Origin of the sequence: Tepidimonas aquatica (genome assembly GCF_007556585.1) — a bacterium.
GTDB lineage: Bacteria > Pseudomonadota > Gammaproteobacteria > Burkholderiales > Burkholderiaceae_C > Tepidimonas > Tepidimonas aquatica.
In genome coordinates, this window is sequence record NZ_VJNA01000002.1 from 1 (window position 1) to 112,153 (window position 112,153).

At 68.9% G+C, this 112,153-nt stretch carries 105 protein-coding genes, 1 tRNA gene and 2 pseudogenes (1 of these 108 cut by a window edge); 58 read left to right on the top strand and 50 right to left on the bottom strand.

The annotated features are described in order from the left end of the window. Both Taqua_RS00815 and soxB read left to right on the top strand, forming a co-directional pair. Positions 1-175: thiosulfate oxidation carrier complex protein SoxZ (locus Taqua_RS00815; RefSeq protein WP_185969525.1), on the top strand; the 175-nt coding region annotated here is incomplete at its 5' end. 174 nt (positions 176-349) lie between these two features. Further along, positions 350-2,080 (top strand): thiosulfohydrolase SoxB, encoded by a 1,731-nt coding sequence (soxB, locus tag Taqua_RS00820; RefSeq protein WP_144324161.1) that lies wholly within the window; start codon positions 350-352, stop codon positions 2,078-2,080. A 79-nt stretch (positions 2,081-2,159) separates the two neighbouring features. Here the strand turns inward: soxB and Taqua_RS00825 are convergent, their stop codons facing one another. The 3 genes from Taqua_RS00825 to Taqua_RS00835 form a co-directional block, all read right to left on the bottom strand. Next, a complete protein-coding gene (locus Taqua_RS00825) occupies positions 2,160-3,314 on the bottom strand; it encodes an alpha-hydroxy acid oxidase (protein ID WP_144324162.1) in 1,155 nt (384 codons plus the stop codon). Between the two features lie 133 nt (positions 3,315-3,447). Continuing rightward, complete coding sequence (locus Taqua_RS00830; protein WP_144324163.1) at positions 3,448-3,948, bottom strand: hemerythrin domain-containing protein; 501 nt, start codon at positions 3,946-3,948, stop codon at positions 3,448-3,450. A gap of 85 nt (positions 3,949-4,033) precedes the next feature. Then, positions 4,034-7,108 (bottom strand): Rne/Rng family ribonuclease, encoded by a 3,075-nt coding sequence (locus tag Taqua_RS00835; RefSeq protein WP_144324164.1) that lies wholly within the window; start codon positions 7,106-7,108, stop codon positions 4,034-4,036. 593 nt (positions 7,109-7,701) lie between these two features. Between Taqua_RS00835 and Taqua_RS00840 the strand changes: the two genes are divergently transcribed. From Taqua_RS00840 to lexA, 5 genes are all read left to right on the top strand, one after another. Continuing rightward, positions 7,702-8,673 (top strand): RluA family pseudouridine synthase, encoded by a 972-nt coding sequence (locus Taqua_RS00840; protein WP_144324165.1) that lies wholly within the window; start codon positions 7,702-7,704, stop codon positions 8,671-8,673. Between the two features lie 71 nt (positions 8,674-8,744). Further along, a complete protein-coding gene (locus Taqua_RS00845; protein ID WP_144324166.1) occupies positions 8,745-9,053 on the top strand; it encodes an H-NS histone family protein in 309 nt (102 codons plus the stop codon). 88 nt (positions 9,054-9,141) lie between these two features. Continuing rightward, positions 9,142-9,822, top strand: coding sequence for an HAD family hydrolase (locus tag Taqua_RS00850; RefSeq protein ID WP_144324167.1), 681 nt, complete (start codon positions 9,142-9,144; stop codon positions 9,820-9,822). 15 nt (positions 9,823-9,837) lie between these two features. Further along, a complete protein-coding gene (ylqF, locus tag Taqua_RS00855) occupies positions 9,838-10,782 on the top strand; it encodes a ribosome biogenesis GTPase YlqF (protein ID WP_144324168.1) in 945 nt (314 codons plus the stop codon). A gap of 19 nt (positions 10,783-10,801) precedes the next feature. Then, a complete protein-coding gene (gene lexA, locus Taqua_RS00860; protein ID WP_144324169.1) occupies positions 10,802-11,467 on the top strand; it encodes a transcriptional repressor LexA in 666 nt (221 codons plus the stop codon). Between the two features lie 30 nt (positions 11,468-11,497). Here the strand turns inward: lexA and Taqua_RS00865 are convergent, their stop codons facing one another. Genes Taqua_RS00865 through Taqua_RS00875 form a run of 3 tightly spaced genes read right to left on the bottom strand, consistent with a single transcriptional unit; the run spans position 11,498 to position 16,677 of the window. Beyond that, positions 11,498-14,743: an error-prone DNA polymerase gene (locus tag Taqua_RS00865; protein WP_144324170.1), complete on the bottom strand. Its 3,246-nt coding sequence runs from the start codon at positions 14,741-14,743 to the stop codon at positions 11,498-11,500. Next, complete coding sequence (locus tag Taqua_RS00870; protein WP_144324171.1) at positions 14,736-16,004, bottom strand: DNA polymerase Y subunit UmuC family protein; 1,269 nt, start codon at positions 16,002-16,004, stop codon at positions 14,736-14,738. The genes Taqua_RS00865 and Taqua_RS00870 overlap by 8 nt, the downstream gene beginning before the upstream one ends. After that, a complete protein-coding gene (locus Taqua_RS00875; protein ID WP_144324172.1) occupies positions 15,943-16,677 on the bottom strand; it encodes a hypothetical protein in 735 nt (244 codons plus the stop codon). The genes Taqua_RS00870 and Taqua_RS00875 overlap by 62 nt, the downstream gene beginning before the upstream one ends. Before the next feature lie 149 nt (positions 16,678-16,826). On the opposite strand from Taqua_RS00875, the gene Taqua_RS00880 reads away from it, so the two are divergent. Beyond that, positions 16,827-18,047, top strand: a complete 1,221-nt coding sequence (locus Taqua_RS00880) for a DesA family fatty acid desaturase (protein WP_144324173.1) — start codon at positions 16,827-16,829, stop codon at positions 18,045-18,047. 93 nt (positions 18,048-18,140) lie between these two features. Here Taqua_RS00880 and rpmG read toward each other — a convergent pair whose 3' ends face one another. From rpmG to trxB, 3 genes are all read right to left on the bottom strand, one after another. Next, positions 18,141-18,311: a 50S ribosomal protein L33 gene (rpmG, locus tag Taqua_RS00885; RefSeq protein ID WP_043698878.1), complete on the bottom strand. Its 171-nt coding sequence runs from the start codon at positions 18,309-18,311 to the stop codon at positions 18,141-18,143. 25 nt (positions 18,312-18,336) lie between these two features. Continuing rightward, on the bottom strand, positions 18,337-18,570 hold the full coding sequence (gene rpmB / locus Taqua_RS00890) for a 50S ribosomal protein L28 (protein WP_132963501.1): 234 nt from the start codon (positions 18,568-18,570) through the stop codon (positions 18,337-18,339). A 302-nt stretch (positions 18,571-18,872) separates the two neighbouring features. Continuing rightward, positions 18,873-19,832, bottom strand: coding sequence for a thioredoxin-disulfide reductase (gene trxB / locus Taqua_RS00895; protein ID WP_144324174.1), 960 nt, complete (start codon positions 19,830-19,832; stop codon positions 18,873-18,875). A gap of 108 nt (positions 19,833-19,940) precedes the next feature. On the opposite strand from trxB, the gene Taqua_RS00900 reads away from it, so the two are divergent. The 8 genes from Taqua_RS00900 to lysS all read left to right on the top strand — a co-directional run bounded on the left by Taqua_RS00900 (position 19,941) and on the right by lysS (position 29,943). After that, the gene (locus Taqua_RS00900; protein WP_144324175.1) at positions 19,941-22,370 is read left to right on the top strand and encodes a DNA translocase FtsK; all 2,430 of its coding nucleotides are present in this window, start codon (positions 19,941-19,943) and stop codon (positions 22,368-22,370) included. Positions 22,371-22,424: 54 nt separating this feature from the next. Next, positions 22,425-23,075 (top strand): outer membrane lipoprotein periplasmic chaperone LolA, encoded by a 651-nt coding sequence (gene lolA, locus Taqua_RS00905; protein WP_144324176.1) that lies wholly within the window; start codon positions 22,425-22,427, stop codon positions 23,073-23,075. Positions 23,076-23,119: 44 nt separating this feature from the next. Continuing rightward, entirely contained in the window at positions 23,120-24,451 is a 1,332-nt protein-coding gene (locus Taqua_RS00910; protein ID WP_144324177.1) for a replication-associated recombination protein A, read from the top strand. Positions 24,452-24,699: 248 nt separating this feature from the next. Next, positions 24,700-25,629 carry a branched-chain amino acid ABC transporter permease gene (locus Taqua_RS00915; RefSeq protein WP_144324178.1) on the top strand — a complete coding sequence of 310 codons (930 nt, stop codon included), beginning with the start codon at positions 24,700-24,702 and terminating at the stop codon, positions 25,627-25,629. Between the two features lie 20 nt (positions 25,630-25,649). Beyond that, entirely contained in the window at positions 25,650-26,759 is a 1,110-nt protein-coding gene (locus Taqua_RS00920) for an ABC transporter permease subunit (RefSeq protein ID WP_144324179.1), read from the top strand. An 18-nt stretch (positions 26,760-26,777) separates the two neighbouring features. Next, positions 26,778-27,548 carry an ABC transporter ATP-binding protein gene (locus Taqua_RS00925; protein ID WP_132963494.1) on the top strand — a complete coding sequence of 257 codons (771 nt, stop codon included), beginning with the start codon at positions 26,778-26,780 and terminating at the stop codon, positions 27,546-27,548. A gap of 1 nt (position 27,549) precedes the next feature. Continuing rightward, positions 27,550-28,278, top strand: a complete 729-nt coding sequence (locus Taqua_RS00930) for an ABC transporter ATP-binding protein (protein WP_144324180.1) — start codon at positions 27,550-27,552, stop codon at positions 28,276-28,278. Between the two features lie 114 nt (positions 28,279-28,392). After that, on the top strand, positions 28,393-29,943 hold the full coding sequence (gene lysS, locus Taqua_RS00935) for a lysine--tRNA ligase (RefSeq protein ID WP_144324181.1): 1,551 nt from the start codon (positions 28,393-28,395) through the stop codon (positions 29,941-29,943). Here the strand turns inward: lysS and rpoH are convergent, their stop codons facing one another. Continuing rightward, positions 29,944-30,903 carry an RNA polymerase sigma factor RpoH gene (gene rpoH / locus Taqua_RS00940; protein ID WP_144324182.1) on the bottom strand — a complete coding sequence of 320 codons (960 nt, stop codon included), beginning with the start codon at positions 30,901-30,903 and terminating at the stop codon, positions 29,944-29,946. A gap of 119 nt (positions 30,904-31,022) precedes the next feature. On the opposite strand from rpoH, the gene Taqua_RS00945 reads away from it, so the two are divergent. The 7 genes from Taqua_RS00945 to Taqua_RS00975 all read left to right on the top strand — a co-directional run bounded on the left by Taqua_RS00945 (position 31,023) and on the right by Taqua_RS00975 (position 38,762). Beyond that, the gene (locus Taqua_RS00945; protein ID WP_425472557.1) at positions 31,023-32,114 is read left to right on the top strand and encodes a PQQ-dependent sugar dehydrogenase; all 1,092 of its coding nucleotides are present in this window, start codon (positions 31,023-31,025) and stop codon (positions 32,112-32,114) included. A 109-nt stretch (positions 32,115-32,223) separates the two neighbouring features. Continuing rightward, a complete protein-coding gene (locus tag Taqua_RS00950; protein ID WP_144324183.1) occupies positions 32,224-32,517 on the top strand; it encodes a DciA family protein in 294 nt (97 codons plus the stop codon). Between the two features lie 177 nt (positions 32,518-32,694). Beyond that, on the top strand, positions 32,695-35,451 hold the full coding sequence (gene secA / locus Taqua_RS00955) for a preprotein translocase subunit SecA (RefSeq protein ID WP_144324184.1): 2,757 nt from the start codon (positions 32,695-32,697) through the stop codon (positions 35,449-35,451). 23 nt (positions 35,452-35,474) lie between these two features. Next, complete coding sequence (gene argJ / locus Taqua_RS00960; protein WP_144324259.1) at positions 35,475-36,710, top strand: bifunctional glutamate N-acetyltransferase/amino-acid acetyltransferase ArgJ; 1,236 nt, start codon at positions 35,475-35,477, stop codon at positions 36,708-36,710. A gap of 8 nt (positions 36,711-36,718) precedes the next feature. After that, the gene (locus Taqua_RS00965) at positions 36,719-37,600 is read left to right on the top strand and encodes an ATP-binding protein (RefSeq protein WP_144324185.1); all 882 of its coding nucleotides are present in this window, start codon (positions 36,719-36,721) and stop codon (positions 37,598-37,600) included. Continuing rightward, positions 37,597-38,076 carry an NUDIX domain-containing protein gene (locus Taqua_RS00970; RefSeq protein WP_144324186.1) on the top strand — a complete coding sequence of 160 codons (480 nt, stop codon included), beginning with the start codon at positions 37,597-37,599 and terminating at the stop codon, positions 38,074-38,076. Before Taqua_RS00965 ends, Taqua_RS00970 begins: the two co-directional genes overlap by 4 nt. A gap of 101 nt (positions 38,077-38,177) precedes the next feature. After that, entirely contained in the window at positions 38,178-38,762 is a 585-nt protein-coding gene (locus Taqua_RS00975; protein ID WP_221933903.1) for a CBS domain-containing protein, read from the top strand. Between the two features lie 24 nt (positions 38,763-38,786). Here the strand turns inward: Taqua_RS00975 and Taqua_RS00980 are convergent, their stop codons facing one another. The 12 genes and pseudogenes from Taqua_RS00980 to Taqua_RS01040 all read right to left on the bottom strand — a co-directional run bounded on the left by Taqua_RS00980 (position 38,787) and on the right by Taqua_RS01040 (position 46,996). Next, positions 38,787-38,996 carry a DNA gyrase inhibitor YacG gene (locus Taqua_RS00980; RefSeq protein WP_144324187.1) on the bottom strand — a complete coding sequence of 70 codons (210 nt, stop codon included), beginning with the start codon at positions 38,994-38,996 and terminating at the stop codon, positions 38,787-38,789. A gap of 10 nt (positions 38,997-39,006) precedes the next feature. Then, positions 39,007-39,765, bottom strand: a complete 759-nt coding sequence (zapD, locus tag Taqua_RS00985; RefSeq protein WP_144324188.1) for a cell division protein ZapD — start codon at positions 39,763-39,765, stop codon at positions 39,007-39,009. Positions 39,766-39,769: 4 nt separating this feature from the next. Beyond that, positions 39,770-40,381, bottom strand: coding sequence for a dephospho-CoA kinase (gene coaE / locus Taqua_RS00990; protein WP_144324189.1), 612 nt, complete (start codon positions 40,379-40,381; stop codon positions 39,770-39,772). Continuing rightward, positions 40,378-41,220 carry a prepilin peptidase gene (locus tag Taqua_RS00995; RefSeq protein ID WP_144324190.1) on the bottom strand — a complete coding sequence of 281 codons (843 nt, stop codon included), beginning with the start codon at positions 41,218-41,220 and terminating at the stop codon, positions 40,378-40,380. The genes coaE and Taqua_RS00995 overlap by 4 nt, the downstream gene beginning before the upstream one ends. Before the next feature lie 170 nt (positions 41,221-41,390). After that, positions 41,391-41,609, bottom strand: a pseudogene (locus tag Taqua_RS01000) (transposase); the annotation flags it as partial. A 329-nt stretch (positions 41,610-41,938) separates the two neighbouring features. Continuing rightward, positions 41,939-42,607: an urease accessory protein UreG gene (ureG, locus tag Taqua_RS01010; RefSeq protein ID WP_144324191.1), complete on the bottom strand. Its 669-nt coding sequence runs from the start codon at positions 42,605-42,607 to the stop codon at positions 41,939-41,941. Beyond that, positions 42,604-43,359, bottom strand: coding sequence for an urease accessory protein UreF (locus Taqua_RS01015; RefSeq protein WP_342780888.1), 756 nt, complete (start codon positions 43,357-43,359; stop codon positions 42,604-42,606). The genes ureG and Taqua_RS01015 overlap by 4 nt, the downstream gene beginning before the upstream one ends. Continuing rightward, a complete protein-coding gene (ureE, locus tag Taqua_RS01020) occupies positions 43,310-43,861 on the bottom strand; it encodes an urease accessory protein UreE (protein WP_144324193.1) in 552 nt (183 codons plus the stop codon). Before ureE ends, Taqua_RS01015 begins: the two co-directional genes overlap by 50 nt. Positions 43,862-43,875: 14 nt before the next feature. Continuing rightward, positions 43,876-45,621, bottom strand: a complete 1,746-nt coding sequence (gene ureC / locus Taqua_RS01025; RefSeq protein WP_144324194.1) for an urease subunit alpha — start codon at positions 45,619-45,621, stop codon at positions 43,876-43,878. A gap of 7 nt (positions 45,622-45,628) precedes the next feature. After that, the gene (locus Taqua_RS01030) at positions 45,629-45,949 is read right to left on the bottom strand and encodes an urease subunit beta (RefSeq protein ID WP_132963454.1); all 321 of its coding nucleotides are present in this window, start codon (positions 45,947-45,949) and stop codon (positions 45,629-45,631) included. Positions 45,950-46,032: 83 nt separating this feature from the next. Then, positions 46,033-46,623, bottom strand: coding sequence for a HupE/UreJ family protein (locus tag Taqua_RS01035; protein WP_144324195.1), 591 nt, complete (start codon positions 46,621-46,623; stop codon positions 46,033-46,035). Between the two features lie 70 nt (positions 46,624-46,693). After that, positions 46,694-46,996, bottom strand: coding sequence for an urease subunit gamma (locus tag Taqua_RS01040; RefSeq protein ID WP_132963456.1), 303 nt, complete (start codon positions 46,994-46,996; stop codon positions 46,694-46,696). A gap of 128 nt (positions 46,997-47,124) precedes the next feature. On the opposite strand from Taqua_RS01040, the gene Taqua_RS01045 reads away from it, so the two are divergent. The 7 genes from Taqua_RS01045 to urtE all read left to right on the top strand — a co-directional run bounded on the left by Taqua_RS01045 (position 47,125) and on the right by urtE (position 56,881). Further along, positions 47,125-50,121 carry an ATP-binding protein gene (locus Taqua_RS01045; RefSeq protein ID WP_342780889.1) on the top strand — a complete coding sequence of 999 codons (2,997 nt, stop codon included), beginning with the start codon at positions 47,125-47,127 and terminating at the stop codon, positions 50,119-50,121. Beyond that, the gene (locus Taqua_RS01050) at positions 50,096-51,106 is read left to right on the top strand and encodes a response regulator transcription factor (RefSeq protein ID WP_144324197.1); all 1,011 of its coding nucleotides are present in this window, start codon (positions 50,096-50,098) and stop codon (positions 51,104-51,106) included. Before Taqua_RS01045 ends, Taqua_RS01050 begins: the two co-directional genes overlap by 26 nt. 149 nt (positions 51,107-51,255) lie before the next feature. Continuing rightward, positions 51,256-52,524, top strand: coding sequence for an urea ABC transporter substrate-binding protein (urtA, locus tag Taqua_RS01055; RefSeq protein WP_132963479.1), 1,269 nt, complete (start codon positions 51,256-51,258; stop codon positions 52,522-52,524). A 30-nt stretch (positions 52,525-52,554) separates the two neighbouring features. After that, a complete protein-coding gene (gene urtB / locus Taqua_RS01060) occupies positions 52,555-54,156 on the top strand; it encodes an urea ABC transporter permease subunit UrtB (RefSeq protein ID WP_144324198.1) in 1,602 nt (533 codons plus the stop codon). After that, positions 54,153-55,301, top strand: coding sequence for an urea ABC transporter permease subunit UrtC (gene urtC / locus Taqua_RS01065; protein WP_425472559.1), 1,149 nt, complete (start codon positions 54,153-54,155; stop codon positions 55,299-55,301). The genes urtB and urtC overlap by 4 nt, the downstream gene beginning before the upstream one ends. After that, complete coding sequence (urtD, locus tag Taqua_RS01070) at positions 55,298-56,170, top strand: urea ABC transporter ATP-binding protein UrtD (RefSeq protein WP_132963460.1); 873 nt, start codon at positions 55,298-55,300, stop codon at positions 56,168-56,170. Before urtC ends, urtD begins: the two co-directional genes overlap by 4 nt. A gap of 6 nt (positions 56,171-56,176) precedes the next feature. Beyond that, a complete protein-coding gene (gene urtE / locus Taqua_RS01075; protein ID WP_132963461.1) occupies positions 56,177-56,881 on the top strand; it encodes an urea ABC transporter ATP-binding subunit UrtE in 705 nt (234 codons plus the stop codon). A gap of 9 nt (positions 56,882-56,890) precedes the next feature. Here the strand turns inward: urtE and Taqua_RS01080 are convergent, their stop codons facing one another. Both Taqua_RS01080 and Taqua_RS01085 read right to left on the bottom strand, forming a co-directional pair. Further along, positions 56,891-57,721: an urease accessory protein UreD gene (locus Taqua_RS01080; protein ID WP_144324199.1), complete on the bottom strand. Its 831-nt coding sequence runs from the start codon at positions 57,719-57,721 to the stop codon at positions 56,891-56,893. 6 nt (positions 57,722-57,727) lie between these two features. Beyond that, on the bottom strand, positions 57,728-60,025 hold the full coding sequence (locus Taqua_RS01085) for an NADP-dependent malic enzyme (RefSeq protein WP_144324200.1): 2,298 nt from the start codon (positions 60,023-60,025) through the stop codon (positions 57,728-57,730). 126 nt (positions 60,026-60,151) lie between these two features. Here Taqua_RS01085 and Taqua_RS01090 point away from each other — a divergent pair, with 126 nt between their 5' ends. The 3 genes from Taqua_RS01090 to Taqua_RS13300 all read left to right on the top strand — a co-directional run bounded on the left by Taqua_RS01090 (position 60,152) and on the right by Taqua_RS13300 (position 61,753). After that, entirely contained in the window at positions 60,152-60,535 is a 384-nt protein-coding gene (locus Taqua_RS01090) for a DUF2946 family protein (RefSeq protein ID WP_185969526.1), read from the top strand. Positions 60,536-60,690: 155 nt separating this feature from the next. Next, a complete protein-coding gene (locus Taqua_RS01095) occupies positions 60,691-61,197 on the top strand; it encodes a copper chaperone PCu(A)C (protein WP_144324202.1) in 507 nt (168 codons plus the stop codon). Beyond that, positions 61,178-61,753 carry a Crp/Fnr family transcriptional regulator gene (locus Taqua_RS13300; protein ID WP_221933904.1) on the top strand — a complete coding sequence of 192 codons (576 nt, stop codon included), beginning with the start codon at positions 61,178-61,180 and terminating at the stop codon, positions 61,751-61,753. The genes Taqua_RS01095 and Taqua_RS13300 overlap by 20 nt, the downstream gene beginning before the upstream one ends. 19 nt (positions 61,754-61,772) lie before the next feature. Here the strand turns inward: Taqua_RS13300 and Taqua_RS01105 are convergent, their stop codons facing one another. Further along, a complete protein-coding gene (locus Taqua_RS01105; protein ID WP_144324204.1) occupies positions 61,773-62,891 on the bottom strand; it encodes an ABC transporter ATP-binding protein in 1,119 nt (372 codons plus the stop codon). Positions 62,892-62,939: 48 nt separating this feature from the next. Between Taqua_RS01105 and Taqua_RS01110 the strand changes: the two genes are divergently transcribed. After that, positions 62,940-64,616 carry an ABC transporter permease gene (locus Taqua_RS01110; protein WP_144324205.1) on the top strand — a complete coding sequence of 559 codons (1,677 nt, stop codon included), beginning with the start codon at positions 62,940-62,942 and terminating at the stop codon, positions 64,614-64,616. A 40-nt stretch (positions 64,617-64,656) separates the two neighbouring features. Here Taqua_RS01110 and Taqua_RS01115 read toward each other — a convergent pair. From Taqua_RS01115 to Taqua_RS01125, 3 genes are all read right to left on the bottom strand, one after another. Next, positions 64,657-64,731: transfer RNA gene (locus Taqua_RS01115), tRNA-Arg, on the bottom strand. A gap of 52 nt (positions 64,732-64,783) precedes the next feature. Next, the gene (locus Taqua_RS01120) at positions 64,784-65,971 is read right to left on the bottom strand and encodes a vWA domain-containing protein (RefSeq protein ID WP_144324206.1); all 1,188 of its coding nucleotides are present in this window, start codon (positions 65,969-65,971) and stop codon (positions 64,784-64,786) included. Between the two features lie 23 nt (positions 65,972-65,994). Next, positions 65,995-66,837: an AAA family ATPase gene (locus tag Taqua_RS01125; RefSeq protein WP_144324207.1), complete on the bottom strand. Its 843-nt coding sequence runs from the start codon at positions 66,835-66,837 to the stop codon at positions 65,995-65,997. Between the two features lie 151 nt (positions 66,838-66,988). Here Taqua_RS01125 and Taqua_RS01130 point away from each other — a divergent pair, with 151 nt between their 5' ends. Together Taqua_RS01130 and speE are read left to right on the top strand one after the other, a co-directional pair. Continuing rightward, positions 66,989-67,654 carry a c-type cytochrome gene (locus Taqua_RS01130; protein WP_144324208.1) on the top strand — a complete coding sequence of 222 codons (666 nt, stop codon included), beginning with the start codon at positions 66,989-66,991 and terminating at the stop codon, positions 67,652-67,654. Positions 67,655-67,849: 195 nt separating this feature from the next. Continuing rightward, positions 67,850-69,130 (top strand): polyamine aminopropyltransferase, encoded by a 1,281-nt coding sequence (gene speE / locus Taqua_RS01135; RefSeq protein ID WP_144324209.1) that lies wholly within the window; start codon positions 67,850-67,852, stop codon positions 69,128-69,130. Between the two features lie 37 nt (positions 69,131-69,167). Here the strand turns inward: speE and argH are convergent, their stop codons facing one another. Further along, positions 69,168-70,628, bottom strand: coding sequence for an argininosuccinate lyase (argH, locus tag Taqua_RS01140; protein ID WP_144324210.1), 1,461 nt, complete (start codon positions 70,626-70,628; stop codon positions 69,168-69,170). Positions 70,629-70,740: 112 nt separating this feature from the next. Here argH and Taqua_RS01145 point away from each other — a divergent pair, with 112 nt between their 5' ends. Genes Taqua_RS01145 through Taqua_RS01165 form a run of 5 tightly spaced genes read left to right on the top strand, consistent with a single transcriptional unit; the run spans position 70,741 to position 75,752 of the window. Further along, entirely contained in the window at positions 70,741-71,541 is an 801-nt protein-coding gene (locus Taqua_RS01145; RefSeq protein ID WP_144324211.1) for a LytR/AlgR family response regulator transcription factor, read from the top strand. Beyond that, entirely contained in the window at positions 71,538-72,530 is a 993-nt protein-coding gene (gene hemC / locus Taqua_RS01150; RefSeq protein WP_144324212.1) for a hydroxymethylbilane synthase, read from the top strand. Before Taqua_RS01145 ends, hemC begins: the two co-directional genes overlap by 4 nt. Positions 72,531-72,552: 22 nt before the next feature. Next, positions 72,553-73,314 (top strand): uroporphyrinogen-III synthase, encoded by a 762-nt coding sequence (locus Taqua_RS01155; RefSeq protein WP_144324213.1) that lies wholly within the window; start codon positions 72,553-72,555, stop codon positions 73,312-73,314. Then, positions 73,311-74,411: a uroporphyrinogen-III C-methyltransferase gene (locus Taqua_RS01160; protein WP_144324214.1), complete on the top strand. Its 1,101-nt coding sequence runs from the start codon at positions 73,311-73,313 to the stop codon at positions 74,409-74,411. Before Taqua_RS01155 ends, Taqua_RS01160 begins: the two co-directional genes overlap by 4 nt. A gap of 30 nt (positions 74,412-74,441) precedes the next feature. Continuing rightward, entirely contained in the window at positions 74,442-75,752 is a 1,311-nt protein-coding gene (locus Taqua_RS01165; protein ID WP_144324215.1) for a heme biosynthesis HemY N-terminal domain-containing protein, read from the top strand. Between the two features lie 5 nt (positions 75,753-75,757). On the opposite strand, the gene Taqua_RS01170 is transcribed toward Taqua_RS01165, so the two are convergent. Both Taqua_RS01170 and Taqua_RS01175 read right to left on the bottom strand, forming a co-directional pair. Further along, complete coding sequence (locus tag Taqua_RS01170) at positions 75,758-76,330, bottom strand: DUF2062 domain-containing protein (protein ID WP_144324216.1); 573 nt, start codon at positions 76,328-76,330, stop codon at positions 75,758-75,760. Positions 76,331-76,379: 49 nt separating this feature from the next. After that, positions 76,380-77,216 carry an alpha/beta fold hydrolase gene (locus Taqua_RS01175; protein ID WP_144324217.1) on the bottom strand — a complete coding sequence of 279 codons (837 nt, stop codon included), beginning with the start codon at positions 77,214-77,216 and terminating at the stop codon, positions 76,380-76,382. 62 nt (positions 77,217-77,278) lie between these two features. Here Taqua_RS01175 and Taqua_RS01180 point away from each other — a divergent pair, with 62 nt between their 5' ends. The 6 genes from Taqua_RS01180 to ntrC all read left to right on the top strand — a co-directional run bounded on the left by Taqua_RS01180 (position 77,279) and on the right by ntrC (position 83,831). After that, positions 77,279-78,178, top strand: coding sequence for an EI24 domain-containing protein (locus Taqua_RS01180; protein ID WP_144324218.1), 900 nt, complete (start codon positions 77,279-77,281; stop codon positions 78,176-78,178). Positions 78,179-78,185: 7 nt separating this feature from the next. After that, positions 78,186-79,010 carry a competence/damage-inducible protein A gene (locus Taqua_RS01185; RefSeq protein WP_144324219.1) on the top strand — a complete coding sequence of 275 codons (825 nt, stop codon included), beginning with the start codon at positions 78,186-78,188 and terminating at the stop codon, positions 79,008-79,010. 150 nt (positions 79,011-79,160) lie between these two features. Then, positions 79,161-80,576 (top strand): type I glutamate--ammonia ligase, encoded by a 1,416-nt coding sequence (glnA, locus tag Taqua_RS01190; protein WP_144324220.1) that lies wholly within the window; start codon positions 79,161-79,163, stop codon positions 80,574-80,576. A gap of 102 nt (positions 80,577-80,678) precedes the next feature. Beyond that, on the top strand, positions 80,679-81,230 hold the full coding sequence (locus Taqua_RS01195; protein ID WP_144324221.1) for a hypothetical protein: 552 nt from the start codon (positions 80,679-80,681) through the stop codon (positions 81,228-81,230). Positions 81,231-81,236: 6 nt separating this feature from the next. Then, entirely contained in the window at positions 81,237-82,313 is a 1,077-nt protein-coding gene (gene glnL / locus Taqua_RS01200; RefSeq protein ID WP_144324222.1) for a nitrogen regulation protein NR(II), read from the top strand. A gap of 45 nt (positions 82,314-82,358) precedes the next feature. Beyond that, positions 82,359-83,831, top strand: a complete 1,473-nt coding sequence (gene ntrC, locus Taqua_RS01205; protein WP_144324223.1) for a nitrogen regulation protein NR(I) — start codon at positions 82,359-82,361, stop codon at positions 83,829-83,831. Between the two features lie 7 nt (positions 83,832-83,838). On the opposite strand, the gene Taqua_RS01210 is transcribed toward ntrC, so the two are convergent. From Taqua_RS01210 to Taqua_RS01225, 4 genes are read right to left on the bottom strand one after another with little or no spacing between them, the layout of a single operon-like run. After that, positions 83,839-85,212 (bottom strand): sigma-54-dependent transcriptional regulator, encoded by a 1,374-nt coding sequence (locus Taqua_RS01210; protein WP_144324224.1) that lies wholly within the window; start codon positions 85,210-85,212, stop codon positions 83,839-83,841. Next, positions 85,209-86,900: a two-component system sensor histidine kinase NtrB gene (locus tag Taqua_RS01215; RefSeq protein ID WP_144324225.1), complete on the bottom strand. Its 1,692-nt coding sequence runs from the start codon at positions 86,898-86,900 to the stop codon at positions 85,209-85,211. Before Taqua_RS01215 ends, Taqua_RS01210 begins: the two co-directional genes overlap by 4 nt. Beyond that, positions 86,872-87,120 (bottom strand): PP0621 family protein, encoded by a 249-nt coding sequence (locus Taqua_RS01220; protein WP_132963389.1) that lies wholly within the window; start codon positions 87,118-87,120, stop codon positions 86,872-86,874. The genes Taqua_RS01215 and Taqua_RS01220 overlap by 29 nt, the downstream gene beginning before the upstream one ends. Positions 87,121-87,129: 9 nt before the next feature. Continuing rightward, a complete protein-coding gene (locus Taqua_RS01225; protein ID WP_144324226.1) occupies positions 87,130-87,930 on the bottom strand; it encodes a cytochrome C assembly family protein in 801 nt (266 codons plus the stop codon). A gap of 25 nt (positions 87,931-87,955) precedes the next feature. Here Taqua_RS01225 and ffh point away from each other — a divergent pair, with 25 nt between their 5' ends. Then, positions 87,956-89,329, top strand: a complete 1,374-nt coding sequence (gene ffh, locus Taqua_RS01230; protein WP_144324227.1) for a signal recognition particle protein — start codon at positions 87,956-87,958, stop codon at positions 89,327-89,329. Positions 89,330-89,410: 81 nt separating this feature from the next. Beyond that, positions 89,411-90,034, top strand: a complete 624-nt coding sequence (locus tag Taqua_RS01235; protein ID WP_144324228.1) for a hypothetical protein — start codon at positions 89,411-89,413, stop codon at positions 90,032-90,034. Here Taqua_RS01235 and Taqua_RS01240 read toward each other — a convergent pair whose 3' ends face one another. Further along, positions 90,035-90,580: a dihydrofolate reductase gene (locus tag Taqua_RS01240; RefSeq protein ID WP_144324229.1), complete on the bottom strand. Its 546-nt coding sequence runs from the start codon at positions 90,578-90,580 to the stop codon at positions 90,035-90,037. Positions 90,581-90,671: 91 nt separating this feature from the next. Here Taqua_RS01240 and Taqua_RS01245 point away from each other — a divergent pair, with 91 nt between their 5' ends. From Taqua_RS01245 to alaS, 3 genes are all read left to right on the top strand, one after another. Next, complete coding sequence (locus Taqua_RS01245) at positions 90,672-90,875, top strand: type II toxin-antitoxin system VapB family antitoxin (RefSeq protein WP_144324230.1); 204 nt, start codon at positions 90,672-90,674, stop codon at positions 90,873-90,875. Beyond that, positions 90,872-91,246, top strand: a complete 375-nt coding sequence (locus Taqua_RS01250) for a type II toxin-antitoxin system VapC family toxin (protein WP_144324231.1) — start codon at positions 90,872-90,874, stop codon at positions 91,244-91,246. Before Taqua_RS01245 ends, Taqua_RS01250 begins: the two co-directional genes overlap by 4 nt. A gap of 163 nt (positions 91,247-91,409) precedes the next feature. After that, positions 91,410-94,049, top strand: a complete 2,640-nt coding sequence (gene alaS / locus Taqua_RS01255; protein ID WP_144324232.1) for an alanine--tRNA ligase — start codon at positions 91,410-91,412, stop codon at positions 94,047-94,049. An 8-nt stretch (positions 94,050-94,057) separates the two neighbouring features. On the opposite strand, the gene Taqua_RS01260 is transcribed toward alaS, so the two are convergent. After that, positions 94,058-94,996 carry a LysR family transcriptional regulator gene (locus Taqua_RS01260; RefSeq protein ID WP_144324233.1) on the bottom strand — a complete coding sequence of 313 codons (939 nt, stop codon included), beginning with the start codon at positions 94,994-94,996 and terminating at the stop codon, positions 94,058-94,060. Positions 94,997-95,093: 97 nt separating this feature from the next. On the opposite strand from Taqua_RS01260, the gene Taqua_RS01265 reads away from it, so the two are divergent. Continuing rightward, the gene (locus Taqua_RS01265) at positions 95,094-96,560 is read left to right on the top strand and encodes an NADP-dependent isocitrate dehydrogenase (RefSeq protein WP_144324234.1); all 1,467 of its coding nucleotides are present in this window, start codon (positions 95,094-95,096) and stop codon (positions 96,558-96,560) included. On the opposite strand, the gene Taqua_RS01270 is transcribed toward Taqua_RS01265, so the two are convergent. The 6 genes from Taqua_RS01270 to Taqua_RS01295 are packed head-to-tail and all read right to left on the bottom strand — an operon-like array spanning position 96,548 to position 102,544. Next, positions 96,548-97,498 carry a pseudouridine synthase gene (locus Taqua_RS01270; protein WP_144324235.1) on the bottom strand — a complete coding sequence of 317 codons (951 nt, stop codon included), beginning with the start codon at positions 97,496-97,498 and terminating at the stop codon, positions 96,548-96,550. The two genes, Taqua_RS01265 and Taqua_RS01270, sit on opposite strands and share 13 nt — an antisense overlap. A gap of 14 nt (positions 97,499-97,512) precedes the next feature. Next, positions 97,513-98,661, bottom strand: coding sequence for a bifunctional diaminohydroxyphosphoribosylaminopyrimidine deaminase/5-amino-6-(5-phosphoribosylamino)uracil reductase RibD (ribD, locus tag Taqua_RS01275; protein WP_144324236.1), 1,149 nt, complete (start codon positions 98,659-98,661; stop codon positions 97,513-97,515). Then, complete coding sequence (gene trmB / locus Taqua_RS01280; RefSeq protein WP_144324237.1) at positions 98,654-99,430, bottom strand: tRNA (guanosine(46)-N7)-methyltransferase TrmB; 777 nt, start codon at positions 99,428-99,430, stop codon at positions 98,654-98,656. The genes ribD and trmB overlap by 8 nt, the downstream gene beginning before the upstream one ends. A gap of 49 nt (positions 99,431-99,479) precedes the next feature. Next, a complete protein-coding gene (gluQRS, locus tag Taqua_RS01285) occupies positions 99,480-100,412 on the bottom strand; it encodes a tRNA glutamyl-Q(34) synthetase GluQRS (protein ID WP_144324238.1) in 933 nt (310 codons plus the stop codon). Next, the gene (locus Taqua_RS01290; protein WP_144324239.1) at positions 100,412-101,536 is read right to left on the bottom strand and encodes an FAD-dependent oxidoreductase; all 1,125 of its coding nucleotides are present in this window, start codon (positions 101,534-101,536) and stop codon (positions 100,412-100,414) included. Before Taqua_RS01290 ends, gluQRS begins: the two co-directional genes overlap by 1 nt. A gap of 33 nt (positions 101,537-101,569) precedes the next feature. Then, positions 101,570-102,544: a LysR family transcriptional regulator gene (locus Taqua_RS01295; RefSeq protein ID WP_144324240.1), complete on the bottom strand. Its 975-nt coding sequence runs from the start codon at positions 102,542-102,544 to the stop codon at positions 101,570-101,572. A 110-nt stretch (positions 102,545-102,654) separates the two neighbouring features. Between Taqua_RS01295 and Taqua_RS01300 the strand changes: the two genes are divergently transcribed. From Taqua_RS01300 to Taqua_RS01320, 5 genes are all read left to right on the top strand, one after another. Next, complete coding sequence (locus Taqua_RS01300) at positions 102,655-103,362, top strand: pirin family protein (RefSeq protein ID WP_144324241.1); 708 nt, start codon at positions 102,655-102,657, stop codon at positions 103,360-103,362. Positions 103,363-103,424: 62 nt separating this feature from the next. Next, on the top strand, positions 103,425-103,979 hold the full coding sequence (locus Taqua_RS01305; RefSeq protein WP_132963406.1) for a flavodoxin family protein: 555 nt from the start codon (positions 103,425-103,427) through the stop codon (positions 103,977-103,979). A gap of 45 nt (positions 103,980-104,024) precedes the next feature. After that, the gene (gene dnaE / locus Taqua_RS01310) at positions 104,025-107,618 is read left to right on the top strand and encodes a DNA polymerase III subunit alpha (protein ID WP_144324242.1); all 3,594 of its coding nucleotides are present in this window, start codon (positions 104,025-104,027) and stop codon (positions 107,616-107,618) included. Between the two features lie 16 nt (positions 107,619-107,634). Then, positions 107,635-107,886, top strand: a complete 252-nt coding sequence (locus tag Taqua_RS01315; protein ID WP_144324243.1) for a type II toxin-antitoxin system Phd/YefM family antitoxin — start codon at positions 107,635-107,637, stop codon at positions 107,884-107,886. Then, positions 107,883-108,296 carry a type II toxin-antitoxin system VapC family toxin gene (locus Taqua_RS01320; RefSeq protein WP_144324244.1) on the top strand — a complete coding sequence of 138 codons (414 nt, stop codon included), beginning with the start codon at positions 107,883-107,885 and terminating at the stop codon, positions 108,294-108,296. The genes Taqua_RS01315 and Taqua_RS01320 overlap by 4 nt, the downstream gene beginning before the upstream one ends. 33 nt (positions 108,297-108,329) lie before the next feature. Here Taqua_RS01320 and tolA read toward each other — a convergent pair whose 3' ends face one another. The 7 genes and pseudogenes from tolA to ribBA all read right to left on the bottom strand — a co-directional run. Continuing rightward, on the bottom strand, positions 108,330-109,262 hold the full coding sequence (gene tolA, locus Taqua_RS01325) for a cell envelope integrity protein TolA (RefSeq protein WP_342780890.1): 933 nt from the start codon (positions 109,260-109,262) through the stop codon (positions 108,330-108,332). Next, positions 109,252-109,695 (bottom strand): ExbD/TolR family protein, encoded by a 444-nt coding sequence (locus tag Taqua_RS01330; RefSeq protein WP_144324245.1) that lies wholly within the window; start codon positions 109,693-109,695, stop codon positions 109,252-109,254. The genes tolA and Taqua_RS01330 overlap by 11 nt, the downstream gene beginning before the upstream one ends. A gap of 46 nt (positions 109,696-109,741) precedes the next feature. Further along, positions 109,742-110,425, bottom strand: coding sequence for a protein TolQ (gene tolQ / locus Taqua_RS01335; protein ID WP_144324246.1), 684 nt, complete (start codon positions 110,423-110,425; stop codon positions 109,742-109,744). Further along, entirely contained in the window at positions 110,426-110,890 is a 465-nt protein-coding gene (gene ybgC / locus Taqua_RS01340; protein ID WP_144324247.1) for a tol-pal system-associated acyl-CoA thioesterase, read from the bottom strand. Further along, positions 110,868-111,317, bottom strand: a pseudogene (nusB, locus tag Taqua_RS01345) (transcription antitermination factor NusB); the annotation flags it as partial. The gene ybgC and the pseudogene nusB, both read right to left, overlap by 23 nt. Positions 111,318-111,378: 61 nt before the next feature. Next, positions 111,379-111,849 (bottom strand): 6,7-dimethyl-8-ribityllumazine synthase, encoded by a 471-nt coding sequence (gene ribH, locus Taqua_RS01350; RefSeq protein WP_144324249.1) that lies wholly within the window; start codon positions 111,847-111,849, stop codon positions 111,379-111,381. Beyond that, a protein-coding gene (ribBA, locus tag Taqua_RS01355) for a bifunctional 3,4-dihydroxy-2-butanone-4-phosphate synthase/GTP cyclohydrolase II (RefSeq protein ID WP_144324250.1) crosses the window boundary here: on the bottom strand, positions 111,846-112,153 show its 3' end. The gene runs 847 nt beyond the window's last position; 308 of the gene's 1,155 nt are visible here — the last part of the coding sequence; its start codon lies off the right edge, out of view — the gene reads right to left on this strand; it ends in the stop codon at positions 111,846-111,848. The genes ribH and ribBA overlap by 4 nt, the downstream gene beginning before the upstream one ends.

Here is a 112,153-nt window from a genome sequence, read left to right on the forward strand (position 1 = left end):
CGTGGTGGCCACGCACAATGGCAAGGAAGTGCTCAAGGCGCAGTGGAGTGGGGCGGTGTCGCAAAACCCGTTTTTGAGCTTCAAGTTCAGGGGTGGGGCCAAGGGCGACAAGGTGGTGATCAAGTGGGCCGACAACAAGGGCGAGTCCCGCACCGACGAAGCCACCATCGCCTGACGGCGGCGCGGTGACACGTCAAGGGCTGCGCACCGTGCCCGCCCGCACCGCGGCGGCGCAGGCAGCCCTTCTTCAGGGGTCAGACAGCACCATCTCGAGGTGGCGCACTGGCCCCTTTGTGTTGAAGCGGCGCGGCCCACCGTGGGGCGCCGCACGATCCAGGAGTCGCAACCCATGAGTTTTAGCCGTCGAGAGTTTTTGCAGGTGCTGGCCGTGGCCAGCGCGTCGGGCATGGCCATCGCGTCGGAAGATGCGCTGGCGGCCAAACCCGGCGCGGGTGAGCGCCTGTACCACGTGCCCAAGTTCGGCAACGTGAGCTTTTTGCACTTCACCGACTGCCACGCGCAGCTGATGCCAATTTACTTCCGCGAACCCAACGTCAACATCGGCCTGGGTGATGCGTTTGGGCGCGCGCCCCACATCGTGGGTGAGCACCTGCTCAAGTATTTCAACATCAAGCCCGGCACCGCGGCGGCGCATGCGTTCACCTACCTGAACTTCGAGCGCGCCGCCAAGACCTACGGCAAAGTGGGCGGCTTTGCACACCTGCGCACGCTGGTCAAGATGCTCAAGGCCAGCCGGCCGCACGCGCTGCTGTGCGACGGCGGCGACACCTGGCAGGGCTCGGCCACGTCGCTGTGGACCAACGCGCAAGACATGGTGGATGCCTGCAAGCTCTTGGGCGTCAACATCATGACCCCGCACTGGGAGTTCACCTTCGGGGCTCAGCGCGTCAAGGAAATCGTCGAAAAGGACTTCAAAGGGCACATCGACTTCGTCGCCCACAACGTCAAGACGGCCGACTTCGAGGAGCTCGTCTTCGAGCCCTACGTCATCAAAGAACAAAACGGCGTGCCGGTGGCCGTCATCGGGCAGGCGTTCCCGTACACGCCGATCGCCAACCCGCGCTACATGGTGCCGGACTGGACCTTTGGCATCCGCGACGACCACATGCAGAAAATGGTCGACGAGGTCCGTGCCAAGGGGGCGCAAGTGGTCGTGGTGTTGTCGCACAACGGCATGGACGTCGACATCAAGATGGCCTCGCGTGTGCGCGGCATCGACGCCATCCTGGGCGGGCACACGCACGACGGCATGCCGGCGCCGGTCATCGTCAAGAACGGCGGCGGGCAAACCCTCGTGACCAACGCCGGCTCCAACGGCAAGTTTTTGGGCGTGCTGGACTTCGACGTGCGCGGCGGCAAGGTGCAGGGCTACCAATACCGCCTGCTGCCGGTGTTCGCCAACCTGCTGCCGGCCGACGCCGAAATGGCCGCCTACATCGACAAGGTGCGCGCGCCGTACAAGGCCAAGCTGGAAGAAAAGCTGGCCGTCACCGAAGGCGTGCTGTACCGTCGCGGCAACTTCAACGGTACCTGGGACCAGCTCATCTGCGAGGCGCTGATGGAGGTCAAGGGCGCCGACGCGGCGTTCTCGCCGGGGGTGCGCTGGGGCACCAGCCTGTTGCCGGGCGACGTCATCACCTACGAGCGCATGATGGACCAGATGGCCATCACCTACCCGACGACGACGCTCAACGAGTTCACCGGCGCGCAGATCAAGGAGATCATGGAAGATATCGCCGACAACCTGTTCAACCCCGACCCGTACTACCAGCAGGGCGGGGACATGGTGCGTGTCGGTGGCATCGAGTACACGATCGACCCGGCCGCGCCGATGGGCAAGCGCATCCAGAACCTGATGATCCGCGGCAAGCCGATGGACGCCGACAAAAAGTACAAGGTGGCCGGCTGGGCGTCGGTGCAAGAGGGGGTGCAGGGCACCGCCGAGCCGATTTGGGACGTGGTGGGCAAATACCTGCGCGACAAGAAGGTCATTGGGCGCATGAAGCTCAACCAGCCCAAGCTGATTGGCATGGAGAACAACCCCGGCGTCGCACTGTGACCGCCGGTGCGCCACGGCCCGCGCCGTGGCGTCTTCGCCACCGTGCCATAAGGCGCCCCAGAGCGGGTGCCTTCGTCGTTCAGGCGGTGGGGTAGGTACCTTCGACCAGCACCGAGCGGTCCACCGTTTCGATGTCGGTGTGGCCGGTGAAGGCCATCGTCAGCTCGAGCTCGCGGTGAATGATCTGCAGCGCCTTGGTCACGCCGGCCTCGCCCAGCGCGCCCAGCCCATACAGGAACGCGCGCCCGATGTAGGTGCCGCGCGCGCCCAGCGCGCGTGCCTTCAGCACGTCCTGGCCGCTGCGGATGCCGCTGTCCATGTGGATTTCGATCTGGCCGCCCACCGCGTCGACGATGCGCGGCAGCGCGCGGATGGCCGACTCCGCGCCGTCCAACTGGCGGCCGCCGTGGTTGCTGACGACAATGGCGTCGGCCCCGCTTTGCACCGCCAGGCGGGCGTCGATCGGGTCCATGATACCTTTGAGGATCAGCTTGCCACCCCAGCGGTTTTTGATCCATTCGACATCGCGCCAGTTGAGCGTCGGGTCGAACTGCTGCTGCGTCCAGGCCGAAAGGCTGCTCATGTCGTCGACGCCTTTGACGTGACCGACGATGTTGCCGAACTGGCGCCGCGGCGTGCGCAGCATGTTCCAGCACCAGCGCGGCTTGGTGGCCAGGTTGATCAGGTTGGCCAGCGTCGGCTTGGGTGGCGCGGACAGGCCGTTTTTCAGGTCCTTGTGGCGCTGCCCGAGGATTTGCAGGTCCAGCGTCAGCACCAGCGCGCCGCAGCCGGCGGCTTTGGCACGGTCGATCAGCCGCGCCACGAAGTCGCGGTCGCGCATCACGTACAGCTGGAACCAAAAGCCCCGCCCGGCGTGTTCGGCCACGTCCTCGATCGAGCAAATGCTCATCGTCGACAGCGTGAACGGCACCCCAAAGGCGCGCGCCGCGCGCGCGGCCAGAATCTCGCCGTCGGCATGCTGCATGCCGGTCAGGCCCGTGGGGGCCAGCGCCACCGGCATCGCCATCGGCTGGCCGACCATCGTCGTTCGGGTGCTGCGCGGCTCCATCGGCACGGCCACGCGCTGGCGCAGCCGGATCGGCTGAAAGTCCTGTTCGTTGGCGCGGTAGGTGCTCTCAGTCCAGGCGCCGCTGTCGGCGTAGTCGTAAAACATGCGCGGCACACGCCGCTGCGCCAGCCGGCGCAGGTCTTCGATGCAGGTGATGACGGTCATGACGCAGGTGGCCTCCTCATGCGTTGGGGCGCTCATCGTAGCGCCGCGCGGCGCGGTGCGCTGTTGAAAACGTGACCGGCGGTTGTGAAAAAGCGCCGCGGCTGCCGCAGCGCGGGCCGGGCAGCTGCCGGGCTCAGCTGCAGTGCACGCTGCCGCAGCCGCTCATCGTGGCCGGCCGCACACGGCTGGGGTCGGCCAGTGTTTCGGTGTTGGAATCGAACCCCACCTGCCGCATATGCAGCGCCAGCCCGGCGTCCATCGTTTGGGCGTGTATCGGAAACCACTCGGCCAGCGCAGCGGCCATGCGGCCGATGATGTCGGTGTCACCCTGCAGGTGGTGCTGCTCGACCTTGCGCATCATGTCCAGGATTTCGGCGTGGTGGCGCGCATGGCAGTTGTCGGCGGCAAAGCCCACCGCGACCATCCAGCGCTCTTCGCGCGCAAAGTGCTCTTCGGTGTGGGCGATCAGCGCACGGTACGGCTCGAGTTGCGCTTCGGGCGGCAGGGCGCGCAACGCGGCCAGCAGCTGCACAAATTCCTCGTGCGTGGCGTCCATGCGGGCGTCGCCGGTGGCCAGCTGCGCGCTCCACTCAAGCGGCGGCACGTCGGGAAAGGTGTTGTCGGTGGTGCTCATGGTTCGCGTAGCTTAGGCCGGACGGTGCCGGCGCGGTGTTGACGTGCATCAACAACAAACACCGCGCGCGGGCGCGGCGGGACGCTCAGGCCTGGGTGTCGAATGGGAAGCGCATCGTGCGCAAGTCACGTTGGGTTTCCACCAGCACCAGCGGGCCTTCGTCCAGCGCGGGCGCCGGTGGACGTTCGCGCGGCACGCGCACCGGCGGCGGCTCAGCCGCGATCGCAGCCTGCGCCGCGGCTACCCGCTCGGGGTCGGATTGCACCCACTGCAGGCCGGCTTCGGCGGCCAAGCGCGCCAGCTCGTCCAGCGGCAGCGTGTAGCGGCTGGCCGGTGCGGCCGAGCCCGGCTCGGTCGGCGCCACAGCGGGCGGCTGTGCCGCGGCTTGCGGGACGGGCGTAGTTTCAGGCACCGGTGCCGCACCACCTGCGGTGGTGTCAGCCGCAGCCTCGATGGCCACCGCCGTGGACGCGGAGGGCGGGGCCTCCTCGGCCTCGGCCGACGGGCTGGCCTCGGCAGGCGCAGCCACCGGCTGCGCTTGCGCGGGTGCCGTGGGTTCGGTCGCCTGCGCCGCCGGGGCGAAGTACGACCGCCGCGGCACGGGGTTGGCCAGCGGCTCGCTGCCACCTTCGTGCTGGTCCTCGCTGCCAGGCGCCGCGGTGGCCTGGGTAGCCTCGGCGCCTGTGGTGTCGCGGCGCTCGCGCTGGCGGCCGTAGCGTTCCCGGCTGCGGCGTTGGCGCGGTGCGTCTTCGCCGCCCGCGGCCGAGGTCTCAGGGGTAGGCGCCGCCTCGGTCGCAGGCGTGCTGGATGCCTCGGACGGTGCGGCGTCCTCCGGCGGGGGGCTTTGCCCCACCGAGGTGGCAACGTCGTCAGCCGCCGCCTGGCCGTCCACCCCCCGACCGCGACGCCCGCGCCGACGGTGTTCGCGGCTGCGTGTGGTTTGCGCCGCGTCGGCGGAAGGCGTGCCGTCACCGCTGGGGGAGGCCACCGAGCCGTCGCTTTCGCCGGCGGTGACCGGGCTGGCAGCGGCAGGGGGTGTGGGCGCTGCGCGCTCAGATCGGCTGGGGCGCGCTGGGCGCTCGCGCCGGGCCGCGGCATCACCGCTGGCTTCGGCAGGGGCCGACGGTGGCGTCGTGCGCCCAGTGTCCGCTGCTTCGGTGGACGCAGCTTGCGCGCGCGGCGCGCGTTCGGGCCGTGCGCCCGCCCCGTCACGCCCGGGGCCCGAGGTCGCGCTGCGTTCAGCTTCCGGGCGCGGCGGTCGGTCGCCGTTGCGCCCACCACGGCGGTTGCGGCCACGGCGCTCGTCCGCACCTGCGGCTGTGGCGCTGGTGGCCGCAGCGCCCGCGGCGGCGTTGGGCGTGGTCGGGGTGGCGGTCGGCGTCGGCTGGGCGGTCGCCGGCGGCAGTTGCAGGCCGAACAGGCGGCGCAACCAGGCAAAAAAGCCCTTGTCGGTCTGGGCCGCGGCGGCGATTGGGGTCGGCGCGGCCACCGTGACCGGGGCGGGGGCCACGGGCGCCGTGGGCGCTGGCTGCGGCTTCGGCGTGGCCACTGGGGCCGGCGTGTCGGGCAGCACGCCCTTGATGATCGGCTCTTGGCGGTTGGTGCGCTCCTGGCTGCGGCGCGTCACCAGCGCCACGTCCTCGACGATGTCGACCAGCTTGTAGCTGGCGTCCAGGTTGTCCAGCCGCGGGTCGTCGTGCTTGAGCCGCTCGAGTTTGTAGTTGGGCGTCTCCAGCGACTTGTTGGGCACCAGCAGCACGCTGATGCGTTGCTTGAGCTCGATTTTGGTGATTTCGACCCGCTTTTCGTTGAGCAGGAAGCTGGCCACGTCCACCGGCACCTGCACCAGCACCGCGGCGGTGTTGTCCTTGAGCGATTCTTCCTGAATGACGCGCAGGATTTGCAGTGCCGAGGATTCGGTGTCGCGGATGTGGCCCGAACCGCCGCAGCGCGGGCACGGAATCGAGGCGCCCTCGGACAGCGTCGGGCGCAGGCGTTGGCGGCTCATCTCCAACAGGCCGAACTTGCTGATCGGGGCGAACTGCACGCGCGCGCGATCCTGCTTGAGCGCTTCGCGCAGGCGGTTTTCGACTTCACGACGGTTTTTGCTGTCTTCCATGTCGATGAAGTCGATGACGATCAGGCCCCCCAGGTCGCGCAGGCGGGCCTGACGCGCCACTTCGTCGGCCGCCTCCAGGTTGGTGCGCAGCGCGGTCTCCTCGATGTCGCCGCCCTTGATCGCGCGCGCCGAGTTGACGTCGATGGCCACCAGCGCCTCGGTTTGGTCGATGACGATGGCCCCGCCCGACGGCAGCGTCACCGTACGGCTGTAGGCGGTCTCGATCTGGTGCTCGATTTGGAAGCGCGAAAACAGCGGCGCGTTGTCACGGTAGCGCTTGACGCGGTTGACGTACTCGGGCATCACGTGCGACATGAAGCCGCGCGCCTGCTCGTAAATGTCGTCGGTGTCGATGAGGATTTCGCCGATGTCGCTGTTGAAATAGTCGCGGATCGCGCGGATGACCAGCGTCGATTCCTGGTAGATCAGCTCCGGCTTGGACAGCGCCTTGGCCGCGCCCTCGATGGCGTTCCAGAGCTTGAGCAGGTAATTGAGGTCCCACTGCAGCTCGGCGGCCTCGCGCCCAATGCCCGCGGTGCGCGCGATGATGCTCATGCCACTGGGGTATTCGAGTTTGTCCAGCGTGGCCTTGAGTTCGGCGCGGTCTTCGCCTTCGATGCGGCGGCTGACCCCTCCGCCGCGCGGGTTGTTGGGCATCAACACCACGTAGCGCCCCGCCAGGCTGATGAAGGTGGTCAGCGCCGCGCCTTTGTTGCCGCGCTCTTCCTTTTCCACCTGCACCAGCAGTTCCTGGCCTTCCTTGATGACGTCCTGGATGCGTGCCTGCGACGGCGGCACGTTGCCCTGGAAATACTGCTTGGAGATTTCCTTGAACGGCAAAAAGCCGTGGCGGTCTTCGCCGTAGTCGACGAAACACGCTTCCAGCGACGGCTCGACGCGCGTCACCACCGCTTTGTAGATGTTGCCTTTGCGCTGCTCGCGGCCTTCGATTTCGACCTCGTAGTCCAGCAGCTTTTGGCCGTCCACGATCGCCAGGCGGCGCTCTTCGGCCTGCGTGGCGTTGATCAACATGCGTTTCATGGTGTCGTCCGTTTCTCGATCACGATGACAAACGCGCCCTGCATCAGGGCGCCGGGTCAGCCGCGAACCGGGGGCCGATCGAGCGAACGACTGGGAATTGCCGGAGAGCCGTTGGGCGCAGCGTCAGGCGATGCCCCGCCGACGGCGGGGCAGGGCGCAGCAGACGTGCCACGGCGTGGGCGCGTGGAGCACGGTGAGCGTTGGGGACGGGCCGTAGTCGATCACGGGGCACTCGTCACGTGGGTCACTGGTGTCCGCGTGCAGCCTGGTGGACCGCAGGCTGCACGTTGGGGGTATTCCGTACGGGTTCGCTGCAAAAGGCATCGGTTCATTCGCCGCCGCACAAGCCCCACGCAGCGCGGTACAACGGGCCAGCGCTACCCTGTGGGCTCTTGCGCGCGGGCGAACATTCGGCGCGCTTTGCCTGGGTCGGGCTCGATGAGGGCGGCAGCGTGGCTTACACTCGCAGCCCCAACGCTGTAGGCGCGCCCAAGGGCGCCCGATCAGGCCATCACATTATACGGGGCAAGTGGGTGGGCGGCGAAGCCAGGCCGCGCGTGCCCCCTTGCCCCTGCCGACCCGAGCCGCCACGCATGAACCAAGCCGCCACCGTGCGCCACTGGACGGTCGACGCCGAGTCGGCCGGCCAGCGCCTGGACAACTATTTGTTGCGCGAACTCAAAGGAGCGCCCAAGTCCCTGATCTACCGCATCATCCGCAGCGGCGAGGTGCGGGTCAACAAAGCCCGTGCGCACGCCGACACGCGCCTGAGCGCCGGTGACGTGGTTCGGGTGCCGCCGTTGCGCCTGCCGCAGCAGCCGCCCGCCCCGACCGCGCCGCCGCGCGAATTTGCCGTGCTGTACGAAGACGCGTGGCTGCTGGCCATTGACAAGCCGGCCGGCGTGGCGGTGCATGGCGGCAGCGGGGTGTCGTTTGGGGTGATCGAGCAGTTGCGGCGTGCGCGGCCTCAGGCGCCGTTGCTGGAGCTGGTGCACCGGCTCGACCGCGAAACCAGCGGCGTGCTGCTGGTGGCCAAAAAGCGCAGCGCCCTCAAGGCGTTGCAGGACCAGTTCCGGGCCCGCAGCACGGGCAAAACCTACCTCGCGCTGGTGCGCGGCGTGTGGCCGGCGGTGCGCAAGGTGATCGATGCGCCGCTGCACAAATACCTGCTGCCGGACGGCGAGCGCCGGGTGCGGGTGACGACGGCCGACGACCCGCAGGCGCAGCCTGCGCTGTCGTTGGTGCGGGTGTTCGGGCCGGTGCAGCCGCCGGCGGATGGCGCCTCGATCGGACCGATGACGCTGCTGGCCGTCACGATCAAAACCGGGCGCACGCACCAGATACGCGTCCATCTGGCGCACGCCGGCCACCCGATCGCAGGCGATGACAAATACGGCGATTTTGCCTGGAACCGGTCGCTGGCGCGCTGTGGTTTGCAGCGCATGTTTTTGCATGCGTGGCAGTTGCAGATTCGCCATCCGGTCGAAGATCGGTTATTGCCGTTGACGGCGCCGCTGCCGCCGGAATTGCTGCGTTGGGGTGACGTGGCGCGGTTTTTTGTTTAGAATACGCGCGCCACGCATGTCAAGCATGGCAAAATCGATTTTTACAACATCAGCAAACAGGAACGTCGAATATGCCTACGTACGCCGAACTCAAAGCCCAAGCCGAAGCCCTGTTGCGTCAGGCCGAAGAGATGCGCCAGCAAGAGCGCGCTGGCGTGATCGCCGAGCTGCGCGCCAAAATGGCCGAATACGGCATCACAGCGGAAGAATTGGCCAGCGGTGCACGCGGCCGTCGTCGCGCCAGCCGCACCAAGGGCGAACCCAAATACCGCGGTCCCAACGGCGAAACCTGGTCGGGTGGCCCCGGTCGCAAGCCGGAATGGGTGCGCCAGATCCTGGCCGCCGGCGGCGATCTGGAACAATACCGCATCGCGCGCTGACGTACCGTCCGCTGTGCGTGCATGGCTGGCCCCCCGGGCCAGCCGCCTGAAGGCGCGCCATGCGCCTTTTTTGTCTTTGCCAACACCCATGGTCGATGTTGCACCCCTTTGTTCGGCGCGTCGTTTTGATCTGATCGTCTTCGACTGGGATGGTACGCTGTTCGATTCGACGGCGCTGATCGTGCAGTGCATCCAGGCCGCGGTGCGTGACGTGGGTGGACGTGAGCCGCCGCGCGAGCGCGCGGCGTGGGTGATCGGCATGGGGCTGCAGCAGGCGTTGGCGCACGCCGCCCCCGACGTGCCACCGCAGCGCCACGCCGAGCTGGTGCGGCGCTACCAGTACCATTGGTTTGCACGCCAGCACGAGGTCACGCTGTTCGACGGTGTGCTGCCGCTGCTGCACGCCTTGCGCGCGCGCGGGCACCGCTTGGGTGTGGCCACCGGCAAAAGCCGCCGCGGGTTGGATGCGGCGCTGCAGTCGGTGGCGCTGCATGGGCTGTTCGACGCCACCCGCACCGCCGACGAAACCGCCAGCAAGCCCCACCCGCAAATGCTGCTGGAACTGATGGATGCGTTGGACACACCACCCGAGCGCACGTTGATGATTGGCGACACCACGCACGACCTGCTGCTGGCGCGCAACGCGGGGTGCGCCGCGTTGGCCGTCAATTACGGGGCGCACGCCCACGACGAGCTGGCCGCGCACGCGCCGCTGGCGGTGGTCCATTCGGTGGCCGAGCTGCAGCACTGGCTGCAGACGCACGCTTGAGCCTGGGGCACGGCGATGGCGGTTCAATGGTTTCCCGGGCACATGCACGCCACGCGCAAGGCGCTGGCCGAGCGGCTCTCCACCACCGACGTGGTGATCGAGCTGCTCGATGCACGCTTGCCCGGCTCCAGCGCCAACCCACTGTTGGCGCAGATCATCGGCGCCAAACCGACGCTCAAGGTGCTCAACAAAGAGGATTTGGCCGACCCGGCGCGCACCGCCGAGTGGTTGGCGCACTACGGCGCGCAGCCCGGCACGCGCGCGCTGGCGCTGCAGGCGCAGCAGCCGGGGCTGGCGCGCTTGCTGGTGGCCGAATGCCGCCGTTTGGCGCCGCAGCGGGGCGGCATGGCCAAGCCATTGCGGGTGCTGATCGCAGGCATACCCAACGTCGGCAAGTCCACGCTGCTCAACACGCTGCTGGGGCGCCGCGTGGCGCGCGCCGCCGACGAGCCAGGGGTGACCCGCCACGAGCAACGCGTGACGCTGGCCGATGATGTCTACCTGTACGACACCCCGGGTTTGCTGTGGCCCAAAATTGTGGCGCCGGAGTCGGGCTGGCGGCTGGCCGCCAGCGGCGCCATCGGGCGCAATGCCTACGATGAGGAGGCGGTGGCGCTGGAGCTGTTGCGCTACCTGCAACAGGCCTACCTGACCCAACTGGTGCAGCGCTACCGGCTCGGCACGAGCGAAGACGTGGTGGCGGCGCTGCCGGCGCACGAGCTGCTGGCCGCCATCGGGCGCAAGCGCGGCGCACTGCTGCCCGGCGGACGCATCGACGGCCACAAAGCCGGCGAGGCGGTGCTGGCCGACCTGCGCAGCGGGGCGCTGGGCCGCATCACGCTCGAGACGCCCCCGGCGTTCGAAGCCTGGATGGCCGCCGCGCGCGCGGCCGAGGCGCAGCGCCAAGCCCAGCGTCAGGCGCGTCGGCGCCGCCCACCGGGGGATGACCCACCGGGCTAAGGGCTGCTAAAGTGCCGCCATGGCAGCCGAACACCGCGCCCGCCACGGCGGGCACGCCTTGGATGGTCGCGCCGATGGCTTGACGGCGCGCCAGCGCGAGGTGTTGGACTTTATCGAGCGCTGTGTGCAGGCGCACGGCGCGCCGCCGACGCGCGCCGAAATCGCGCAGGCGTTTGGGTTTCGCTCGCCCAACGCGGCCCAAGCGCACTTGCGCGCGCTGCAACGCAAGGGCGTGCTGGCGTTGCGCGACGGCAGCGCGCGGGGCATCCAGTTGGCGCACGCCCCGGCGCAGGATGTGCTGCAACTGCCGCTGGTGGGGCGCGTGGCGGCGGGTTCGCCGATCTTGGCGCAGGAGCACGTCGAGGCGGTGTACCCGGCCGATGCGCGCTGGTTTGCCCGCCGGCCCGACTACCTGCTGCGCGTGCGCGGTTGGTCGATGCGCGACGCCGGTATCCACGATGGCGATCTGGTGGCGGTGCAGGCCACGCCGCAGGCGCGGCCGGGCCAGATCGTTGTGGCGCGCTTGGGCGACGACGTCACGGTCAAGCGGCTGCAGCGCCACGGGCAGGGTTGGCGGCTGCAGGCGGCCCACCCAGAGGTGGCCGACATCCTTGTCGAGCCGGGCGAGCCTTTGACCATCGAGGGCGTGGTGGTAGGGCTGGTGCGTCCGCACGGCTGGTCGTAGCCTGGCCCGTCGCGGCGTGCCCCGCGCCGTTCAGTGGAAATCGTGGCTGGCGCAGTGCAGGTGGCCCAGCAGGGCGCTGGCGTCCAGCAGCTCGTGCGCCAGCAAGTGGGTCACCGCGTGCGGGGGGCGGCCTTGGCGTTGCCAGCGTCCGCGCACCAGCAGCAAGCGCGCGTGGCGCCAGATGGCCTCGGTGCGCTCGGCCAGCGTGGCGCGCACGATGATCTGCACGCTGCCGCTGTCGTCTTCCAGCGTGATGAACAGGGTGCCGCGCGCGGTGGCGGGGCGCTGGCGTGCGGTGACCAACCCGGCCACGCGCAGCCACGCGCCGTGGGGGCGGCCGGCGGCGTCGGCGGCGCGCGTGTGCGCAGGCAGGTGGGGGCGCAGCAGCGCCATCGGGTGGGCGCGCAGGCTCAGGCCCAGCGCGTCGTAGTCGGCCCACACGTCCTCGGCCAACGTGGCTGCTGGCAGCGGCACCGCAGGCTCGGTGGCACCGGGTTGGGACGGCGCGTGCGCCGGCAGCGCCAACGGTGGCTGCCAGGCGCTGGCGTGCCACCACTGCTGGCGGCGTGGGCCAGCCAGGCTGGCCAAGGCGTCGGCCTGGGCCAGCGCCTGCAGTTGCGCACGGCTCAGGCGGGCGCGCTCGGCCAGGTCGTCGAGGCTGACCAAGGGGGCGTAGTTGCGCGCCGCGACGATGCGCGCCGCCGCCTGCGGCCCCAGCCCACGCACGAGCCGCAGCCCCAGCCGCACCGCGGGTTGAGGCCGCTGCGTTGCCAACGCCGCGGGGCTGGGCGTCGGGTCAGGCGGCTCCAGCGTGCAGTCCCACGCACTGTGCAGCACGTCCACCGGGCGCACCTGCACGCCGTGGCGGCGTGCGTCCTGCACCAGCTGCGCCGGGGCGTAAAAACCCATCGGTTGGGCGTTGAGCAGCGCGGCCAACCACGCGGCGGGTTCGTGGCATTTCAGCCACGCACTGGCGTAGGCCAGCAGCGCAAAGCTGGCGGCGTGGCTTTCCGGAAAGCCGTACTCGCCAAAGCCCTGGATTTGCTGCACGATGCGCTCGATGAAGTCGGCCGCGTAGCCGCGCGCGGCCATACCGTCGCGCAGCCGTTGCTGCAGTGGCTGCAGGTCGCCGCGGCGGCGCCACGCGCCCATCGCGCGGCGCAGCGCGTCGGCCTCTTCGGCGCTGAAGCCGGCGGCCAGCATGGCCAGCTGCATCACCTGTTCCTGAAAAATTGGCACGCCCAACGTGCGCTGCAGGGCCGGCGCCAGCTCGGGGTGCAGGTGCTGCACCGGCAGACCACGGCGCTGGCGCTCACGTGCGGCCAGGTAGGGGTGCACCATGCCACCCTGGATCGGGCCGGGGCGCACGATAGCCACTTGCACCACCAAATCGTAAAAGCATGCGGGCCGCAGCCGCGGCAGCATGCTCATCTGTGCGCGGCTCTCGATCTGGAACACCCCCACGGTGTCGGCGCGTTGGATCATCGCGTAGGTGGCAGGGTCTTGCGGCGGGATGTCGGCCAGCGTCAGCGGGCGCGCGCGCCACTGGCTGACCAGGCGCAACGCCCCGCTGAGGGCGCTGAGCATGCCCAGCGCCAGCACGTCCACCTTCAGCATGCCCAGCGCGTCCAGATCGTCCTTGTCCCACTCGACGAGGGTGCGGCCGTCCATGGCGGCGGGCACCACCGGCACGGTCAGGTCCAGCGACCGCCGCCCCAGCACGAAGCCACCCGGGTGCTGGCTGCGGTGGCGCGGCAGCGCCAACAGCTGCTGCGCCAGCGCCAGGGCCCGCTGCACCACAGGGTCGTCGGCGGCCAGCCCGGCGTCGGCCAGGTGCTCGGCGCTGAGCTGCGCAGGGGGGCGGCGCCGGCACCAACGCGCCAGCCGGTCGATCGACGACGGCGCCAGCCCCAGCGCCCGTCCGACGGCCCGCACGGCGCTGGCCGGCTGCCATGTGATGACGCTGGCGGCCAGGGCGGCGCGTTGGCGTCCATAACGCTGGTACAGGTACTGGATGACCTCCTCGCGGCGCTGGTGTTCGAAGTCGACGTCGATGTCGGGCGGCTCGGCGCGGGCGCGGCTGATGAAACGCTCGAACAGCGTGTAGCCGCGCGCCGGGTCCACTTCGGTGATGCCCAGGCAGTAGCACACCGCCGAATTGGCCGCCGAGCCGCGCCCTTGGCACAGGATGCCGCGTTGACGCGCAAACGCCACGATGTCGTGCACGGTGAGAAAGTAGTGCTCGTAGCGCAGCTCGGCGATCAGGTCCAGCTCGTGTTGCAGCAGCCGCTGCACCGGCGCCGGCACGCCGTTGGGGTAGCGTTGGGCGGCGCCGCGCTGCACGAGGCGGCGCAGGTGGCCGATCGGAGTGACGCCGGCAGGCACCAGCTCGGGTGGGTATTCGTAGCGCAGCTGGCCCAGCGAAAAGTGGCAGCGCGCGGCCAGCGCGTGCGCTTGCGCGCGCAGTGCCCAGGGGTAGTGTTGACGCCAGCGGGCACTGCTCCACAGGCGCGCCTGGGCGTTGGGTGGGCGTGCCAGCCCCAGTGCGTCCACGGGGGGGTGCAGCCGCACGGCGCTGAGCACCTCCAGCAGACCCTGTTCGTCGGCGCAGGCCATGCGCACGGTGGGGGCCGCGGCCACCGGCAGGCCGTGGCGGGCACCGCAGGTTTGCAGCAGCTCGATCCACGCACGGTCGTGCAGCCAGCCGTCGGCGCTGGCCCCGAGCCAGACGCGGTCGGCAAAGCGCTGGCGCAGCCGCGCCGCCCAGGCGTGCAGCGCTGCGGTCCACGCGCTGCGGCTGGCCAACGGCAGCGCCCAACTCCATGGCAGCGCCAGCAGCGCGCAGCCGGGCAGCGGTGGCACCTGGGGCCAGGTGGCGTGCAGCGGCAGGGCTTCGGGGTCGTGCGGGCTGGGGGGCAGCGGCGGGTGGTGGCGGCGCAAGTGGCTGATCCAGCGGCTGATGGCACCGTGGCCGGCACGGTTCATCGCCAGCGCCACCAGCGTAAAGCCGCCCCCGGGCAGGGCGGGGTCGGCCACGCGCCAATGCGCGCCCACCAGCAGCCGCAGCCCGTGGGCGCGCGCGGCCACGTGGGCCCGCACCACGCCGCCCAGCGTGCAGGCGTCGGCCAACCCCAGCGCGGTGTGGCCCAAGGCGTGGGCATGCTGCACCAGGGCTTCGGGGGTGGCGCTGGCCTGGGCAAAACTGTAGGCGCTTTGCACCCACAGCATCAGTGGCGTGGCCGCCGGTCGTGGGGGCTGGAGCACTGGTTCAGGCATAGACACCCCGCAGCCGCCAGCGCCGGGCGCCGTCGGCGTCGTCGCGGGTGATCCACAGCACGCGGCTGCACCCGTCGGTGGCGATGTAGCCGAGTTGCGTAGCCCCGCTGGGGGCACGCAGCCGCAGCGGCCCCAGCAGGCAGCGCAACGGCTGGCCGCGGTGCAGCGGACGGCCGCTGCCGTCGCAGGCCAGTGGCTGCGGTGCGGGCAACCACCAGGGCGGCAGCCACGCGCTGTCGGGGGGCAGCGGGGGCGTCGGCGCTGCGGAGGCGTCGGGCGCGCGGGGCTGCTGGCGGGCATGCGGCGTCCAGGTGGCGCGCAGCGCCAGGCCGTGCACGCGCGCGGGGCCCAGGCGCGCTTGCAGGCGCTCCAGCACCTCGTCCCAGCCCGCCGCGCCGGTGGTGGGCGCGCTGCGCAGCCAGTCGTCGTGGGGGGCGTGGTGGGTGGTCACCTGCAGCGTGCGCAAGCTGAGCTGCTGCACCGGCTGCGCCAGCGGCAGGCGCGCCAGCCGCTCGTGCAGCAGGCGTTGCAGCCGGACGATGTCTTGCACCGGGGTAGGGTGTTGCAGCACCAGCGCGTCGAGCGCGTGTGGCGGCCAGCCCAGTGCCCAGCGCAGCACGCCCAGCCGTTGCCGCTGCAGCCAGGCTTGCAGTTGGTGCAGCAAGCGCTGCGCGGCAAAGGTCAGCGCGGTGGCGTCGGCGGTGGGGGCAGGCAGCTCCAGCGTGGCTTCGAACACCGGGGGCGGCTGCCACAGCGGCAGCGCCGTGGGGGCCAGCGCGTAGCATTGGCGCAGCGCCTGCACCAAGTCGGGGCTGGTGCGCGCGGCCAGCGCCGCCGCTTCCTGCTGGCGCAAGGCGCCCAAAGTGCGCAGGCCCAACGCATGCAGCGTGGTCAGGTGTGGCTGCGCCGCGCCGAGCAGCGCCACCGGCAGCGTGTCCAGCTCGTCGGTCCAGGTGTGCGGCGCCAGCGCGCGCCAGCCCCCATCGGCGGGGGTGGTGCGTGCCACGGCCAGTGCCGCCAGCGCCGTCGGGGCGACGCCGACCCGGGCCCACCCGGCAGCCCGCAATGCCGGCCACAGACGCCGCAGCAGCGCGGCGCGGCCGCCCATCAGCCGCAGCGTCGTCGACACGTCGGCCACCCAAGCATCTTCCAGCGCCGCCACCGCCGGGGCGTGGGCGGCCAGCAGCGCGGCCGGTGGCTCAAGCCGGGCAGGCGCGGGCTGGCTGGGCAAGCAGGCGATCCACAGTGGGGGCGGGGGCATGATGGCGTCGGGCAGGGGGGATCCATTCGCACCAGGGCCAGGGTGCGTCGAGGTCGAGCGGGTGATGCAGCGGCGCGCCGCGGCGCTTGCGCACCCACAGCCGCAGTCCGTTGGGACCGCTAGGCTGTGCGTGCAGGCGCAGCACCGCGGCACTGTGGGGCGGGGCGTGCGCATCGGTTACGGTCAGCAGCACCAGCGGCGCTGGCCAGTCGCCCCCGCCATCGGTGTGGCAGCGGGCCTGCTGGGCCGCGTGCTGCAGCCGCTGGGTGGCCGCCCAGGTGGGCTGGCGCAGGTGCAGCCACAGCAACGCCACGGTGGGGCAGGCCAACAGCTGCTGGGCGCACCACAGGGTTTGAGCGTCGTCGTCGGTGCACACGCACCACAGGTGTGGCGTGTTGACACCATGGGCGGCCCAAGCGGCGGCGTTGGGGTGCAGCGGCAGGCCCAGCAACACCACCTGAGCGTGGGCGCTGGCGCTGCGCAGCGCCGGCAGCCACAGCCGCCACGCCAACGCGTCGGCAGGGTGGCTGCATTCGACCAGCGCCCCCAGCGGCCAGCCGCCACCGGGCAAGGCGGCGTCCAGTGCCGCCCAGCCGGTGGGGCGGGTAGGGTAGGGTGCGGGGGCGAGCTGGTGGGCGCGCCACACGTCGTTGCGCTGAAGCAGGGGCTGCATGTCCAATACTGTACAAAAAAACAGTATTCGGTGTCCAGCCATGCTGCGCTTGCACATGACGGCACGTTTGCGCCTACAATGGATCTCGTCGCAGTGGGCCTGTCAAGCCGACTGCGGCGTGTGTTGGTGTGTTTTTGCAAAGGTTTTGCATGTTGTTCTCGGAATCGGGCTGGAATGCCTTCATCGACTTTCTGGCCCAGGGGCTGACCGCAGCCTCGTGGTGGCAGATCGTTCTGTTCACCCTGGTGATGACCCACATCACCATCGTCAGCGTCACGCTGTACCTGCACCGCCACCAGGCGCACCGCGCCCTGGACCTGCACCCGGCGGTGGCGCACTTTTTCCGCTTCTGGCTGTGGCTGACCACCGGCATGGTCACCAAGGAGTGGGCGGCCATCCATCGCAAGCACCATGCCAAGTGCGAGCAAGACGGCGACCCCCACAGCCCCCAGGTGTTCGGCATCCGCAAGGTGTTGTGGGAAGGTGCCGAGCTGTACCGCGCCGAGGCCGCCAACGCCGACACCCTGCGCCGCTACGGGCATGGCACGCCCGACGACTGGATCGAGCGCAAGCTCTACACGCCCCACTCGCGCTTGGGGGTCAGCCTGATGCTGATCCTGGACGTGGCGCTGTTTGGTGTCGCGGGCTTGGCCGTGTGGGCGGTGCAAATGGCATGGATCCCCTTCTGGGCCGCCGGGGTCATCAACGGCATCGGGCACTACTGGGGCTACCGCAACTTCGAGTCGGCCGACGCCAGCACCAACGTCTTTCCGTGGGGCATCATCATCGGTGGCGAGGAGTTGCACAACAACCATCACACCTACCCGACGTCGGCCAAGTTTTCCGTCAAGCCGTACGAATTCGACCTGGGGTGGGTCTACATCAAGGCGCTGGCGGCGTTGCGGCTGGCGCGGCCGAAGAAGGTGCCGCCGAAGCTGGCTTTTGGCGACGCCAAGCCGGTGGCCGACGAGCAAACGCTGGAGGCCATCGTGGCCAACCGCTACGAGGTGATGGCCCGCTACGCGCGCGAAATGCGTGCCGCCATGCAGGCCGAATGGGCGGCGCTGCGTGCCCAGGTGGGTGACGAATCGCTGCTGAAGCTGGCACGGCGTTGGCTGCACCGGGATACCGACAAGGTGCCACCGCCGGTGCGTGAGCGGCTGCAAACGCTGCTGCAGGCGGCGCCGACGCTGGCCACGATGCACGCGATGCGCGAAGAGCTGCGTCGCCTGTGGTCGGACGCCGGTTTGTCGCGCGAGCAGATGGTGCGCGAGCTGCAGGCTTGGATCCAACGCGCCGAGCACAGCGGCGTGGAGGCGCTGCGCCAGTTTGCCCAGCGGCTGCGCGCGGCCCGTTTGGTCGGGGCCTGAAAAGGCCTGAACGTCAAAAACCGCCGCATCCTTGCACGGGATGCGGCGGTTGGTTTTTTGTGTTGGGCGGGGCGCCCTGGGCGCCCCTGCCGATCACTTCAGCTTGGTTTCTTTGTACTCGACGTGCTTGCGCGCCACCGGGTCGTACTTCATGAACGACAGCTTGTCCGGCGTCGTCTTTTTGTTCTTGGTGGTGGTGTAGAAGTGACCGGTACCTGCGGTCGATTCCAGCTTGATTTTTTCGCGTCCGCCTTTGGCAGCCATGATGGACTCCTTGGTTCCGTGCTGATTAGGCCTGGCCGCGGGCACGCAGGTCGGCCAGCACCGCTTCGATGCCCACTTTGTCGATCAAGCGCAGCGCCGCGCCCGAGACGCGCAGACGCACCCAGCGCTTTTCGCTCTCGATCCAGAAGCGGCGGGTTTGCAGGTTAGGCAGGAACCGACGCTTGGTCTTGTTGTTGGCGTGGGAAACGTTATGTCCCACCATGGGCTTTTTGCCCGTGACTTCGCACACGCGTGCCATGATGTTGGTCACTCCAATCGAAAATCCAGCAGCCTGCAGGCGTTCAGGCGCCTGTGGGCCGCACCTCGCCCGTGTCCTGTGCTGTGCCGCCTGCCACACGTGGAGTGCCAAATCATGCGATCGGGCAAACGCGGTTTCGATCGAAACACGGCGTGTGGACGGCTCCGGCTCACGGGCGGCCTTGTTTGCCGCCCAAGGCCGGCGCGGGCGCGGCTTAGGGCGGCAAACCTGCAATTATACAGGGTAGCCTACGTCGGCCGGACAGCCGACGGCACGGCGGGCGTGTGGTCTGCAGGCCAAGCTCACGTGGGTTGCTGCTCCAGGAAGCGCTGCGCGTCCAGCGCCGCCATGCAGCCGGTGCCCGCGCTGGTGATGGCCTGGCGGTAGACGTGGTCCTGCACATCACCCGCCGCAAAGACGCCGGGCACGCTGGTCATCGTGGCCATGCCATCGTGCCCGCCGCGGGTGAGGATGTAGCCGTCCTTCATGGCCAGCTGACCTTCGAAGATTTGGGTGTTGGGGCTGTGCCCAATGGCGATGAAGACGCCATGCAGCGCCAGCTGTTCGGTGGCGCCGGTTTGCACGTGCTTGATGCGCACGCCGGTCACGCCGCTGTCGTCGCCCAGCACCTCGTCCAGCACGTGCCACAGCTTGAGCTCGATGTTGCCATTGCGTACCTTGTCCATCAGTTTGTCGACCATGATGGCCTCGGCGCGGAAGGTGTCGCGGCGGTGGATCAGCGTGACCTTGCGCGCGATGTTGGACAGATACAGCGCCTCCTCGACAGCGGTGTTGCCGCCACCGACGACGCAGACATCTTGTCCGCGGTAGAAAAAGCCGTCGCAGGTGGCGCAGGCGCTCACGCCTTTGCCCATGAAGGCTTGCTCCGAGGGCAACCCCAGGTACTTGGCCGACGCCCCGGTGGCGATGATCAGCGCATCGCACGTGTAGGTGCCGCTGTCGCCCACCAGCGTGAAGGGGCGCTTGGAAAGATCCGCGCTGTGGATGTGATCGAAGACGATCCGGGTGTTGAAGCGCTCGGCATGCTGCTGAAAGCGCTGCATCAGCTCCGGTCCTTGCACGCCGTGCACGTCGGCGGGCCAGTTGTCTACCTCGGTGGTGGTCATCAGCTGGCCGCCCTGGGCCAGCCCGGTGATCAGCACAGGTTTGAGGTTGGCGCGGGCGGCGTAGATGGCGGCGGTGTAGCCGGCGGGGCCGGAGCCCAGAATCAGAACGCGGGCGTGCAAGGAGGTCGTGCTCATGGCTGGCATTGTACGGATCCGCGCGCGCCAGGGTGGCGCGTGGGGTCGCCGTGCCTGCTAAGCTAGCGGATGCCTGCTCCGAAGGCTGCAACGTTGTGTCACCCACGCATGAGCAAGTCCACCAATGTCTTCCACGCCGATCTGGCCGCCCCTCCGCTGCGCGGCTGGCGCCGTTTCGCCCACGAACTGGGACTTTTGGGTGGGGCGGCGCTGCTGGGGCTGGTGTTGCTGGCCTTGTTGAGCCACCACCCGGCTGACCCGGCCTGGACCACCTCGGGCACCGGGGTAGGCTACCGCAACTGGGCTGGTGGGCTGGGGGCATGGATCGCCGACTTGGGCTACGCCCTGTTCGGTGCCTCGGTGTGGTGGCTGGTGCTGGCCGGGCTGCGGGTGTGGCTGGCGGCGCTGGCGCGCTGGCTGCGCGGCGACGCCAAGGTGGACCCGGCCGGGCCGCAACCGGTGGCGGTGTGGCGGGCGGCGCTGCGCTGGGCGGCGCTGCTGGGTTTGGTGGCGGCCAGCGCGGTGCTGGAGTGGACACGGCTGTACCGCTGGGACGCGTGGCTGCCGGGTCACATCGCCGGCGGGGTGCTGGGGGCCTTGCTGGGGCCGCTGGCGCTGCGCTGGCTGGGGGATGTGGGCTCGGTGCTGGTGCCGTTGACGCTGGGAGCAGCCTGCGCTGCGGTGGCGCTGCGCTTTTCGTGGGCGGGGGTGACCGAGGTCATCGGTGCGTGGCTGGAGCGTGCCTGGATGCGCTGGCGCCAGCGCCGCGAAGCGAGCGAGGACGCCCGCATTGGTCAGCGCGCGGCGCGCGAGCGCAGCGGCGCGGTGGCGGCCCGGGCGTCGGCCCCGCGCGAGGAGCCTGGGCTGGAAGCGACCGTGCCGCCCCGCGCGAAGGCGGCCCTCGAGCCGGCCGAGGCCGTGGCCGACGCCACGCCCGTGGCCGCCCCTGCGGCAACGCCCCGGCTGCATATCGAAGCGGCGGCCACCGAAGTCGCCCCGAGCCCACGCGCGGTCAAGGAGCGCCAGCAGGCCCTGTTCGCCGATGGTGAATCGCCACTGCCGCGGCTGGATCTGCTGGACCCGGCGCCACGCCAGACCAGCACCGTGGCGCCAGAAACGCTGGAGATGACCAGCCGCCTGATCGAAAAAAAGCTGGCCGACTTTGGCGTCGAGGTGCAGGTGGTGGCCGCGCAGCCCGGCCCGGTCATCACACGCTACGAAATCGAGCCGGCCACCGGCGTCAAAGGCTCGCAGATCGTCAACCTGGCCAAGGACCTGGCGCGCTCGCTGTCGCTGGTGTCGATCCGCGTCATCGAAACCATCCCTGGCAAGAGCCTGATGGCGCTGGAGCTGCCCAACGCGCGGCGTCAAACCATCCACCTCAGCGAAATCCTCGGCTCGCAGGTCTACCACGAGGCCAAGAGCCTGCTGACGCTGGGGCTGGGCAAGGACATCGCCGGCCACCCGGTGGTGGCCGACCTGGCCAAGATGCCGCACTGCCTGGTGGCCGGCACCACCGGCTCGGGCAAGTCGGTCGGCATCAACGCGATGATCCTGAGCCTGCTGTACAAGGCCGAGCCGAAGGATGTGCGCCTGCTGCTGATCGACCCCAAGATGCTGGAGCTCAGCGTTTACGAGGGTATTCCGCACCTGATCGCGCCGGTGGTGACCGACATGAAGCAGGCCGCCAACGGCCTGAACTGGTGCGTGGCCGAAATGGAGCGCCGCTACCGCCTGATGAGCAAGCTGGGCGTGCGCAACCTGGCCGGCTACAACGCCAAGATCGACGACGCCAGCCAGCGCGGCGAAGCCATCCCCAACCCGTTCAGCCTGACGCCCGAGGCGCCGGAGCCGCTGCAGCGCCTGCCGTACATCGTCGTCGTCATCGATGAGCTGGCCGACCTGATGATGGTGGTGGGTAAAAAAATCGAGGAGCTGATCGCCCGCCTGGCGCAAAAAGCGCGCGCTGCCGGCATCCACCTGATCCTGGCCACCCAGCGCCCCAGTGTGGACGTCATCACCGGCTTGATCAAGGCCAACATCCCGACGCGCATCAGCTTCCAGGTCAGCAGCCGCATCGACAGCCGCACCATCCTGGACCAGATGGGGGCCGAAGCGCTGCTGGGCATGGGCGACATGCTGTACCTGCCGGCCGGGGTGGGGCTACCCACGAGGGTGCACGGGGCGTTCGTCAGCGACGACGAGGTGCACCGCGTGGTGGCCTTTCTCAAAGAGCGCTACGGCGAGCCGGACTACGTTGACGATGTGCTGGAGCCTGCAGTCGGCGAGGGCACCGGGCTGGACGGCGTCACCGACGGCGATGGCGGTGGCGGTGGCGAAAAGGATCCGCTGTACGACCAGGCGGTGGCCATCGTGTTGCAAGACCGCAAAGCCAGCATCAGCTACGTGCAGCGCAAGCTCAAAATCGGCTACAACCGTGCCGCGCGGCTGCTGGAGGACATGGAAAAAGCGGGGCTGGTGAGCGCGTTGACGGCCAGCGGCCAGCGCGACATCCTGGTGGCCGCCCGTCCCGAATGAGGCAGGCGCGCCGTTCACCGGGAACCGTCGCGCCGGTCTGAACCACCAATCATCATGCAACGCCGACACGTTTTGTGCGCCTTAGGGGGGATCCTCGGGGCCCATGCCTTCACCGGCGCCCAGGCCCAAGCCACGGGCCTGGCGCAGTTCGAAGCCTTCGTCGCCCACGTCCGGCAAGGGCAGGCGGCGTTCACGCAGACCGTCACCGCGCCGCCCCGGCAGGGTGAGCCGGCGCGCGTGCGCACGAGCCGCGGCGAGTTCAGCTTTTGGCGCCCAGACCGCTTTCGCCTGCACTACACCCAGCCGTTCGAGCAACTCATCGTGGCCGACGGCCAAACGCTGTGGCTGTGGGACCCCGACCTCAACCAGGTCAGCGCCCGCGCCCAAGCCCAAGCGCTGGCCAACACCCCGGCGGCGTTGCTGGCCAGCGCCGCTGACCTGCGCGCGGTGCGGCAGGTGTTCGACCTGCGCGAGGGCGAGCCGCGTGACGGTCTGGCCTGGGTGGAGGTCACGCCCAAAAGCCGCGAGGGGCAGATCCAGCGCATGGCCATCGGTTGGCGCGACGGGGTGCTGGCCGCGCTGGACGTGCTCGATGGCTTGGGCCAGCGCTCGGAGCTGCGCTTTGGCCCGTGGCGCACACAGGGGGTGACCGCGGCGGCGTTTCGTTTTCAGCCGCCGTCGGGGGCCGAGGTGTTGCGCCCGTGAGCGGGGTGGCGCCACCGCACACCCTGTTGCGTGACAATGGCGGCATGGCATCCACGTTACACGTTCCCCTGGCCGAACGGCTGCGGCCACGCTCGCTGGACGAGGTCATTGGGCAGACCCACCTGCTGGGGCCGGGGATGCCGCTGCGCCTGGCGTTTGAAAGTGGCCGGCCGCACAGCTGCATCCTGTGGGGGCCGCCGGGCGTGGGCAAGACGACCCTGGCGCGCCTGATGGCGCAGGCTTTCGACGCGCAGTTCATTGCCATCAGCGCGGTGCTGGGCGGCGTCAAAGAGATCCGCGACGCCGTGCAGCAGGCCGAAGCGGCGCGCAGCGGACTGCACCCCCAGCCGACCGTGGTGTTCGTCGACGAGGTGCACCGCTTCAACAAGGCGCAGCAAGACGCGTTTTTGCCGCACGTCGAAAGCGGGCTGTTCACCTTTGTCGGCGCCACCACCGAAAACCCCAGCTTCGAGGTCAACGCGGCGTTGCTGTCGCGCGCCACCGTGTACGTGCTGCAGCCGCTGACCGACGCTGACCTGCAGGCGCTGATCGACCGCGCGCTGGCCACCGGCGAGGTACCCGCGCTGGACGACGCGGCGCGCCAGCGGCTGGTGGCCTACGCCGACGGCGACGCGCGCCGATTGCTCAACACGCTGGAGACGGTGGCCATGGCGGCGCGTGCGCAGCGGCGCCATCAGGTGGATGAGGCTTGGCTACTGACCACACTGGGCGAGCGGCTGCGCCGCTACGACAAAGGCGGCGACCAGTTTTATGACACCATCAGCGCCTTACATAAAAGCGTGCGTGGCTCTGACCCCGACGCCGCGCTGTATTGGCTGGTGCGCATGCTCGACGGCGGCGCCGACCCGCGCTACGTGGCCCGGCGCCTCATCCGCATGGCCACCGAAGATATCGGCCTGGCCGACCCGCGCGCGCTGCGGCTGGCGCTGGACGCCGCCGAGGTGTACGAGCGCCTGGGCAGCCCCGAAGGCGAGCTGGCGCTGGCGCAGGCGGTGGTGTACCTGGCGGTGGTGCCCAAGAGCAACGCCGTGTACACCGCGTACAAGGCGGCGCGCACCTTGGTGGCGCGCGAAGGCACCCGGCCGGTGCCGTTGCACCTGCGCAATGCACCCACAGCGCTGATGAAAGCGCTGGACCACGGCCGTGGCTACCGCTACGCGCACGACGAGCCCGACGCCTTTGCCGCGGGCGAGCGCTACTTCCCCGATGGCATGGACGAGGTGCGCCTGTACGAGCCGGTGCCGCGCGGGCTGGAGCTGCGCATCGGCGAGCGTTTGGCCGAGTTGCGACGCCGCAACGCCGAGGTGCGTGCCGCGGCAGGACAACCCCGTCCCAACGATCATCAGGCGGGCTAATGCCAACACTGGCGCGTTGATGGCGGACCTGTCACCGACGGGGTACCCCCTGCAAATATCAGGGAAAACCCTGAGGCCGCCGCCGGTCACCTAGGGCAAACCAGCACGGTGGTGCCCAGGTGGCTTGGCTACAATCCCGCCACTTCAACCCGCCCCCGGCCGCAACACGGCCCGCCCTGGCGGGTTTTTTGCTAACCCGATGGGCCAGGAGCCACCGGGTTGGAGGTTCCTCACAACGGAGAGCTCTCATGGATGTTTTGCTTCAGCAGATCATCAACGGGCTGGTGCTGGGCAGCATGTACGCGCTGGTCGCACTCGGCTACACGATGGTCTACGGCATCATCGGGCTGATCAACTTCGCCCATGGTGACGTTTTGATGGTGGGCGCGCTGACCAGCTGGACCATAATCACCTGGGCACGCGACGCCATGCCCGGCATGCCTGGCTGGATGCTGCTGGTGCTGGCGGCGTTGATCTCGATGGTGGTGTGCGCGCTGCTCAACTTCAGCATCGAAAAGCTGGCCTACCGGCCGCTGCGCAACTCGCCCCGCCTGGCGCCGCTGATCACCGCGATCGGCATGAGCATCCTGCTGCAGACGCTGGCGATGATTGTGTGGAAGCCCAATCCCAAGTCGTACCCGACGCTGTTGTCGAGCGAGCCGTTCAACCTGGGCGGGGCGGTCATCTCGCCGACGCAGGTGACGATCCTGGCCACCACCGCCATCGTGCTGTCGCTGCTGATGTACGTCGTCAACAAGACCAACCTGGGCCGCGCGATGCGCGCCACCGCCGAAAACCCACGCGTCGCGGCGCTGATGGGCATCAAGCCCGACGTGGTGATTTCGGCCACGTTCGTCATCGGCGCGATGCTGGCGGCCATCGCCGGCATCATGTGGGCGTCCAACTACGGCACCGTGCAGCACTCGATGGGCTTCATGCCTGGCCTCAAGGCGTTCGTGGCGGCGGTGTTTGGCGGCATCGGCAACCTGGCCGGTGCGGTCGTGGGCGGTGTGGCGTTGGGGCTGATCGAGTCGCTGGGCGCGGGCTACCTGGGGCCGCTGACCGGCGGCTTTTTGGGCAGCCAGTACTCCGACATTTTTGCTTTCATCGTGCTGGCCATCGTGCTGACGCTGCGCCCGTCGGGCCTGCTGGGTGAGCGCGTGGCCGACCGGGCCTGAGGGTGCAGGAGGAGCGCAACATGACCACAACGTCTTCTTCGTCCACCAAGGCCAAGTACGTGACGTTTGCGCTGGCCGCCGTGGGGCTGCTGGTGCTGCCGCTGCTGCTGCAAGCCACCGGCAGCAACTCGTGGGTGCGCATCGTCGATGTGGCCCTGCTGTACGTGATGCTGGCGCTGGGCCTCAACATCGTGGTGGGGTTTGCCGGCTTGCTGGACCTGGGCTTCATCGCGTTTTTCGCGGTGGGGGCATACGTGTACAGCCTGCTTGCGTCGCCGCGCCTGGCGGAAAACTTCCCTGCCATCGCGGCGGCGTTCCCCAACGGGCTGCACGTGAGCTTTTGGATCGTCATCATCCTGGCGGCCGTGCTGGCGGGCATCACCGGCCTGATGCTGGGCTACCCCGTGCTCAAGCTGCGCGGCGACTACCTGGCCATCGTCACGCTGGGTTTTGGTGAGATCGTGCGCATCTTCATGCTCAACCTGGACCGCCCGATCAACATCACCAACGGTCCCAAAGGCATCGCCGGTGTGGACGCGGTGACGGTGTTTGGCCACAACATGGCGCAGCGCCTCACGGTCGAGCTGGGGGGCTGGTCGTACACGTTCGAGTCGGTGACGCTGTACTACTACCTGATCCTGGCGTTCGTGATCATGACCATCGTGGTGGCGTACCGGTTGGCGGATTCGCGCATCGGGCGCGCGTGGATGGCGATCCGCGAAGACGAGATCGCCGCCAAGGCCATGGGCATCAACACGCGCAACCTGAAGCTGGCCGCGTTTGGCACCAGCGCCACCTTCGGCGGCATCGCCGGGGTGTTGTTTGCCTCGTTGATGCGCGGCGTGTACCCCGAATCGTTCGTGCTGATGGAGTCGGTGATGATCGTGGCCATGGTGGTGCTGGGCGGGCTGGGGCACATCCCCGGCGTGATCCTGGGCGCGCTGTTGCTGGCCGGTCTGCCGGAGCTGCTGCGCCACCTGGCTGGCCCGCTGCACCACCTGACCGACGGCCGCCTGGCCCCGGAAATCCTGCGTCAGCTGCTGATCGCGCTGGCGATGATCATCATCATGCTGCTGCGTCCGCGTGGCCTGTGGCCCGCGCCCGAGCACGGCAAGTCGCTCAGCAAATAACGGCGCAGGAGAGCTTTCATGACAGACACCATTCTCAAAGTCAGCGGGGTGTCCAAGCGCTTCGGCGGGCTGCAGGCGCTGTCGGACGTGGGCATCGAAATCAAGCGCGGCCAGGTCTACGGCCTGATCGGCCCCAACGGTGCGGGCAAGACGACGTTTTTCAACGTGCTGACCGGCCTGTACACGCCCGACAGCGGCAGCTTCGAGCTTGACGGCAAGCCCTACACGCCCACCGCGGTGCACGAAGTGGCCAAGGCGGGCATCGCGCGTACGTTCCAGAACATTCGCCTGTTTGCCGAAATGACGGTGCTGGAAAACGTCATGGTGGGGCGTCACGTCCGCACACGCGGGGGGCTGCTCAGCGCCATCCTGCGCACGCCCGGCTTCAAGGCCGAGGAGCGTGCCATCGCCGAGCGCGCGATGGAGCTGCTGGAGTACGTTGGCATTGCCAAGTACGCCGACTACAAGGCGCGTACGCTGTCCTATGGCGACCAACGCCGGCTTGAAATCGCGCGCGCGCTGGCCACCGACCCCAAGCTGATCGCGCTGGACGAGCCGGCTGCGGGCATGAACGCCACCGAGAAGGTGCAGTTGCGCGAGCTGATCGACCGCATTCGGCGCGACAACCGCACCATCTTGCTGATCGAGCACGACGTCAAGCTCGTGATGGGCCTGTGCGACCGCGTCACCGTGCTGGACTATGGCAAGCAGCTCGCCGAGGGCACGCCGGCCGAGGTGCAAAAGAACCCCAAGGTCATCGAGGCCTACCTGGGCACCGGAGGGCATTGAAATGGCCAACACCCTGTTGAAAGTTACGGACCTGAAGGTCTCGTACGGTGGCATCAAGGCCGTCAAGGGCATCGACCTGGAGGTGCGCGAGGGCGAGCTGGTGACCCTGATCGGCTCCAACGGCGCGGGCAAAACGACGACGATGAAGGCCATCACCGGCATGTTGCTGGCCGAAGCGGGCGACATCGTGTACGACGGCCAAAGCATCCGCGGCGTGGGGTCGTGGGACCTGGTCAAGCGTGGGCTGGCCATGGTGCCGGAGGGCCGGGGTGTGTTTGCGCGCATGACCATCGTCGAAAACCTGCTGATGGGCGCCTACACCCGCACCGACAAGGCCGACATCCAGCGCGACATCGAGCGCATGTTCGAGCTGTTTCCGCGCTTGCGCGAGCGCAAAGACCAGTTGGCCGGCACGATGTCCGGCGGCGAGCAGCAGATGCTGGCGATGGCCCGCGCGCTGATGAGCCGCCCCAAGCTGTTGCTGCTGGACGAGCCGTCGATGGGCCTGTCGCCGATCATGGTGGACAAGATCTTCGAGGTGGTGCGCGACGTGCACGCGCAGGGCATGACGATCCTGCTGGTGGAGCAAAATGCCCGCCGCGCGCTGCAGGTGGCCGATCGCGGCTACGTGATGGACTCGGGCGAGATCATCATGACCGGCGAGGCCAAGGCCATGCTGGACGACCCCAAGGTGCGCGCGGCGTACCTGGGCGAAGCGTCCGTCGCCTAACCCCCGGCGGGCGTCCTACAATCGCGGGCTTGGCGGTTTCGATGGCCGCCAAGCTTTTTTTGTTGCCCAAGGCGCCGCGCCGGCGCCTGCCTTGCTTTTTGTGGCTTTCGTACCATGACCCAGCCCGACCACACCCCCGCTGCGCCCCACGTCGACGACAACCAGCTCATCGCCGAGCGCCGCGCCAAACTGGCCGCCCTGCGCGAAGCGGCCCGTCAAGGGGCCGGGCCGGCGTTCCCCAACGACGTGCGGCCGCAGCACACGGCGGCCGGCCTGCAGGCCGAGTACGGCCACATGAGCAACGAACTGCTGGAGCCGTTGCAGGCGCGCGTCAGCGTGGCCGGGCGCATGATGCTCAAGCGCGTCATGGGCAAGGCCAGCTTCGCCACCGTGCAAGATGCCTCCTTCGGCCCCACGGGCGGGCGCATCCAGCTTTACATCACCAAGGACGGCGTGGGCGAGACCACCTACGAAGCCTTCAAGCACTGGGACCTGGGCGACATCCTGTACGCCGAGGGCACGGTGTTCAAAACCCGCACGGGCGAGCTGTCGATCAAGGTCACGCGGCTGCGCCTGGTGGTCAAAAGCCTGCGGCCACTGCCGGACAAATTCCACGGCATCCACGACCAGGAGCTCAAGTACCGCCAGCGCTACGTCGATCTGATGACCGACGTGCAGGTGCGCCAGCGCTTCGTGGCGCGCAGCCTGGCGGTGACGACGCTGCGCGAGCACATGGTGCAGCAGGGCTTTTTGGAGGTGGAAACGCCAATGTTGCACCCCATCCCGGGAGGCGCCAACGCGCGGCCCTTCGTCACCCACCACAACGCGTTGGAGCAGGATATGTACCTGCGCATCGCGCCGGAGCTGTACCTCAAGCGGCTGTTGGTGGGTGGGTTTGATCGCGTCTTCGAGATCAACCGCAACTTCCGCAACGAAGGCATCAGCGTGCGCCACAACCCCGAGTTCACGATGATGGAGTTTTACGCGGCGTACTGGAACCACGCCGACATGATGGCCTTCACCGAGGACATGATCCGCCGCGTCGCGCACGCCGTGTGCGGCGGCGGCAAGCTCGTCTACCAAGGGCGCGACGTGGACCTGGACGCGCCGTTTGAGCGCCTGACCATCCGCGAGGCCATCCTCAAGCACACCGACGCCGGCGCGCGCGTGGACGACGCCGCGTGGCTGCGCGAGCAACTGCGCCGCTTGGGCGTGGATCCGGTCAAAGAGCGGCTCGATCAGCGCAGCATCGCCGCGCTGCAGGTGCTGTACTTCGAGGAGGTGGTGGAAGACAAGCTGTGGCAGCCCACCTTCATTTGCAACCACCCGACCGAAATTTCGCCGCTGGCGCGCGCCAGCGACGCCGACCCCAGCATCACCGAGCGCTTCGAGCTGTATATCACCGGACGCGAAATCGCCAACGGCTTTTCCGAGCTCAACGACCCCGAAGACCAGGCTGAGCGCTTCTTGGCTCAGGTGGCCAACAAAGAGGCGGGCGACGACGAAGCGATGTACTTCGATGCCGACTATATCCGCGCGCTGGAGTACGGCATGCCGCCCGCCGGTGGCTGCGGCGTGGGCATCGACCGGCTGGTGATGCTGCTGACCGACAGCCCCAGCATCCGTGACGTGATCCTGTTTCCCGCGTTGCGGCGCGAGGGCTGATCAAGCGTAGGCTTCGAGCGCCTTGCGCAGCTTTTTGAGCGCGGCCGCTTCGATTTGCCGCACGCGCTCGGCGCTGATGCCAAACTCGGCGGCCAGCTCGTGCAGCGTGGCGCCACCGCTGCCATCGTCGTTGACCTGCAACCAGCGCGCAGTGATGATGCGCCGCGAGCGCTCGTCGAGCTGGGCCAGCGCCTGCTCGATGCCTTCGGTGGCCAGCAGCTCGCGCTCGCGCGCGGCCAGCACCTCGGTGGGCTCGTGGCGCAGGTCGGCCAGGTAGGCGATCGGCGCCTGCGGTTCATCGGCATCGTCCGCGGCGGGCAGCGGGTCCAGCGCCACGTCGTGGCCGCTCAGGCGCGTTTCCATCTCGATGACGTCTTCGCGCTTGACGTTGAGCTCACGCGCCACGACGTCGATCTCGGCGTCGGTCAGCCGCTCACGCAGCACCTCGTCGTCACCGGCGCCGGCCTTGACGCTGCGCTTGAGCGCGCGCAGGTTGAAAAACAGCTTGCGCTGCGCCTTGGTGGTGGCCACCTTGACCATGCGCCAGTTGCGCACGATGAATTCGTGGATCTCGGCCTTGATCCAATGCACGGCGTAGCTGACCAGGCGCACGCCCTGCGCCGGGTCGAAGCGCTTGACCGCCTTCATCAGGCCGATGTTGCCCTCCTGGATCAGGTCGGCCTGCGGCAGGCCGTAGCCCAGGTATTGGCGTGAAATGGCCACCACCAGACGCAGGTGCGACAACACCAGCTTGCCCGCGGCTTCCAGGTCGTGCTGCTCGCGCCAGCGCCGCGCGCACTCGCGCTCCTCGTCGGCGCTGAGCATCGGAATGCGGTTGACCGCGCTGATGTAAGCATCCAGGTTGCCCAGCGGCGGCAGCGTCAGCGCCGTGCTGTTCCACGACGCCGCCGGCAGCGTGGCCGCAGTGCTGGGGGCCAGGGCAAAAGACGTGCCGCTCATCGGTTCTCCTCTCCTTGACTGTGGGAGCGTGGTCATCATATTAGCACTCTCTTGGATCGAGTGCTAACGGTGAAGTTCCGGCCTTGACGGCAAGGCCGTTTTGCCCGACGCTAGCGCGCATGGATCCATCGCTGCACGGTTCGAAGTGGCGCATGCGGGTGGCCTGGGTGGCCATTGCGCTGCTGGGGTGGGGAGGCTGCACGGCCACGCCGGCCAAAGCCCAAGTGCGTGTCGAGACGGTGGCCACCGGGGTGGAGCACCCGTGGGCGCTGGCGTTTTTGCCCGATGGCCGCGTGGGGCCGCCGCTCGGTGGCGTGCCGCGCGTGGATGCGGTAGGGCAGGGCGGTCTGTTGGACGTGGCGGTGGACCGCGACTTTGCGCGCAACCGCCAGCTGTACCTGTGCTATGCCGAGCCCGACCCTGCGGGGCAAGGCAACGCCACGGCCTTGGCCCGCGCGGTGTTGGCCGAGGCGGCCGACCGCTTGCAGCAGGTGCGGGTGATCTTTCGGCAGCGCCCCGCCATAGCCAGCCGGTTGCACTTCGGTTGCCGCATCGTGCAGTCACCCGACGGTACGCTGTACCTAACGCTGGGTGAGCGTTACCACCGCATGGCGGATGCGCAGCGTCTGGACAACCACCTGGGCAAGGTGGTGCGCGTCACCCCCGACGGTGGCGTGCCGCCAGACAACCCGTTTGTTGGCCGGCGCGACGCGCTGCCGGAGATCTGGAGCTACGGCCACCGCAACCCCCAGGGGGCCGTGTGGGGGCCGGATGGGCGGCTGTGGCTGCACGAGCACGGGCCGCAGGGCGGCGACGAACTCAACCGCCCTGAACCCGGTGGCAACCATGGTTGGCCGGTGGTGACGTTTGGTGAGCAGTACGGTGGCGGGCCGATTGGCGAAGGTACGCACAAGCCCGGCATGGTGGCGCCGCTGCACCACTGGACGCCGTCGATCGCGCCGTCGGGCATGGCGTGGTTGACCAGCGACCGCTACGGTCCCGCGTGGCGCGGCAGTCTTTTCATCGGGGCGTTGCGCGGTCAGCGGCTGGTGCGGCTGACGTTGGATGGCACGCGTGTGGCGCATGAAGAGCACCTGCTGCGCGAGCTGCGCCAGCGCATTCGCGACGTGCGCCAGGGACCGGACGGCTGGCTGTACCTGTTGACCGATGCGGCCGACGGTCAGCTGCTGCGCCTGCGTCCACCGGGCTGAGTTGCCGTAGACTGTGTGCGCAACGTTCGGTCCAAGGAGAGATGCCCGAGATGCCAACCCAACACGACCCCTCACCCACGCCCGTGGCACGGCCAGCGGTGCAGATTCCATGCTGACGCTGCAGCAAGCGGTACGCGCCAACGCCACGCTGGCCGACGTGGCCGAGCGTGCCTGGGCGTCGCGGCGGCTGTTGCAGCGGGTGGCCGTGCACCTGCCGCCGGGCTTGCGCGACCTGGTGCAGGCCGGCCCGCTGGAAGAGGGGGTGTGGTGCGTGCTGGCGGCCAACCCGTCGGTGGCGGCCAAGGTGCGGCAACTGGCACCGGTGCTGCTGGCGGCGGCGCGCAACGCCGGTGCGCCGGTGCAGCAGCTGCGTGTGCGTGTGGCGGGGCGCGGCCGCACCTGAGGGCCGGCGCGGCAAGCCCACTACAATGGCCGTTTCGGGCAAGCGGGTGGTGCGCCGGTGGCGTGTCCACCGCGTGCCCCCAAGGTCGCGGTGCGCTCCACGGGCGTGGGGCGCGCAACGTTGTGAACAGTCTGGGCCGCGCGTGCCCTGCACCGGGGCGGGCGCGGCGGGGTTTGTATGGCCATCCCGTTGTTGACCAAAATTTTCGGCAGCCGCAACGACCGGTTGCTCAAAGGCTATCGTCGCATCGTCGAGCGCATCAACGCGCTGGAAAGCGGCCTGCAACTGCTCAGCGACGAGCAGCTGCAGGCCAAGACGGTCGAGTTCAAGCAACGCCTGGCCAACGGGCAGACGCTCGACGAGCTGCTGCCCGAAGCGTTTGCCGTCGTGCGCGAGGCCAGCCGGCGTGTCATGAAGATGCGCCACTTCGACGTGCAGCTGATGGGCGGCATCGCGCTGCACCAGGGCAAGATCGCCGAGATGCGCACCGGCGAAGGCAAAACGCTGACAGCCACGCTGCCGGTGTACCTCAACGCCCTGACCGGCAAGGGCGTGCACGTCGTCACCGTCAACGACTACCTGGCCGGGCGCGACGCCGAGTGGATGGGGCGGCTGTACAACTGGCTGGGCCTGAGCGTCGGCGTCAACCTGCCGCTGATGAGCCGCGAGCAAAAGCAAGCCGCCTACGCCGCCGACATCACCTACGGCACCAACAACGAGTACGGTTTCGACTACCTGCGCGACAACATGGTCTACGAGGCGCGCGACCGCGTGCAGCGTGGGTTGCACTACGCCATCGTCGACGAGGTGGACTCGATCCTGATCGACGAGGCGCGCACCCCGCTGATCATCAGCGGCCAGGCCGAGGACCACACCGAGCTGTACCTCAAGATCAACCAGTTGGCGCCGCAGCTCAAGCGTCAGATCGGCGAGGCCGATCCGCGCACGGGCGAAGGCGTTGTCGAGCCGGGCGACTTCACGTTGGACGAGAAGTCGCACCAGATCCACCTAACCGAGCAGGGGCACGAGCGCGCCGAGGAGCTGCTGGCCCGCGCCGGGCTGCTGCCCGAAGGCGCGTCGCTGTACGACCCGGCCAACATCACCTTGCTGCACCACCTGGTCACGGCGCTCAAAGCGCACCACCTGTACCACCGCGACCAGCACTACGTGGTGCAAAACGGCGAGGTCATCATCGTCGACGAATTTACCGGCCGCCTGATGGTCGGGCGGCGCTGGAGCGACGGCCTGCACCAGGCGGTCGAGGCCAAGGAAGGCGTGGCCATCCAGCCGGAAAACCAAACGCTGGCGTCGATCACGTTCCAGAACTACTTCCGCCTGTACGAAAAGCTGGCGGGCATGACCGGCACCGCCGACACCGAGGCGTACGAGTTCCAGCAAATCTACGGGCTGGAGACGGTGGTCATCCCGCCCAACAAGCCCAGCCAGCGGCGCGACGAGCAAGACCGCGTCTACAAAACCCTGGCGGAGAAATACCGCGCGGTGGTCGAGGACATCCGCGCCTGCCACGAGCGCGGCCAGCCGGTGTTGGTGGGCACGTCGTCGATTGAAAACTCCGAGGTGCTGTCGCAACTGCTGCAGCGCGAAGGCCTGCCGCACGAGGTGCTCAACGCCAAGCAGCACGCGCGCGAGGCCGAGATCATCGCCCAGGCGGGCCGTCCAGGCGCCATCACCATCGCCACCAACATGGCCGGCCGCGGCACCGACATCGTGCTCGGCGGCAACCTCGAGAAAATGATCGCCGTCATCGAGGCCGACGCCAGCCTGGACGAGGCCGCCAAGCGCCAGCGCGTCGAGCAGGCGCGCGCGCAGTGGCAGGCCGACCACGACAAGGTCAAGGCGCTGGGGGGCTTGCGCATCATCGGCACCGAGCGGCACGAGAGCCGGCGCATCGACAACCAGCTGCGCGGCCGCGCCGGCCGCCAGGGCGACCCGGGTTCTAGCCGCTTCTACCTCAGCCTGGACGATCCGCTGATGCGCATCTTCGCTGGCGAGCGCGTCAAGGCCATCATGGAGCGGCTCAAGATCCCCGAGGGCGAGGCGATCGAAGCCGGCATGGTCACCCGTGCCATCGAGAGCGCGCAGCGCAAGGTCGAAGCACGCAACTTCGACATCCGCAAGCAGTTGCTGGAGTACGACGACGTCGCCAACGACCAGCGCAAGGTCATCTACCAGCAGCGCAACGACATCATCGACGCCGACGACCTGACGGCGCAAATCACCGCGCTGCGCGAGGGTTGCCTGACCGACCTCGTGCGCCAGTACGTGCCCGCCGGCAGCGTCGAGGAGCAGTGGGACCTGCCCGGTTTGCAAAAGGCGCTGGCCGAGCAGTACGGCCTGCAACTGGACCTGACCGCGCAGGTGGAGCAGGCCAGCGAGATGGACGACGAGGAGATCGTGCGCCGCGTGGTGCAGGCCGGGCACGACGCCTACGAGGCCAAGGTGGCCCTGGCGGGTCGCGCCGCGTTCACGCCTTTTGAACGTGTGGTGCTGCTGCAAACGCTGGACCAGCACTGGCGCGACCACCTGGCCGCGCTGGACTACCTGCGCCAGGGCATCCACCTGCGCGGCTACGCGCAAAAACAACCCAAGCAGGAGTACAAACGCGAAGCGTTCCAGCTCTTTGGCCAGATGCTCGACGCGGTGCGCGACGAGGTCACGCGCATCCTGATGAACGTGCGCGTGCAAACGCCCGATGAGGTCAGCGGCGCGGCGCAGCGCATCGAGCAAAGCGCCACGCAGCTGACCAATGTGACCTACACCGCCCCTACCGAAACCGGCGAAGCGCAGACCGTGGCCGACCAAGGCCTGCTGGGTCAGCCACCGGCACCGGCCATGGCGCGCGTGGGCCGCAACGACCCCTGCCCGTGCGGCAGCGGCAAAAAATACAAGCACTGCCACGGCAAGCTGACCTGAAACCCGTGCTGGAGCCCCGAGCGATGGCCGTCAACCTGAGTGCCCCCAACCCCGCGGACCTGCTGAGCGTGCCCGGCGTACGCCTGGGCGTGGCCGAAGCCGGCATCCGCAAAGCCCAGCGCAAAGACCTCACCGTGATGCTGCTCGACGAAGGGGCCGCGGTGGGGGGCGTATTCACCCGCAACCGCTACTGCGCCGCGCCGGTGCAGGTGTGCCGCGAGCACCTGGCCGCTGGGCACGGCATCCGGGCGCTGGTGGTCAACACCGGCTGCGCCAACGCTGGCACCGGCGAACAAGGCCTCATCGACGCGCGCACCGTCTGCATTGCATTGGCGCAAAAGCTGGGCGTGTCGCCGCAGCAGGTGCTGCCGTTTTCCACCGGCGTCATCATGGAGCCGCTGCCGGTCGAGCGCATCGTGACGGGGCTGCCCGCTGCGCTGGCCGACGCGGCCGACGACGGCGCGCACTGGGCGCGCGCCGCCGAAGGCATCATGACCACCGACACCGTGCCGAAGGCCGCCAGCCGCCGCGTGGCCATCGACGGGGTGCCGGTCAGCGTCTCGGGCATCGCCAAAGGGGCCGGGATGATCCGGCCCAACATGGCCACGATGCTGGGGTTCGTGGCCACCGACGCGCCGGTGGCCCCGGCGCTGATGCCCGAGCTGGCACGGCGCGTGGCCGACGCCTCGTTCAACCGCATCACGGTGGACGGCGACACGTCCACCAACGACTCGTTCATCGTCATCGCCACCGGGCGCGCGCCGCTGCCCCCCATCACCGCGCTGGACAGCCCCGCCGGGCAGGCGTTGCTGGCCGCGCTCATCGACGTGGCGCGCTGGCTGGCGCACGCCATCGTGCGCGACGGCGAGGGGGCGACCAAGTTCATCACCGTGCGCGTCGAAGGCGGGCGCGACGCCGACGAGTGCCTGAAGGCCGCCTACGCGATCGCGCACTCGCCGTTGGTCAAAACCGCGTTTTACGCCAGCGACCCCAACCTCGGGCGCATCCTGGCCGCCGTCGGCTACGCTGGCATCGACGACCTGGACCAACGCGGCATCGAGCTGTACCTGGACGATGTGCACGTCGTCACGCAGGGGGGGCGCCACCCGGCCTACCGCGAGGAAGACGGCCAACGCGTGATGAAGCAAAGCGACATCACGGTGCGGGTGCTGCTGGGCCGCGGGCAAGCCGCCGAGACGGTGTGGACCTGCGACCTCAGCCACGACTACGTCAGCATCAACGCCGACTACCGCAGCTGAGGCCCTCGATGAACGAGCACTTCGAGCGTGTGCTGCAGCGCGTGGAAAGCCTGGTGGCGCGGCTGGAGGCCGTGTTGCCGCAGCCGTTGAGCGCGCCGGACTGGGCGGCTTCGGTGGCGTTTCGCTACCGCAAGCGCGGCGCGCATGGGGTGCTGGAGCCCGTGCGGCACGTGGCCACGATCCGGCTGGACGACCTGCGCGAAATCGACGACCAAAAGGAGCGCGTGCGCGCCAACACCGAACGCTTCGTGCGTGGCTTGCCGGCCAACAACGTGCTGCTGACCGGCGCGCGCGGCACCGGCAAAAGCTCGCTGATCCGCGCCTGCCTCAACGCTTACGCGCCCGCAGGGCTGCGCCTGATCGAGGTCGACAAGGCCGATTTGGTGGACCTGCCGGATATCGCCGAGCTGGTGGCGGGCCGCCCGGAGCGCTTTATCGTGTACTGCGACGACCTGAGCTTTGAAGCCGGCGAGTCTGGCTACAAGGCGTTGAAGTCGATGCTGGACGGCTCGGTGGCGGCGGCCAGCCCCAACGTGCTGATATACGCCACCAGCAACCGCCGTCATTTGCTGCCGGAGACGATGCGCGACAACCTCGACGCCACCTACGACGAGGACGGCGAATTGCACCCGGCCGAGGCGGTGGAGGAAAAAATCTCGCTGTCCGAGCGCTTCGGGCTGTGGGTAAGCTTTTACCCCTTCAGCCAGGACGAGTACCTGCGCGTCGTGCGCCAGTGGCTGACTGCCTACGGTGTGCCCGAGGCGCAGTGGGACGACGCGTGCCGCGCTGCGTTGGTGTGGGCGCTGGAGCGTGGCTCGCGCAGCGGCCGTGTGGCGCACCAGTTCGCGCGCGACTGGGCGGGGCGCGTCGGTCTGGGGGCGGCGGCATGACCGCACCGGCGGTGTGGGCCGACGCTGGCGTGCTGGTGGTGGACGCGGCCGAGCCGCGCCAAAACGGCCCGCGGCCGGTGACCGACGTCGCGGTGGGCGTGCTGATCGACGCCGAAGGCCGTGTGCTGCTGACCACGCGGCCGCCGGGCAAGGCCTACGCCGGGTACTGGGAGTTCCCCGGTGGCAAGGTCGAGCCGGGCGAAAGCGTCGAGCAAGCGTTGCGCCGCGAGCTGCAGGAAGAAATCGGCGTCACCATCGGCCCGGTGCAGCCGTGGCGCACGCTGACGGTGGACTACCCGCACGCGCTGGTGCGGTTGCACGTCGGTCGCGTCCACGCCTGGCAGGGTGAGCTGCAGATGCACGAAGGCCAAACCTACGCCTGGCAGCGACTGCCGGTGGCGGTGGCGCCGGTGCTGCCGGGCACGGTGCCGCTGCTGCGCTGGCTCGAAGACGAGCCGCGGGCTGCAACGCCGTAACGGGGGTTCGGGTGCGCCCCCTTGCGGCGCAGGTCGAGTGGCGCTAGACTTGTCGCTGGATACCCCCGGCGGAGGTGACGGGGGTTGGACTGGAGTCGTTCATGGCACGCCTGACACCGTTTCGCTTCCCTCCCGGCACCTGCATCGTCCAAGCGCAGCCGCCGCAGCGTCCATCGGTGACGCTGCACTCGCCCGGCATCACGGTGATGACCGACCTGACCGAGGTGCGCGCCGCCACCACCACGCCGGACGAAACGCTGGACGCGGCGCGGCAGGCCATGATCCACCAAGGGGTGCGCCTGCTGTTCGTGGTGCGCACGATGCCGTGCGTCGAAGGCCTGATCACCGCCGCCGACCTGGAGGGCGAGCGCCCGATGATGGCGGCGCAACGCCGCGGCGTGGCCTACGGCGAGCTGGTGGTGGCCGACGTGATGACGCCGCTGGACGAATTCGACGCGGTGGACTACGACGACCTCAAGCGCTGCAGCGTGGCCGACGTCATCGCCACGCTCAAAAGCGTCGGGCGGCGCCACCTGCTGGTGGCCGAAAAGGCCGGTGCCGACCACGGCCCGTGGATCCGGGGCGTGATCTCACACACGCAGATCGAGCGCCAACTCGGCCAGCCCATCGACGTGCTGGACCTGGCCAGCACGTTTTCGGAAATCCGCGCCTCGTTGGCGGCCTGACGGCGGCGCCGCCCGCCGCGCGGCTCAATGCTGCGGGACGTCGTCAGGCGGTGCCGGGGGGGTGGGGTCCGGCACGCGGTACGCCTCGCTGGCCCAGGCGCCCAGGTCCAGCTGCTTGCAGCGCGCGCTGCAAAACGGGCGCCACGGGTTGTCAGCGGCGTAGCGGGCCGGTTGCCCGCAAGCCGGGCACGTTACGGTGCGAGCCGTCCATTGGGGGGTGGGAGCGTCCGTCATCGCTGCCGCTTCAATGGCACAGGTGGATTTCGAACTCGGCCTCGGCGTCGGCCGCGTGCTCCAGCCGCCCCTCGCCGTTGCGCCGCAGCATGCGCACCGCCACCAGCAAGCGGTTGCCGCTGATTTCCGGGATCAATTGCAGGGTCGGGTCCAGCCACACCCGCAGCAACTGGAAGGTGCGGCTCTGCGGTAGGTTTTGCTGAAACTGCCCCTGCGTGGCGTAAACCTTTTGCGCGATGGCCGACTCCCGCAGCAGTTGCAGCAGCAGGTGCACCGGCTCGGCCAGGCAGGCCACCTCCTGCGCCCAACGCGCCAGATCGGCCTGCCGCTCGGCCGCCGGGCGGTGTTGCCAGTCGTGGTAGGCGGGCAGGTCGAAGCCACAGGTGCCACCGGGGATGGCCATGCGGTTGCGCACCGTTTGCAGCCATTCCACACTGGCCAGCGCGTGGCCTGGGCGGCCTTCGTCGTCACGCAGCGCCGTGTAGCAGCGGTCGAGGCGGGCGATGAGCTGCTCCAGCGCCACCTCCGAGATGGCGGGGTTGCCCCGGTAGCCCTCGAACACGTGCTTGTGGCGCTCCAGATCCTTCAGGATTTCGCTCTTGAGGTCGGCGCGCGCACCCACTTCGAGGATTTCGAACAAGGTTTGCAGCGCGTGATGGTGGTCCAGCGGGTGCTCGCGCGGCACCAGCGTACCCAAGCGGTGCAGCAGGTGCTCCAGCCGCAGGTAGGTGCGGGTGCGCTCGTTGAGAGGGTATTCGTAAAGAATCACACGGTCATGATAGCGGCATTCGGCGCGCTGCCCACGCGCGTGCCACGCGCCCGCGCAGCGTGGCCAGGTCGGTGCCGGCGTCGTTGTCGATCACGACGTCGGCGGCGGCCAGCCGCGTGGCCCGGTCCGCCTGGGCCGCCAGCACGGCCTGCACCTGCTCACGCGGCCAGCCGTTGCGCGCCATCACGCGCTCGATCTGGGTTTCGGGGGCGCAGTCGACCACCCACACCTGGTCGCAGCGCTGGCGCCAAGCCGCCGATTCGACCAGCAACGGCAGGTCCAGCACCACCGTGTCGGCGGCCGAGGCCGCCACGCGGCGGTCGATCTCGGCGCGCACCAGCGGATGGACGATGGCTTCCAGCCGCGCCCGCGCCTGTGGGTCGGCAAAGACCAACGCACGCATGCGTGCGCGGTCCAGCGCGCCGTGGTCGTCGATGACTTGCGGGCCAAACGCCTGGCGGATCGCCTCGATGGCCGCGCCGCCGGAGGCGGTGACGCCGCGCGCGATGGCGTCGGCGTCGATGACCTCGGCGCCCAGTTCGGCCAGCATCGCCGCCACGGTGCTTTTGCCGCTGCCGATGCCGCCGGTCAGCCCAATGCGCAGCGGCCTGGTCATGCCGGCAGCCCCAACCACGTTAGCAATGCCCGGGGACCGATGACCCACACCAGCAGACCCCCCAGCGCCAAAAACGGCCCAAACGGTACGTAGCGCCCCTCCCGCAGGCCGCCGGTGGCCTTCAGCCCCAGGCCAACCAACGCACCCACCAGCGACGCCACCAACACCAGCGGGATCAGCGCCTGCCAGCCGAGCCAAGCGCCCAGCCCGGCGAGCAACTTGAAGTCACCGTAGCCCATGCCTTCCTTGCCGGTCAGCAGCTTGAACGTCCAGTACACGCTCCACAGGCTCAGGTAGCCGGCCACCGCACCCCACAGCGCGTCGGCCAAGGCCACCCCGGTCCACCCCAGCGCTGCCCCGATCAGCCCGGCCCACAGCAGCGGCAGCGTGATGTCGTCCGGCAGCAGCGTCGTGTCCCAGTCGATGGCGGCCAGCGCCAGCAGCGCCGCACCCCACGCGGCCCACGCCACGGCGGCCAAGGACACGCCGTGGCGCCACGCCACCGCCGCAAACCACACCCCGCAGGCCAATTCGATGATGGGGTAGCGCCAGGCGATACGCGCCCCACACGCGGCGCAGCGCCCGCGCTGCAGCACAAAGCTCAGCAGCGGCACGTTGCGCCACGAAGGGATCGGCGTTTGGCACGCTGGGCAGTGCGAGCGCGGCACCCATAGGTTGTAGGGTGGCCGTGCGGGCGGTTCCTCGCCACGCAGCGCGGCGCACTCGGCCTCCCAGCGGCGCTGCAGCATCGTCGGCAAGCGGTGGATGACGACGTTGAGAAAGCTGCCCACCAGCAGGCCAAGCAGCACGGCGGCGGACCATTCGAGGGTGCTGAGCATGGCCGCCAGTGTACTTGCACGCCAGGCGTTCACCTGCGCAAGGCGGTGGACGTGGTGGCCGCGTGGCCGACCGGTGACGGGTGATCTGCAAACGTGTCAGAGCCGCTGTCGCAGCAGCGTGACGCCCGCTGTTCTGCGCGGCTGGATTAGCAGGCCGTTGAAAAACTCCCCCGCAGCCGCTCGCGCTCGCCGCTGGTCAGTCCCTCGCGCTGGCCGGCATCGACTTCCTGGCGCTTGACCCATTCGAGCAGCGTCTGCGGCACGCAGCCAATCTTGGGTGCTATCGATTCCACGGCCGCCCACAGCGAGGGGTACTCGCCCCGGTGCTCTTGCACCATGCGCACGGCGCGCTCGCGGACCTCGGGTGAGAATTTCGATGTCTTGTTCATGGCTCCATCTTCTCAAGAGTTGGAGCCTCCTCAAAATCCGGGGCGGTTCACACGCTAGGCGTCCAGATCCCGTGGGCGGTGAAGGCCGAACGGGCCACTGGTTGGCTGGCGGGTGCGCTGTCAACCACCGTGTCTCTGCGGGTGGTCGCCTGGGGGGACGGGATGGGCAGAGAGGTTCATGATCGAGGGGTGGTTGGGTGTTGGCGCGTGCAACTGGCGCGTGGGGCTGATGCGTGGTGGCGATACGCCGTGTTCTCGTCGTTTGTTGGCTGGAGGCGCGACTTGGCAAAGCCAACGGCGACGCTGTCACCGACAGGCGCACAGCCGCCTCAGCTTGTGATCAACAGCCCGTGGCGCTCAATGAAAGAGACGACTTCAGCCAATCCCTGTTGGGTTTTGAGGTTGGTCATGACCCAAGGGCGACGATCGGGGTCGGGCCTCATGCGCGCGGTGTCTGCGGCCATCACTTCGAGGTTGGCGCCGACATGGGGAGCGAGGTCGATCTTGTTGATGACCAACAAATCGCTTTTGGTGATTCCTGGCCCGCCTTTGCGGGGGATTTTTTCACCGGCCGCGACATCGATGACGTAGATGGTCAGGTCGGACAGCTCGGGGCTGAACGTGGCGGCCAGGTTATCACCGCCGCTTTCGACAAAGACAATGTCCGCGTCTGGAAACTGCCGCAACATGCGGTCGATGGCCTCGAGGTTGATGGAGCAGTCTTCCCGGATGGCCGTGTGGGGACATCCGCCTGTTTCTACCCCAAGGATGCGCTCGGGAGGCAATGCGCCGCTGATGGTGAGCAAGCGCTGGTCCTCTTTCGTGTAAATGTCGTTGGTGATGGCCACCAAGTCGTAGCGCTGGCGCATGGTTTTGCACAGCATCTCCAGCAGCGTCGTTTTGCCCGAACCAACCGGTCCGCCGATGCCTACCCTCAGCGGTGGCAGGGGCTTGTTGCGTCCGGGAATGGCGTGAAGAACCGAGGTTGCGGTGTTCATGAGCGAAACAGGCGGCTGTATTGGGTTTCATGGCGTGCTGACAGGATGGCCAGCATTGGGGCGAAGCATTGGCGTTGACCCGGCGGTTGCGAAAGGGCAACGTGCACGGCCGCGGGCAGCGCCGCACGCAACTGGGCCAGCAGCCGCTGGCCGGCGTTTTGTCCCAGGGGTACGGCTTTGACCGCGGCCTGGCAGGCCGCCTCACACCAGGCGAAGCCCGCAGCCAACAGGGCATGGGCTGTGGGGAGGGTGTTGGGTGTCAGGGTCGCCAGCGCCCACGCGTACGCCACGGGGTAGGTGGGCGGTTGCAGTGCAGCCGGCACCTCATCCAACCCCGGATCGGGCAACGTGTGCGGCCTTAAACCCTGCAACCAGTGCAGCACCGCATGCCCCATTTGTTCGCTTTGCAAACGCAGCTCAGCGCTTTCCCGGGTGCGGCGTGTCCACGCGTTCAACGTCAGCAATGTTGTCCAGTCACGGGCGCGCCACGCGGGCAGTGCCTGCGCCACCACGGACAGATCAGCCCGGGCCTGGGTCAAATGGAGCTGAGCCAGCAGCCACTGGGCCGCGCTGGCCTCGTCGTGCACCCGCCCGGCCTCGACGGCACTTTCCAGCCCTTCGGAGTATGAAAAACCACCCAGCGGCAAAGCAGGCGAAGCGAGCCACAACAACCCGAGCAAGGCCTGGGGATCACGCTCACCATCAGGGTTGGCCATGGTGTGGGTGATCGTCGGTGGGGTGAACGTGTCCATCGTGGCGGTGATGCGCAGGTCCGCCGTAAGCACCGAACTCGGGCTCAAAGGGTTCATCGACTTCCGTAACCGTCAGGTGCATTTGGCGTAACAAGTCGGCCAGCACATGGTCGCGCTCCAGCTTGAGATGGTCGGCGTGCAATTGCAGCGCGACATGGCGGTTGCCTAGGTGGTACGCGGCGCGCAGCAAGTCCAAGGGCGTGCCGTGCTCCGGGCAGGTCGTGACCTTGAGCAGGGGTTCGACCGCGGCGCGTACACACAGCAGGCCGCCATCGGTCAACACCAACACATCGCCGTCGCGCATGACGCTGCCGCGGGGCAGCAACACCGCAATGCGGCGTCCTTGGCTGTCACGCGCTTCGAAACGGCTGCGCTGGCGCCATGTCCATTCGAGTTCCAGTACGGGTGCGCGGGCCAACAGCGTCCGGGCGAGCCCCGCGCCATCCGGTATCAGGCGGCTTGCCAGCAACGGCGGGTCAGCGGGGGCGGCTGAATGGTGCATGGTGAGTGCATCCGTCAAAATAAAAAATAGCGCTGCGCCATGGGCAGCACGCTGGCCGCTTCGCACACCAACAACTCGCCGTCGGCGCGCACCGCATAGGTTTGTGGATCGATCTCCATGTGGGGCGTGTGGTCGTTGAGCACCATGTCGCGCTTGCCAATACGGCGGCAGCCCTGCACGGCGACCAGCGGTTTGTGCAAGCCGTAGCGCTGGGCTACCCCCGCGGCCAGCGCCGCCTGCGACACGAAGGTCAGCGAGGTGTGCGCCAGCGCTTCGCCGAAGGCGCCGAACATCGGCCGCAGGTGCACCGGCTGCGGCGTCGGGATGGAGGCGTTGGGGTCGCCCATCGCCGCGGCCACGATCATGCCGCCCTTGACGACGACGGCGGGCTTCACACCGAAGAAGGCCGGCTTCCACAACACCAGGTCGGCCCACTTGCCGACCTCGACGGAGCCGATTTCGTGCGCCATGCCGTGCGCGATGGCCGGGTTGATGGTGTACTTGGCCACGTAGCGCTTGATGCGGAAATTGTCGTTGCGCGGCTCGTGGTCGCTGCGCTGCGGCCAGTCGGCGGGGGGCGCCAGCCAGCCGCGCTGGATTTTCATCTTGTGCGCGGTCTGCCAGGTGCGCGTGATGACCTCGCCGACGCGGCCCATGGCCTGGCTGTCGCTGCTCATGATGCTGATGGCCCCCAGGTCATGCAGGATGTCCTCGGCGGCGATCGTCTCCTTGCGGATGCGGCTTTCGGCAAACGCCAAGTCCTCCGCGATGGACGGATCGAGGTGATGGCACACCATCAGCATATCCACGTGCTCATCCAGCGTGTTGACGGTGTAGGGGCGCGTGGGGTTGGTGGAGGAGGGCAGCACGTAGGGCTCGCCGACGATGCGCAGGATGTCGGGGGCGTGGCCGCCGCCGGCACCTTCGCAGTGAAAGGCGTGGATCGTGCGGCCGCGCATGGCCGCCAGAGAATCCTCAACGAAGCCGCTTTCGTTGAGGGTGTCGGTGTGGATGGCCACCTGGGTGTCGGTTGCTTCGGCTACGCTCAAGCACGCATCGATGGCCGCCGGGGTGGAGCCCCAGTCCTCGTGCAGCTTCATGCCGATGGCGCCGGCCTCGATCTGTTCGCGCAGACCTTCGGGGCGGCTGGCGTTGCCTTTGCCGAGAAACCCAAGGTTCATCGGGAAGGCTTCGGCCGCTTGCAGCATGCGTTGCACGTACCAGGGGCCGGGCGTGCAGGTGGTGGCGTTGGTGCCGGTGGCCGGCCCAGTGCCACCACCGGTCATCGTCGTGATGCCCGACATCAGCGCCTCTTCGATCTGCTGCGGGCAGATGAAGTGGATGTGGCTGTCGTGGCCGCCTGCGGTCACGATCATGCCTTCGCCGGCCAGCACCTCGGTGCCGGGGCCAATGACGATATCGACGCCGGGCTGCGTATCGGGATTGCCGGCTTTGCCAAGGGCGACGATACGGCCATCGCGTACGCCGATATCGGCTTTGACAATACCCCAGTGGTCGATGACCAGAGCGTTGGTGATGACCAAATCGACGGCGCCCGCAGCACGTGGGTGCTGGCTTTGGCCCATGCCATCGCGAATGGTCTTGCCGCCTCCGAATTTGACCTCCTCGCCGTAGCCGCCGGCACGCAGCGTGTAGTCGTCCTCAACCTCGGCCCACAGGGATGTGTCGGCCAGACGGACGCGATCCCCGATCGTGGGGCCAAACATTTCGGCGTACGCACGCCGTGAGATCGTGACCATAGTCTGTTCAACCCTCCAGCTGATCCAGTGGCCCATTGGTCAAGCCACGAAATCCCCAGACGTGCCGCCTGCCGGCCAGCGCCACCAGCTCCACGGTGCGTTGCTGCCCGGGTTCAAAGCGTATGGCTGTGCCGCTGGCAATATTGAGCCGCATACCGTGCGCTGCCGCGCGATCGAATTGCAGCGCAGCGTTGGTTTCGGCAAAGTGGTAGTGTGACCCTACCTGAATAGGGCGCTGCGCGGTGTTGTGCACCACCAGCGTGCGCGTGACGCGCCCGGGGTTGAGCGGCAACTCATCGTTGACCAACAGGTATTCGCCAGGGATCACGATCGACTCCTTTGTGTTCGGGCGCGGGGCACTGGATTGATCCGGCACCGCCGCTCGGCGCTACAAGGGCACGGCGCGGAGCGTCAAACCAACGCCATGACACTGGACACGCCCACGGCGCCAACCATCGCGCCGGCGATGCGGGGTGCCCACGCATGGCTGCGTTGCAGCACGACACCGAGACCGATCCCCACCCCGTGCAGCACCGCGGTGCTGAGCACCATGCCCAACAGCGCCGCGTGACCCGCCAGCTCATGGCCATGTGCGGCGCCGTGGAACCACGCGAACGCCGCCACCAGCCCCGCGGCCACGGCCTGCGGCACGGCCACGCGCGCCGCGATCAGCAGCCCCAGCGTCAGCAGCGAGACCGCGATCATGGGCTCCACGGCCACTGTCGGCAGCCCCGCTTGGGCCGCCAGCGCGCCCACCAACAACACGCTGGCGAACGCCAACGGCGCCATCCAACGCTGCGTGCTGACCAGCGCACTCCAGATGCCGACCGCGAGCATGGCGGCCAAGTGGTCCATGCCCGTCAAGGGGTGGAGCAGGCCGGCCAGCCATCCGTGGTGTACACCCCCGTCCGTGCCGGTGTGGGACATGGCTGGGAGTGTCCACACGGCTGCGGTCAGTCCGCAAACGATGAGGCGAAGCAATCGGCGCTGGCGGTCAGGCATGGTCAACCCCTGGTTGTCGAACGGTCGCGAAACAACGTGCCTCGTGTTGGTGCCATCAGCACGTGGCTCTCTACGTGATCGGTTGGTGTACGGTCACCAATTTGGTGCCATCAGGGAAAGTGGCCTCGACCTGAATGTCGTGAATCATGTCGGCCACACCGTCCATCACATCGTCGCGGGTCAGGACGTGGCGGCCCTCACTCATCAGTTGCGCCACCGTTTTGCCTTCACGGGCGCCTTCCAGCACATAGGCGCTGATGAGGGCAACGGCCTCTGGGTAATTCAGCTTCAATCCGCGTGCGCGCCGACGCTCGGCCAGTAAGGCCGCGGTGAACAGCAACAGCTTGTCTTTCTCGCGTGGTGACAGGTCCATGCTGTTGCTTGAAGCAAGCGCTGTGCCAACGCGCATCGATGGCACGAAAGCTGCAAGCCTGCACAGGCATGAACCACACTGCCGACCAGGCCAACCCGGGATCTGCACCAAAAGCGCCAATCGCACCGGTGCGGCGTGCATACCACCGCTGGGTGGCCAGTGAGACGCTGGAAGACTACGCGCTGCGTTACACGCCGCAGCGCTTTCGGCGCTGGTCAGCCGGTCGTGTCGCCAACATGGCGCTTGGGGTGTCGTCGTTCCTGGTGCTGGAGGCGCTGGGCGCGACGTTGATGCTCCAGTTTGGCGTGCTCAACGCGGCGGCGGCCATCGTGGCGGCGGGTGTCTTGATTGCTCTGGTGGGGTGGCCCATCAGTGTGGCCGCGGCACGCCACGGGGTGGACATGGATTTGTTGACCCGTGGTGCGGGCTTTGGGTACCTTGGCTCGACACTGACCTCGCTGATCTACGCCACCTTTACGTTCATCTTTTTTGCGTTGGAAGCGGCAGTGATGGCTTACGCGCTGCAGCTCGCCCTTGGCATTCCTTCCTCTTGGGGCTACCTGATCAGCGCGCTGCTGGTCATTCCGCTGGTCACGCACGGGGTGACTTTGATTGGCCGATTTCAGCGCTGGACGCAGCCGCTTTGGTTGACGTTGATGATTCTTCCCTGGCTTGCGGTGTGGCTGAACGACCCCGGCTCGATGGCCCGTTGGTTGCACCAGGAGGGTGCGCCCCAGGTACCCAAGACGTTCGATTGGCACCTGTTTGGTGCCGCGCTGACGGTTGCACTGGCGTTGGTGACCCAAATGGGCGAGCAAGCCGACTATTTGCGCTTCATGCCCCAGCCGCAGCCCGGCCGTCGCGCACGGTGGTGGCTGGCTGTGGCCGTGGGCGGTCCGGGTTGGGTGGTGCCGGGCGTGCTCAAGATGCTGGCGGGGGCTTGGCTGGCGCACCTGGCGCTGGAGCACGGTGTGTCGGCGGCGCAGGCAGTTGACCCGAACCAAATGTACCTCGTGGCGTACGGGCACATGTTACCGTCGGGCTGGGCGGTGGCGGCGACTGCGCTGTTTGTTGTGGTGTCCCAGCTCAAGATCAACGTCACCAATGCCTACGCGGGCTCGTTGGCATGGAGCAATTTTTTCTCGCGCTTGACGCACCACCACCCTGGCCGGGTGGTGTGGGTGGTGTTCAACACAGCGTTGGCGTGGCTGCTGATGGAGCTCAACGTCTTTCATGCCCTGGGGGCGGTGCTCGGGCTGTACGCGCATGTGGCGTTGGCATGGCTGGTGGCGGTGGTGGCTGACCTGGTGGTGCTCAAGCCTCTGGGGTGGTCGCCCCGGGCGATTGAGTTCCGCCGTGCCCATTTGATGGACATCAACCCGGTGGGGGTGGGGGCGATGCTGGGGGCGTCGCTGTTGGGGGTGGCGGCGCACTTCGGATGGCTGGGCTCTTGGGCGCAGGCGTTTTCGGCGCTGGTGGCGATGTCGGCGGCATTCGGGTTGACGCTGTTGCTGGGGGCCGTCACACGGGGACGGTATCACTTGGCGCGTCGCGCCGACGCCGCTGTGGTGGCCACGGATAAAGCCGATGCCGAAGGTGCGCCCTTGCAGTTGCGCTGTGTGGTATGCCAGGGCAGCTACGAGCGGCCCGACATGGCCCGTTGCCCGGCTTACGGCGGCTGGATCTGCTCGCTGTGCTGCACACTCGACGCGCGCTGTGGCGACGCCTGCAAACCGCACGCCCGCTTGAGCACCCAGCTGCGCGCCTGGCTGCGGCGATGGTTGCCGCGGCGGCTGCAGCCGTACGTCGATGCCGGGTTGATCCACTACCTGGTGGCGTTGTCGGTCGCAGCGTTGGTGCTGGCTGCCCTGCTTGGTTTGCTGGCGCGTCAGGATGCGCAGCGTGCCGTGTCCGACCCTGTCGCGTTGGCGTGGGTCACCGAGGTCTACCGCAAGGTTTACGTCGTGCTGCTCACACTCGGGGCGGTGTTGATCTGGTGGCTGGTGCTGACGCAGCGGGCACGCCAAGTGGCGCAACAAGAAACCCATCGCTACACGCGGCTGCTGTTGCGTGAGATTGAGGCACATCGCCGCACCGATGCGCAGCTGCAGCGTGCCCGTGAGGCGGCCGAAGCCGCCCGTCGCAGTGCTGAGCGTGCCAACGATGCCAAGACACGTTACCTGTACGCCATCAGCCACGAATTGCGCACACCGTTGGGGGCGATCATGCTGTACGTGCAGGCCTTGCAGCGGGACGCCAGCCTCAGCGCCCGCCAGGCCCATGCGCTGGCCATGATTCAGCGCGGCGGTCAGCACGTGCTGTCGCTCATTGAAGGCACGCTGGATTTGGCGCGCATCGAAGCTGGGCGAGTCACGTTGGACGTGCGTCCAACCGACTTGCGGGCCTTGGTGCAGGACATGGTGGCGTGGCTGACCCCCCAGGCCCAGGCCAAAGGGTTGCGCGTGGCCCTGGAAGGCCCCACCCGCTGGCCAAGCGCCGTGCGTTGCGACGGGTCTCGACTGCGGCAGGTGTTGCTCAACTTGCTGGGCAACGCCGTGCGCTACACCGAGACGGGACACATCACGCTGCGGATGGCTTACGTTTGTGATGTGGCCACCGTGGAGGTCATCGACACCGGTCCAGGCATCAGTGCGGCCGAGCTGGAGCGGGTGTTCGAGCCCTTTGCGCGCGGCGCCGCGGGCAGCCAACATGCGGGGTCGGGCCTGGGGTTGACGATAGCCCGCATGTTGACCCAGCTCATGGGTGGCGAGCTACGCGTGCACAGCGAGCTGGGGCAGGGCACAACGTTTGTTCTGCGTTTGTACTTACCCGAAGTGGCGGCGTTGGCGTCGGACCACCCTCCGGCCGCGCTGCCCGCCCCGGTCAGCGCCGGCGCGCCACCAGCGCCGGTGGCTGCGTTGCGTCTATGGCCGCCCGAGGTGCGGGAGCGGTTGCTGCAATGCGTACGGCTTGGGTATCCGCGCGGGGTGCAACGGGTGCTGGACGACGCAACCGGTTTGCCTGCGGCCGAGCAATTGCGCCAGGCCGCGCAGGCGCTGGATCTCAAGACCCTGGAGCGATGGCTGACGGAGGCGTGCGATGCGACCCCATGTGCTGCAACCTGAGAGCAGTCCTTTGGTTTTGATCGTCGATGATGTGCCCGAGAGCCTTGCGGCCCTGCACGACATGTTGGATGAGACGGGCTACACCGCGTTGGTGGCCAGCGATGGCCCCACCGCCTTGGTGCGCGCCCGTCAAGCCCGGCCCGACGTGATTTTGCTGGACGCACTCATGCCAGGCATGGACGGCTTCGAGGTGGCGCGCCGGCTCAAAGCTGACGAGCGCACCGCATCCATCCCGATTTTGTTCATGACCGGCTTGACGGAGACGGAGCACCTGATCGAAGGACTGGCAGCCGGCGCCGTCGATTACGTGACCAAGCCGGTCAAGCCGCAGGAGGTGATCGCGCGCATCGGGGTGCACCTGCGCACCTCGCGGCAAATTCGCCAGGGCTCGATCGTGCAGCAGCAAGCGCGCAACGCGCTCGATGCTTTCGGGTTCGCCACCATCACCGTGCGGATGCGCGACGGGCGGCTGCTGTGGCAGACGCCACTGGCACGCGAGCTGCTGTGGCGCTATTGCGGCACCGAGGCGCCCGTGACGCCAGAGCCGGTGCTGCAGTGGCTGCGCCGCCACGGCCCGGAGCTGTGTCGCCAAGAGTCCCCGGTCGAGCCGCCGCGTTTGACGTTGACGCAAGGCACGCGTCGGTTGACCTTGCGGTTGTATCGCTCGGTGGATGATCCAGCCGACACCAGCGCCGACAGCGAGGGAGGGCATTGGTTGATTGTCATGCAGGAAACGTCGGACACCAGTGTGCTGGAGGCGCTGATGCAGACATTCGGTCTGACCGCCCGGGAGGCCGAGGTGTTGTATTGGGTGGTGCAAGGCAAGATCAACCGCGACATTGCCGACATCGTCGGCGCCAGCCCCGCCACCGTCAAAAAGCACCTGGAGCGTATTCACGCCAAGCTGGGTGTCGAGACACGCACGGCGGCGGCCGCGTTGGCGCTGCAACGTGTGCCACAACTGCGTCCCAACGCGGCGGCCTGAGCATGCCTCGTACGCCATCTGGCGTACAGACGTGGGGAAACGTTGTACCTACCATGACTCGCGTGGTCTAGGGGTGGGTGGCCGCTGAGCCTGGCCGCCCCATGCCTAGGTTCGTTCCACAAAGTCGTCCACTGCGGAGAACCACCATGATGCAACGTCGCTCCACCCTGAAGATTTTGTCGGCGGCGGCCGCTATGGCCACCTTCGGTCCACTACCGTCGCGTGCCCAATCGGGTCCGATCAAAGTGGGCATTCTCCACTCGCTGTCGGGCACGATGGCGATTTCGGAAACGGTGCTCAAAGATATCGCCCTGATGACCATCGATGAAATCAATGCCGCGGGCGGCGTGCTGGGCCGCAAGGTCGAGCCGGTGGTGGTCGATCCGGCGTCGAACTGGCCCCTGTTTGCCGAGAAAGCCCGTCAGCTGCTCACCCAGGATAAAGTGGCGGCGGTGTTTGGCTGCTGGACATCGGTGAGTCGTAAATCGGTGCTGCCGGTGTTTGAGGAGCTCAACGGCCTGCTGTTTTACCCGGTGCAGTACGAAGGCGAAGAGTTGTCCAAAAACGTCTTCTACACCGGTGCTGCGCCCAACCAGCAGGCCATACCGGCAGTGGAATATCTGATGAGTAAAGACGGCGGCTCGGCCAAGCGTTTCGTGCTGCTGGGGACTGACTACGTGTATCCGCGCACCACCAACAAGATCCTGCGCGCCTTCCTCAAGTCCAAGGGAATCCCCGAGTCCGACATCATGGAGGAATACACACCGTTCGGACACAGCGACTACCAGACCATCATCGGTAAGATCAAGCAGTTTGCCGCCGCCGGTAAAAAGACCTGTGTGATTTCGACCATCAACGGCGACTCTAACGTGCCGTTTTATAAAGAGCTTGGCAACCAGGGGCTCAAGGCTACGGATGTGCCTGTGGTCGCGTTCAGCGTCGGCGAGGAAGAGCTGCGCGGCGTGGACACCAAGCCACTGGTGGGGCATCTGGCGGCGTGGAACTACTTCATGTCGATCAAAAACCCGACCAACGACGCTTTCATTAAAAAATGGGCGGCGTACGCCAAGGCTAAAAACATTCCTGGTCACAAGGACAAGCCGTTGACCAACGACCCGATGGAGGCGACGTACATCGGTATTCACATGTGGAAACAGGCCGTCGAAAAAGCCAAGAGCATCGACACGGACCGCGTGATCGAAGCCATGGCTGGTCAAACCTTCGATGCGCCCAGCGGCTTCAAGGTCAAAATGGACGAGCGCAACCACCATTTGCACAAACCGGTCTTTATTGGCGAGGTGCGTGCGGATGGCCAGTTCAACGTGGTGTGGAAGACCAAGGGTCCGATCCGTGCACAACCGTGGAGCCCCTTCATCCCGGGCAATGAGAAGAAAAAAGACGTCCCGGAAAAGGCTTGAGGCTGTCGACCCTGCACGGTGAAACTGGCGATGCAAGGCCTCTGCAAACGTTGGTGGGCGTTGTGTGTGTTGCTGTGCGTGCCGGCGCTGGCCCGCGCGCTGAGCGGCGCAGACGCGCTGGCGGTGGTGGAAGGCGACGTCGACGAGCGTGTGCAGGCCATCACACGGCTGGCCGCGCAGCCCGACGCGCAGGCTGCTGCGCTGTTGCGCGCGCTCCAAGAGGAGCGCGTGCGGGTGCACGATGGCAAGGTATGGATCGAACAACCCGACGGGGCCATCGTACGTGTCGAGACCGGTCAGCCCGACACCCCTCCGCCCGAGGCAGAGGCACCGCTGTTGAACAACCGGTTGCGGGCCGCGTTATCGCTGGCCCAGGCCGGTTTGGCGTTGCAGTCCAACGATCCGGATCGGCAACGCAACGCAGCGGCGACCTTGCGCGACGCCATGCTGGACGACCCCGACGCCCAGTTGGAGCCACTGTTGCAAGCGGCACTGGCGCCACAGCGCGACCCGGCGCTGGACAGCCGCGCCGCCACGATGCTTCAACAAGCGCTGGCGGCTGTGCAGTTGGGGGCCGCTGATCCTGCCCAGCGGCGCTGGGCCGCCGAGGTGCTGGCGGCCAGCGGACAGCGGCGGGCGCTGGCGCTGCTGCAGCAACACGCGGACGATGCCGACGCGAGCGTGCGCCGTGCGTTGCAAACCGCCCAGCAACGTCTGCAAAGGACGCTGACGTTGGCTGAAGTCAGTGCCAACCTGTTCGCCGGTATCAGTTTAGGGTCGGTCCTGCTGCTCGCCGCCCTTGGGCTGGCGGTCACGTACGGGTTGATGGGCGTGATCAACATGGCGCACGGCGAGTTGATCATGGTTGGTGCGTACACCACCTACGTGGTGCAGCGGCTGTTTGCCCAATGGGCGCCGCAATGGTTTGACTGGTACCTGGTAGCAGCCCTTCCCGCTGCCTTTGGGGTGGCGGCCTTGGTGGGGGCGGCCATCGAGCGGGGGGTGATTCGTCACCTGTACGGACGCCCGCTGGAAACGCTGCTGGCAACCTGGGGCCTGAGTCTGATTCTGATGCAAGCGGTACGCAGTCTGTTTGGGGCGCAAAACGTGACGGTGGAAAACCCCGCATGGCTTAGCGGCTCGGTGGAACTGTGGGGGGGCATGGCGCTGCCGTGGAACCGTCTGGTCATTGTCGGGTTTGCGGTGGCGGTGCTGCTCGGCGTAGGTTGGGTACTGCAGCGCACGCGGCTGGGGCTGTTCGTACGCGCGGTCACGCAGAACCGGCCCATGGCAGCGTGCATGGGCGTTCCCACCGGGCGCGTCGACGCCTATGCGTTCGCCTTCGGCTCGGGCGTGGCAGGCTTGGCCGGCGTTGCGCTGAGCCAAATCGGCAACGTCGGCCCGGATCTCGGCCAAGCGTACATCATCGATTCGTTCATGGTTGTGGTGGTGGGCGGTGTAGGGCAGTTGACGGGCACCGTGGCCGCCGCGTTCGGGTTGGGTTTGCTCAATAAATGGCTTGAGGGTTGGGTGGGCGCCGTGTTGGCCAAAATCGCTGTGTTGGTGCTCATTGTGATCTTTATTCAGAAGCGTCCACAAGGGTTGTTTGCTTTGAAGGGGCGGCAAGCATGAGTGCGGAGTCGTGCGGCCATGCAACCATGGCGGGACCAGCGTTGGGTGTTCCGGGCGGCCGCCTTTGGGGGCGCGATGCGGTGCTGGTCGGATGGGTTGTCCTTGTGGCCACCGTGGTGGCCGCTGCACTCAACCTGCTGGTGCCGCCCGACAGCGTGTGGCATGTCAGCGACCACTGGATCACCCTGTTGGGCAAGATCATGTGCTACGCCATCTGTGCATTGGCGCTGGACATGATCTGGGGCTACAGCGGCATTCTCAGTCTAGGCCACGGGTTGTTTTTCGCGCTCGGTGGTTATGTGATGGGGATGTACCTCATGCGCCAGATCGGCACCGATGGCAACTACGGCAGTGAGCTGCCCGATTTCATGGTCTTCTTGGACTGGAAGGAGCTTCCGTGGCACTGGGCGCTGTCGGACAGCTTTGCGGCGACGCTGCTGTTGATCGTTTTGGTGCCTGGGTTGTTGGCGTGGGTGTTTGGCTACTTTGCATTTCGATCACGCATCCAAGGGGTGTATTTTTCGATTATCACGCAGGCGTTGACGTTTGCTGCGATGCTGTTGTTCTACCGTAATGAAACTGGTTTTGGTGGTAACAACGGTTTCACCGATTTTAAGCGCATTGTTGGCTTTCCGATCACCGCTTCCGAAACACGCGTGGCGTTGTTGGCGCTCACGGGACTGGCGCTGGTGGGCTGCTATGCTGTGTCGCGTTGGTTGGTCGGCAGCAAATTCGGGCGCGTGTTGCAGGCGATTCGCGATGCCGAGAGCCGTGTGATGTTTTGCGGCTACGATCCACTGTCGTACAAACTGGCCGTGTGGACACTGTCGGCCATCATGTGCGCGGTGGCCGGGGCCTTGTACGTGCCTCAGGTCGGTATCATCAATCCCCGGGAAATGAGCCCCGCGGCCAGCATTGAAATCGCGGTGTGGGTGGCGGTGGGGGGGCGCGGTACGCTTGTTGGGCCGCTTGTGGGTGCGTTTGCCGTCAACGGGGCCAAAAGCTGGCTGACGGTACTGGCGCCCGAAGTGTGGCTGTATGTGCTCGGGGCGCTTTTCGTCGCCGTCACGCTGTGGATGCCGGACGGTTTGGTTGGGTTGGCGCGCCGCTGGGCTCAGCGGCTGCTGGGGGGGCGGCAGCCATGACACCCGACTTGATGCAAAGCGGAGCCGAGCGTTGGGCACGGGCTCGGCAGCGCGCTGCGGTCCATGGTGGTAGCGGCGGGCGGGCGGCGCCGTTGGCCCATCCGGTGGCGCCCGGTGCCATCGATACCAGCCATGGGTGCATCCTCTACGTGGACGATGTGCATGTCAGCTTCGACGGCTACAAGGCGCTCAACGGCCTGTGTCTGAACATCGCGCTGGGCGAGCTGCGCGCGGTCATCGGTCCCAACGGAGCGGGCAAAACGACCATGCTCGACGTGATCACGGGCCGCACCAAACCCGACCGCGGCAGTGTGTACCTCGGCACCACAATCGACCTGTTGCGCTGGCGAGAGCCGCAAATTGCAGCGATGGGGGTGGGGCGCAAATTTCAAAAGCCCACGGTGTTTGAGCGCCTGACCGTGTGGGAGAACCTGGAGCTGGCCTTGGCGGCCGACAAGAGGGTGCGCTCGAGCATCACGTTTCGACTGTCGGCGCCGCAGCGTGCGCGTTTGGTCGAACTGCTGGAACTGATCCATCTGGAGGCCCACGCGCAGCGTCCGGCCGGGGCGTTGAGCCACGGCCAAAAACAATGGTTGGAAATTGGCATGCTACTGGCCCAGCAGCCAAGGTTGTTGTTGCTGGACGAGCCGGTGGCCGGCATGACGGACGATGAAACCGAGCGCACCGCGCAATTGCTACGGACCCTCAAAGGTCAGCACACGCTGGTGGTGGTGGAGCACGACATGGCGTTTGTACGCGCGATTGCCGACCAAGTCACCGTGCTTTGTGACGGCGCCGTGTTGACCGAGGGTGGATTTGAGCAGGTGGCTCGTGATCCACGTGTCATCGAGGTCTATTTGGGGCGTTGAACAAGCATGCTGCAGATCGATGCTCTCCACCAAGCTTACGGTGGCTCACACATCCTGCGCGGCATATCACTGGAGGCGCGGCCCGGTGAGATCACGGTCATCCTGGGGCGCAACGGGGTGGGCAAGACGACCCTGTTGAAGGCGCTGATGGGCTTGGTGCCGGTGCGCAGTGGGCGGGTGGTGTGGGAAGGGGTGGACTTGACGCACCGCCCGGTTCACGAGCGCTCCCGCCGCGGCATCGGGTATGTGCCCCAGGGGCGCGAAATTTTTGCGCGCTTGACGGTGCGCGAAAACCTACTGATGGGGTTGGCCAGCCAACCGGCCAACGTGGCCGTGCCGCCCAAGCTGTACGAGTTGTTCCCGGTGCTGGCCGAAATGCAGCAGCGCCGCGGAGGGGATTTGTCTGGTGGTCAACAGCAGCAGTTGGCCATTGCGCGTGCGTTGGCGGCCCGTCCACGCTTGCTGGTGCTGGATGAACCGACCGAGGGCATCCAGCCCAACATCATCCAAGCCATTGGGCGGGTGTTGCGTCAGCTCGCCCGTGAGGGGCTGGACGGTCAGCCGATGGCGATTTTGCTGGTGGAGCAGTATTACGATTTTGCCCGTGAGCTGGCCGATCGCTACGTGGTGCTCGATCGGGGCACCGTGGTGGCCAGCGGCAGTGGTGAGGAGATGGAGGTGCACGGCGTGCGCACCATGGTGGCGCTGTAGCGTGGGCGTTCAAACGCGCCACAAGCGCAGCGCAGGGGCAGGCAAGCCCCAAGCGGCCGTGCGCAGGGCTGCCCACAAACGCTGCCACAGCGCTATCAGCGGCTCGACCATCGGCGCCAGGCCGCGCACCACCAGCACGCGCTCGTGGGGGCAGGTGGCGCCGGCCGCCACCGGCTCCAACGCGGTGGGCAGCAACGCCCGCACGGTGGCCAGCAGGTGCTCGCGCCGCTCCACGGTCCACGGGCTGCCACTGGCCAGCACCAGCGTGGCAAGGGCGCGGTGCCCAGCAAGACCCGGCCCTCCGTTCAGCAGCCAGTCGTCACCTGCGTGCAGCCGACCCTCGTCCAACCAGATGTCATCCACCGCCATGCTCTGGTGCAACACGCCGCTGCTGAAAGGCTGCTTCGCCTGCGGCAGGCCCAGCGCGCACACCTCCCACGCCAACACTTCGGCGTCAGCCGCGAGATCCGCGTGCCAGCAATTGCTGGCCACGCAACCGGGGTAGGCGATGGTTTCTTGCGGCAGCCATTCCAGCCGCGCACCTGGGGCCAAGCGCGCACGCACCGTTTGGGCCGCGGCTTGGCCGTCGCAGCGGTAAAAACGCGTGGCTCCCGGGGTGGTCAGCAGGGCGTGGGCGCCGCGACCCACCGTGATGGCCACCTCCAACGTATCGCCGCCCACAATGCCGCCCGGTGGGTGGATCAGCACCGTGTGGCACACCGAAGTACCCTCGGGGTACAGCGTGCGCAGCACGCGCAGCGGGCCGTCGTGTTCAAACGCCAGCGTGGTGCCGTGTTCAAGCCGGTCGTAGCGTAACTGCAAGGTTCCTCGCCAACCCATGCACACTCACCCCCGCCGCACCGCCGCCGCGGCGACCGCCGTCATGTTGAGCACCCGCCGCACGGTGGCTGCCGGCGTCAGGATGTAGGCGGGAGCGCGCACGCCCATCAGAATAGGCCCCACGGTGACGCCGCCGCTGGTGGTGGTTTTCATGACGTTGTACAGGATGTTGGCCGCGTCCAGGTTGGGGCAGACCAGCAGGTTGGCGGCGCCGCTGAGTGTGGCGTCGGCCAGGAAACGGCTGCGGATGTCAGGGTCTAGAGCGGCGTCGCCGTGCAGCTCGCCGTCGCACTCCACCTCGGGGTGGGCGGCCACGAACAGGTCGCGCGCGGCGCGCATCTTGCGCGCGCTGGCGCGCTTGGACGAGCCGAAAGTGGAGTGCGACAGGAACGCCACCTTGGGCACGATGCCAAAGCGCTGCACCTCCTGCGTGGCCATCCAGGCGATTTCGGCCAGTTGTTCGGCGCTGGGGTCCTCGTTGACGTAGGTGTCGGTGATGAAGATCGGCCCGCGGTCGGTGTTGACCGCATTGAGCGCGGCGTAGAGCGAAGCCCCGGGGCGCCGCCCCAGGATGGCGTCGATGCGCTCCAGATGCGTCGTGTACGTGCCCACCAGCCCGCAGATGAGGGCGTCTGCATCGCCCAGGTGCACCATCAGCGAGCCGATGATGGTGTTGGAGCGGCGCACCGCGGCCTTGGCCACCTCCGGCGTGGCGCCGTTGCGCTTCATCAACTGGTGGTAGGCCTCCCAGTACTGGCGGAAGCGCGGGTCGTCCTCGGGGTTGACGTTTTCCACATCGACGCCCAGGCGCAGGTGCAGTCCCGCTTTGCGGATGCGCGCCTCGATGACCGCGGGGCGGCCGATCAGGATCGGCTGGGCGATGCCTTCCTCCAGCGCGAGCTGGGCTGCGCGCAGGGCGCGTTCGTCCTCGCCGTCCGCATAGGCCACGCGGGCCTTGGGCGCCACGGCCTTGGCGGCGTTGAAGACCGGCTTCATCAGGATGCCGGTCTGGTAGACGAAGCGCTGCAGGCTGTCGCGGTAGGCCTCGATGTCGGCGATCGGGCGCGTGGCGACGCCCGATTCCGCCGCCGCCTGCGCGACCGCCGGGGCGATGCGCAGGATCAGCCGGGTGTCGAACGGCTTGGGGATGAGGTAGTCCGGCCCGAACTGCAACTCCTGCCCGGTGTAGGCGGCGGCCACCTCGTCGCTGATCTCGGCCTTGGCCAGGGCCGCGATCTCGTGCACGCAGGCCAGCTTCATCGCTTCGGTGATGCGGGTGGCGCCGCAGTCCAGCGCGCCGCGGAAGATGTACGGAAAGCACAGGACGTTGTTGACCTGGTTGGGGTAGTCACTGCGCCCGGTGGCGATGATGCAGTCGGGCCGCGCGGCCTTGGCCACCTCGGGGCGGATCTCCGGCTCGGGGTTGGCCAGCGCCAGGATGACCGGCCGCTCGGCCATGGTCTGCACCATCTCGGCCGTCAGCACCCCGGGTGCCGAACAGCCCAGGAACACGTCGGCCCCGCGCACCGCATCGGCCAGCGTGCGCGCCGCCGTCGTGCGGCAGTAGCGGCGCTTGGATTCGTCCAGCCGGCCGGCCAGCGCGTCCTCGCGCTGGTCGTGGATCACGCCCTTGGAGTCGCACACCAGCATGTGCTCGGGCCGCGCCCCCAGCGCGACGAACAGATCCAGCACCGCGATCGCGGCCGCCCCCGCGCCGCTGACGGCGATGCGCACGTCGCCGATGGCCTTGCCCACCAGCTCCAGCGCATTGATCAGCGCCGCCGCCGAGATGATCGCCGTGCCGTGCTGGTCGTCGTGGAACACGGGGATCTTCATGCGCTCGCGCAACTGGCGCTCGATGTAGAAGCACTCCGGCGCCTTGATGTCCTCCAGGTTGATGCCGCCGAGCGTCGGCTCCAGCGCGGCGATGATTTCGACCAGCTTGTCAGGGTCTTTCTCGGCCAGCTCGATGTCGAACACGTCGATGCCGGCGAACTTTTTGAACAGGCAGCCCTTGCCCTCCATCACCGGCTTGCCGGCCAGCGGGCCGATGTCACCCAGGCCCAACACGGCCGTGCCGTTGGTGATCACGCCCACCAGGTTGGCGCGGCTGGTGTAGTCGGCGGCCTTGCGCGGGTCGGCGGCGATTTCCAGGCAGGGGTAGGCCACACCTGGCGAGTACGCCAGGCTCAGGTCACGCTGGTTGGACAGCGCCTTGGTCGGGGTGACGCTGATCTTGCCTCGGGTGGGGGTGCGGTGGTATTCGAGCGCGGCGTCGCGCAGGGTTTGTTCGGTGGGGGTCATGCTCAGCGGTGATTCGGGTTGGCCAACGGGACAGCGGCACGCGCGGATGTTGCTGGCGCACGGCCGGTACCACAGTTTCGAGTGTAACGAGTGCACGCCGAGCCGGTGCACATTAGAATGCACGGCGTGAACGCTTTGCGACGCCACCCTCGCGCACCGTTGGTGCTGGCCATGCTCGCCCTGCTGTGGGCGACGCTGGCGCCGACGCTGGCGCGCGCGTGGGTGCCACCGGCGCCGGGGCAGGCGGTGCAGATTTGCACCAGCACCGGCATGGCGTGGGTGGTGGTGGACCCTGAGCCGGGACCGGTCAGCAAGGCGTCGATGGCCGCCGCCTGCGACTGGTGTGTGCTGCATGGGGGGGCTTGGTTGCCGCCCACCTCGGGCGGTTGGGCGCATGGGGTGCTTACGTCAGCCTCGTGCGACGATGCGGTGCAGGACGCCGCGCCGCAGCCGGCGGCTAGCGCCTGGTGGCGCCCACAGCCGCATGCCCCGCCCACTGCGCGGGCCTGAACCTGGCCACACGCCTGTCGGCGGCAGCCTGGCCAACCTCCTTGTCCAGATCTTGTTGCTGCAGTGGCGGCTGGCTCGCTGTCAGCCGGCCCCTTTGGTCGTCACCTGTGGGCGCACGCGCGCCCTGCCAATCCACACTCTTGGAGCATTCAACGATGAACACCCGTCACCACCGCATTCGCAACGCCGTGGCCGCCGCCATCGTGGCCCTGACCAGCGCCGCCTGGGCGCAAACCGTGCAAGTCGATAACCCCTGGGTGCGTGGCACCGTGGCCAAGCAAAACGCCACCGGCGCCTTCATGCGCCTGACTGCGCCTGAACCGATGCGCCTGGTCGGCGCGCAATCCCCCGTGGCCGGTGTCGTGGAAATCCACGAAATGACCATGGACAAGGACGTCATGCGCATGCGCCCCATCCCGTCGTTGCCGCTGCCGGCCGGCCAGCCAGTCGAGCTCAAGCCTGGCGGCTACCACGTGATGTTGATGGACCTCAAGCGCCCGCTGGCGGCGGGCGAAACGGTGCCGCTGACCCTGGTGCTGGAAAACGCCGCCGGCCAGCGCTTGACGCAGGACGTGCAGGCCAAGGTGCAAGCCCTGGGCGGTGGCGGCACCGCCATGCCGCATGGCCATGGGATGCACGACCATGCAGGCCACAAACATTGACGCCCTGTGCTGGCGGCTGCCAGCCCAGGCCCGGTTGTTCGACGTCGGGGACACGAGTGGGCCGTGGCGGCTGTGCAAGGGGTTGGTGCGGCTGGATCGCATAGGGCGGGATGGCCCTTTGCTCGTGATGCTGGTTGAACCGGGCGACTGGCTGGGAATGGACGCGTTGTGTGGGCAACCCCACCCCTGGCGCGCAACCTGTGTAACGCCGGTGTGGCTAGAGCCTGCGCCACAGGCACCCAGCGCGCAGCAGCGCGCGCAGTGGTTGACCGAGGCGCTGTTGCAGCAGCCCGCCCGCGCGCATGCGATGGCGGCACTGCGCACCGGATCGGTGGCCCAGCGCGTACGTTCGTTGCTGGCGTTGCTGGCCCAACCGGACGTCCTGGGCCGCGCCGCGCCAGACGTGTTGCGCGAGCGGCTGCCGCCGCTGCGGGTGCTGGCTGAGCTGGTGGATGCCAAGCCGGAAACGGTGTGCCGCACACTGGGTCAGCTGGTGCCCAAGCGCGGCAGCGCACGGGGCGAGGGCGAGCCGATGCCCTGGGCTTGGGCGGCCTGAACGCGTTGGTCCTTTGCAGTTACGACGACGCCAGCGCTGGGGCCGCCACCGGCGCTGGCGGTGCGGCAGCCCCAGCGCCGCGCTCGAACATCACCACATGATCGACGGCGGCGCGAATCCCGATCCACTCGCCGATCGCGTGGTCGTGGTGCGAGGGCACATGCGCCTGCAGCAACTGCCCATCGGACAGCCGTAGGGTGTAGAGGAATTCCGCGCCGCGGAACGCCTTGCGCACGATCTCGGCTTTGAACGGCGAGGCGTCGTCGTGCACCACATCGTCGGCGCGCAGCAGCACCTCGCCTAACCCGTCCGGGAAGGCGCTGGGCAGCGGGCACTCGGCAACGTCCTCCAGCTCACCCAGCGGGGTCTGCACCACCAGGCGACCCTCGCGCGCCACGATGCGCGCCGGCGCGAACACCCCGTGGCCGATGAACTCCGCCACGAAGCGCGTTGCCGGCCGGTGGTACAGCGCGTAGGCGTCGTCCCATTGGTGCAGCCGTCCTTCGTGCATGACGCCGATGACGTCACCCAGGGCAAAAGCCTCCAACTGGTCGTGCGTGACAAACAGCGCGGTGGTGCCTGCGGCCTTGAGGATCGTGCGCAGCTCGTGCGCCAGCCGTTCGCGCAGGTCCACATCGAGGTTGGAAAACGGCTCGTCCAGCAGCAGCAGCTGCGGGCGCGGTGCCAGCGCACGCGCCAACGCCACGCGCTGCTGCTGACCGCCCGAGAGCTCGTGCGGGTAGCGCTGCTCGTAGCCTTGCAGCCCCACCAGCGCCAGCACTTCGGCCACGCGGGTGTGCCGAGCGTTGGCGGCCATGCCGTGCAGGCCAAAGGCCACGTTGCCCTGCACCGTCAGGTGCGGAAACAGCGCGTAATCCTGAAACACCATGCCGATGCGCCGCGCCTCCGGCGGCACGTGCCGGTGGGACTCGGCCACCACGTCGCCTGCCAGTGTGATGCGACCGGCGTCGATGCGCTCCAGCCCCGCCACCGCACGCAGCAGTGTCGTCTTGCCGCAGCCCGACGGGCCGATCAACACCCCGATATCGCCGGCGGCCAGCGCCAGCGTGACGCCGTCCAGCGCCGGGTGCGCCGCCCCAGGGTAGCGCAACGTAACATCGTGCAGGCCCAAAAACATGCCTTGCATTGTAGATAATGTGCATTCGCATTTGCACGCGTATCACCGATGGCCGACCCCAACCTCGCCTTGCTCGCTGGCCGGCGCCTGCCGTGGCGCTGGCGGCTGCACGCCCCGTGGGTGCAGCTGGCGGTGGTGGTGTTGGCGCTGGTGCTGGCCGCGCCGGTGCTGGCGCTGTTGGCGGCGGCGCTGGGGTGGAACGCCGACTCCTGGGCCGTGTTGCGCGAGATGGCTGCCACCACATTGCCCGGCTACGCGCTGACCAGCGTGGTGGTGTGTGTCGCGGTGGGGGTGGCGGTGGCGCTGGTTGGCACCGCCACCGCGGTGGCGGTGACGGTGTTCGATTTTCCAGGCCGCCGCGTGGCCGAGTGGGTGCTGCTGCTGCCACTGGCCATGCCGGCTTACGTGACCGCCTACGCCTACACCGACTTTTTGCAGTACGCCGGCCCGGCGCAGACGTGGCTGCGCGACACCTTTGGCCTGCGGGGCCGGGTGCTGCCAGACATCCGCTCCACCTGGGGGGCGGTGTGGGTGTTCACGTTCACGCTGTACCCGTATGTGTACCTGCTGGCACGCACGGCGCTGACCGAGCGTGCCGCCCAGTTGCTGGAAGCGGCGCGGCTGCTGGGCGCGCCGCTGGGCCGGCGCCTGCGCACGGTGGCCCTGCCGATGGCGCGCCCGGCCATTGCCGCCGGCGTGGCGCTGGCGCTGATGGAAACGCTGGCCGACTTTGGCGTGGTGAGCTACTTTGGTGTGCAGACGTTCACGGCGGGCATTTACAAGGCGTGGCTGGTGATGGACGACCGCGTGGCAGCCGCGCAGCTGGCGTGGATGTTGCTGGCCACCGTCGGCGTGCTGCTGTGGGCCGAGCAGCGCGCCCAGCGCCGCCTGCGCTTTGCGACGGCGCGCCCAGGCCGTGCGGGGGCCGAAGCGCAGCCGGTGCGGCTGCAGGGCCGCGGCGTGGCGGTGGTGTGGCTGGTGTGCGGCCTGCCGGTGCTGCTGGGGTTTGGCCTGCCAGTGCTGTTCATGCTGCGTCCGCTGGTGCAGGGGTGGGATGTGCTGCCGTGGCAGGCCTTTGCCGGTTGGGCGCGCAACAGCGTGACGCTGGCAGGCACGGCCGCCGGGTTGACCACCGTGGCGGCGCTGGTGCTGGGCTACGCGGTGCGGCGGCTGGCCACCCCGCTGGTGCAGGGGGCGGTGCGGGTGGTCGCGCTGGGCTACGCGGTGCCGGGGGCGGTCATCGTCGTGGGTTTGCTGTTGCCGCTGGGTTGGGTGCAGGCGCACTGGCCCGAGGCCACGTTGGCCGCTTGGGTGACGACGACCGCGCTGGGGGTGCTGTGGGCGTACATGGTGCGCTTCACCGCGGTGGCGCTGCAGTCGGTGCAAAGTGGCTACGCGCGTGTGCCGGCTAACTTCGATGACGCTGCCCGCATGTTGGGCGTGCGCGGCGTGGCGCTGTGGTGGCGCGTGCACTGGCCGCTGCTGCGCCGCTCGGTGCTGGCTGCGGCGCTGCTGGTGTTTGTGGACGTGATGAAGGAGCTGCCCGCCACGCTGGTGCTGCGCCCGTTCAACATGGATACGCTGGCCGTGGTGGCGCACCAAATGGCCCGCGACGAGCGGCTGGGCGAAGCGGCCCTGCCGGCGCTGACGTTGGTGGCGGTGGGCTTGGTGCCGGTGATGCTGCTCAGCCGCGCCTTGCGGCGGGGTGAGGCCAACGCCTGCTGAGCTAACGCGGCTTGCGATGACCGGCGCACGATGCGGCGGCTGGTCCCCCCGCCAGGAATCGAACCTGGATTTGCCGCTTAGGAGGCGGCCGTTCTATCCATTGAACTACGGCGGGATGCCGACTGCGAATTATCGCCGATGCCCCCGCGCGTTCAGGGCGCCGGCCCTTACTTCGACAGCAGCCGCATCGCTTCTTCCAGCCCCTTGAGGGTGAGCGGGTACATGCGTCCGCCGACCAGCTGGCGGATGATGCCGATGCTTTGGCGGTACTCCCACACGCCCTGCGGTTCCGGGTTGATCCAGACGTGGTGCGGGTAGGCGTGGGTGAGCCGCTGCAGCCACTCGGCGCCGGGCTCTTCGTTGTTGTACTCGACGCTGCCGCCCGGCTGCAGGATTTCGTACGGGCTCATCGTGGCGTCGCCCACCAGGATCAGCTTGTAGTCCTTGTTGTAGGTGCGGATGACGTCCCAGGTGGGGATTTTTTCCGCGTAGCGGCGTCGGTTGTTCTTCCACACGTAGTCGTAGACGCAGTTGTGGAAGTAATAGAACACCAGGTGCTTGAACTCGGCCCGCGCAGCGGAAAAGAGCTCTTCCACGCGCTGGATATGCTCGTCCATCGTGCCGCCGACGTCCATCAGCAGCAGCACTTTGACGTGGTTGTGCCGCTCAGGCACCATCTTAATGTCGAGACAGCCCGCGTTGGCCGCGGTGGCGCGGATGGTGTCGGGCAGGTCCAACTCCAGCGCCGAGCCTTCGCGCGCAAAGCGGCGCAGCCGCCGCAGGGCCATTTTGATGTTGCGCGTGCCCAGCTCCTGGGTATCGTCGTAGTCGCGGTACAGGCGCTGTTCCCATACCTTGACGGCGCTGCGGTTGCCGCCTTGGCCGCCGATGCGTATGCCTTGCGGGTTGTACCCACCGTGGCCAAACGGGCTGGTGCCGCCGGTGCCGATCCACTTGTTGCCGCCGGCGTGACGCTCCTTTTGCTCTTCGAGCCGCTTGCGCAGCTCTTCGAACAGCTGGTCGTAGTCGTAGCGCGGGGCAGCGGCCTTTTGTTCTTCGCTGAGCAGCCGCTGCAGCGCCTGGCGCAGCCATTCGGCCGGGATGTCGCGCGTGAAGTCCGCCAGCTGCTCCACGCCTTGGAAGTACGCCGCAAACGCGCGGTCGAACTTGTCGTAGTGCTTTTCGTCTTTGACCAGCGTGCAGCGCGCCAGATGGTAAAAATCCTCCAGCGAGCACGCCTCGGGGTTGCGCGGACCCACCACACCGGCCTGCAGCGCCTCCAGCAGCGTCAAGTACTCTTTGACCGACACCGGCAGCTTGGCCGCGCGCAGCGTGTAGAAAAAGTCGATCAGCATGGTCGTCTGCGCCTTGCGCCCGCTCAGCGGTTGCGCTGGTTCATGAACACCAGCTTCTCAAACAGCGCCAGGTCCTGCTCGTTTTTCAGCAGCGCGCCCACCAGCGGTGGGATGGCGATCTGCCCCTCGGCGCTGGCCAGCGCGCTGGGCGCGATGTCCTCGGCCGCCAGCAGCTTGAGCCAGTCCAGCAGCTCCGAGGTCGAGGGGCGCTTTTTGAGCCCGGGCAGTTGGCGGATGTCGAAAAACACCTTCAGCGCGGCGCGCACCAGCTCGTCCTTCAGGCCGGGGAAGTGCACGTCGACGATGCGCTTCATCGTGGCCGGGTCGGGGAACTTGATGTAGTGGAAGAAGCAGCGCCGCAAAAAGGCGTCGGGCAGCTCTTTTTCGTTGTTGGAGGTGATGAACACCAGCGGCCGGTGGCGCGCCCGGATGGTTTCGCGTGTCTCGTAGCAGTGAAACTCCATGCGGTCGAGCTCGCGCAGCAGGTCGTTGGGGAATTCGATGTCGGCCTTGTCGATCTCGTCGATCAGCAGCGCCACAGGCTGCTCGGCGGCGAACGCCTCCCACAGCACGCCTTTGACGATGTAGTTGCGAATGTCCTTGACGCGGTCGTCGCCCAACTGGCTGTCGCGCAGCCGGCTGACGGCGTCGTACTCGTACAGGCCTTGCTGGGCCTTGGTGGTGGATTTGATGTGCCACTGCAGCAGCGGCATGCCCAGCGCCTGCGCTACCTCCTCGGCCAGCATCGTCTTGCCGGTGCCGGGCTCGCCTTTGAGCAGCAGCGGCCGCTGCAGGCGGATGGCGGCGTTGACGGCCAGCAGCAGGTCGGGGGTGGCCACGTAGGTGGAAGAGCCTTCAAAACGCATCGTGCATCCTTGGGGTGAGGCTGCGCGCACGGGGTCAACCTAGGGAAACTCCTGCCCCGGTTGGGCCCGTCGGCGCGGGGGGAACACTGGAACCAGTCTATATAATCCGGCGTTGATTTTTGTCAAACAACCCTGCGATTGTGCTTGCAACATGAACCAAACGCCGACTCTGCTGCTCAAGACCGCTGTCGCGGCTGTGACGTTGATGGGGGCCGCTGGCGCCTGGGCCCAGGTGGCCGGTGACGCCAAGGCAGGGGAGGCCAAGGCCGCCATGTGCATCGGCTGCCACGGCATTCCGGGCTACCAGAACAGCTTCCCGGAAATCCACCGGGTGCCGATGATCTCGGGCCAGTCGGCGCCGTACATCAGCGTCGCGCTGCAAGCTTACCGCAAGGGTGATCGCAAGCACCCGACGATGCGCGGTATCGCTGGCTCGCTGACCGACCAAGACATCGCCGACCTGGCCGCGTTTTACAGCACGCACCACAGCGCCCAGGCGCCCGAGCAGCCGGCCAAGGCGCCTTCGGCGGCGGTGGCGCAGTTGTTGGAAAGGGGCGCCTGTGCGTCGTGCCACGGCGCCAATTTCAGCAAGCCCATCGACCCCAGCTACCCCAAGATCGCCGGCCAGCACGCCGACTACCTGTTCGTGGCCCTCAAGTCGTACAACGTGCAGGGCAACCCCTACATTGGGCGTGCCAACCCGATCATGGGCGGCATCACCCAACAGTTCAGCAACGCCGAGCTGAAGCAGCTGGCCAACTACCTGGCCAGCCTGCCGGGCGAGCTGGCCACCAAGCCGCAGCCGCGCTTCCGCTGAGGCCGCGCGGGCACCCCGCCCGCCCACGTCCACGCCACACGACCGGCCCCCAGCGGGCCGGTTGGTTTTGGGGCGTGCCGCGGCCTACCCGTGGCGATAGCCTATTTCCACGGTGGGCGCGGGGGTATAATGTTGGGTTTTCGTCCAGGCCGCATCGGTCTGGTGGTGCAACACGATTGGATGGGGGATTGGGCCATGCAAGGGCTTCATCTGACGGCTGATCTGTACGACTGCCGAGGGGCCGACGGTCTGATGACCGACGCGGCGGTGCTGGCCGAGCTGTGCCGGCGCCACACGATCGGGGTGGGTTTGACCCTGGTCGATGAGAAGTGGTATCCGTTTCCACCGTACAACGGCCAGCCCGGCGGCGTGACCGGTATGTTGCTGCTGGCCGAGTCGCACCTGGCCGTGCACACCTGGCCGGAGCGCCGCGCCGTCACGTTGGACGTGTACGTGTGCAACTTCACCACCGACAACTCGGCCAAGGCCGAGGCGTTGCTGCGCGAGATCGTGGCCGCGTTCGAGCCGGGCCGCAGCGAAATCCACCGCCTGCAACGCGGCAGCGAGCAGCGGCCGCCCGCCGAGACCGTGCTCGAAGCCCTCAACGACGCCGGCGACGCGGTCTATGGCTACACCGCCTCCGAGCGTGTGCTGGCCAAGCGCAGCCCGTACCAGACCATCGAAGTGCTGCGCACGCCGCGCTTCGGGCTGGCGATGCGCATCGACGGCCACTTCATGACTTCCGAAGGCGAGGAGTTTTACTACCACGAATGCCTGGTGCACCCGGCGGCGGTGGCGCACGGTGTGCCGCGGCAGGTGCTGATCATCGGCGGTGGCGACGGCGGCGCGGCCGAGGAGGTGCTGAAGCACCGCAGCGTCGAGCGTGTCGTGATGGCCGAGCTGGACGCCGAGGTGGTCGCGGTGGCCAAGCAGCACTTCGCGGCCGTGCACCGTGGGGTGTTTGATGACCCCCGGCTGCAGGTGCGCATTGGCGACGGCTTGGCCTACGTGGCCGACACGCAGGACCGCTTTGACCTGATTCTGCTGGATCTGACCGATCCCGAGACCCCCGCCGGCTCGCTGTACACCGAGGCGTTTTTCCGTGCCCTGCGCCGCATCCTCAACCCCGGCGGCGCCGTGGTGCTGCACACCGGCACACCGGTGTTCGAGCCCGAGCAGGTCGCGCGCATCAACGCCGAGCTGCGCGCGGTGTTCGAGCAGGTGCACCCGTTTGGGCTGTACGTGCCGCTGTATGGCGCGTACTGGGGGTTTGCCATCGCATCGGACACGTTGCAGCCGCGCGCGTTGGACGCTGCCGTGTTGGCCGCGCGCGTGCAGGCGTTGCCCGACCTGCAGTACTACAACGCCGACGTGCACCACGCCCTGTTTGCGCTGCCGAACTACTACCGCAAGCTGGTGCAACCGCACTGCCCGCGAACGCCGACTGGCTGCTGCGCCGAGGCGGCTGCGGTGTAAGTGATCGGCTCAGCGGCGCCTGCGGGCGCCGTCTTGTTCAAACCAGCCCGGCGAGCCGCTGGCGGTGGCGCTGCAGCTGGGCGCGCACCTGCACCGGGGCGGTGCCACCGACGGTGGCGCGCGCCGCCAGGCTGCCTTGCAGGCTCAGCACGTCGTAGACGTCCGCTTCGATGGCCGGGTGGAAGCGTTGCAGCTCGGGCAGCGGCAGCTCGCTGAGGTCCACGCCGCGCTCGCTGGCCACGCGCACGGCGGCGGCCACCGTCTCGTGCGCGTCGCGAAACGGCACGCCTTTTTTGACCAGGTAGTCGGCCAAATCGGTGGCGGTGGCAAAGCCCTTGCGCGCGGCGGCTTCCATCGCGGTGCGGTTGACCGTGAGGCCCCCGCTGCGCTGCCCCGTGGCCGGGTCACGCTCGCCGCCGATCATGTCGACAAAGATGCGCAGCGTGTCGCGCAGCGTGTCAACGGTGTCGAACAGCGGCTCTTTGTCCTCTTGGTTGTCCTTGTTGTAGGCCAGCGGCTGGCCCTTCATCAGCGTCAGCAGCGCCATCAGGTGCCCCACCACGCGCCCGGTCTTGCCGCGCGCCAGCTCCGGCACGTCCGGGTTTTTCTTTTGCGGCATGATCGAGCTGCCGGTGGTGAAGCGGTCGGCGATGCGGATGAAGCCAAAGTTTTGGCTCATCCACACAATGAGCTCTTCGCTCAGGCGGCTGATGTGCACCATGATCAGCGCCGCGGCCGCGGTGAATTCGATCGCAAAGTCGCGGTCGCTGACGGCGTCCAGGCTGTTGAGGCAAAGCTGGGGCTCGCCGCGCTCGTCGACCATGCCCAGCGTGCGGGCCACGCGTTCGCGGTCCAGCGGGTAGGTGGTGCCAGCCAGGGCGGCGCTGCCCAGCGGCAGCCGGTTGACGCGGCGGCGCACCTCCAGCATGCGCTCTTCGTCGCGCGCCAGCATTTCCACGTACGCCAGCAGGTGGTGCGCCAGGCTGACCGGCTGCGCCACCTGCAGGTGGGTGAAGCCGGGCAGGATCGTCTCCACATGCTCGTCGGCCACGCGCACCAGCGCTGCCTGCAGCTCGCGCAGCAGCGCCACCAGACCGTCGATTTCGTCGCGCAGCCACAGCCGCACGTCGGTGGCGACTTGGTCGTTGCGGCTGCGGCCGGTGTGCAGCCGTTTGCCGGCGTCGCCGACGAGCTGCGTCAGCCGCGCCTCGATGTTGAGGTGCACGTCCTCCAGCGCCAGCTTCCACTCGAACGTGCCGGATTCGATTTCCTGCGCGATCTGCTGCAGGCCGCGCTGGATGTCGACCCAGTCCTGCGCGCTGATGATGCCCTGCGCGGCCAGCATCTCGGCGTGCGCCAGGCTGCCCTGGATGTCGGCTTTCCACAGCCGCCGGTCGAAAAAGACGCTGGCCGTGTAGCGCTGCACCAACTCGCTCATCGGTTCGGTGAACAGGGCTGACCAGGCCTGGGACTTGGCATCGAGCTGGTTGTGCGACATGGGGCAGGGCAAAGGCTGGACGGCCGCGGCGGGCTCAGGGTATAAAGTCAAGGCTGACAGGGATTGTACCGGCGCGCCGTCGCCGCACGGGCCGCGCCGCAGGAGGCTGACGATGGCAACGCGCGTGCTGGTGGTGGACGACGAGGCGCTGGCGCGGCAGCGCCTGCGCGATCTGTTGCTGGAGTGGCAGCCCGACGCCGACGTGGCCGAGGCCGCCGACGCGCGCACGGCGCTGGCGCGGCTGCGATCGGAGCCGTGGGACGTGGCGCTGCTGGACGTGCAAATGCCGGGGTTGGATGGCTTGGCGCTGGCGGCGCTGCTGCGCGACCAGCCGAAAGCGCCGGCGCTGGTGTTCGTTACCGCGCACGCCGAGCACGCGCTGCGCGCGTTCGAGCTCGACGCGGTGGACTACCTGACCAAGCCGGTGCGCCGCGAGCGTTTGCACCAAGCCTTGGACAAAGCCCTGCGCTGGCACGCCTCGGGCGCGGCCGCGGCGCCCGAGCCCGCCCCGGCACGCCCCGCCGCCACGACCGAGGCGCTCATCATCCATGAGCGCGGCCGCACCGAGCGCGTGCCGCTGGACGACGTCATTTACCTCAAAGCCGAGCTCAAGTACCTGACCGTGCGCACCGCCCAGCGCAGCTACATCTACGACGGTGCGCTGCACGACTTCGAGCGCAGCCAGCCCGAGCGCTGGTTGCGCATCCACCGCAACGCGCTGGTGGCGCGCCAGCGCGTGCGGTCGCTGCAGCGTGTGCACGAACGTGGCGCCGGCCCCGAGGGCGAAGCGTTCGACGGTTGGGTGGTGCTGCTGGAGGGCGTGCCGGAGCGCCTGCAAGTGTCGCGCCGCCAGTTGCCCACCGTGCGCGAAGCCCTGCGCGCCGAAGCCGCCGTGCTAGCATCGGGCGCATGAGCGCCCCTTGCAGCCCCACCGCCGCCCCACCGGGTTTGGACCTCACCATCGCCACCCGCGAAAGCCGCCTGGCCCTGTGGCAGGCCGAACACGTGCAAGCGCGTCTGCAAGCGGCCGGTCACCGCGTGCGGCTGCTGGGCATGACCACGCGCGGCGACCAGATCCTGGATCGCACCCTGTCGAAGGTCGGCGGCAAGGGTCTGTTCGTCAAGGAGTTGGAAGTGGCGCTGGAGCAGGGGCGGGCCGACCTGGCGGTGCACTCGCTCAAGGACGTGCCGATGGAGCTGCCGCAGGGTTTTGCGCTGGCGTGCGTGATGCAGCGCGAAGACCCGCGTGACGCCTGGGTGTCGCCGCACGCGGCGGAGTTGGCAGAGCTGCCTGCGGGGGCGGTGGTTGGCACGTCCAGCCTGCGGCGCATGGTGCTGCTGCGCGCGGCGCTGGTGCGCCTGGGGCGCGACGACGTGCGCATCGAGCCGCTGCGTGGCAACCTGGACACACGGCTGCGCAAGCTGGACGAAGGTCAGTACCACGCCATCGTGCTGGCGGCGGCCGGGTTGCGTCGGCTGGGGCTGCAGGCGCGCATCCGGCGTGTGTTCGAGCCGCACGAGATGCTGCCTGCCGCCGGACAGGGGGCGCTGGGCGTCGAAATCCGCGCCGAACGCAACGACGTGGCCCAGGCCTTGGCGCCACTGGCGCACCGTCCCACGTGGTACGCGGTCGAGGCCGAGCGGGCGGTGTCGCGTGCCCTGGGTGGCAGCTGCTCGGTGCCGTTGGCCGCCCACGCCGAGTGGCCCCACGGCGCACCGACCGAGGGTGACGCGCCGGCCTTGTTGCGCTTGCGCGCGGCGTGGGGCGACCCCGATCAGGCGGGGGTGTTGTTGACCGCGCAAGTGCAAGCCGAAGTTGGCTCGTTGGCGCAAGCACGTACGCTGGGCGAGCAGGCGGCCGCCGCGCTGCTGGCGCAGGGCGCGCGCGTGGCGCCGGCGTGACCATCCCACGCCGTCGGTCGCCATGCAGCGCCCATCCGTCGTCGTCACCCGGCCCGAAAGCCAAGCCGGCGCCTGGGTACAAGCCTTGCGCGCGGCCGGCTGGCCCGTCGTGGCGTTGCCGTTGATCGCCACATGTCCCACGGTTGCGCCCCGTGCGCCTGCCCCGTGGACCGGTGGTGAGCGGTGGGACGCGGTGATGGTGGTCAGCCCTGCCGCCGTGCAGGCTGCCCAGCACGCGCGCTGGCCGGTGCCCGCGCCGCCCACCCGGCTGTGGGCCCCGGGGGCGGGCACGGCCGCCGCGCTGCGTACCTGGGGAGCCGACCCCGCGCGGGTGGACGCGCCCAGCGCCACCGGCCCGGCGACGATGGACTCGGAGAGCCTGTGGCCGCTGGTGCGGCCGCAGATGGGACCCGGGCGGCGCTTGCTGGTGCTGCGCGGGGTGTCGGCCGACGGGCGCGAAGGGCGCGACTGGCTGCTGCAACAGGCACGCGCCACCGGCGCCGACGTCGTGGCCCTGCCGGTGTACCGGCGTGCGTTGCCTGCCTGGGGCGAGGCGCAGCGCCGGCACGCCACGGATCTGGGCCAGGCTGTGTGGCTGTTCAGCGCCAGCGAAGCTGTTGCGCACTTGCAACAGTTGCTGCCGCACGCGGTCTGGCGCGACGCCACGGCCGTCGTGACCCATCCCCGCATCGCGCAGGCCGCCTCCGCCGCGGGGTTTGGGCGTGTGGTGGTGGCCGCCCCCACGGTGGCCGCGGTGTTGCAAGCCCTAGAATCGGTGGCGTGAACCAAACCCCCGTCGAGCCCATCCCGGCCACTGCCCCGGCTCCGCCTGCCGCCGCGTTGAGGTGGGCGGTGGTGGTCAGCACCGTGCTGGCGCTGTTGGCGCTGGCGCTGGGCGGTGTGTTGTGGCAGCGGCTGGCCCGCACCCAGGAGGAGCTGGCCCGTCGCACGCTGCAGCAGCAAACCGAGCAGGCCGCCGTGCGGGCGTTGGCCGAGCAGGCGCAGGCTGCCAGCGCGGACATGCAAGCGCGCCTGGGCGTGCTGGAGATGCGCGTGGCCGAAGTCAGCCTGCAGCGCAGCCAATTGGAAGAGCTGATGCTGTCGGTGTCGCGCTCGCGCGACGACGCGCTGTTGCAGGACCTGGAAGCGGCGCTGCGGCTGGCGGTACAACAAAGCCAGTTGACCGGCAGCGTGCAGCCGATGGTGTCGGCGCTGCAGGGGGCACAGCAGCGCATCGAGCGCGCCGCGCAGCCGCGCCTCAACCCGGTGCAGCGGGCCATCGCGCGCGACCTGGAGCGCATCCGCGCCGCCACCCTGGCCGATGTGCCGGCGCTGGTGGCCAGGCTCGACGAACTGGCGCGCAGCGTGGACGAATGGCCGCTGCGCAGCGGGCCGCCGACCCCTGCCCCGCGCACACCGCCGCCGACCCCCGGCGCTGGCGCGGCCAAGGGCCAGCCGGCGGAGGCCGCGCCTGCCGACCCCGGTCCGTGGTGGTCAACGGCGCAGGCCTGGGCCGCCGCGGTGCTGCGCGATGGCTGGGCACGTTTGCAGCTCGCGCTGCCGGACTTGGTGCGCATCCGGCGTATCGAACAGCCCGAAGCCGTGCTGTTGACGCCCCAGCAGTCGTACTTTCTGCGCGAGAACGCCCGTTTGTTGCTGCTCAACGCACGGCTGGCGGTGTTGGCCCGGCAGTTCGACGGTGCGCGGGCCGATCTGCGCACGCTGCAACGCCACTTGGAGCGCTACTTCGACACCGACGCGCCGTTGCTGCAGCCGGTGCTGCGCACCTTGAGCGAACTGCAGCGCGACCTGCGCAGCGACGCGCTGCCGCGCCCCGACGAGACCCTGGCGGCCCTGGCCGCCGCGGCCGGGGGCCGTTGAGATGGCGTGCCGGTGGGACAGAGGACGGCCATGGCGGTGAAACGCATTTTCGGTTGGCTGCTGCTGGCGGCGCTGGCCGTCGCCGCGGCACTGCTGATGGGGGACAACCCCGCCACCGTGTCGCTGTTTTGGCCGCCTTGGCGTGTCGACGCCTCGTTCAACCTGGTGCTGGTGGCGTTGGTGGGTGGCTTTGCGCTGCTGTACGCGGCGTTGCGCGGGGTGGCGTGGCTGCGCGCGCTGCCGGCACGCGCGCGGCGCTGGCGCACGCTGCAGCATGAGCGCGCCACCGTCGGCCTGCTGCTGCAGGCGCAGGGCTACCAGCTGGGCGGACGCTTCGTGCGCGCACAGGCCGCCGCGCGCGAAACGATCGAACGCCTGCGGCAACCCAACGAGCTGCCGCCGTACCGGGGGGCGCTGTGGGTGCTGGCGCACTTGGTGGCAGCGCAAAGCGCGCACGCCCTGGGCCAGCACGGCCAGCGCGATGCCTGGGTGGCCGCGGCGCTGCAGGACGCTCAGCCGCCGCACGGTGACGGCGTGGCCGAGGCCCGCGAGGGCGTGCTGCTGTGCGCCGCCGAATGGGCGCTGGACGCGGGCGACTTGGAGGTGGCGGCGCAGCATTTGGCCCAACTGCCGCAAGGGGCGGCGCGGCGCATCCAGGCGGTGCGGCTGCGGTTGCGTTTGGCGCAGGCGCGCCGCGACACCCACACGGCGCTGGAGCTGGCGCGGCTGCTGGCCAAACACCGGGCGCTGTCGCCGCAGGCGGCCCAGTCGCTGCTGCGTGGCTTGTGGCGCGATGCGGTGCAGGCCGCCAGCGACCCCGTCTCGCTGCTGGCGGTGTGGCGGCTGTTGCAGGGCGACGAGCGGCGCGATCCGCGCCGGGCGCTGGCGGTGCTGCGCCGCGCGGCGCCGTGGGCCGGGTCGGCGGCCCAGCAGGACGGCGCGTTGCCACCGGTGGTCGATGAAGCGATCCGTGTCGCCTGGAGCGGTTTGGACCAACTGGGTGACGACGAGCGGCTGCAGGCCGTGGCGGTGGTCGAGCCGTGGTTGGCACGGCTGGACGGTAGCTGGCTGGCCCGGCTGGAACAAGCCCAGCAGCGTGCCCCGAACGATGCCGCGCTGCAGTACTTGGCCGGACAAGCCTACCGCGCCCGTGGTTTGTGGGGCAAGGCGCAGACGCTGCTGCAGCAGGCCGCTCGATCGCTGCCCCCGGGCGAGTTGCAGCGCCGCGCCTGGGTGGCGCTGGCCGAACTGGCCCAGCAACGTGGCGAAGCCGACGCCGCGCTGCAGGCGTGGCAGCGCGCTGCGCGCACCGGCCTGGAGCCGCCCCGCGCCCCGTGGTGATGCCGCTACGGGTGCGGCCCGTGGTGGCACCGCCGCAGCCGCTGCCGGCGCGCCCGGCGCACCCGCAACGTCCACAGCACGTTGACGCTCATGTAGGTCAACGTTGCCGCCACGGTGGCGACGATCGACAGCCCAACCATCAGCGGTTTGCCCACGCCCGCCGCCCACGTCCACCACGAGGTGACGGTGTCGTCATCGGGCGGTGTGGCAGGAGCCACCGCGCTGAGGTCGCTTGAGGGCGCCACGCCTGCATCCGCTGCGCCGACGATGACTTCACCCAGCTGGTACGCAGCCCAATACACCGGCCCGAACGTCACTGGGTTGGTGACCAACGTGCTGGCCATCGCACTGGGCAGGTGGGCGCGCAGCAGCACCGCCAGCGTGGCCGCCGCCGGGATCTGGGCCACCGGGATCAGCAACCCAAAAAAGACGCCCAACGCCAGCCCGAGCGCCAGCCCGCGTCGGCTGAAACGCCACAGCCGCGGGTGGTGCAAAGAAGGCCCCAGCCAACGCAGCCAACGCTTGCGCTGGATATGTTCGGGGCTTGGCAGCAGGGCGATCAGGCGTTGTTTGATCATCGGCGTCGACCCAACGGCACGCCTCTATTATCGCCCAACGTCGGCCGTGTCACGGCACCGCGGCGATGAAATCCACACAGGCCGCCAGCAGCGCATCCGGCTGGTCGCGGTGGGGGCTGTGGCCGCAGTGGGGCAGCACGCAGCGCCGCGCGTGCGGCACCTGCGCGGCGATGGCGTCGAGCTGCGCCAGTGTGCCGTACTCGTCCTGCTCGCCCTGCACCAACAGCAGCGGCGCGCGGATGCGCGCGCAGTCGGCACGGATGTCGAACGTGCGAAACGCGGGGCTGAGCCACACGTCGTTCCACTGCCAAAACGCGTTGTCGACGTCGGCGTGGTACCGTTGCAGGCGCGCGCGCAGGTCACCGTGCAGGTACGCCTCGCGCGCGGCGGCGATGGCGCGCAGCGCAATGTCCTCCACGAACACGTGCGGTGCCAGCGCCACCACCCCGGCCACCGGGTGGCGCGCTGCGTACAGCAGCGCAATCGTGGCGCCGTCCGAGTGACCGACCAGCAGCGGCGGCCGCTGGATGCCCAGCGCTTGCAGCAGTGCAGGCAGTACCGTCCACGCGTGCTGGTGCATGTAGTCGGGGCCATGGCGGCCAGCGCCGCGCACGTCGGGGATGGGGTCGGACTGGCCATAGCCCTGACGCGAGTACAGCCACCCCACGCGCCCGGTGGCGTGGCACAGCGCCTGCGGCCAAAGCTGGCCACGCTGGCGCCACATGCGCACGCTGCCCAGCCCCTCGTGTAAAAACACGATCGGCGCGCGCTCGCGGGCGGCTGCGGGCGGGGTGATGGACCGCACCTCCAGCGCCACCCCACGCACCACCACGCGCTGCGGCGCTGGCGGGGGCGGATTGGGTGGTGAGGGCGGATTGGGTGACATGGCCCGTATCGTAGCCGGCGGCGCGCACGGCCCAGGGCGCGTCGGGTTATGCTTACGACCCCATGCGCTTGTTGCTCGGATCGTTTTGGCGCTCGGTCGCCTATTGCTTGCACCCACGGGTGATCGCGCTGTCGCTGCTGCCGTTGGCGCTGATGGTGGCTGGGGCGTTGGCGCTGGGCTACCTGTTTTGGGACCAGGCGGTCGATGCGGTGCTGCAGTGGCTGCAGTCGTGGGCGCTGGTCGAGTTCGTGCTGGGCTGGCTCGACAGCGTTGGCCTGGGCGCGCTGCGGCATGTGGTGGCGCCGCTGCTGGTGTTGCTGGTGGCCACGCCGATCATCGTCGTGGCCGCGTTGTTGCTGGTGGCGTTGATGATGACGCCGGCCATCGTCGACTTGGTGGCGGCGCGGCGCTTTGCCGACCTGGAGCGGCGCCACGGCGGCGGATGGTGGCGTGGGCTGGGGTGGTCGCTGTGGTCGACCGTGCTGGCGTTGCTGATGTTGTTGGTATCCCTGCCACTGTGGCTGGTGCCGCCGCTGGCGCTGGTGCTGCCCGCGCTCATTTGGGGGTGGCTGTCGTACCGCGTGCTGGCCTACGACGCATTGGCCGAACACGCCAGCGTCGACGAGCGGCGCGCGTTGATGCGCACCCACCGCGTGCCGCTGCTGGCCATGGGTGTGGTGACGGGGCTGCTGAGCGCCGCGCCCAGCGTGTTGTGGGCCTCGGGGGCGATGTTCATCGCGCTGGCGCCGTTGCTGCTGCCGCTGGCCATCTGGATTTACGCGCTGGTGTTCGCCTTTGCGTCGCTGTGGTTCGTGCACTACCTGCTGGCGGCGTTGGCCGAGCTGCGCCACGCCACCCCGTCGGTGGCCACCCAGACCGCACCGGCGCGCGACGCCGTCCCACCGCCCCCCGAGCGGGTCATCGACGTCCCAGCACGCGAACTGCCCCCGTCGTCCTCATGAGGTTGGCGTGAACACAGACAAACCCTCCATCGGCCTGATCGTCATCGGTGATGAGATCCTGTCGGGCAAGCGGCAAGACAAGCATGTGCCCAAAGTGATCGAGCTGCTGCAGGCCCGTGGGCTGCAACTGACCTGGGCGCACTACGTGGGCGACGACCGCGCGGCGATCACCGAGGTGCTGCGCCAGGCGTTTGCACGCGACGGCGTGGTGCTGTCCACCGGCGGCATCGGCGCCACGCCGGACGACCACACGCGCCAGGCCGCTGCCGCCGCGCTGGGTGTGCCGCTGACCCTGCACCCCGAGGCCAAGGCGCTGATCGAGCAGCGCATCCGCGACATGTGTGCCGAGCGTGGCGAGCCCTACGACCCGAGCCGCCCCGACCATGTCCAGCGGCTGCAAATGGGTTACTTCCCCGAGGGCGCCACGATCATCCCCAACCCGTACAACAAAATCCCCGGTTTCAGTTGCCGCGGCCCGGGCGGGGGCATGGTGCATTTCGTGCCCGGGTTTCCGGTCATGGCCTGGCCGATGATCGAGTGGGTGCTCGACACCCTGCACCGCGACCTGCACGGTCGCGCGGCGCAGCGCGAGCGCTCTGTCATCGTGTACGGCGCGATGGAGGCTACGCTGACGCCGCTGATGGAGCGCATCGAAGCCGATCATCCGCAGGTGCGCGTGTTCAGCCTGCCCAGCGTCGACCACCCCGAGCATGGCCGCCACATCGAATTGGGCGTCAAAGGCCCGCCCGAGGCGGTGCAAACCGCTTACGATGCGCTGTTGGCCGGGTTGCGCGCGATGGCCCAGCGGCTGGGCCCCGAAATGGTGCGATAACAATGCACGCTGTTGGTGCAATGCACTGTTGTGGTGCATTGTGGGGTGGTTTATTGGCCTAGCTGATCACGCGCGCAACGTGGCACGCATCGTGCTTAGCCTGACCCACGTCAACGTTTCTGACCCCTCACCGCAACAAGGAGCACTGGCATGGCCAAAACCGTCGCCGACGTCATGAACATGATCAAGGAAAACGACGTCAAGTTCGTCGACTTCCGCTTCACCGACACCCGTGGCAAGGAGCAGCACGTGACGGTGCCGATTTCCGCCTTCGGCGAAGACAAGTTCACGTCGGGCCACGCGTTCGACGGCTCGTCGATTGCCGGCTGGAAGGGCATCGAGGCATCCGACATGCTGCTGATGCCAGACCCCAACACCGCCAACATCGACCCTTTCTTTGAAGAGACGACGCTGTACCTGCAGTGCGACGTCATCGAGCCCAGCGACGGCAAGGCCTACGACCGCGACCCGCGCTCGATCGCCAAGCGCGCCGAGGCGTATCTGAAGGCCTCCGGCCTGGGTGACACCGCTTACTTCGGGCCGGAGCCGGAGTTTTTCCTGTTCGACGGCGTGCGCTGGAGCACCCAGCCGGGCAACTGCTTTTACGAAATCGAGGAGTACGAGGCGCCGTGGAACACCGGCACCAAGTACGACAACGGCAACCGCGGCCACCGTCCGCGCACCAAAGGCGGCTACTTCCCGGTGCCGCCGGTGGACAGCACGCACGACATGCGTGCCGAGATGGTGCTGATCCTGGAGTCGCTCGGCATTCCGGTCGAGGTGTTCCACCACGAGGTGGCGGGCGCCGGCCAGTGCGAAATCGGCACCAAGTTCTCCACGCTGGTGGAGCGTGCCGACTGGACGCAGACCCTCAAGTACGTCATCTGGAACGTGGCCGAGCGCTACGGCAAGACCGCCACCTTCATGCCCAAGCCCTACCATGGCGACAACGGCAGCGGCATGCACGTGCACCAATCGGTGTGGAAGGATGGCAAAAACCTGTTTGCCGGTGACGGCTACGCGGGTCTGAGCGACTTTGCGCTGTACTACATCGGCGGCATCATCAAGCACGCCCGCGCGCTCAACGCCATCACCAACCCCACCACCAACAGCTACAAGCGCCTGGTGCCGCACTTCGAAGCGCCGGTCAAGCTGGCGTACTCGGCCAAAAACCGCTCGGCGTCGATCCGCATCCCCTATGTGGCCAACCCGAAGGCGCGCCGTGTCGAAGCGCGCTTCCCGGACCCGATGGCCAACCCGTACCTGTGCTTTGCCGCGCTGCTGATGGCGGGTCTGGACGGCGTGGAAAACAAAATCCACCCGGGCGAAGCCGCGACCAAGGACCTGTACCACCTGCCGCCGGAAGAGGACAAGCTGGTGCCGACCGTCTGCCACAGCCTCGACATGGCGTTGGACTACCTGGACAAGGACCGTGCCTTCCTGACCAAGGGCGGCGTGTTTACCGACAGTATGATCGACGCCTACATCGAGCTGAAGATGCAGGAGGTCAACCGCGCCCGCGTCGAGGTCACCCCGACCGAGTACGACATGTACTTCAGCCTTTGATGGCGCCCAGCCCCGCGGCCCGTGCGACCGTGGGGCGGTGGTGACCGTAGCATGCGGGGCGGCCGGGTGCCGCCCCGCACCGTTTTGGGTGATACTGTGGCCATGAAAGCTCCAACGCACGCTTGCAAGGGGACGGTTGTGGCGCTGCTGCTGGCGCTGAGCGCCGCTGGGATGCCGGCGTTGGCGCAGGGCAGCAAAATCTGGCGCTGCGGCAACGAATACACCAACAACCCCGGCCCCGACCCGCTCGGGCGGGGATGCCGCGAGGTGCAGGGCGGCAACCTGACCATCGTCGAAGGCACGCGCGTGTCGCCACCGCCCGCGGCCACCCCGCCGACGGGCAACGGTGGTGCGGCCGCCACCCCCGCGGCACGCAACGGCGCCGAGCGGGTCGGCGCTGGCGAGCAGCGCCAGCGCGACGCCGAAGCGCGCCGCATCCTGGAGCAAGAGCTGCAGCGCGCGCAGCAGCGCTTGGAGCAGGCGCGTGCCGACTACGCCGACGGCAAGCCCCCGCGCCTGGCCAATGAACGCACCGACGGACCGCGTTACCAGGCGCGGGTGGACGAGCTGCGTGCGCGCGTTGAGCGAGCCGAGGCCGACGTGGCCGCGCTGCAGCGCGAGCTGGCCCGCCTGCCCCCGGCCGAGGGCCGCTGAACACCAATGACCGACACCGCTGTGCCAGCCTCGGCCGACCTGTCGGCGCTGGACCTGCTGGCCACGCTGGTGGCGGTGGTCGACGACGCCGGCCGCATCGTTTACGCCAACCACGCGCTGGAAGACGCCATCGGCCTGTCGCGGCGCAACCTGCAAGGGGTTGATCTGGCCGACTGGCTGCTGCCGGCGTCGCTGTGGCACAACGCGCTGCAAGGTGCGCAGCAGCACGAGTACGCCGTCATCCGTTACGACACCCAGCTGCGCCGCCTGCTGCGGCCGCCGCTGCCGGTGCACCTGGTGCTCGCCACGACCGATGAACGTGCGCGGCGCATCGTCGAAATGCTGCCGCTGGAGCAGCAGGCGCGTCAGGAGCGCGAAGAGCGGTTGCTGGAGCAGACCCAAGCCAACAAGGCGATGATTCGCAACTTGGCGCACGAGATCAAAAACCCCTTGGGCGGCATCCGTGGCGCGGCGCAACTGCTGCAACTGGAGCTGGGGCAGCGGCCCGACCTGGCCGAGTACACCGACGTCATCGTGCACGAGGCCGATCGCCTGCAAGCGCTGGTGGACCGGCTGTTGGAGCCGCATCGGCGCGCGCTGCAGTTCAGCGACGTCAACATCCACGAGGTGTGTGAGCGCGTGCGCGCGGTGCTGCTGGCCGAGTTTCCCAAAGGCCTGCAGGTGGTGCGCGACTACGACACGTCGATCCCCGAGTTCCGGGGCGACCGCGAGCTGCTGATTCAGGCCGTGCTCAACCTGGCCCACAACGCCGCGCAGGCCCTGCGCGAGCGCATCGCCGCGGGCGACGCGCGCATCACCCTGCGCACGCGTGTGCAGCGGCAGGTGACCTTTGGCAAGCGGCGCGTGCGCCTGGCATTGGAATTGCATGTCATCGACAACGGCCCCGGCGTGCCCGACGACATCCGCGAGCGCATCTTTTACCCGCTGGTGTCCGGGCGCGACGGGGGCACCGGCCTGGGCCTGACGCTGGCGCAGACCTTCGTGCAGCAGCACCAGGGCCTGATCGAATGCGACAGCCGCCCGGGCCACACCGACTTCACCATCCTGATCCCGCTGGCGTGAGTGCGGCCAGGGGCCCGGGGTGGCAACGATGCACAAGGCTGGCGCATGAAACCGATCTGGATCGTCGACGATGACCCCTCCATCCGCTTCGTGCTGGAAAAAGCCCTGGCGCGCGAGGGCCTGACCACGCGCAGCTTCGATTCGCCGCGCGCCGTGCTGGACGCCTTGGCCAACGCCTGCGACGACGGCCCGCAGGTGCTGGTCAGCGACATCCGCATGCCCGGCAGCACCGGCCTGCAACTGCTGGAGCAGGTGCGCCGCCAGCGCCCCCGGCTGCCGGTGATCATCATGACCGCGTACTCCGACCTGGACAGCGCGGTGGCGGCGTTTCAGGGCGGGGCGTTTGAGTACCTGCCCAAGCCGTTCGACCTGCCCAAAGCGGTCGAGCTGATCCGTCGCGCCGCCGACGAGAGCCTGCGCGACGAGGAAGCCAGCGCCGAGGCCCTGCAGGCGGCGCCCGAAATGCTGGGTCAGGCGCCGGCCATGCAGGACGTGTTTCGCGCCATCGGCCGGCTCAGCCAAAGCCACGTCACGGTGCTGATCACCGGCGAATCCGGCACCGGCAAAGAGCTGGTGGCGCGCGCGTTGCACAAGCACTCGCCGCGCGCGGGCGGTCCGTTCGTTGCCATCAACACCGCCGCCATCCCGCGCGACCTGCTGGAGTCCGAGCTGTTCGGCCACGAGCGCGGCGCCTTCACCGGCGCGCAGGCGCTGCGCCGCGGCCGCTTCGAGCAGGCCGAGGGCGGTACGCTGTTTCTGGACGAAATCGGCGACATGCCGCTGGAGCTGCAAACGCGCCTGCTGCGCGTGTTGTCCGACGGGCATTACTACCGCGTCGGCGGCCACGCCCCCATCAAGGCCAACGTGCGCGTCATCGCCGCCACGCACCAAAACTTGGAGCAGCGCGTGCGCGACGGCGCGTTCCGCGAAGACCTGTACCACCGCCTCAACGTCATCCGCCTGCGCCTGCCGCCGCTGCGCCAGCGGCGTGAGGACATTCCGCTGCTGGCGCGGTTCTTTTTGCAGCAAAGCGCGCGCCAACTGGCGGTGGAGCCCAAGCGCCTGTCGCCCGAGGCGCTGGCGGCCCTGCAGCGCTACGACTTTCCCGGCAACGTGCGCCAGCTGGAAAACCTGTGCCACTGGCTCACCGTGATGGCCCCGGCGCAGGTGGTGGGGGTGGAGGACTTGCCGCCCGAGGTGCTGCAAGCGTTGGCGGCGCCGGCCGCCCCCGCGGACCCGGGCGCGGCGGTCACGCCAGCCACCCCCCGCGCGCTGGCGGACCGTGTGGGGTCTGGCGGCCCGGCGGGCTGGGAAGATGCCCTGCGTGCCGAAGCGCTGCAGTTGCTGCACGCCCAGCCCGGTCAGGTCTGGGACGCGCTCACCCAGCGCTTCGAGCGCTGCCTGATCGAAGTTGCACTGCACCACACCCACGGTCGCCGCATCGACGCCGCGCAACGCCTCGGCATCGGCCGCAACACCATCACGCGCAAGATCGACGAGTTGGGGTTGGATGGCTGAGGACGCCTTACGCCGCCAGGCCCAACCGCTGCATCCAGTAGCGCAGCTTGGCCAGCGTCCAACCCAGCTCGCGCGCGGTGCGCGACTGGTTCCAGCGGTTGCGCTGCAGCATGGTTTCCAGCTCGACGCGGCTCAGTGGGGCGTCGTCGTCGATGGTGGGTGTGTCGGTCGCGGCGGTGGGGACGCTGCCGGTGACGGCCGGTGGTGTGGCGTCCAGCGCCAGCGCTTCGGCGTCCAGCGTCGGGCCGGGGTGCAGGGCCAGCGCGCGCTCCAGCAGGTTTTCCAGCTCGCGCACGTTGCCAGGGAACGGGTGGCGGTGCAGCCGCGCCAGCGCCGCTTCGGTCAGGCGGGGCGGGGCGGGTAGGCGTTCGCGCTGCGCCAACCGTTGCAGGATGGCCGCGGCGATGGCGGGCAGGTCGTCGGGGTGCTCGCGCAGCGCCGGGGCGTGGATCGGGATGACGTTGAGGCGGTAGTACAGGTCGTGGCGGAACTGGCCCGCCTGAACGAGCTGCGCCAGCGCTTTGTGGGTGGCGCTGACGATGCGCACGTCCACCGGCTCTTCGGTCACCGCGCCCACCGGGCGCACGGCGCGCTCTTGCAGCGCGCGCAGCAGCTTGACCTGCATCGGCAGCGGCAGGTCGGCCACCTCGTCCAGAAACAGCGTGCCGCCGTGGGCGGCCTGGAACAGCCCGGCGCGGTCGGCGCTGGCGCCGGTGAAGGCGCCGCGTTTGTGACCGAACAGCTCGCTTTCCAGCAGGTCCGGTGGAATGGCGCCGCAGTTGACGGCGACGAACGGCCCGCTGGCACGGTGGCTGCACGCGTGCAGGGCGCGCGCGATCAGCTCTTTGCCGGTGCCGGATTCGCCGCTGATCAACACGGGTGCCATCGTGCGCGCCACGCGCTGCACCGTGGCGCGCACGGCTTGCATGGCTTCGGAGTCACCTACCAATTGGTGCAGGGCGTGGTTGTTGCTTGGGTCGGGGGCGGCCAGCGCCGGCGTGGGCGACGGTGCGGCGCTGGCTTGCAGCGCGGCCACCACCGCTTGCCGCAGCCGGGCCGGGGACACCGGTTTGGTCAGGTAGTCGAAGGCGCCGGCCTTGAGGGCCTGCACCGCGTTGTCGGCCGATCCGTAGGCCGTGACCACGATCGCCCGCTCGGGCCGTCCGACGCGGGCCAGCTCCTGCAGCAGTTCCAATCCGCTGCCGTCGGGCAGCCGCATGTCGATGATCAACACGCTGTAGCGCTGCGCCTGCAGGCATTGGCGCGCCTGGGCCAGGTCTGCGGTCTGGTCCACCGCGGTGCCGACCTTGGCCAGCGTCAGCGCGTAGAGCTGGCGCAGGTCGGGCTCGTCTTCGACGATCAGCACGGCGGGCGCGTTCATGGCTCGGACGGTGTGGACAGCGGCACGCTCACCACGAAGGCGTTGCCGGCGCGGCCGGCGCGGGTGACCACTTCGTGGTGCAGGCTGGCATGATAGCGTTGGCACAGCTCGCGCGACAAAAACAGCCCTAGCCCGCTGGAGCGGCTGTGCGCGCTGGCAAAGGGCTCGAACAGGTGGTCGCGCAACGGCGCCCCGATGGGCGGGCTGTCGCTCCACACGGTCAGGTGGGCGTGGTGGGCGTTGCTGTGCGTTTCCACCTGGATGGCGCCAGGGGACGCGCTGGCGTGCCGGTCGGCGTTGTCCAGCAGGTTGACCAGCACGCGGCGCAGGTGTTCGGGGTCGAAGCGAACCTGCGCCGATGGCGCTGCGAGCGACGTTTGCAGCCGCGCGCCCTGGGGCCGCTGCGCCAGCCAATCGCGCAGCACCGCGTCGACGAAGGGGTCCAGCGCCAGCACCCCGGCAGACCCTGTCACGGCGTCCGACCACGGGTTGCGGGCCGCTTCCAGCACATCGTCCACCGTGCGCGCCAGCCGACGCACGTTTTGTTCGATCAGGGTCAGCAAACGGCGCTGGGCGGCGCTGGGGTCGTCCTCCTGCAGCAGGGCGCTGGCTTGCGCAATGGCCGCCAGCGGGTTGCGGATTTCGTGCGCCACGGCGGCCGACACACGCCCCATCGCGGCCAGCTTCTCGGTGTGGATGCGCTGCTCCAGCGCGTGCAGGTCTTGCAGCAACAGCACATCGGCCGTCAGCCCGTCGCCAACGTCGGCCCGCTGCGGTTGCACCCGCACCCGGCGCTGGCGCCCGTCGGCCAACGGCAGCGCCAGGTCGTGGGCGCTGGCCGGCGGTGCACCCGCCAGCCAGCGGGCCAGCACTTGCCAAGCTGGTGTGTGGCCCACGGCCTGCGCCAGCACGTCCGGGTCGTCCGCCGCCGGTCCGCCCACCTCGCCCACTCCCAGCATGCGCGCCGCGGTCGGGTTGACGTAGCGGGGGGCCCCGGAGGCGTCGGTCACCACGATGCCTTCTTGCAGCCCACGCGCGATCAGGCGGTTGACCTCGGTTTGCAGCCGGGCCAGAGCCTCGCCGTGGCGGGCCGCGGCGGCTTCGGCCGCCAGGCGGGTGGTCAGGTGCGCGGCCAGCAGCGCCACCGCGAACAGCCCCGTGCCGGTCACGCCCGCTTGCAGCCAGGCCGCGCCACCCAGCGTGTCGACGGCCGCTGCCCGGCTCAACAGCACCAGGGTGCCGGCGGCGGCCGCGCCCAGCGCCAGCCGCGGCGGCCCCAGCACCGCCGCCAGCAACACCGGCCACACGAACAACGGGGTGAAGTTGAGCCCCCCAGGGGCCAGCACCTCCAGCGCGGCGAACACCGCCAGGTCGGCCCACACCGTCAACAACCACAGCGGCGACCACACCCCCGCCGTGTGAGCGGGCGGGCCAAGCGCCAGCCCCACCACGGTCCACGCCACGAACAGCGCGCACAGCACCAGCACCCACGCGCCGGTTTGGCCGTGGTACCAGCCCACGCCTTCCATCGCCAGCAGCGCCAGCGCCAGCAACACGCGCACCCACAGCAGCAGGCGCCACAAACGCGCTGGCGGTGCCGCGGCGGCATCGTCCAGCCCGCGCAACGGCCACGACGGCCCGAACCCCCTGCCCGCGGGGTTACCCTTCGGCCAGGCGTCGGTGCTCATCGCTGCAGTACGGGCCAAGCGCGCCGCGCACGGCGTCGCTGGCGGGCACATGGGTGCCGCAATGGCGGCAGCGCAGCATCGGCTCGGGCAGGTGTGAGGGGGTGGCCGGCGCCTTGCCAGGGGTGGGCCTGGGTGGGCGGGGTACCCGCTGCTGGCGCCACCAGGCCCAGCCCAGCACCACCACCGCGATCACCAGCAGCCACTTCAGCAACCCCTGCATGGCGCCCTTTCAGGCCGCACCGCGGCGCAGAATCACTTCCAGCACGAAGTGCGAGCCGACGTAGCCCAGCAGCAGCAGCGCACCGGCCGCGTACAGCATGCGCACCGCCAGGCGGCCGCGCCAACCCCAGCGCCAGCGTCCCCACAGCAGCACCGCCAGCACCACCCACGACAGCACCGTGAAGACGGTTTTGTGCGTGATCCAGCGTGCGGCGGTGCCGAGTTGCTCGGCAAAGACCCACCCCGCCAACAGCGTCAGCGTCAAGAGCGCGAACGCCGCTGCGACGAAGCGAAACGTCAGCCGCTCCAGCGCGAGCAGCGGCAGCGCCGTGGGCTGCACCCCCCCAGCGCGGATGCTGGCCTCGGTGCGCTGCATCATCCAGCCGTGCGCCACCGCCGCGCCCAGCAGCCCGTACGAGGCAAACCCCAGCGACCAGTGCAGCGGCAGCCAGGGCGACGGCAACGCCGGCACCACCGTGCCGGGAAACAGCAGCGCCAGCAACACCGCGGGCGCCCCCAGCAGTGCCAGCGGCCAGCGCACGCCCATCTGCGGGTACAGCCGGGTTTCCACCGCGTACACCATCAGCACCAGCCACGCCGTTACCGACAACGTGGGGGCGAAACCAAAGCGCACCGGCTGGGCGGCGAACCCGGCCGCCAGCGCCAGCGCGTGCAGCGCCAGCGTGGCCCACAGCAGCCCGTCGAGCCGCTGCCCCGCCGTGCGTCGGGCCAGCGCCGCCAGCGCGGCGTACCCCAGCGCAGCGCCCAGCGCCGGTATCACCATCCACCATGGGCTCGCCGATACAATCATTCGTCTAGTGTAACGAAGCCCCGCCATGGCATCCGCCCTCACCGAAAAATTGTCGCGCCTGGTCAAAGAACTGCGCGGCCAGGCCCGCATCACCGAAAGCAACGTGCAGGACATGCTGCGCGAGGTGCGCATGGCCCTGCTGGAAGCCGACGTGGCGCTGCCGGTGGTGCGCGACTTCATCGCCCGCGTCAAGGACAAAGCCTTGGGGCAGGAGGTGGTGGGGTCGCTGACACCGGGGCAGGCGCTGGTCGGCATCATCCACCGGGAGTTGGCCGCGACGATGGGCGAGGGCGTGGCCGACCTCAACCTGGCCACCCAGCCGCCGGCGGTCATCCTGATGGCCGGCCTGCAGGGCGCTGGCAAGACCACCACCACCGCCAAGCTGGCCAAGTGGCTGATCGAGCGGCGCAAGAAAAAGGTGCTGACCGTCAGCACCGACGTGTACCGGCCGGCGGCCATCGAGCAGCTCAAGACCGTGACGCGCCAGGCCGGGGCCGAATGGTTTGCCAGCGCGCCCAACCAGCAGCCGCTGGACATTGCGCGCGCGGCGCTGGACCACGCGCGCCGGCACTACTTCGACGTGCTGCTGGTCGACACCGCTGGCCGGCTGGCCATCGACGACGCCATGATGCGCGAAATCCAGGCGCTGCACGCCGAGCTCAAGCCGGTGGAGACGCTGTTCGTCGTCGATGCGATGCAAGGCCAGGACGCGGTCAACACGGCGCGGGCCTTCAGTGAAGCGCTGCCGCTGACCGGCATCGTGCTGACCAAGCTGGACGGTGACTCGCGCGGCGGCGCGGCGCTGTCGGTGCGGGCCATCACCGGCGCGCCGATCAAGTTTGCCGGCGTCAGCGAAAAAATCGACGGCCTGGAGCTGTTCGATGCCGAGCGCCACGCCGGGCGTGTGCTGGGCATGGGCGACATCGTGGCGCTGGTGGAGCAGGTGACCGCCGGCGTGGACCTGCAGCAGGCGCAAAAACTGGCGGCCAAGGTCAAAAGCGGCGGCTTCGACCTGGAGGACTTTCTCGAGCAGATTCGGCAGATGAAGAAAATGGGCGGACTGTCCAGCCTGCTGGACAAGCTGCCCACGCAACTGACGGCCAAGGCCGGCGAGGCCGACCTGTCCCGCGCCGAAAAGGACATCCGCCGCAAAGAGGGCATCATCTGCGCGATGACCCCTGAGGAGCGGCGCCACCCCGAGATCATCAAGGCCAGCCGCAAACGCCGCATCGCCGCCGGCGCCGGGGTGCAGGTGCAGGAGGTCAACCGCCTGCTGAAAGAGTTTGAGCAGATGCAGGCGATGATGAAAAAGATGAAAGGCGGCGGTCTGATGAAAATGATGAAGCGTCTGGGTGGGATGAAAGGGCTGGGCGGCTTGCCGGGCTTGCCCGGGCGCTGACGCACCGCCACCTGAGCGGGGTGCGGCCTTGATTCATCGCAAGCGCCTTGGGGCTCGGTGCCGGTAGAGTAGGGTGCCGTGATGGTGCTGGAGCTTGCCTTGACCGTGCTGGCCGTGGCCGCCGCGCTGGCCGTGCGGCCGTGGCGGATGCTGCGCGGGCCGCTGTTGTCGCCGACGTTGGCGGCGCTGGCGGTGTTGCCGTGGCTGTGGCTGCTACCGCAAAAATTGCCCGCCGGCATGGCGGTGCAGTTCTCCGGGGCCAGCCTGCTGGTGCTGATGCTGGGCTGGCCGCTGGCCGTGCCGGTTTTGCTGGGCGTGGCGGCGCTGGTGTGGCTGCTTGGGCAGGCGCCGCTGCAGGCCGTGCTGTCGCAATGGGTGTGGGTCGGGTTGGTGCCGGCGACGCTGGCGCTGGCCATCGGCTGGGCGCTGCGGCGCTGGTTGCCTCCCAACGTGTTCATCTACACGCTCGGACGCGGCTTTTTGGGCACCGCCGTGGCGTTGTTCGCCTCCGGCGCGCTCTACGAAGGCATCCACCACCTGATGGGCGGCGTCACGCTGCACGAAGCGCTGGTGGCACGCTGGCTGATGGCCTGGGGCGACGCCTTCCTGACCGGCCTGGTGGCTGCCGTGTTCGTCGCCTTTGCGCCGCAGTGGCTGGCCACTTGGTCGGACGAGCGCTACCTGCGCCCGCCGCCCAAGGCGTGATCAGCAGCCCGGTCCCATCCGCTCGTAAGTGACGAAGGCAAACGGCAGTCCCTCGGCGCTGACGTGCGCTTCACGCGCCGTCTCGCGCCACGCGGACCCCAGGGTTGGCGCGTAGGCGTCGCCGTCGAACGTGTGACCGATTTCGGTGACCACGGCGCGCTGCGCCAGCGGCTCGGCCTGGGCGTACACCTGCGCGCCGCCGATCACCCACACTTCGGCCGGGGGCAGGCCGCGCTCATCGCGCAGCGTGCGGCAGTGGGCCAGCGCCGCCTCCAGGCTTTCCACCGGCACCGCCCCGGCGGCGGCCAGTTCCGCCGCGCGCGCTGCGTCGCGCGTCAGCACCAGGTTGACGCGTCCGGGCAGCGGGCGAACGCGCGGCGGCAGCGACGTCCACGTCGTGCGGCCCATGATGACCGGGCAGCCGTGTGTGAGGCGGCGGAAGTGCGCCAAATCCTCCGGCAGGTGCCAGGGCATGGCGGGTCGGCCGTCGCGGGTGCAGCCGATGACGCCGTTGGCCGCGCGGGCGTAGATCAGGTTCAAACGCATGGCGGCGAGCATAACGCGGATGCCAAGGCCTACAATCGACCATCGGTGTTGATGCTGTCGCGCATCAGGCTGCACGGACGGAGGGTTCGCTATGCGCACAACGGTGACCATCGACGACGCACTGTACGAACGGGCGCTGGAGGTGGCTGACCCCACGATGGACAAGGCCGAGTTGTTCCGGGAAGCGCTCAAAACCTTTGTCCGCATCCAAGTGGGCAGACGGCTGGCGGAGTTGGGCGGTTCGGCGCCGGACATGCCCGATATTCCCCGTGACCGCGTCCCGGCGACGTCATGACGTCTGTGCTGGTCGACACGTCGGTGTGGGTGGCGCATTTCCGGGCGCGCAACCCAACGTTGGTCGAACTGCTGTCGCAAGACCGCGTGCTGGTGCACCCGTGGATCGTCGCCGAGATCGCGTGCGGCACGCCGCCGGATCGCGCGCGCACGCTGGCAGACCTGCAGTGGCTCAAGCAAGCTCGGCAGGCGAGTTTGGCTGAGGTCTTGTCGATGGTCGAGCGCCACCGTCTTTACGGTCTTGGCTGCGGCCTGGTGGATATGATGCTGCTGGCCTGCACGACGATCACGCCGCAGGCCAGCCTGTGGACACTGGATCGTCGGCTGCATGGGCTGGCCCAGCGCTTGGGATGCGCGTTTGAGCCGTCGTAAAGGCCCGTGGCAGGCTGCCCATCGCGGGTGCAGCCGATGACCCCGTTGGCCGCGCGGGCGTAGATCAGGTTCAAACGCATGGGGGCGAGCATAACGCGGGTGCCGCCGCCCCGACCGTAAAATGGTAGCTTTTGCCAGTCAGACCCTGGAGCCCGAGCGCAACATGACCCAAGCCGCCGACCGCCCGACGTTTTCCGTGGCCGACATCCGGCGCACATTTTTGGACTTCTTTGCCCAGCGCGGGCACACGGTGGTGCCCTCCAGCCCGCTGGTGCCGGCCAACGACCCGACGTTGATGTTCACCAACTCGGGCATGGTGCAGTTCAAGGACGTGTTCCTGGGCACCGACAAGCGCCCCTACGTGCGCGCGGCCTCGGTGCAGGCCTGCCTGCGCGCCGGTGGCAAGCACAACGACCTCGAAAACGTCGGTTACACGGCGCGCCACCACACGTTTTTCGAGATGCTGGGCAACTGGTCGTTTGGCGACTACTTCAAGCGCGAGAGCCTGAAGTGGGCCTGGGAGCTGTTGACCGAGGTGTTCAAGCTGCCGCCCGAGCGGCTGTGGGCCACCGTGTACCACGAGGACGACGAGGCCTACGACATCTGGACCAAGGAGATCGGCCTGCCCAGCGAGCGCGTGGTGCGCATCGGCGACAACAAGGGCGGCAAATACCAGTCGGACAACTTTTGGATGATGGCCGACACCGGCCCCTGCGGCCCGTGCTCGGAGATCTTCTACGACCACGGCCCCGAGGTGCCTGGCGGCCCACCGGGTAGCCCCGACGCCGACGGCGACCGCTACATCGAGATCTGGAACAACGTGTTCATGCAGTTCGACATGCAGCCCGACGGCTCGGTGCGGCCGTTGCCGGCGCCTTGCGTGGACACGGGCATGGGGCTGGAGCGTATCGCCGCCATTTTGCAGGGCGTGCACAGCAACTACGACATCGACCTGTTCCGGGCCTTGATTGCCGCGGCGGCGCGCGAAACCGGCGCCACCGACCTGGCCAGCCCCAGCCTGCGCGTCATCGCCGACCACATCCGTGCCACCGCCTTTATGGTGGCCGACGGCGTCATCCCCAGCAACGAAGGCCGCGGCTACGTGCAGCGGCGCATCATCCGCCGGGCCATCCGCCACGGCTACAAGCTTGGGCGCAAGGCGCCGTTTTTCCACCGGCTGGTGCCGGACCTGGTGGCCCAGATGGGCCTGGCGTACCCCCACCTGGCCGCCAACGCCGAGCGCGTGACCGAGGTGCTCAAGGCCGAAGAGGAGCGCTTTTACGAAACGCTGGAACACGGCATGGAGATTCTGGACGCCGCGCTGGCCGGCGGCCAGACCACGTTGCCGGGCGAGGTGGCGTTCAAGCTGCACGACACCTACGGCTTTCCGTTGGACCTGACCAACGACGTTTGCCGCGAGCGCGGCGTCGCGGTGGATGTGGCCGGCTTCGAGGTGGCGATGCAGCGGCAAAAGGAGCAGGCGCGCGCCGCCGGCAAGTTCAAGATGGAGCGCGTGCTCGACTACGGCGGGCCGGACAACCGCTTCGTGGGCTACGAGCACCTGCAGGCCCAGGCCAAGGTGGTGGCGCTGTACCACGAGGGCACGCCGGTGGCTGAGCTCAAGGCCGGGCAGACCGGCATCGTCGTGCTGGACGAGACGCCGTTTTACGCCGAAAGCGGTGGCCAGGTCGGCGATCGTGGGGTGCTGCAAGCCGGCTCGGCGCGCTTTGAGGTGCACGACACGCAAAAAATCAAAGCCCACGTGCACGGCCACCATGGCGTGGTGGCCGAAGGCGTCATCGCGGTGGGCGACCACGTCACGGCCCAGGTCGATGGCGCGCGCCGCGCCGCCACGATGCGCAACCACTCGGCCACCCACCTGATGCACAAGGCCTTGCGCGAGGTGCTGGGGGAACACGTGCAGCAAAAAGGCTCGCTCGTGGACGACGAGCGCACGCGCTTTGACTTCTCGCACAACGCCCCGCTGACGCCGCAGCAGGTGCAGGCGATCGAAGCCAAGGTCAACGCCGAAATCCTGGCCAACACCCCGACGCAGGCGCGCGTGATGCCGCTGGACGAGGCCCGCGCAGCCGGTGCGATGATGTTGTTTGGCGAAAAGTACGGCGACACCGTGCGCGTGCTGGACATCGGCTCCAGCCGCGAGCTGTGCGGCGGCACCCACGTGGCGCGCACCGGCGACATCGGGCTGTTCAAGATCGTCGCCGAAGGCGGCGTGGCGGCCGGCATCCGGCGCGTCGAAGCCGTCACCGGCACCGGGGCGCTGGCGTACCTGCAGCGGCTGGAGCAGCAGGTGCAGGCGGCCGCGGGCGTGCTCAAGGCCCCGGCGGAGGAGCTGGTGGCGCGCATCGAGCAGACCCAGCAGCGCGTGCGCGAGCTGGAAAAAGACCTCGACGCGCTCAAGGCGCGGTTGGCCACCGCGCAAGCCGATGGGTTGGCCGCTCAGGCCGTGGCGGTGGGCGACGTGCAGGTGCTGGCCGCGCGGCTCGACGGCGCCGACGCCAAGACCCTGCGCGAAGCGGTGGACAAGCTCAAAGCCCGCCTCAAGCGCGCCGTGGTGGTGCTGGCCAGCGTGGAGGGCGCCAAGGTGCAGCTGTGCGCGGGGGTGACGCCCGATCTGGTGGCGCAGGGGCTCAAGGCCGGCGAGCTGGTCGGCGCCGTGGCGCAGCAGGTGGGCGGCAAGGGCGGCGGCAAGCCCGACCTGGCGATGGCCGGCGGCACCGACGCCGCCCGCCTGCCGACTGCGCTGGCCAGCGTGCGCGACTGGGTCGCCCAGCGGGTGTGAGGGGCGCCTCAGGCGCCCGCCGCGGCGGCAGTGTCCGGCTCGTCCGGCGGGTGGGCGCGCACGTGCTCCACGAAGCGCTGGGCGGCCAGCGACAGGCGCCGGTCGCTGCGCCACACGAGCAGCCAGCGCCGCTCGATCGGGAAGCCCACCACCGGCAACAGCGCCACGCCGTCGTGCGCCGGGTCGGCCGCCAGCGCGTGGCGTGACACCACCGCCAACCCCAGCCCAGCGGCCACCGCGTGCTTGATCGCCTCGTTGCTGCCCAGCGTGGCGCGCACCGTGGGGGTCAGCCCGTGCGTGTGCAGGTAGGCTTCGGTGGCCAGCCGCGTGCCCGAGCCGGGCTCGCGCATCAGCAGCGCTTGCCCGTTGAGGGCGGTGCGCGCCACGCGGTGCGCGCCGGCCCACGGGTGGCCCGCCGGGCCGATCAGCACCAGGGGGTTGCGCATCAGCGGCACCCGGTGCAGCGGCAGGTTGTCCGGTGGCATCATCATCACGGCCAGCTCGATGTCGTCCTGCTGCAGGCGGCGCACCACGGCGTCGCGGTTGTCCACCGCCAGCTCGATGTCGATGCCGGGGTGGCTGTCGGTGTAGCGGCGCAGCCAGCGCGCGATGAAGTATTCGGTCGTCGTCACGCCTGCGATGCGCAGCCGCCCGCGCTCCAGACCGTGCAGCGCCTGCAGATCCTCTTCGAAGCGCTGCCAGCGCGCGAACATGTCCAGCGCCGTGGCGCGCAGCAGTTGCGCGGCCTCGGTGGGGCGGATGCCGCGCCCCACCGGCTCGACCAGGGCGGTGTCCAGCGCGCTTTGCAGCTCGTGGATTTGCGCCGACACGGTGGGCTGTGTCAGGTGCAGCTCGGCCGCGGCCCGCGTGATGGAGCCCAACCGAACCACCGCCTCCAGCGTGCGAAGCTGATGAAAGGTGACGCGCGGCGGACGGATCTTATTCATTGGCAAAGTACGATGTAAACGATCATAAATGATGATTTGAAGTCGATGACATGATCGGCCACACTGCGCCCATCGTCAACCCCGACATGGTTCGAAGATGAGCGAACTCACCCCCATCACCGTCGCCCGCGGCGACGGCATCGGCCCCGAGATCATGGACGCCACGCTGCGCGTGCTGCAGGCGGCGGGCGCGCGCATCGCGCCGGAGTTCATCGAGATTGGCCAGCAGCAGTACCTGGCCGGGCACAGCTCCGGCATCGCGCCCGAGGCGTGGGACAGCCTGCGGCGCACCAAGGTGTTTCTCAAGGCCCCGATCACCACGCCGCAGGGCGGCGGCTTCAAAAGCCTCAACGTCACCATCCGCAAGACGCTGGGCCTGTACGCCAACGTGCGCCCGTGCGTCAGCTACGCGCCGTTCGTGCGCACGCTGCACCCGCAGATGAACCTGGTCATCGTGCGCGAAAACGAGGAAGACCTCTACGCCGGCATCGAGCACCGCCAGACCGACGAGGTGTACCAGTGCCTCAAGCTGATCACCCGCCCGGGCTGTGAAAAGATCGTGCGCTACGCGTTCGAGTACGCGCGCCGCCACGGTCGCAAGAAGGTCACCTGCATGACCAAAGACAACATCATGAAGATGACCGATGGGTTGTTCCATCGCGTCTTCGACGAGATCGCGCCGCAGTACCCGGAGATCGAGACCGAGCATCTGATCATCGACATCGGCGCGGCGCGGCTGGCCACGCGACCGGAGCGCTTCGACGTCATCGTCACGCCCAACCTCTACGGCGACATCCTGTCGGACATCGCCGCGGAGCTGACCGGCTCGGTGGGCTTGGCGCCCAGCGCCAACATCGGTGATCACGTGGCGATGTTCGAGGCCATCCACGGCAGCGCGCCGGACATCGCCGGCAAGGGTATCGCCAACCCCTCCGGCTTGCTGCTGGCGGCGGTGATGATGTTGGTGCACATCGGCCAGCCGGCGGTGGCCGAAACCGTCCACAACGCCTGGCTGCGCACAATCGAAGACGGCGTGCACACGGCCGAGCTGCACGGCTCGCTCAGCATCGGGCGGCCGTTTGGCAGCATGGACTTTGCCGATGCCGTGATCGAGCGGCTGGGCCAGCGCCCCGAGCAGCTCGCCGCGGTGCGCTACACGCAGGCCGACGCCAGAGGGGCCGCGCCCACGGCGGCGATCCAGGTCAAGGTTCAGCGCCGCGCCCCGGCCGTCAAAACGCTGGTGGGGGTGGACGTGTTCGTGCATGCCGCCGACGTCAACCCCGATGCGTTGGCCGGGCAGCTGTGCGCCCTGGCCACGCCGTCGCTGGCGCTGCAGATGATCACCAACCGTGGCGTCAAGGTCTGGCCCGCGGGGTTTCCAGAGACGTTTTGCACCGACCACTGGCGCTGCCGCTTCGTCGCGCCGCAGGGGCAAGCCGTCACGCACGCCGACATCGTGGGGTTGTTGCAGGCGCTCACCGCGGGCGGCGTCGATGTCATCAAAACGGAAAACCTCTGCACCTTCGACGGTGAGCGCGGCTACGCGCTCGGTCAAGGACAGTAGTCGAGCCGCTGCTGGCTGACAAACGTGCGGCGCTGGCCGGTGATCGGGTCGTCGAAGGCGATGGCCTGGGCCAGCAGTTGCAGCGGGTGGCGGTGGTCTGGCAGGTCGTGCGGCCCCAGCCGCACCGTCGGGTACAGCGGGTCACCAACGATCGGCAGGCCCAGCGCCGCCATGTGCACGCGCAACTGGTGGCGCTTGCCGGTCACGGGCCGCAGGCGGTAGCGCGCCAGCTCGCCGCGCGGACCCAGCCGCTGCAGCGGCTCGATCCAGGTTTCGCTGTTGGGCGCCAGCCCCTCGTCGGGCGCGGCCTCGCGCATGCGGAAAAAAGCCTCCTCGTCCTCGCGCAGGTGGCTGACACGCCGCAGCGGCCAGTCCAGGCCGTCGCGCCAGGGGGCGATGGCCTCGTACACCTTGTCGACGCGCCGCTGGCGAAACAGCCGCTGGTACGCGTCGCGTTCGGCGGCGCGCACGCTCAGCACCACCAGCCCCGCCGTTTCGCGGTCGATGCGGTGCACGGGGCTCAACTCGGGCAGGTTCAGCGTGCGCTTCAGGCGCACCAGCAGCGTCTCGCGTACGTGGCGACCGCCCGGCGTGACCGGCAAAAAGTGCGGCTTGTCCACCACCAGCAGGTGTTCGTCGTGCCACAGCACCGTGGCCTCGAACGGGATCGGCGGCTCGTCGGGCACGTCGCGCCAGTAGTAGATGCGCTGTCCGTGCAGGTAGGGGGTGTGTTCGTCTAGCGGGTGGCCGTGCTCGTCGAGCACCAGGCCAGCGCGCAGGCGCGCCAGCCAGACCTCGCGCGGCACGCGCGGCAGCCGCTCGGCCAGGCAATCCAGCAGCGTCGGCCACGGGCACTGGCGCAACCGTGGCAGCGCCAGGCAGCTGGGGCTGACGCCGTCGCGCGGGGCGAGGGCCGGCGGTTTGGGCGGGCGGGCCATGCGCGGCAGGGCCGTCAAAGGGGCGCGCGGCCCGGCACGCGGGCCAGAATGCGCAGGTCGCCGCCGAGCGGCTGCACCGACACGAACTGCAGTGGCCAGCCGTCTTCCAGCCGCGCCAGCGGCCCCAGCGCGGCGATGGGCTCACCCTGGCCCAGCAGGCGCGGCGCCAGGTACAGCAGCAGCTCGTCCACCAGGCCCGCGCGCCACCACGAGGCATTGAGCTTGGCACCGGCCTCCAGGTGCAGTTCGTTGACTTCGCGCCCGGCCAGGTCGTCCAGCACCGCCGCCAAGTCCACCTTCGGCGCGCCGCCGGGCACCTTCGGCGGGCCGGGGCGGTCGATCACCGTCACGCCCAGCGCCGCCAGCGCCGCGCGCCGCGCGGTCTGCGCGGGCGTGGCTTGCGCGCCCAACGCGGTGTAGACCAGGACCTCACCCGGGGGCTGCAGGATGCGGGCGGTGGGCTCGATGTCCAGCGCCGAGTCCAGCACCACGCGCAGCGGTTGGCGCGCCGTCGGCACCAGCCGCACGTCCAGCCGTGGGTCGTCGCTGCGCACGGTGCCGATGCCCGTGAGCAGCGCCCCGGCGCGGCGCCGCCAAGCGTGCCCGTCGGCGCGCGCCGCTTCGCCGGTGATCCACTGGCTGACGCCGCCCGGCAGCGCGGTGGTGCCGTCCAGCGACGCCGCCACTTTCATTCGCACCCAGGGTCGCTGGCGCACCATGCGGCTCCAAAAGCCGATGTTGAGCTCGCGCGTGGCCACCGCAGCCGGGAGCTCGGGCTGCAGCACCTCCACGGCCACACCGGCCGCGCGCAACCGGGCCACGCCTTGGCCGGCCACGCGGGGGTTGGGGTCGATGGCCGCCACCACCACGCGCGCCACCCCGGCGGAGATCAGCGCGTCGCAGCAAGGCGGGGTGCGGCCGTGGTGGCTGCATGGCTCCAGCGTCACGTAGGCGGTGGCGCCGCGCACGTCGGCGCCGGCGGCCTGCGCGGCGCGCAGTGCCATCACCTCGGCGTGCGCCTGGCCGGCGGCCTGGGTGTGGCCGTCGAAGGTGCGTCCGTCGGCCAGCACCAGCCGGCACGCCACGCGCGGGTTGGGGTCCGACAGGCCCACCGCGCGCTCGGCCAGCGCGGCCAGCTCCTGCCACAGCGCGGCCTCATCCATGGCGGCGCACAAACACCAGGTCCCACACACCGTGCCCCAGCCGCAGCCCACGCTGCTCGAACTTCGTCAACGGCCGGTACGCGGGCCGGGGGGCGTAGCCGCCCAACGCCGGGTCGGTGCTGGTGTTGGCCAGCAGCGGCTCGGCGCTCAGCACCTGCAGCATCTGCTCGGCGTAGGGCTGCCAGTCGGTGGCGCAGTGCACGTAGCCGCCGGGCCGCAAGCGGCTGGCCAGCAGCGCCACAAAAGGCGGCTGGATCAGGCGCCGCTTGTGGTGGCGCTTTTTGTGCCACGGGTCCGGAAAGAAAATATGCACGCCGTCCAGCGACGCTGGCGTCAGCATCTGCTGCAACACCTCCACGGCGTCGTGCTGGATGATGCGGATGTTGGTCAAGCCCAGCTCGCCGATGCGCTTGAGCAGCGCGCCCACGCCGGGCTCGTGCACCTCGCAGCCGATGAAGTCCACCTCGGAGCGGTGGTGCGCGATGTGGGCCGTGGTCTCCCCCATGCCAAAGCCGATTTCGAGCACCAGCGGCGCGCGGCGGCCAAAGACGGCTTGCGCATCCAGCGGCTGCGCGGTGTACGGCAGCATGAAGCGCGGCCCCAGCTCGGCCAAGGCCTTGGCTTGGCCGCTGGTGGTGCGGCCGGCGCGGCGCACAAAGCTGCGCACCGTTTTGGGGTAAGGTACGTTGGGCACCGCGTGGGCCGCTGGAGCCGCTGCCTCGGGCGGGCAGGCAGCGGTGGGCGCTGGGGTAGGGGTTGCTGCAGTCATTGGCCGCGATTGTAGGCAGGGCCGGGCGTGGCACGGCGCTGCCGCCGGGTCACGCGGCGGTCCAGCGGCTGCGCCACGCGTGCGTCCAGTGCTGCAGCGCCTGGGGCAGGTCGGTGTTGGGGGGTGCGGGGGGCAAGGCCAGCGCCTCGGCTGCGGCGGCCAGGGCCGCCAGCGGGTGGCGCAGGTCCAGCGGCTGCGCGCCGTTTTGCTTCGACAGCTTTTCGCCGTTGGCTCCCCGCACCAGCGTGGTGTGCAGGTAGCGCGGCGTGGGCACGCCCAGCGCGTGTTGCAGCACGATTTGCCGCGGCGTGTTGTCGGCCAGATCCTCGCCGCGCACGATGTCGGTGATGCCCTGCGCGGCGTCGTCCACCACCACCGCGAGTTGGTAGGCCCACAGGCCGTCGGCGCGTTTGAGCACGAAGTCGCCCACCGTGCTCTCCACGTCCTGCAGCTGCGGCCCTAGGCGGCGGTCCACCCACGGCAGCGGCACCGGCAGCCCCAGGCTGGCCGCCACCCGCCCGACGTGCAACCGCCACGCCCGCGCGGGGCGCCCACGCAGGCCACCGCGCTCCGGCCGGCAGGTGCCGGGGTAGGGCAGCGCCGTGTGCCGCTGCCGTACCATGCCGTGCGCGGCCCAGGCGGCTTCGATGTCGGCCCGGGTGCACGCGCACGGGTAGGCCCAACCGGCGCGCACCAGGCGGTCCAGCGCGTCCTGGTAGAGATGGCCGCGCTGCGACTGCCACGTCACCGGCTCGTCCGGCTGCAGGCCGCAGCGCGCCAGTTGCTGCAGGATGGCCATGTCCGCGCCGGCCATGCAGCGCGGGGTGTCCACATCCTCGATGCGCACCAGCCACACGCCGCCGTGGGCGCGCGCATCCAGCCAACTGGCCAGCGCGGCCACCAGCGAGCCCGCGTGCAGCAACCCCGTTGGCGAGGGGGCAAAGCGCCCGCGGTACGGTCGGCGCGACGCCGCGGTGGCCATCAGCCCTCCAGCATCGCCAGCGCCAGCTCCAGCCCGGATACAAACGCCTGTTCCACCCGGTGCCCCAGGCACCAGTCGCCGCATAGCCCCAGGCGTTGCGCCTTGTCCCACAGGTACGGTTCACCCAGCGGGCGTTGGGTTTGGGCGTAGCGCCAGCGGTGCGCCACGGCCAGCGTGGGCTCGGCGCGCAGGCCGGTGACGTCGGCCAGGCCACGCAGCAGCTTGGCGGCAACGCGCTCGGCGTCGTCGTCCAGGTGCTCGGCCGACCACGCCGGGCTGGCCTGCACGACCCAGCGCTCGCAGCCGTGGCGGCCGGGCTTGCTGGTTTCGCGCGCCGCCCACGCCACGCGCGGGTGTTGGCAGCGCGCGGCATCCCAGGTGGGCCCTAGCGGACCGTCGCTGTGGGCAAACGCCGCCAGCAGCGTCCAGCAGGGGGCCAGGTGCACCTCCGCCTGCAGGCGCGCGCACCAATCGGCCGCCACGGCGCTGGCCTGCAGCAGTGCCACGGCCTGCGGCGCCGGCACGGCCAACACCACCGCATCGAACGGCCCCAGCGTTGTGGGGGTGGTGGCGTCGTCGGGCTGCGCCTGCAACCACCATGGGCCGGCCTGGTGCCGCAGGGCCTGCACGCGGGTGCGGGTGTGCAACCGGGCGGTGGCATGGTCGACCAGCAGTTGCTCCACCCACCGCCCCGGCAGCGCTTGCATGCCAGGGGTGGGTAGCCAGCGCGTTTCGGTCGGCGGGGCGGGCAGCGCCAGCGGTTGGCCGCCCGCGTCCAGCACGCGCGCAAAGTCGGCCTGCCACGCTGCCACCGGCGCTTGGGTGGCCTGCAGCGCGGTGTGCAGCCGGGCGTCGCGCACGGTAAAGAACTGCGCGCCGTGGTCGAAGGCCCCGGCCTCGGTGGTCCGCGTCGCCATGCGTCCGCCGGGTTGGTGGCCTTTGTCCAGCAGCGTCACGTGCCAGCCGGCGCGCGCCAGCGTGCGCGCGGCGGTGATGCCGGCCATCCCGGCACCGACCACCGCCACGTGGCGGGGCGCGCCCGGCGGCAGTACAGGCGCGCTTGGCGTAGCACGTGCGCGGCGCGGGCGGGCAACGTGCGCAAGGGGCGTGGCGTGGCGTGGCATCGGTGGCTCGGCAAGGTTGCGTCAGCCACCAATCTACCAGAGCATGGCGTTGGGCCGGCAGCGCAGCAGCGCTGCGCGGGTGCGCTCGTCGGCCAGTTGTTGCAGCCACCACGCCAGCGCACGCCCTGGGGGTGCCGGGTGGGGGTTGGCTGCGCCCAGGCGCCACGCGTAGCCGGTGCGCGCCTGGCGCGGTGGCAGCGTGGTGGCGCAGGCGACCAAGCGGCCGCTGTCCACGTACGGCTGGACCATCGGCTGGGGCAACCAGCCGCAGCCTAGGCCGCGCAGTTGGGCCTGCAGCTTCCACTCCAACGTCGGCACCGTCAGCACGTCCTGCCCGGGTTGCACGCCGTAGGTCAGGCCGCCGCCGGCGCCACTGTCGGCCACGGCGACGATGCGGTGGGCGCGGATCTGTTGCGGTGTCAGCGGCGCGCTGGCGCGGGCCAACGGGTGGTGCGGCGCCACCACAAAGACGAACGCCACCTCGCCCAGCGGCGCGCAGCCCACCCCGCCGGGCACGGGACCGTCCAGCAGCACGCCCAGCGCCAAGTCGGCGTGGCCGGCCAGCAAGGCTTGCAACGTGCCCGACAGCGTTTCGCTGCGCAGCCGCAGCCGTGTCGGGGCGCCCAGCGCGACAAAGCGCTCGCACAGCTCCAGCAGCGTGCGCGGGTCGATGACGGCGTCGGCGGCGATGGTCAGCTCGGCTTCCCACCCGGTGGCGATGCGGCGCACGCGCTGTGCCAGCGCCTCCCACTGCTGCAGCAGCTCGGTGCCGGCGCGCAGCAACTCTTCGCACGCCGGGGTGGGGCGTGCCCGCCCGCCGTGGCGGTCCAGCAGCAGCACGTCCAGCGCCTCTTCCATACGGCGCACGCGGTAGGTCAGGGCGCTGGGCACCAGCCCCAGCGCACGCGCCGCCGCGGCCAAGCTGCCGTGGCGCTGCACCGCGGCCAGCAGCGCCATGTCTTGCGGGCCCAGCGCGGGCTTCGGGATGGGGTCTTGGGGGATGCTCATTCAAAAAGTTTGAAGGTTGACACCGATGCCATTGCACCACGGACGCTGGCGCTTTGTCTACAGTGTGGTCATCGTCGCTGCTTGCAGCTCGCTGCCGAAGGACCACCGCCATGCTGACCCTGCGCCCTGCGGCCGAGCGTGGCCATGCCGACCACGGCTGGCTGCGCACCTGGCATTCGTTTTCGTTTGCGGATTACTACGACCCGCGCCACATGGGCTGGGGCAACCTGCGCGTCATCAACGAGGATATCGTGGCGCCGGGCACCGGCTTTGGCATGCACGGCCACCGCGACATGGAAATCATCACCTACATGCTGGCGGGCGAGCTGACGCACCGCGACAGCATGGGCCACACCGCTACGCTGCGCGCTGGCGAGGTGCAGCACATGAGCGCCGGCCGCGGCGTCATGCACAGCGAAATGAACCACGGCGCGCAGCCCGTGCACCTGCTGCAAATCTGGATCCTGCCGCGCGTGCGCGGCATTGCGCCGAGCTACAGCCAGGCGCCGATGGACACCACCGCCGGCCGTGGGCGGCTGGCGCCGGTGGCGCTGCCGGTGGATCACCCCGAGGCCGCGCCGTTGCGCATCCACGCGGACGCGGCCTTGTACGCCGCGCGGCTCGACGGTGCTGACACCGCCCAGCACGCGCTGGCGCCGGGGCGGCTGGGCTACGTGCACGTCGTGCGTGGGCGGCTGGCCGTCAATGGCGTGCCTTTGGCCGCGGGTGACGCGGCGCTGGCCCACGACGAGCCGCTGCTGACCCTGAGCGATGCCCAAGCAGCCGAAGTGTTGCTGTTCGATCTGGCGCCGGCGTAGCGCGCCCGGCGCTTGGTTCGTTGTTTGTCAACCCCAACCCATCCCCTACAGGAGGATTCACCATGCCCAACATCGTTGTTGTTTACCACTCCGGCTACGGCCACACCCAACGCATGGCGCAAGCCGTGGCTGAAGGCGCTGGCGCGCGCCTCATCGCCATCGACGCCGACGGCAACCTGCCCGAAGGCGCTTGGGAGGAGCTCGACGCCGCTGACGCCATCGTCATGGGCAGCCCCACCTACATGGGCAGCGTGAGCTGGCAGTTCAAAAAATTTGCCGACGCGTCCAGCAAGCGCTGGTTTGCGCAGACCTGGAAAGACAAGCTCTTTGCGGGCTTTACCAACAGCGCCACGATGAACGGCGACAAGCTGTCCACCTTGCACTACCTGTTCACGCTGGCCATGCAGCACGGTGGCGTGTGGGTGGGCACCGGCATGCTGCCGTCCAACACCAAGGCGGCGCAACGCAACGACGTCAACTACGTCGGCTCCAGCGCTGGGGCCATGGCCAGCACGCCGTCGGACGCCAGCCCGGCCGAAATGCTGCCCGGCGACCTGGAGACGGCGCGCCGCTTTGGCCAGCGCATCGCCGAAGTGGCGGCCCGCTGGGCGCGCTGACGCCAGTGGCAGGTGGAGGGCGGCGGCCTCCTACAATGCGGCCGCATGTTTGTCCACCTGCGCCTGCACACCGAGTTTTCCATCGTCGATGGCACCACCCGCGTCGATGACGCGGTGGCGCGGGCTGCCGACGACGGGCAGCCCGCGCTGGCCATCACCGACCTCAACAACCTGTTTGGCGGCATCAAGTTTTACAAGGCCGCCCGCAGCGCCGGCCTCAAGCCCATCCTGGGCGCGGAAGTCAACCTCACTGGCCTGGGCGGGCACGACCCCGGCGCGGCGCTGTCGCCATCGAGCCAGCCGCCGCGCGTGCTGCTGCTGGTGCACAACCACCGCGGGTACCTCAACCTGTGCGAGCTGCTGGCGCGCGCGTGGACGCGCGGTGTCGTGCGCGAACAGGCCTGGGTGCACTGGCCGTGGTTGCAGGAGCTGCACGAGGGCTTGATCCTGCTCAGTGGCGCCGCCGCCGGCCCGCTGGGGCAGGCCTTGCTGGTCGGCGATGCCGCCCGTGCCGAGGCCTTGGCGCGCCAGTTGGCCCAGACGTTCGAGCGGCGTTTTTACATCGAGCTGCAACGCGCCGGCCGCCCCGACGACGAACGCCACGTGCAGGCGGCGGTGCCGCTGGCCGCGCGGCTGGGCCTGCCGGTGGTGGCCACGCACCCCATCCAGTTTTTGGCGCCGGACGACTACGAAGCGCACGAAGCGCGCGTGTGCATCGCCGAGGGCGAGATCCTGGCCAACCCCAAACGCGTGCGTCGCTTCACGCGCGAGCAGTATTTCAAGTCCAGCGCCGAAATGACGGCACTGTTTGCCGACGTGCCCTCGGCGCTGGCCAATGCCGTCGGCATCGCGCAGCGCTGCAATCTCACGCTGACGCTGGGCAAACCGCGCTTGCCGGACTTTCCCATCCCACCGGTCAACGGTCAGCAGCTCGACACCGAGGCGTACTTTCGCCACGTGGCCCAGCAGGGCCTGGACGAACGGCTGCGCCTGCTGTACCCCGACGAGGCCGAGCGCCAACGCCAGCGTCCGCGTTACGAGCAGCGGCTGGCGTTCGAGCTCGACACCATCGTCAAGATGGGCTTTCCGGGCTACTTCCTGATCGTGTCAGATTTCATCCAGTGGGCCAAGAACAACGGCTGCCCGGTCGGGCCGGGGCGTGGCTCCGGCGCCGGCTCGCTGGTGGCCTACGCGCTCAAGATCACCGACCTGGACCCCCTGCGCTACAACCTGCTGTTCGAGCGCTTCCTCAACCCCGAGCGGGTGTCGATGCCCGACTTCGACATCGACTTTTGCCAGGAAAACCGCGACCGCGTCATCGAGTACGTCAAAGCCAAGTACGGCCGCGACGCGGTCAGCCAAATCGCCACTTTCGGCACCATGGCCGCGCGCGCCGCCATCCGCGATGTTGGCCGTGTGCTGGACTTTCCGTACGGATTTTGTGACGGCATCTCCAAGCTCGTGCCCAACAAGCCGGGCATGAGCGTCACGCTGCAATACCCCCCCAACCCCAAAAAGGAAGGCGACAAGAACAACTACGCGCTGGAGTTGGAGCCGCTGCTGGCCGAGCGTGTGCGGCAGGAGGAGGAGGTGCGCCAGCTCATCGAACTGGCGCAAAAGCTCGAAGGCCTGACCCGCAACGTCGGCATGCACGCCGGTGGGGTGCTCATCGCGCCGGGCAAGCTGACCGACTTTTGTCCGCTGTACCAGCAGCCCGGCAGCGACGCCGCGGTCAGCCAGTACGACAAGGACGACGTCGAGGCGGTGGGCCTGGTCAAGTTCGACTTTCTCGGCCTGGCCACGCTGACGATCCTGGAGCTGGCCAAGGCTTACATCGTCCAGCGTCACCCCGAGCTGCACGACTTCAGCTTCGAGCGCATTCCGCTGGACGACCCCGCTACCTACGAGCTGTTCCAGCAGGGCCGCACCGAGGCCGTGTTCCAGTTCGAAAGCCGCGGCATGCAAGCCATGCTGCGCGACGCCAAGCCCACCCGGCTGGAAGACCTGATCGCGCTCAACGCCCTGTACCGCCCGGGTCCGATGGACCTGATCCCGAGCTTCGTGGCGCGCAAACACGGGCGCGAGCCCGTGGAGTACCCCCACCCGCTGGTCGAGCCGGTGCTGGCCGAAACCTACGGCATCATGGTCTACCAAGAGCAGGTGATGCAGGTGGCGCAGGTGCTGGGCGGCTACACGCTGGGCGGCGCCGACTTGCTGCGCCGCGCCATGGGCAAGAAAAAGCCCGAGGAAATGGCCAAGCACCGCGCCATCTTCCGCGAGGGCGCGGCCAACAACGGCATCGACCAGGCCAAGGCCGACGAAATCTTCGACCTGATGGAGAAGTTTGCCGGCTACGGCTTCAACAAGTCGCACGCCGCCGCCTACTCGCTGCTGGCGTACTACACCGCGTGGCTGAAGGTGCACCACACGGCGGCGTTTTTCTGCGCCAACATGACCATCGAAATCGACGACACCGACAAGCTCAAGGTGCTCGTCGACGACGCGCGCACCTTTGGCATCGAGTTCGAGCTGCCCGACATCAACCGCGGCACCTACCGCTTCGAGCCGGTCGGCGACACGCGCATCCGCTACGGCCTGGGCGCCATCAAGGGCACCGGCCAGCAGGCCATCGAGGCCATCGTCGCCGCGCGCGAGGGCCACGGCGCCGGCGTGCGCGCCAGCCACCGCGGGCCGTTTCGCAGCCTGTACGACTTTTGCGCCCGGGTCGACCGCGGCAAGGTCAACAAACGCACGGTCGAAGCGCTGATCAAGGCCGGCGCGTTCGACACCATCGAACCCAACCGCGCGGCGTTGCTGGCTTCCCTGGACCAGGCCTTCGAGTGGGCCGCCACGCAAGAGGCCAACGCCGCGCAGGGCGGGCTGTTCGACCTGCTGGGCGGGGCCAACCCCGACGCCTCCGACGCCGAACCGCCGCTGGTGGCCGCCGAACCGTGGAGCGTCAAGGAGCGGCTGGCGCACGAAAAAACCGCCATCGGCTACTACCTTTCCGGCCACCTGTTCGACGCCGCCGAAGCCGAGGTGCGCCGCTTTGCGCGCGTGCGCTTGGCCGACGTGCAAGACAGCCGCGAGCCCTTCATCGTCGCCGGCATCGTCGGTGGGCTGCGGGTGGTCAACGGCCAGCGCGGCAAGGTGGCCATCTTCACGCTGGACGACAAAACCGCCGTGCTCGAAGCCAGCGCCGACGAGTCGCTGTGGCTGGCGCAGCGCACGCTGCTGCGCGACGACGAGCTCATCGTCGCGCAGGTCACCGCGCAGCCGGACCGCTTTTCCGGCGGGCTGCGGCTGCGGGTGCAGCAGGTGTGGGACCTGCCCGCGGCGCGCTGCCGCTTTGGCAAGCACCTGCGCGTGGCGCTCGGTGGCGCGCAGCTGCCCGACATCGGCGCCATCGTCGCCGCGCACCCGCCGCAGCGCATCGTCACCGACGAAGGCGAGTTCGCCCGCGGCCTGGGCGTGCGCGTGCGGCGCCTGCTGCCCCGCGCGCGCGCCGACCTGGTGCTGGACGAGCGCGCGCACTTCTACCCCAGCGACGACGCGTTGGCCGCCTGGCGTGCCGTGGCCTACGAGGGCCAGGCCGAGGTGGTGTACGAGGAGTCGTATAATTTCAACCAGACCGGTTGAATATTCGGGAGGTGCCATGCGAACCTGGCCGATCCAACAAGCCAAGACCCACCTGTCGCAGCTGGTGCGCGACTCACAGCGGTTGGGGCCTCAGGCCATCACCTGGCACGGTCGCGAGGTGGCTGTGGTGCTGTCCCGTGACGAATACGAACGGCTTACGGGTGCGGGTCAGTCGCTGGTCGAATTCATGCAGCGTTCGCCCCTGTTGGGCTGTGACGACGTTGACCTGACCCGCGACACCAGCCCCACCCGCGAGGTGGCCCTTTGAGCTACCTGATTGACACCAACGTCCTGTCGGAACTGCGCCGACGTGAGCCTAACGCCCAGGTGGTGCGTTGGATCGCCGATCGGCCTGCCACCGCGCTGTACCTGTCGGTTTTGACGTTGGGCGAGCTGCGCAAGGGGATCGAAGGCTTGGCGCAGGGACCACGCAAGCAACGCCTGCTCGACTGGTTGGAGGTTGAACTGCCCGCCTTTTTCGCGGGGCGCATTGTTGCGGTCGATGCCCTGGTGGCTGACCGGTGGGGACGTCTGATGGCGCAGGCTGGTCGCCCGTTGCCGGCGATCGACAGCCTGCTGGCGGCCACGGCCATCGCCCACGGCATGACGTTGGTGACCCGCAACCTCAAGGATTTCCAACATCCCGACTTGCAGGTGCTGGATCCGTGGTGCCCCTAAGCCGCGGGGAGTCGAGCATCGGTCGAGCAACGCTCACTCGTTGGGCCGAAAGCCCAGGATCAGCGTGGGCGGCACGCGGCCGTGCTCGTCGCGCGGCAGCCGCGCGGTGCGCTCGATGGCACGCAGCACCGCCTCGTCCCAGGCGCGGTGGCCGCTGCTTTTGAGCAGCCGGCTGCTCAGGATCGTGCCGTCGGGCAGCGTGCGCACTTCCACCTCGGCGCGGGGGTTGCCCGGCACCGTGTCGGCAAAGATGATGTTGGGCCGGATGTGCGCCACCAGCTTGCCGGCGTAGCTGGCCGATGGGGCCGCATCTTGCACATCGCTGCCGCGCGCTTGCGGGCCGCCCGTGGCACCGGCCTGGCCCAGCATGCGCTGCAGGTTACGCTGGCGCTCGGCCTCGGCCTGCGCGGCCAGCGCTCGTTCGCGCGCTTCGCGTTCGCGCTCGGCCCGGGCACGTGCTTCGCGCTCGGCGCGTTCCTGGGCGGCCTTGCGCTGGGCCGCTTGCTCGCGCGCCAGGCGTTCGCGCTCGGCCTTGTCGCGTGCCTCGCGCTCGCGTTGCTCCCGTTCGCGCTGCGCCTGTTGCTCGCGGCGACGCTCCTCACGCTGGCGCTGCACCGCAATGTCCGCGGCGCGCGGCGCCACAGGCTCCGCCTGCGCCGGGGCGGGGCGGGGGGTGTCGGGCGCGCGCACTGGCGGCGCCGGCGGTTCGGGTTCCACCGCGCGCGGCGCGGCCACCCGTGGCACACTGGCCCACAGCTCGGCGCTGGCCACCGCCGGGGTGTCGCGCTGCCAGCCAATGCCCCAAGCCAGCGCAGCCACCAGCGCCGCGTGCGCCAGCAGCGCCAGCGCCCACGCGCGCAGGTCGGCGCGTGGCGGCGGCGGCGTCAGGTCCAGGTCGTCGGCGGTGGCTTGCATCGTCAGGCGCACGGTGTGATCCGGCGGCGCACGCCAAGTTTCAGCGCCCACCCGCGCCATCGTGCCGCACCGCCAGCCCCACGCGCGCCACGCCGGCGCGCTGCAGCGTGTCCATCACCTGCATCACCTGCTCGTAAGTGGTGCGCTTGTCGGCGCTGATGATGACCGGCGTGTTGGCCGCCGCGTCGCCTTGCAGCGCGCGCACGCGCGCGGCCAACTCGCGCAGCGCCACCGGCTCACCTTCGCCGCCCTGGGCGCCGTCACGCACCCGCAGCGCGCCGTCGCGCGCCACCGTCACGTGCACAAAGCGCTCCGGCTGACGCGCCGCCTGCCCGACGCTGGGCAGCTCCACCTGCCCGGGCACGATCAGCGGTGCCGTCACCATAAAAATAATCAACAGCACCAGCATCACGTCGATGAAGGGCACCATGTTGATCTCGGTGATGGCGCGGCGCGTCGAGCCGCGGGGGGCGATGGCGGGCATGGTGTCGTCGGCTTGGTGGGGTTGGCGTGACCGTGCAGCCGGGGGGTCAGTGCGGCGTGGCCCCCGCGTTGCGGTGCAGGATGTTGGAAAACTCCTCGATGAAGGTCTCCAGCCGGTTGGCCAGCCGGTCGATGTCGTGCGCAAAGCGGTTGTAGGCCAGCACCGCCGGGATGGCCGCAAACAGCCCGATGGCCGTGGCCACCAGTGCCTCGGCGATGGCCGGCGCCACCGTCGCCAGCGTCACCTGCGTCATGCTGGCCAGCCCGGTAAAGGCGTGCATGATGCCCCACACGGTGCCAAACAAGCCCACGTACGGCGACACCGACCCCACCGAGCCCAGAAACGACAGGTTCACCTCCAGCGCGTCCAGCTCGCGCTGGTAGGCCGCGCGCATCGCACGGCGCGCGCCGTCCAGCAGCGCGTCGGGCTGGGCGATGCGTCGCTCGCGCAGCTTGGCAAACTCGCGCATGCCGCTGGCAAAAATGCGCTCCATCGGGCTGCCGTCGCGCGCGCGCTGCAGCGCCACCTGGTACAGCTCCTGCAGGTTGCCGCCGGACCAAAATTCACGCTCGAACGCATCGGTCAGCCGCTTGACGCGCCGGATGGCAAAAATCTTGCGCAAAATGGCCGCCCAGCTCGTCACCGACACGCCCAGCAGCAACAGCACCACCGCCTGCACCACCCACGAGGCGTTGCGCAGCAGCTCGATGATCGAAAACTCCTGGGGCATTCACGACTCCACAACAGATTCCACGTAAGGCTGCAGCGCCTGCACAATGGCCGCCGGGATGCGCGCCGGCTGCAGCGCCGGCGCTTGCACCCAGCCGATGCGCACGCTGCCTTCGCACAGCACCATGACGCTGTCGCTGTCGTCGCGCAGCGCGCGCTGCTGCAGCTCGATCGACGCCCGCCCCAGCGTGGCCACGCGCGTTTCGATGCACAGCGCATCGTCCAGCCGGGCCGGGCGCTGGTAGCGCACCTGCACGGCGCTGACGACGAACATGCCGCCGGTGGCTTCGCGCAGCGCGTGCTGCTGCAGGCCCAGCGTGCGCAGCCATTCGGTGCGGGCGCGCTCGAAAAATTTCAGGTAATTGGCGTAGTACACGATGCCGCCGGCATCGGTATCCTCCCAGTACACCCGTACCGGCCAGCGGTGCGGCGCCACACCGGCGTCAGGGGCGGCGGGCCGGGTCACGCAGCACCTCCTCGCCGCGCACCAGCGGCGCCAGGCGGTTGAGTACGCCGTTGACAAACTTGTGCCCGTCGGTGCCGCCAAACGCCTTGGCCAGCTCCACGCACTCGTTGATCACCACGCGCCACGGCACATCGGGGCAATGCAAAAACTCGTAGGCCCCGATCCACAGCACCGCGTGCTCGATCGGCGACAACTCGGCCAGCGGCCGGTCCAACAGCGGCGCCAGCCGCCCGTCCAGCGCGGCGGCCTGCTCGATGCAACCGTGCAGCAGCGCGTCGTAGTGCGCGCTGTCGGCCTTGTGAAACCCCGACAGGTCGCGCGTGAACTGGTCGATGTCGGTGGCCTCGTTGCGGCCCACCAGGTGTTGGTACAAGCCCTGCAGCGCAAATTCGCGCGCGCGTGTGCGGGCCGATTTTTCGGATGCTTTGGTCATGGGCCGTATTGTCCCAGACCACGCGGCCCCGGGCCAGCCACGCGCCGCCCATCCGTCAGCCCGGCGCGTGGCGGCGCAGCAGGTGCGCCATTTCCACCGCCACGCGGGCCGCGTCGCGCGCTTTGTCGTCTTGCCGCGCCACCGCCTGCGACAGGTTTTCCACGGTCAGGATGGCGTTGGCCACCGGGATGTGGTGCTCCAGCGCCACGCGCGTGATGCCCGCGGCCGACTCGTTGCACACCAGCTCGAAGTGGTAGGTTTCGCCGCGGATCACGCAGCCCAGCGCGATCAGGGCATCGAAGCGCTCGGTCTGCGCCAGCGCCTGCAGCGCCAGCGGCACCTCCAACGCACCGGGCACCTGCTCCAGCACGATGTCGCCCTCGGCCACGCCCAGCGCCGCCAGCTCCGCGTGGCACGCCGCGGTCAGCGCGTCGGTGATGCCCTGGTTGAAGCGCGCCTGCACGATGCCGATGCGCAGCCCGCGCCCGTCCAGCGCCGCGGCGCTGCCCTTGTCCGCTCCCATCATGTCGGGGATCCTTCCATCGAAATCGGGGGTTGTTCAAAGCCCACCACCTCCAGCCCATAGCCGGTCATGCTGGGCATGCGCCGCGGCTGACCCAGCAGCACCATGCGGTGCACGCCGCAGTCGCGCAAAATTTGCGCCCCAATGCCGTAGGTACGCAGATCCATGCGGCCGCGCTGCGGCGCCTCGGTGGTGGGGGCGCTGCCGCCAAACTGCTGCAGCAACTGCTCGCCGCTTTCGCCGGCGTTGAGCAGCACCGCCACCCCGCGGCCGGCCTTCTGCAGGTGGCGCAGGCTGGCCTCCAGGC

Coding starts and splice junctions, on each gene's coding strand:
- lolA (WP_144324176.1), top strand. CDS start 22,425: ATGCAACGCCGACACGTTTTGTGCGCCTTAGGGGGGATCCTCGGGGCC.
- Taqua_RS00845 (WP_144324166.1), top strand. CDS start 8,745: ATGCCTACGTACGCCGAACTCAAAGCCCAAGCCGAAGCCCTGTTGCGT.
- glnL (WP_144324222.1), top strand. CDS start 81,237: ATGACCGACACCGCTGTGCCAGCCTCGGCCGACCTGTCGGCGCTGGAC.
- trmB (WP_144324237.1), bottom strand. CDS start 99,430: ATGACTGCAGCAACCCCTACCCCAGCGCCCACCGCTGCCTGCCCGCCC.
- Taqua_RS00950 (WP_144324183.1), top strand. CDS start 32,224: ATGCTGACGCTGCAGCAAGCGGTACGCGCCAACGCCACGCTGGCCGAC.
- Taqua_RS01195 (WP_144324221.1), top strand. CDS start 80,679: ATGAAAGCTCCAACGCACGCTTGCAAGGGGACGGTTGTGGCGCTGCTG.
- Taqua_RS01270 (WP_144324235.1), bottom strand. CDS start 97,498: ATGGCCCGCCCGCCCAAACCGCCGGCCCTCGCCCCGCGCGACGGCGTC.
- Taqua_RS00945 (WP_425472557.1), top strand. CDS start 31,023: ATGGATCCATCGCTGCACGGTTCGAAGTGGCGCATGCGGGTGGCCTGG.
- Taqua_RS01240 (WP_144324229.1), bottom strand. CDS start 90,580: ATGCGTTTGAACCTGATCTACGCCCGCGCGGCCAACGGCGTCATCGGC.
- Taqua_RS00865 (WP_144324170.1), bottom strand. CDS start 14,743: ATGCCTGAACCAGTGCTCCAGCCCCCACGACCGGCGGCCACGCCACTG.
- Taqua_RS01085 (WP_144324200.1), bottom strand. CDS start 60,025: ATGACCCCCACCGAACAAACCCTGCGCGACGCCGCGCTCGAATACCAC.
- Taqua_RS00825 (WP_144324162.1), bottom strand. CDS start 3,314: ATGACCGTCATCACCTGCATCGAAGACCTGCGCCGGCTGGCGCAGCGG.
- alaS (WP_144324232.1), top strand. CDS start 91,410: ATGACCCAAGCCGCCGACCGCCCGACGTTTTCCGTGGCCGACATCCGG.
- ureC (WP_144324194.1), bottom strand. CDS start 45,621: ATGGTCACGATCTCACGGCGTGCGTACGCCGAAATGTTTGGCCCCACG.
- Taqua_RS00915 (WP_144324178.1), top strand. CDS start 24,700: ATGGATGTTTTGCTTCAGCAGATCATCAACGGGCTGGTGCTGGGCAGC.
- Taqua_RS01315 (WP_144324243.1), top strand. CDS start 107,635: ATGCGAACCTGGCCGATCCAACAAGCCAAGACCCACCTGTCGCAGCTG.
- soxB (WP_144324161.1), top strand. CDS start 350: ATGAGTTTTAGCCGTCGAGAGTTTTTGCAGGTGCTGGCCGTGGCCAGC.
- Taqua_RS01300 (WP_144324241.1), top strand. CDS start 102,655: ATGCTGACCCTGCGCCCTGCGGCCGAGCGTGGCCATGCCGACCACGGC.
- Taqua_RS00830 (WP_144324163.1), bottom strand. CDS start 3,948: ATGAGCACCACCGACAACACCTTTCCCGACGTGCCGCCGCTTGAGTGG.
- ureG (WP_144324191.1), bottom strand. CDS start 42,607: ATGAACACCGCAACCTCGGTTCTTCACGCCATTCCCGGACGCAACAAG.
- Taqua_RS00995 (WP_144324190.1), bottom strand. CDS start 41,220: ATGCTCAGCACCCTCGAATGGTCCGCCGCCGTGCTGCTTGGCCTGCTG.
- Taqua_RS01040 (WP_132963456.1), bottom strand. CDS start 46,996: ATGGACCTGTCACCACGCGAGAAAGACAAGCTGTTGCTGTTCACCGCG.
- Taqua_RS00870 (WP_144324171.1), bottom strand. CDS start 16,004: ATGCCCCCGCCCCCACTGTGGATCGCCTGCTTGCCCAGCCAGCCCGCG.
- Taqua_RS00900 (WP_144324175.1), top strand. CDS start 19,941: ATGAGCAAGTCCACCAATGTCTTCCACGCCGATCTGGCCGCCCCTCCG.
- Taqua_RS01260 (WP_144324233.1), bottom strand. CDS start 94,996: ATGAATAAGATCCGTCCGCCGCGCGTCACCTTTCATCAGCTTCGCACG.
- Taqua_RS01155 (WP_144324213.1), top strand. CDS start 72,553: ATGCAGCGCCCATCCGTCGTCGTCACCCGGCCCGAAAGCCAAGCCGGC.
- Taqua_RS01035 (WP_144324195.1), bottom strand. CDS start 46,623: ATGCCTGACCGCCAGCGCCGATTGCTTCGCCTCATCGTTTGCGGACTG.
- Taqua_RS13300 (WP_221933904.1), top strand. CDS start 61,178: ATGCAGGCCACAAACATTGACGCCCTGTGCTGGCGGCTGCCAGCCCAG.
- coaE (WP_144324189.1), bottom strand. CDS start 40,381: ATGACCAGGCCGCTGCGCATTGGGCTGACCGGCGGCATCGGCAGCGGC.
- Taqua_RS00975 (WP_221933903.1), top strand. CDS start 38,178: ATGGCACGCCTGACACCGTTTCGCTTCCCTCCCGGCACCTGCATCGTC.
- secA (WP_144324184.1), top strand. CDS start 32,695: ATGGCCATCCCGTTGTTGACCAAAATTTTCGGCAGCCGCAACGACCGG.
- gluQRS (WP_144324238.1), bottom strand. CDS start 100,412: ATGGCCACCGCGGCGTCGCGCCGACCGTACCGCGGGCGCTTTGCCCCC.
- Taqua_RS00875 (WP_144324172.1), bottom strand. CDS start 16,677: ATGCAGCCCCTGCTTCAGCGCAACGACGTGTGGCGCGCCCACCAGCTC.
- Taqua_RS01080 (WP_144324199.1), bottom strand. CDS start 57,721: ATGGGTTGGCGAGGAACCTTGCAGTTACGCTACGACCGGCTTGAACAC.
- Taqua_RS01050 (WP_144324197.1), top strand. CDS start 50,096: ATGCGACCCCATGTGCTGCAACCTGAGAGCAGTCCTTTGGTTTTGATC.
- Taqua_RS00910 (WP_144324177.1), top strand. CDS start 23,120: ATGGCATCCACGTTACACGTTCCCCTGGCCGAACGGCTGCGGCCACGC.
- urtE (WP_132963461.1), top strand. CDS start 56,177: ATGCTGCAGATCGATGCTCTCCACCAAGCTTACGGTGGCTCACACATC.
- ylqF (WP_144324168.1), top strand. CDS start 9,838: ATGGCGGTTCAATGGTTTCCCGGGCACATGCACGCCACGCGCAAGGCG.
- rpoH (WP_144324182.1), bottom strand. CDS start 30,903: ATGAGCGGCACGTCTTTTGCCCTGGCCCCCAGCACTGCGGCCACGCTG.
- hemC (WP_144324212.1), top strand. CDS start 71,538: ATGAGCGCCCCTTGCAGCCCCACCGCCGCCCCACCGGGTTTGGACCTC.
- ntrC (WP_144324223.1), top strand. CDS start 82,359: ATGAAACCGATCTGGATCGTCGACGATGACCCCTCCATCCGCTTCGTG.
- Taqua_RS01170 (WP_144324216.1), bottom strand. CDS start 76,330: ATGATCAAACAACGCCTGATCGCCCTGCTGCCAAGCCCCGAACATATC.
- Taqua_RS01330 (WP_144324245.1), bottom strand. CDS start 109,695: ATGCCCGCCATCGCCCCCCGCGGCTCGACGCGCCGCGCCATCACCGAG.
- lexA (WP_144324169.1), top strand. CDS start 10,802: ATGGCAGCCGAACACCGCGCCCGCCACGGCGGGCACGCCTTGGATGGT.
- ureE (WP_144324193.1), bottom strand. CDS start 43,861: ATGCACCATTCAGCCGCCCCCGCTGACCCGCCGTTGCTGGCAAGCCGC.
- Taqua_RS01245 (WP_144324230.1), top strand. CDS start 90,672: ATGCGCACAACGGTGACCATCGACGACGCACTGTACGAACGGGCGCTG.
- Taqua_RS01130 (WP_144324208.1), top strand. CDS start 66,989: ATGAACCAAACGCCGACTCTGCTGCTCAAGACCGCTGTCGCGGCTGTG.
- lysS (WP_144324181.1), top strand. CDS start 28,393: ATGACCCAGCCCGACCACACCCCCGCTGCGCCCCACGTCGACGACAAC.
- speE (WP_144324209.1), top strand. CDS start 67,850: ATGCAAGGGCTTCATCTGACGGCTGATCTGTACGACTGCCGAGGGGCC.
- Taqua_RS01235 (WP_144324228.1), top strand. CDS start 89,411: ATGGTGCTGGAGCTTGCCTTGACCGTGCTGGCCGTGGCCGCCGCGCTG.
- rpmG (WP_043698878.1), bottom strand. CDS start 18,311: ATGGCTGCCAAAGGCGGACGCGAAAAAATCAAGCTGGAATCGACCGCA.
- Taqua_RS01180 (WP_144324218.1), top strand. CDS start 77,279: ATGCGCTTGTTGCTCGGATCGTTTTGGCGCTCGGTCGCCTATTGCTTG.
- Taqua_RS00980 (WP_144324187.1), bottom strand. CDS start 38,996: ATGACGGACGCTCCCACCCCCCAATGGACGGCTCGCACCGTAACGTGC.
- Taqua_RS01295 (WP_144324240.1), bottom strand. CDS start 102,544: ATGAGCATCCCCCAAGACCCCATCCCGAAGCCCGCGCTGGGCCCGCAA.
- Taqua_RS00840 (WP_144324165.1), top strand. CDS start 7,702: ATGAACCAAGCCGCCACCGTGCGCCACTGGACGGTCGACGCCGAGTCG.
- Taqua_RS01125 (WP_144324207.1), bottom strand. CDS start 66,837: ATGCGTTTTGAAGGCTCTTCCACCTACGTGGCCACCCCCGACCTGCTG.
- rpmB (WP_132963501.1), bottom strand. CDS start 18,570: ATGGCACGCGTGTGCGAAGTCACGGGCAAAAAGCCCATGGTGGGACAT.
- Taqua_RS01265 (WP_144324234.1), top strand. CDS start 95,094: ATGAGCGAACTCACCCCCATCACCGTCGCCCGCGGCGACGGCATCGGC.
- argH (WP_144324210.1), bottom strand. CDS start 70,628: ATGTCGCACAACCAGCTCGATGCCAAGTCCCAGGCCTGGTCAGCCCTG.
- Taqua_RS00970 (WP_144324186.1), top strand. CDS start 37,597: ATGACCGCACCGGCGGTGTGGGCCGACGCTGGCGTGCTGGTGGTGGAC.
- ribH (WP_144324249.1), bottom strand. CDS start 111,849: ATGATGGGAGCGGACAAGGGCAGCGCCGCGGCGCTGGACGGGCGCGGG.
- Taqua_RS00850 (WP_144324167.1), top strand. CDS start 9,142: ATGGTCGATGTTGCACCCCTTTGTTCGGCGCGTCGTTTTGATCTGATC.
- Taqua_RS00965 (WP_144324185.1), top strand. CDS start 36,719: ATGAACGAGCACTTCGAGCGTGTGCTGCAGCGCGTGGAAAGCCTGGTG.
- urtB (WP_144324198.1), top strand. CDS start 52,555: ATGCAAGGCCTCTGCAAACGTTGGTGGGCGTTGTGTGTGTTGCTGTGC.
- Taqua_RS01305 (WP_132963406.1), top strand. CDS start 103,425: ATGCCCAACATCGTTGTTGTTTACCACTCCGGCTACGGCCACACCCAA.
- Taqua_RS01145 (WP_144324211.1), top strand. CDS start 70,741: ATGGCAACGCGCGTGCTGGTGGTGGACGACGAGGCGCTGGCGCGGCAG.
- Taqua_RS01210 (WP_144324224.1), bottom strand. CDS start 85,212: ATGAACGCGCCCGCCGTGCTGATCGTCGAAGACGAGCCCGACCTGCGC.
- Taqua_RS00920 (WP_144324179.1), top strand. CDS start 25,650: ATGACCACAACGTCTTCTTCGTCCACCAAGGCCAAGTACGTGACGTTT.
- Taqua_RS01110 (WP_144324205.1), top strand. CDS start 62,940: ATGGCCGACCCCAACCTCGCCTTGCTCGCTGGCCGGCGCCTGCCGTGG.
- Taqua_RS01290 (WP_144324239.1), bottom strand. CDS start 101,536: ATGCCACGCCACGCCACGCCCCTTGCGCACGTTGCCCGCCCGCGCCGC.
- Taqua_RS01225 (WP_144324226.1), bottom strand. CDS start 87,930: ATGATTGTATCGGCGAGCCCATGGTGGATGGTGATACCGGCGCTGGGC.
- Taqua_RS01015 (WP_342780888.1), bottom strand. CDS start 43,359: ATGGACACGTTCACCCCACCGACGATCACCCACACCATGGCCAACCCT.
- glnA (WP_144324220.1), top strand. CDS start 79,161: ATGGCCAAAACCGTCGCCGACGTCATGAACATGATCAAGGAAAACGAC.
- trxB (WP_144324174.1), bottom strand. CDS start 19,832: ATGAGCACGACCTCCTTGCACGCCCGCGTTCTGATTCTGGGCTCCGGC.
- Taqua_RS01095 (WP_144324202.1), top strand. CDS start 60,691: ATGAACACCCGTCACCACCGCATTCGCAACGCCGTGGCCGCCGCCATC.
- urtD (WP_132963460.1), top strand. CDS start 55,298: ATGACACCCGACTTGATGCAAAGCGGAGCCGAGCGTTGGGCACGGGCT.
- Taqua_RS00925 (WP_132963494.1), top strand. CDS start 26,778: ATGACAGACACCATTCTCAAAGTCAGCGGGGTGTCCAAGCGCTTCGGC.
- Taqua_RS01175 (WP_144324217.1), bottom strand. CDS start 77,216: ATGTCACCCAATCCGCCCTCACCACCCAATCCGCCCCCGCCAGCGCCG.
- Taqua_RS00835 (WP_144324164.1), bottom strand. CDS start 7,108: ATGAAACGCATGTTGATCAACGCCACGCAGGCCGAAGAGCGCCGCCTG.
- Taqua_RS00930 (WP_144324180.1), top strand. CDS start 27,550: ATGGCCAACACCCTGTTGAAAGTTACGGACCTGAAGGTCTCGTACGGT.
- tolQ (WP_144324246.1), bottom strand. CDS start 110,425: ATGCCCCAGGAGTTTTCGATCATCGAGCTGCTGCGCAACGCCTCGTGG.
- argJ (WP_144324259.1), top strand. CDS start 35,475: ATGGCCGTCAACCTGAGTGCCCCCAACCCCGCGGACCTGCTGAGCGTG.
- Taqua_RS01215 (WP_144324225.1), bottom strand. CDS start 86,900: ATGAGCACCGACGCCTGGCCGAAGGGTAACCCCGCGGGCAGGGGGTTC.
- Taqua_RS00880 (WP_144324173.1), top strand. CDS start 16,827: ATGTTGTTCTCGGAATCGGGCTGGAATGCCTTCATCGACTTTCTGGCC.
- ribD (WP_144324236.1), bottom strand. CDS start 98,661: ATGGATGAGGCCGCGCTGTGGCAGGAGCTGGCCGCGCTGGCCGAGCGC.
- Taqua_RS01220 (WP_132963389.1), bottom strand. CDS start 87,120: ATGCAGGGGTTGCTGAAGTGGCTGCTGGTGATCGCGGTGGTGGTGCTG.
- dnaE (WP_144324242.1), top strand. CDS start 104,025: ATGTTTGTCCACCTGCGCCTGCACACCGAGTTTTCCATCGTCGATGGC.
- Taqua_RS01120 (WP_144324206.1), bottom strand. CDS start 65,971: ATGCTGATCGACTTTTTCTACACGCTGCGCGCGGCCAAGCTGCCGGTG.
- urtC (WP_425472559.1), top strand. CDS start 54,153: ATGAGTGCGGAGTCGTGCGGCCATGCAACCATGGCGGGACCAGCGTTG.
- Taqua_RS01165 (WP_144324215.1), top strand. CDS start 74,442: ATGGCGGTGAAACGCATTTTCGGTTGGCTGCTGCTGGCGGCGCTGGCC.
- Taqua_RS01105 (WP_144324204.1), bottom strand. CDS start 62,891: ATGTTTTTGGGCCTGCACGATGTTACGTTGCGCTACCCTGGGGCGGCG.
- ffh (WP_144324227.1), top strand. CDS start 87,956: ATGGCATCCGCCCTCACCGAAAAATTGTCGCGCCTGGTCAAAGAACTG.
- urtA (WP_132963479.1), top strand. CDS start 51,256: ATGCAACGTCGCTCCACCCTGAAGATTTTGTCGGCGGCGGCCGCTATG.
- Taqua_RS01250 (WP_144324231.1), top strand. CDS start 90,872: ATGACGTCTGTGCTGGTCGACACGTCGGTGTGGGTGGCGCATTTCCGG.